Consider the following 115,343-nt stretch of genomic DNA (forward strand, 5'->3'; position numbering starts at 1 on the left):
GATCGGTTAACCTGTGCGGGTGGGGTCAGCTCTGCCCATCTGGCGGCCTATCTGGTCGATAAACATGTGGGCCGGGCACATGCAAGTAAGAGCCTCCACATCATGATCATTGATGATGCACTTCAGGCCGAGAAACCTCAGCCCGGCATTCCGCTTGATCTTAAAACACAGAACCCAATTGTGCAGCGGGCTTTGCTTGTTATGCAGCAGAATATTGATACGCCAATCTCTATTCAGGAAATTGCCAAGCGCATGGGAAAAAGCAAACGCCAGATAGAGCGCTATTTTCGCTTGTCCTTGGATACATCCCCCCAAGTGGCGTTCGTTAATATCCGGCTCGATCTGGCCCGCCATTTTCTTGAGACAGGTCAGAAGTCAATTGCACAGATCGCAGTGGATTGCGGATTTTGCGACTCGTCTCACCTAAGCCGGATGTTCCGCCGGCGTTATGGATGCACACCGCAGGTTTTGAGGCGACCAGCCTTGATAGAGCTTGAGGCCTGACCGACGGAAAAGATGGTTTCCTCATGCCAGCACTGTTGGGTTCCCTGAATAGAAGGGCGCTGCCGCCCATCTGGTGTGAAGGATTTACCTGCTTCATTTTCTCATAAAAAACCGCCGCTGAAACGCATGCGTACCAGCGGCGGGCAAAGTGCAAGCTTGAGAAATACTCTTAATCAGCGTGGCTCATTGGCTAATCCGCGCCAGATAGAGACGCACATGACCAGAAGCACAACAGTGAAGAGCAAACCTGTAGAGATCACCATAGATTGCAGCGATTTCAAGCCTCCTGCCGAAAGGAGCAGCACGATCGCGATCAACCCCTCAAACAGGCACCAGAAAACACGTTGTGGAATGGGTGCATCGACCTTGCCACCTGAAGCAATGGTGTCGATCACCAATGACCCTGAATCCGACGAGGTGACAAAGAAGACGATCACAAGAACGATCCCGATAAAGGACGTAATGGAAGCCAGCGGAAGAGCATCCAGCATTGTAAACAGCTGAACCGGAAGAGCAGCTTCGGTTACCGCGGTGTAACCGTCACGCGCAACCTGACTAATTGCAGCGCCGCCAAATATTGACATCCAGAGGACACAGACCAGCGAGGGGATCAGAAGCACACTGATGAGGAATTCGCGCACGGTGCGTCCACGACTTACCCGGGCAATGAACATGCCAACAAACGGTGACCAGGAAATCCACCAGGCCCAGTAAAAAGATGTCCAGCCCTGCATGAAATTCACATCTTCACGGCCGACCGGATTCGACAGTGCAGGAAGGTATTGCAGGTAAGCTCCGAGGAAGTTGAGTATATCGGGGAGCAAAAATAATGTTGGCCCTGCGATAAGTACGAAGAGGATCAGGAGGGCAGCGATCCCCATGTTGATCTCTGAGAGCAGTTTGACCCCGGCTTCAAGGCCGCGAACGACTGAGAAAAGTGCAATTGCGGTGATACCAACGATCAGAATAACCTGCCACGTCGTGTCGATCGGCATGTCAAACAGCTTATTGAAGCCGGAGTTCGCCTGAATAGCACCAAGACCGAGAGAGGTGGCAAGTCCGAACAGCGTGGCAAACACTGCAACAATATCAATAATGTGTCCCGGCCAACCCCAAACGCGCTCGCCAAAAATAGGATAGAATGCGGAACGAATGGTAAGCGGCAGCCCTTTGTTATAACTGAAAAATGCAAGGCTGAGAGCGACGACTGCGTAAATGGCCCAGGGATGCAGCGCCCAATGGAAAATGGATGCAGCCATGCCAAGACGAATGGCTTCTTCCTGACTGGTGGCTGCGCCCAGTGGCGCCCAGTCTGTGCGGATACCATCAGCACCAACTGCAGTGCCACCTAACGACGAAGAAAAATGACTGAGAGGTTCGGAGACGCCATAGAACATCAGGCCGATGCCCATTCCGGCAGCAAAGAGCATTGAAAACCAGCTCAGGTAGCTGAAGTCAGGTTTTGCTTCCCGCCCTCCGAGACGGATTTTTCCGTAAGGGCTGATTACGATAACAAGGCAGAGAATGACGAAAATATCGGCGGCGCTGATGAAAAACCAATCGAAGCTTTTTGTGACCGTTGAAAAGAGCAGACTGAAAACGGAGTTTGCCTGTTCTGGCATTATCAAAGTGTACGCCACGAAGGCGATGACAGTCAGAGCAGAGACCGCAAAAACTGGATTGTGAATATCAAATCCGATTGGCCCGAACTTGCCCTCAATATTGTCCTGTCCGATACTGTAATCCGAACCAGTTTGGTCATCAGGCGGGTTCTCTAATGGGATTCCGGCCGATGTCTGGCCGGAATTTCGTATGTCAGTCATGAAGCATTCTCCTGTGTTGGACCTGCGAAAAAACTTCCGTCAGGAGAGACCCTTTGCTGGACCTTTCTTATGATTTGGGTGTTCCATACGCCTCACCGAGTGAACGCGGCTTGATTGATGCGCATGGTGGGTAGACTGAGGTGTTAGAGTTCAATTTCTACGTTCGACAGAGGTGTTGCGCAGCAGATCAGAATTTTGCCCTGATCAATCTCGCGCTGGCGGATGCCGCCGCCGTGCTGCATGTCTACTTCGCCCGAGATGAGCTTTGATTTGCAGGTGCCGCAGATTCCGCGTTGACATGAGGACAGCGGTAAAAGCCCGGCCTCGCGAGCTGCCGATAGGATTGTCATACCTGGACCGCATTCGACCACATGGCCGGTTTTGGTGAAGTTGACGCGGAAGGTCTGCTCGCTGATTTCGGGCGCTGAAGTAGGGTCTTCGAATGACCCTGCCGTTTCCGCACCGAAGTCGAAGCTCTCTTCGTGATACTTCTCCATATCAAAACCGGCGTCCTGCAACATGTTTCGAACGCCCTCCATGAAGCGAGCCGGTCCGCAACAAAATACTTTGCGTTCTTTGAAATCAGGCGTCATGAGGGACAACATTTGTATGTTGAGACGGCCTGTGTAACCACTCCAGCTATGATGGGCTGATGCGGTATCGCAGGTGAACGCAAGTTTCAGCCCCAGATTCTGGGCGGCCAGCAACGCGAGTTCGTCTTTGAAAATGATGTCGGACGGCGTCCGTGCCGCATGTAGGAAATACAGATCTGTCGGCTCCGACAGATCGCAGGCAGTGCGCGTCATGGACATCATTGGAGTGATGCCACTGCCAGCGGAAATAAATAGAAACTTCTCCTCAATGGTGGCGTCGGTCGTAAACTCGCCCGCTGGGCCGGAGACATTTACTTCTTTGCCCGGAACCATGTTGTCATGGAGCCAGTTGGAACCAGGACCTCCGGGAACGCGTTTGACTGTAATTTCGATCCGGTAAGGGCGTGCTGCGGAAGCGGATATGGTGTAGCTGCGCATGATCATGCCTTCGACAGGAAGCTCAAAGGTCATATGTTGCCCCGGGTAAAACCGGAAGTCGCGTGGTTCACGGGCTGAAAAGAGGAAGGTCTTTACGTCATGCGTTTCCTGACGGACCTGCCGGCAAACAAGCACGTCATCTAATTCAGGATCCCAATACGGTACGCGAGTTGCCTCAGTGAATTTGTCATCAGCTCGCAGTGACGCGTTTTGCAGGCTTTCCGGTGTCGGGTTTACGGTCATTCTGCTGGCACCTCCAGTTCACAGGAGGCGAAGTGCTCTTGTAGCCGCGCAATGTACCAGTCGCAGAATGTTTCCAGATGTGGTTCTGTAAACTGCGAGTAAGGCCCCGGTTCATAGGCAGGGTCTTCGCAGCCGATTTGAGCAAGGCGCACAAGGTCAGCATCCTGCTGGTTGGTCATTGTCCAGACTTGCTTCAGGTTTTCAAGGTTGTAATGCTCTCCCTCAATGGCGTCTTTGTGGACCAGCCAGGTGGTGCGGACCAATGTCCGGCCTGGGGAGATTGGCAGTGCCGAGAAGGTAACGATGTGGTCGCTCATAAAATGGTGCCAGGAATTCGGGTGGGTCCAGAAACTCAATCCACCCAGTTTGGCGTCGGTAAAGGCGCCTAGCAGCTTTTTCGAGGCGATTTTAGTGTCCAGCGTATGAGATTCCCCTTCTCCCATCAGGGGCAGTCGCATAGCGCGAAAACTGGTGGTATTGGAGAGGCGGTCCATTTCGGCGGAGGGCAACCCGTCCGCTTCCCAGCGCTTATGGTCCCTCTCCAGCACTTTCAGGTAATTTTGGACATCTTCTGACCTGCGCTCATCCATCTCGTCGGGGGAAAAGCCAAAGCCAAATTCGGAAAGCGGTACTGTCAGTTGTGGGTGCGTGCCTTCACAATGATAGCATTCGCGATTGTTCTCAATTGTTAGCTTCCAGTTGCCCTCTTCGATCAAATCGGTCGTGTGAGCTACCTTACAGTTGGCGATGTCATGCAGTGCCAGATAAGGCTCCATCACACGCGTCATTTCCTCGATGTCTTCGGGAGGGTTTTCTGCGAGACAAATGAAAATCAACCCGCTAATCGAACGCAAATGGATGGCTTTGAGGCCATGACAGTCTTTGTCAAAATCTGCGCCCATGTGTTCTGCAAGGATAAGCTTTCCATCTTCGTTATAGGTCCAGCCATGGTATCGACAAACGATGTTCCCGATCGTCGTTGTGCGTTCGTCGATAAGCCTTGCGCCGCGATGGCGGCAAACATTGTGGAAAGCGCGGATGCCCATGTCGTCGCCACGCAGAAGCAGAATGGATGTTCCGCCGATCTCTACGGTGACACAATCGCCAGGTTCTGGTAGTTCCGGCTCTACTGCAACAAAAACCCAGAGTTGGCGAAAAATTGCGTCGATATCCAGATCAAGAAATTCGGGTGCACTATAGAAAGGTGCTTCCAGGCTACGGCCTTTTTTGCGCCGGTCTACGAGTTCTTGAATATTAAAAGAAGAGCGCATGATCAGATACCTCGGCCTTTAAATGGTGCCTGGGAAGATAGCCTGTGCAGGAGGGGTCGAAGGAATAAAACCGAGCAGCTTTCACACACTTGATGCAGAAGGTGCTCCTGTTTTGGGAGGCGGTAACGTGCGCGGCACGGACTGTGTTGCAGGCCATAATTTGCATCGGGAGCCTCCCTCATTCTTATGCGATAGCTAACCTGTATTTAACCGCCTTTGCCGGATTTCGGGCAGGTCAGGCGATTAGGCTGATTTAGAAAGTTAGTTCGAATTGAACGCGTGGTGGCAGGAATTTTGAGGCAAAAAGGCAGTATAAATGCGACGCGCCTGCGTTGTGATCACAGTCACTGCGACATCAGTATCCGCTATTGTTGCATACTGTTCGAAACTACCTGAAAAATTAGAGATTTCTCTCTGAAATTCTGTAAAATAGGCTGGCTTGATTGTGAGTTCTCGTAGAGTTTATGAGAAATGAATGTCTATTTATTTACAGAATTGGCGGGAAACACGATATCCGCGAAATCCCGCCAATTCTGTAAGGCGCTCTAGGTCGTCTAGGATGTATAGACTGAGCCTAAACTCCGCTCTCAAATTCCAGGCTTGCTGCTTTCAAAAGCCCATGGACATGGGGAAAGAATGAGCGCCAGATATCCAGCCGAAACTGATTTTCAGCTTCTCGCGTTAAGATCACCTGCACACTGTCGAAGATCGTCCGTACCCCCCGGCCCGGAGTGAGCTGTGCCAAGTCGCGCGGGCAGGAAGTAGACAGCAATTCCTCTGCCTGATCACCAAAAACGCGGATGCTCATCTCGCGGCTGGAAATATCGGTCAGGTTGTGAAGTGCATTGGGGTAGACAGCAGCTAATGCGTCCTCAATGGCAGGTTTATCTTGGGTTGAGCAGGTCAGGACCCATTCGTCTGGTCCCAGTTTTAAGAGAGATCGTCCATCGGCCGTGCTCTGCTCGCTGATTTTTGCAGGCAGTGTCAAACCCAGCGCTTGGGAAAGAGCGGCCACATTTTGCTCTTTACACCGAAGGCTGAACCGGCCAGCGGCAGGGATAGTTTCAATTTTTGTATTAAACACCATTGTCTGCGCCCCCTTACATTTTGATCCGCTCGCCCTCAGGGTCGTAAAATACAGTCCCTGTGACGGTTGCACGATGGGTTTTATCTGGCATTGGAATATCGATGGTTTTGCCATTGCGCTCAAACCCGCCTTCTACCAGCGCCATGGCAATGGAGCGGCCCAGAGCTGAACTCCAGTAGGAGGAGGTGACATGCCCCAGCATCTTTGCTGGAATGGATGTATCGCCGCACTCAACAATCTGGGCACCTTCTTCCAACACCACCTTGGGGTCTTCCGTAAGCAGGCCAATCAGTTGTTTGCGAGTTGGCAGCAGCATGTCCGGGCGGGTGAGGGAGCGTTTGCCAACAAAATCTGGCTTCTTCTTACCGATTGCCCATGTTAGGCCAGCATCAGCAGGCGTAACGGTGCCATCTGTGTCTTGCCCGACAATGATGTAACCTTTTTCCGCCCGCAGCACGTGCATGGTCTCCGTTCCATAAACGCATACATCGTATTTTTGACCTTCGTTGTACAGAATCTCCCAGAGGGCGCGGCCATGCTCAGCAGGTACGTTTACCTCAAAGCCAAGCTCGCCGGTAAAGCTGATGCGGAACAGGCGTGCTTTAAAGCCGCCCACGGTGCATTCACGCAGTGCCATATGCGGAAAGCTCTCTGCAGAGAGGTCAGCTCCTTCCACGAAGGGTTCTAGTAATTTGCGGGCATTGGGGCCATTGAGCGCGATGGTTGACCACTGCTCGGTTGTTGAGGTGAGCCACACATCCAGATCCGGCCATTCGGTTTGCAGGAAATGCTCCAGCATAGTCAACACACGGGCTGCTCCGCCAGTGGTGGTGGTCACATGGAAGCGATCTTCAGCAATACGCCCAATCACTCCATCATCACGGATGAAACCATCCTCTCCCAGCAGCAGGCCATAGCGACACCGCCCCGGAGCAAGCTTTGTCCATGGGTTGGTGTACATGCGGTTCATGAATTCGGCCGCATCGGGACCGACAATCTCAATCTTACCCAGAGTTGACGCGTCAAACATGCCGACGGAGGCGCGGGTCTCGCGACACTCGCGCATCACGGCAGCGTGCATGTCTTCGCCAGCTTTTGGATAATACCAGGCACGGCGCCACAGTGAGACCGGTTCAAACACAGCGTTGTTTTCTTCCGCCCAACTGTCCACGTTGGTTTTACGGGTGACCTCGAACAACTCGTCCTTGTGGTATCCTGCAAAACTGCCAAATGTGGTCGGCGTATAAGGAGGTCGGAAGGTCGTCAGACCCACTTTTGGTACAGGACGCCCCAACTGATCGGCCGCAATTTTCAAGCCGTTCATGTTGGAGAGCTTTCCCTGATCGGTTGCCATGCCGTTGGTGGTAAAGCGTTTGATGTGTTCAATGGACCGCATGCCCTCACGCACGGCGAGGCGGATGTCTTTGGCGGTCACATCGTTTTGGAAATCAACAAAGGCGCGCTGGGTTGCTGATTGGCCGTTGGTTGGCAGTTCCTCAAACACTTCGCCAGATCCAATACGATCCGCGCTGACCGTGATTGCAACAGATGTGACAGCTTTACCGAGGGAACCTAATGCCGCTGCAGCCGCTTTGACACCATCGTCAAAGGCACTTTGCTGGCCCCAAAGTCCGCGACTAGCCCCGGCGATATGACAGCGCTCGGTTTTTTCTCCCGGCAGAAATGCTTCATTTTCTGCATCCCACACAAGGCTGCCCTTGGTGTGAGAGAACAGGTGTAAGGAGGGCGTCCAGCCTCCACTCATCAGCACCGCATCGCAAGCAAACGTGCTGAGATCGCTGACTTGGTTGTCTGGAGCGACTTTGCCAACAGTAATGCTGTTGGCGCGTTTGCGCCCCTTTACGGTGGTGACGGTGTGCCTCAATTTGAATTCAATACCGCGTTTGCCTGCTTCGTTCCGCAAGGCTTCGGGTACGCTGTGACGCAAGTCCACGATTACTGGGATTTTAACCCCGGCATCAGCCATATCAAAGGCAACGTGCCACGCACTGTCATGGGAGGTGACAACAGCAGCAGCGTTCCCCACCTTCACGCCAAAGCGATTGAGGTAGGTTTGAGCGGCGCTTGCCATCAGCACGCCGGGGCGGTCATTGCCGTCAAAGACCAGTGGGCGCTCAATAGCTCCTTGGGCAAGAATGACTTCCTTGGCGCGAATGCGCCACATACGCTCACGCGGGGCATTGGCAGGCACCTCTGCCAGATGGTCTGTCAGTTTTTCGACAACACCCACCATGTTTTCATGATAGTAGCCCATCGCGGTGGCACGGGTGAGGATGCGTACATTCTGTGCTGATTGCAGCTCTGTAACAGTGGTCGCCAACCAACTTTCAGCAGGTTGCTCATCTACTTGTGCGGTATTCTCATAAAGCAAGGAACCGCCCAATTCGCGGTGTTCATCCACCAGCACAACATCGGCTCCGCTGCGAGCGGCAGTGAGCGCGGCAGCAAGACCTGCCGGACCTGACCCAATGACAAGCAACTCCGCGTGCAGATAACGCGCGGCATAGGTGTCTGCATCTGGCTCAGTTGGTGCAACGCCTAAGCCTGCTGAGGCTCGGATGATGGGCTCATAGATTTTGTCCCAAAAGCTTTTCGGCCACATGAAGGTTTTGTAGTAAAACCCGGCGGCAAGGAAAGGGTAGAGTTTGTCGTTGATCTCACCCACATCAAAGCTCAGGCTCGGCCACTTGTTCTGGCTTGAGGTGCTCAAGCCCTCGTAGATCTCTTGCACCGTGGCACGTGTATTTGGTTCACCCAGCCCTTTGCCCGGACGAGCGGTGTTGATCAACGCGTTGGGTTCTTCTGAGCCAGCGGTTACAGGGCCGCGCGGACGGTGGTACTTAAATGAGCGGCCCATAAGGTGCACACCGTTTGCCAACAGGGCAGACGCAACTGTGTCGCCTTCATAGCCTTCAAAGGTGGCGCCATCAAAGGTGAAGCGAACACGCTTGTCCAGATTGATGCGGCCTTTGCCCTCAACACGCCAGTTGTTCATTTTTCTCGTCACCCGCTTCGTTGATGTCTGGACGCGGCTCGCCCATCGGATAAGTGGCTACAAATTTGTCTGTAACGGTGTTGCGAATAGCGTTGAAGTATCGCCCGCAACCATGGGAGTGGCGCCATTGCTCAGCATGTTCACCCCGCACATTAGAACGGATGAAGAGGTAATCCATCCATTGCGCATCTGTAGCTTGGGCAGGGTTCTCAGGTCGTGCGACATGTGCTTGCCCGGAATAGTCAAATTCAAGCTCAGGCAGGGTCTCATTGCAATAAGGGCAGTGGATCAGGAGCATGCTGTTTCCTCCTCAGTGTGCCACAGCAGCAGCTGCTGCCTCGTCGATCAAACGACCTGTCTCAAATCGAGAAAGCGTAAACGGTGCGTTGATTGGGTGTGGTTCATCATTTGCAATAGTGTGGGCGAAGACATGAGCCGAACCCGGAGTGGCTTTGAACCCGCCTGTGCCCCAGCCGCAGTTGAGGTAAAGCCCGCTGACAGGGGTTTTGCCCAAAATTGGCGAACGATCGGGCGTTACATCTACTATACCGCCCCACTTGCGCAACATGCGCATGCGGCGGAACACCGGGAACACCTCACATATCGCCGCGAGTGTATGCTCAATGAGTGGCAGGCCGCCGCGCTGGGAGTAGGAGACATACTGGTCAGTGCCAGAGCCTATGACCAACTCGCCTTTATCGGATTGGCTGATATAGGCATGGACTGTGTTGGACATGACCACGCCGGGGAAAATCGGCTTAACCGGTTCAGATACAAGTGCTTGAAGCGGGTAACTTTCCAGCGGTAAACGAACGCCGGCTGTATCCATAATCACAGAGGTGCCACCTGCTGCAGAAATGGCAATCTTCTTGGCTTTTACAAAACCGCGTGCTGTTTCCAAGCCATTGACGGCACCGTCTGGACCACGACTGATGGAAAGAACCGGACAGTTCTGCACAATATCAACACCGCGCGCTGCAGCAGCACGGGCATAGCCCCAGGCCACCGCATCGTGACGGGCAGTTCCCGCCCGCTGCTGAAAGGCAGCGCCGACGACTGGGTAACGGGCGTTTGGTGAAATGTTCAGCGCTGGGCATTTCTCTTTGGCTTGCTCGGTGGTCAGCCATACATTGTCTACGCCGTTGAGGCGGTTAGAATGGATGTGACGCTTAAAGCTTTGCATATCATGCACATTGTGCGCCAGCATCATCACGCCGCGCTTGGAGAACATGACGTTGTAGTTCAGCTCCTGACTGAGACCATCCCACAGATCGACTGCGTGATCATAAAGCCGTGCGCTCTCATCATACAAATAGTTGGAGCGGATAATGGTGGTGTTGCGTCCGGTATTGCCACCGCCTAGCCAGCCTTTGTCAATGATGGCCACATTGGTGATGCCGTGTTCTTTGGCCAGGTAATACGCGGCTCCCAAACCGTGCCCGCCAGCACCAACTATGATGACATCATATTCATCTTTCAGCTGTGCATCTGGCCATTGCGGCTCTACATTTTTGTAACCGGTAACAGCTCCTTTCAGGAGCGAAAGCGCGGAAAATCTGGACAAGGCTACCTCCTCGGAATTCAAGGTAGTTTGCTCGCTCTGAAATATCATGTATGGTATATTTGCGAAATCAACGAGTATATATGCGTCCATGACAGCTCGAAAAGCTAAGGGAAAGCCATGGTAAAACCAAAATCAGGGCCAGCCCTGCGAGTTGGGTTCATTCTTGCAAACCGTTTTACGCTCTCTGCCTTTGCCAGTTTTATTGATGTGCTGCGGCTTTCTGCCGACGAGGGAGACAACAGTCGCCCCATCTTGTGCAGCTGGAACGTAATTGCACCGGATATGAAGCCCATTCGTGCCAGTTGCGGGTTGCTTGTTCATCCCGATGAAAGTTTGGTTGCCCCAGATAGTTTTGATTATATCGTCGTGGTGGGAGGGTTGATCGGCCACATTGAGCGACTAGACACGCGTTATGTGGCCTACTTGAAATCAGCTGTATCCAAAGGAGTGCCGCTGATTGGGCTGTGTACAGGCAGCTTCATTCTTCACCGGGCGGGGTTGATGAATGGCTACAGATGCTGCGTAAGCTGGTTTCACCGAACAGATTTTCTGGAGCAGTTTGACGGTCTTGAACCTGTCTCGGACCGCATTTTTGTGGTTGACCGTGACCGGATCTCCTGCTCTGGCGGTACAAGCGCAGTGCATGTCGCGGCGTATTTGGTGGAGCGACACATCGGCCTTCCACAAGCCCGCAAGAGTCTTCATATTTTGATGGTGGATGATGCTTTTGATGCCAATAAGGCTCAGCCTTATCTTCCAGTCTCGCTTATGGCTAAGGACAATCTGGTGCAGCGAGCACTGTTGATTATGCAGCAGGAAACGGAAAGTTTGCGCGGTATTAAGCCACTTTGTGAGCACCTGGGTGTGGGACGGCGGACATTAGAAAAGAAGTTCCGTGCCGATCTAGGTAAATCCCCAGCTGAAGCGCTTATTCATATTCGAATTGAGGAGGCAAAGCGCTTGCTGAGCGAAACACAAGCCAGCATTACTGACGTGGCCATCCGAGTTGGCTTTTTTGATGCGTCCCACTTTAACAAGGCCTTCCAAAAGCACGCCGCACAAACGGCAACTGCGTTTCGAAAATCTGTGAGGTAGCTTCTCTGGGAGCTGGTGGACCGCGTGTCTGTTGCGTTTACAGGCGGACCTGAACACACAATCGGAGTAGCCCCCTCAAATCATGATGCTTACTTCTCATAGTTGCACTACAGTTATAAAACCGCTTGATGGGGAGCGTATATTAAAACTGCTAGTATTTCAGAAGAGGACTCGTCATGGTTTTACGCATAAACGATACAATTCCCGATTTGACTGTCACCACAGACTTGGGAGAGATCAATCTTCGCGAGTGGGTAGGCGACAGCTGGGCGATTATTTTCTCTCATCCCAAGGACTTCACCCCTGTTTGTACAACTGAATTTAGTGCTGTGATGCAGTTGGCCAATGAATGGGAAGCGCGAAACACCAAAGTTTTGGGGGTTTCGGTTGATGGTGTCGAAGATCATAAAAAGTGGAAGGTTGATATTGAAGCCGTTGGCGGGGCTAAACCGGAATTTGCGATTGTAGCGGATGATGGATTGGAGATGGCAAAAGCGTTCGACATGTTGCCATCGGAATATGTGCTACCGGATGGCCGCTCCCCTGCAGACTCGGCCACTGTACGCTCAGTCTTCATCATCGGACCAGACAAGCAAGTGAAATTGATGATGACCTATCCTATGACGGTGGGGCGTAATTTTTCAGAAATTCTGCGCTCTTTGGATGGGCTTCAGATGGCAGCCAAAGGTGTCGCGACTCCGGCTGATTGGCAACCCGGGCAGGATGTGATTGTACCAACGTCACTCACCACAAAGGATGCAGAAACCAAATTTGGCATTGTGAAAACAGTGCTGCCCTATCTGCGCACGGTCGCGGCCCCGCGCTGAACCTACGTGGCAGGAAATAACTCAGGCCACCCCTTCGCGGGGTGGGCCTCTCCCTTGTTGAGGTGCTCCGAGCTTCACATCCGCTTGCGTTCTTATGTGCGTTGACTTGCGTGGTTTCCGCAAAAAATGCGTTGTACTGTGTCACGAGCCGTCTTTGCCGGTTCGCAGGCCCAACTCTGGCAAAAGGGTCTGCCTGTAGGATAAGGTGAAACGATCACGACCCCATCAAGGAGGATAGATTAAATCTATCCCCGTTGCCGGTTCAAATTATTGACCCTCGCGGCATCAAATTCAAACACCCCAGCCAGACCAGACACCTACCCAAACATGTCCCGTGCCATTCCGGTATACCAGCCCAAGCTCTCCTCATAGGTCCGCTTGCGCAAACCAGCGTCCTCATGGTTCTGAGAGATGAAGCCATCAACCTTGGCGATCTTTTCGTCGGTGGCTACATAAGTCGCGCCAACCTTGACGCCGTTGTCAGGTGAAATGAGCGACCAACAGGTGTTGGAGAAGCGTGGCTTGAAGGTCCGTGATCCAATGAGCGCTGCACGAATTGCCATGGAGGCCGCCTTGGCCTGACTGTTGGCGGCATAGGCCGACTTGGGCATGTCACCATTGACCGTTGAATCTCCCAGAACATGAATGTTCTCGTCAAACCGGCTTTGCAGCGTTGCCGGAACAATCGGGCACCAGCCGTCTTCATTCGTCAAATCTGCCTGTTGAACGATGCGCCCGGCTCTCATGGCGGGGATCACATTGCAAACATCAGCTTTGATGATTTCATCTTCGAGCACCACTTCCATAGTGTTCGGATCAACCCTTTGAACGCCGCCGGTGAAGTCGGAGGTCAACCAGTCAATCATTCCCGGATAGTAGTCTTCCCAGCCTTCCATGAAGAGCCCTTGTTTGGAAAACTTCTCCTTGGGATCAAGAATGAGGATTTTGGCGGTCGGGTTTCGTTGCTTTAAAATATGCGCCACCATGGACACCCGCTCATAGGGTCCGGGAGGGCAGCGGTAAGGGTTAGGCGGGGCAACTGTAACGTAGGTCCCACCTTCCGGCATCGCTTCAACCTGCGCCTTGAGCAACGCTGTTTGAGTGCCGCCTTTGTAGGCGTGAGGCATTTTTGTTTGGGCAGTTACATCCCATCCCGGAACAGCACCCTCTACAAAGTCGATCCCCGGTGAGAGAACCAGCCGGTCATAGGAAAGTACAGACCCGCCTGCGAGCCGTACAGTTTTTGCATCGCGGTCAACGGCTGTGACCCAATCGTGAACCACATTGATACCGTAGTCGCTGGCGAGTTTACCGTAGGAATGGCCGAGTTTGGAAAGAGGCTGAAACCCGCCAATGGCAAGGTTTGAGAAGAAGCAGGAGTAATAGTGGCGCGTGGGTTCCACAAGAATCACATCAATAGCGCCTTTTGAATCTTTGGCTATGTAGCGCGCAGCTGTTGCCCCGCCAGCACCACCGCCAACCACAACAACGCGTGGTCTGGTCTTACCAAGGACGGCAGGTGAAGAGAGCAGCGCAGCGCTGGCAGCAGCAGCACCAATAAAATGGCGTCTATTGATGATCATAATGGAATTTCCCCTCCCAAGGCCCGATTGATGTTCACTTTAACGCCTTAAAGTAAGTTGCCAAGGCTGCAATTTCTTCCTCAGACAATCGTCTGGCAATCATTTGCATAACCGGATGTGGTCTATGACCCTTTTTGTAGGCCCGCAGAGCAATTATGAAATCAGGACGGGTCCAGCCGGTGATAGAGGGAATACCCTTGTCTGATCCATCTACCTGATGGCAGGTCGTGCATTCACCAGATAAGTATTCGCCATACTCATGGTCGCCTTCCAGAAACGCTTCTTCATGCAGGCTCGGGGCATCCTGTTGCAACAAGCTGGCAGACGCTTCTGGAATATTTGCTGGGCTAACGGAAAACTGGCGAAGGTAGGCGAGCAGATCAGAGCGGTCCTGCTGGCTCTTCATTCCCAGATACTTCATGCGTGTACCGGAAACGAGGTTCTTCGGGTTTTCAATGTAGATATTGAGCGTATCGATGGTCCAGATCAACCCATCTGCGCCAGCCCGCTTCATCGCCTTGGAATAAAGAACATCGTTGATACTGGCAGCCTTACGATCAAACAGGCCATTAAGGTTCGGGCCAGTTCGGTTTTGTGCAGCCGCTCCCACATCATGACACCGCGCGCACTCTTCAAACAAAACGGCTCCGCGCTCAGCATCCTGAGCGGAAGCTGCACAAGCAACTCCTACCAGAACACCAAGCGCAAGAGCGATAGGTCGTATCAATGCGAGTCCATTCATTTGGCCAATCCATTCATTTAGAATGACTCTTGAGGAACTCAATAATGGCTTTGCGATCCTTATCTTTCCTCAGGCCCGCAAAGGACATTTTGGTGCCTTTGACGAATTTCTTCGGCTTAGTCAGGAATGCATCCAGTGTGTCTTCGGACCAGACAAGGCCATCACCATTCAGCTGCTTCAAAGCTTTGGAGTATTTGAAGTTGGATACTTCCGCTGCTTGCTGTCCAAAGATGCCATTGAGAACCGGGCCAACCTTATTCTTTGCGGCATCTCCAACCTGATGACAGGACTTACATTTTTTGAAGACCTTCGCGCCTTTTTTGATCAACGCTTCATCGAGTGCGACGGGAGCGGGAGCAGGCTCTGGTGTTGGCTCAACCACAGCGGCAGCCTGTTCTGGTTCTACCGCAGGTTCCTCGGCCTTCGGCTCATCCGGCGTTACATCGAGAACTTGCGCGCGAGCGGTGATTTTCACCTCATCCTTACAGTTCGTCATGCAAGCATCACGCTTTTTGAAGATTGGGGAGGTCTCACGGTCATCCATGTAGAACCCATCTTCATTGGGCATCCGTATGGAGGTGAAGTTCTCTTTTGACAGCTCAAAATCGTCTTCAACAAGATCATTTGCGTAAAGCAGGAAGGCAGTGATCGCATAAACATCATTTGGTTGAAGCGACTGAGCCTCGCCAAATGGCATCGCCCGGTTGACGTAATCAAACACGGTGGAAAGGTATGGCCAATACGACCCGATGGTTTTGACCGGACGATCAGATGTCAAAGTATCACCACCGCCAGAAAGCACCGGCCAGCGATCAACACCCTCAGCAAAGTCACCATGACAAGAGGCACAGCGCTCCACAAAGATCTCTTCGCCTTGTTCTACGCTTCCACGTCCCTCTGGCAGACCTTGCCCATCTGGACGCACATCAATATTCCATGCGGCGACTTCTGCAGGTGTTGCTTCACGGCCAATGTTAAGCGGGCCAGCTGTTGCCGCTGTTGTGAGCAGGATGGTTCCTGCGGTGATTAAACTAAGAAATTTCAACATTTTCCGCCTCACCATTTTCACGAACATGCCAGGTCTGGATCGCGTTGTTGTGGTAGATGGAATTCTCGCCACGAACAGCGCGAAGTTCGTTTTTCGTGGGCTGAATGTAGCCAGTGGAATCGTGCGCACGAGATTGCAGCAGCATCGGCTTTCCATCCCAATCAAACTCGAAATAGAAGCGATGCATGGACTTGTCGAAACTCGGTCCATCAATGCGTGCCGCATGCCAGTTTTTGCCGCCGTCTAATGTAATATCGACCCGTGGAATAGTCCCGCGACCGGACCATGCAACGCCGGAAAGGACGGTGTGTCCGCTCTTGTGGAGAATAGGCGCTTGCGGGCTTGGGTTGGTTATGACGGACTTACAATCCATCTCCCAGGTAAAGCGGCGCGCTTTTCCATTTTCCATTAGATCGGTGTATTTGGAGGTCTCTTCGCGGTGATGCCAAGGCTCATCGCCCACTTCAATGCGGCGTAACCATTTGATCCACATATTGCCTTCCCAACCGGGAACGACAAGACGCAGCGGATACCCTTGCTCAGGGCGAAGGGACTCGCCGTTCATTTTGAACGCAACAAGGCAATCTTCCAGCGCTTTTTGCATTGGAATGGAGCGTGTCATGGCAGAGGCATCAGCGCCTTCTGGCATAATCCACTTGGCGTTGGTCTTCAGCCCAGCTTCTTCCAGCAGGTACTTCAGCGGAACGCCCGTGTACATGACATTATGGATCATGCCATGGGTAAACTGACAGCCGTTGAGCTGCGCACCGCGCCACTCCATGCCGGAGTTGGCGGCACACTCAAGAAAGTACACGCGGTTCTCACGCGGGAAGCGCAGGATATCTTCCATGGTGAACACGAGTTCTTTGTCGACCAGCCCGTTGATCATCAAACGATGCTCAGCAGGGTCAACATGCGCTGCACCGCCATGATGGCGCTCAAAGCACAACCCATTCGGGGTAATGATGCCATCAAGTTCATGCAGTGGCGTAAAATTGATGGAACTGACAGTCTCAGCGGTCAGCCATTCAACATTGCGCCGTTTAACATGCGCTTCAAATACAGATGGAACACCGTAGGGGCGGGCATCAACACCATCCCCAAGCTCCTGCATCCAAGGCTGAAGATTGGTGATCGCAGGATCATTTGCCCGTGCCGGAAGCGCAGCGCCAGTTAAAGCGGCTCCGCCCAGCAGTGCTCCACCCTTCAGAAGGCCCCGGCGGCTGGGGGACTTTAATCTTTCGGTCATTTCAATTACTCATCAGATCGTTCAATTCATAAACCCGAAGGACATCAAGTGCCCGAGACGCGAACCGTCGAATTCGGGTCCATCGTGATGGTGCCTTTGCGGCTGATGTAGTCTTCAACCACCTGCCAGATCTCTGGCCCCTGTGTGTCTTCGCCGACAGAAGCCCAACCGGACACAACGTATGTCTTGGATGGATCAACCGCCTCACCAGTTTTCAGCATTGTCATGTTGGTGACACGCTCGCCAACCGGCTTGGTCACGTCGATGGAGTAGCCCATTCCGCCCACACGAACCATGTCGCCGCCCTGTTGGTAGTAAGGGTCTGGATTGAAGAGGTTATCAGCCACATCCTCTAAAATTTCATGGATGTATTGGCCGGTCATCTCACTACGATAGGCGTTCGGGTAGGTCATGCTGGTGGCGTTGTGGATGTCTTCGCGCGTGATATTTTCACCCGGCAAAAGGGTCGGCCCCCAACGGAAGCCCGGAGACAAGGCAATGTCTGCCTCACGCTCTTCAATCAGCGCCTGACAGATCAGATCATCCCATGTGCCGTTGAAGTTGCCACGACGATAAAGCAGGCTGTCGGTTGTGCCGATGACTTCTTCCAGCTCATCCTTGAAGGGCGCACGCTCTTGTTCAATGAGAGCGCTCATTTCAGGGTCTGGCGTAATCACATCAGCGAACACCGGAATGAGCTTGTAGGTGAAGTCTTTGATGCCGTTCTTATCAACGTCCAGATCAAGACGGGACACGAACTTGCCGTTGGAGCCGGACGCGATAATCATCGTCTCGCCGACTTTAACAGGCTCGGGAATCGCATCGTGGGTGTGACCGCTCAGGATAACGTCAATGCCGGTAACCTGCTGTGCAACCTTGCGGTCCACATCAAAGCCATTGTGGCTGAGCAGAACAACAACATCCGCACCTGCCTGCTTCACCTCTTCAACCATCTGCTGAATACGGGCTTCACGAATACCGAAGGAAAGGTTGGGGAACATCCAACCCGGATTGGCGATTGGCATATAAGGGAAGGCCTGTCCGATAACAGCAACCTTGGCACCGCCACGCTCGAAAATCTTGTAGGGCTCAAACGCGGACTCGTCCCACTCATTGTCAAAGATGTTCGCACCAAGAAACGGGAACGGCAGCTCCTCAACAATCTCATTCACCCGGTCAATGCCGTAGGTGAACTCCCAGTGAGAGGTCATCGCGTCTGGCTGAAGCGCGTTCATCATGTTGACCATGTCCTGGCCCTGGGTCTTCGTCGCAGTCATCGACCCGTGCCACGTATCACCACCATCAAGGAACAGCGCGTCAGGGCGCTCCGAACGGATGGATTTCACGATGGTCGAAACGCGGTCCAGTCCACCCATCTTGCCGTAGGCCTTGGCGAGGGACACAAAATCCTCGGAGGTCAACGCATAGGCTTCTGGCGTACCGGCCTCATAGTTGAAGGCCTTCAGCAGGTCTTGGCCTGTGATGTGTGGCAGCAATCCCTTTTGGGCACCGACACCAATGTTTACGGAAGGTTCGCGGAACCAGACAGGTTTGACCTGGGCATGACAATCCGTGAAGTGAATAATGGTCACATTACCGGTTGTTTTAAAGTCCAGAAGCTGGCTTTGCGTCAGGGACTGGCGTGCAGCCAAAACGGGGAAGTTTCCAGCCCCAAAAATTGCAGCTGCAGCGACACCAGCCTGCAAGAAATCACGGCGCGAGATCATCTCCGCACCCTCCGTATTCTATTATGATTTAGAAAATTGTTTTGGATCAGGAGGTTGCTACGAATAGCAACCTCCAAAATCACTTAGTTACGAATGGATGGGGTCTCAACAGAAAGTCCCATTCCACGGGTGGCCACGTAGGCCTCCAGAGCGATAAATTCATCGCCACCGGGTTTGTAAGGTTCTGCACGTACTTGTTTCATGCAGCCTTTAAAGCGGCGATGAATAGACCCAAGACCACCCCATTTGAGGCGGTAGACAGGGAAGCCATTGATCTGACCCTGACTTAAATGGTCAGCGCGGATCATGTTTCCGTAATTGTCTTCGTGGCAGCTTGCACAAGCCATATCCAGCTGGCCCACACGGGTGTAGTACAATTTCTCACCCTTCGTGATCCAGTCTGCAATCGGCCCCTCTGTTTCCAGCGCTACAGGCATTCCGCGAGATTGCAGGCCGATCAAAGACGTCATCGCCAACATCTCTTCGCTTTCCCATTTCCATGGTTTCGCGCCCTGATGCTCTTCAATGGATGCATTAATCAGCATTTCCATTGTCGCAGGTTTGCCCATCTTCTCATCCCAGCGTGGCAGCTTGGTGCGAAGACCTTCAAAGCTATTTGCATCTCCATGGCAGCTCTCACAGGATTTCCCGGAAGTCCCCGCAGGGGTTTCCCAGATTTCCTCTGCATACTCAATGGCCACAAATGCAGGATTTTCGAAATCATCCATTTGCAGTGCTTGAGTTTCTGCAGATCGGAAACGCCAGCCAGAAATCAACTCGTCCAGTGGTGAATTCTCAGCTGGTATAGCGGTCGTTGAGATTGTCTCTCCTTCGATAACGAGCTCTCGTCCGTCATCTGCAAATGCGCCTGTCGTAAGCGCACCTAAGAGAAGTCCCCCAGCGAGTATAGAAACCGTCCTTTTCATACCCTCTCCTCCCAAAGAATGGGTGCCTAGGCTACCGTGATCTTCTTTTCCAAGTCGTACACGGAGCCATCGTCATCCGTCCATTCAAAGCGAACACTACCGGATTCTGGAACCTTCATCTGAAACTCGATGTAAGGGTTTGCAGAAACAGACGGTTCAATATCCGCCATAAACACGGTTTCACCGTTGAAGCTCGCATGGAATTTGTTGATGATTTTCCGTGGAATGGTCTCGCCGGTTTTTTTGTCCTTGCGTTGACCTGACTCCATAGCGTGCGAGATGAGTGTTTTGATCGTGATGATCTCATTTGCACTCGCCTTTTTAGGCACTTTTACGCGTGGTTTGATCTTAGCCATTTTGTTACTCTTCGCCTTTTCTAATTAACCGCCACAGCCACCAATGGTGACCTTTACGCTGCGTTTACTCATGACAGCGGAGCCGTCAGGCATTTTTGCAACTGCGATAATGTCTTGCGTTTTCGCAAGGCGAATACGTGTCTTAGCTTCCTGAGCACCAGAAAGCGGACTGAAGTGGAATGTTGCAACACCTGGGCTTGGATTGCCCGCAGCGAGCAGCAGGATGGATGCGGCACCCGGCGCAGAGACTTGAACAGGAACAGTGTTCCCGTTTTCAGCAATTTCAGGCGCGCCGATTGAGATGTCACCGGCTACTGGCTTAGCGCCACCGGTGAAGTCCATGATTGCGGCATCAACTGCATCACCGGTTGCAAATGCTGGTGTTGCAAATCGCAACATGCTGAGAGCGGCAACGCTCCCCACTGCAAGACCAAGCGCTTCACGTCTGGTTACTGCCATTTCTTATAATCCTCCTAAGGCAAGCTGCCTATTCCTTCAAAGTCGCCAGATAAGCGACAATGTCTTCAACCTGCTCTGCTGACAGAATGGGTTTGCCTTTAAATTTCTTCGCGACGCGGCTTAAGCCACTGACGCGATAGAACGCAGGCATAATTGTTTCCTCACCGAAAACGGCTTTGGAGTTTATAACAATCGCACGCAGTTCAGCCTCAGAGTAAGTGCTGGCCACACCATCAAGGTAGGGGCCGATCTCACCGTGAAACTGTTCCTCAGATAGATTTGAGTTTGCGTGACAAGCCAGACAGTTGCCGAGCTTCCGATTTGCAAACCAGTCCCGTCCTTTTGCTGGATCACCAGCTTGACCGGTTAGCGATGTCGAAACTGTCGCTTCAACGAATTGCACATCGTCTGGAGCAATAACCCCAGCAAAGGCACTTCCCGAAAATAGCAGCATTGCAGCTACTGTTGTTTTGGCTATCGCTTTCATTGCTCCCTCCCAATTACAGCGATTCAATTATCTCATGCTAACCAACTACGTAGAAACACTCAACTTAAAATTCACATAATTGAATATGTTAATATATCGACCTTAGTCTATAGGGTTGAGTGAAAACGTTATTTGGACGCTGCTTGTTGTTTTAAAAATTCGCGCGCATGAAATTTTTGAAAATGCTCGTCTCCCTCATAGCCCTTCTGTTTTATCCAGCGAAGCATATTGAGGGTCGTCCATTTACCGAATGCACCAGGCATAGTTTGCACTGAGGCTGATCCGGCAGTTCCCCCATCCTCTACCTCTTCAGGCAGAAACAGGAAGGTGGGTGTAAAAACCACACCCCAACGCCGGGCAATGTTCTTTTCGCTCTGAACTTCCCCGTCGAAGTCCGTTACTTCTTCATCGCCAAACAGGTTCATTTGCACGACGAAGTAGTTCTCTTCAATGAACGCTTTTACGTCCGGATCACTGAAGACATTTTTATGCAGCCGTGCGCAGTAGATGCAGCCACGCTGTTCAAAGAGGATAATCATGCGTTTGCCTTCTTCATTGGCAAGTGCAAGGTCCTCTCTAAGGTCTTTGAACGTTAAGCGAAGCCATGGCTGTTTATGGAGACCGTCCTCTCCAACTTCAGCGAAGCTTGTCGTCATGCTGGCGAAAATCATCGCAACAGCAAAAAATATCCTTTTAAGCATCGAATCCCCCCTAGCTTAAAGATGTCAGGCCTGGCGCATAGTTGATCATGAGCTCTGCAATCCAGGAAACGGTGTTCGTTGCAATCAACACCGCAAACGCAATCAAAATAACGCCCATGGTCTTTTCAATCTTGCCGAGATGTCGACGGAACCGAGCCATGAAGTTGAGAAATGGTTTTGAAAACATCGCTGCGAGAATGAAGGGCAGGGTCATGCCAACTCCATAAGCAAACAGCAACAACATGCCTTGGGAAACATCATTGCTGGCACTTGCCGTAAACAAGATGGTGGCCAGTACAGGCCCTACGCATGGCGTCCAGCCAAATGCAAAGGCCAAGCCAACAAGATAGGCCCCGACAATGCCCGCAGGGGCAGAGGAACTGTCCAGCCGCGCTTCCCGCAGCAGTAAATTCAGGCGGATGGCTCCGACAAAATGCAGACCGAGAATAAAAATAACGGCTGCTGCAATGTAGCGGAGCACATCAAACCAATCACGCAACAGCTGACCGAAAACAGTCGCAGTTGCGCCAAGGCCTACAAAGACCGTGAGGATGCCCGCAGCAAAGAAAAACGAGGTGAATACCACACGTCGTTGTATTGCCGGCGTAACACCGTCGCCAGAAAGTTCGTTCATTCCAATGCCAGCGATGTAGCACAAGTAGAACGGCACGATGGGCAAAATGCAGGGCGAAAGGAAGGATATTAGTCCAGCGCTTCCAGCCGCGATAATTGATAGATCTGGGTACATAAGGGCACTTGCTAAAAACACATTCTATTATTAGAATATTTAGATATCATAGCAATTCAAATGTCAATCGTGGATATTATGAGCAATTCAAGCTGGATCCCATTTGTTACCGTCGCCCTTTTATTAGGCAGCGTACACGCTGTCAGCGCAGGCACAAATTTGCTGATGATCGAGGACGATATCTGTCCTTGGTGTGAGCGCTGGAATGAAGAAGTCGGTGTCATTTACGACAAAACGGAGGAGGGCAAGAAGGCTCCTCTGATGCGCGTCGACATTGATGACCCGGTTCCTGAAGGGGTGACTTTAAAAGGCAAAGCCCGGTTTACGCCGACCTTTGTTCTTTTGATTGACGGCGCCGAAGTTCAGCGGATTGAAGGTTATCCGGGCGAGGATTTTTTCTATCCGGCTCTGGGTCAAATGCTTCAGTCAGTTCAAAAAAAATAAAGAAAACAATCATTTATTGCTCCGCCGCGTCGGAGTGAAAGTACAATTGGGAGAGATTTATGAAATCAGCAGTCGTAGGCGCAGCCTTAGTTCTGGCCTCTGCAGGCATGGGCGTTGCCCAAGCCGATGACGATTCCGCACTGGTCACATTCCAGTCGCTAAAGCCGGAAATTGCAATGAAGCTGGCTGTTGCCACAATGGAAGCCTGCCGGGAAGGCGGCTATCAGGTATCCGCTGCCGTGGTTGACCGGTTCGGTCAGACGCAAGCCATAATCCGAGATCGTTTTGCAGGTGTTCATACAGTCGACACGGCCCGTGGCAAAGCATGGACTGCCGTGAGTTTCCGTGGGTCAACATTGGATATTCAGGAAGGCATCGAAGCTGGAAAACTGTCGGCAGGTCTGCGCGATATTCCCGGCGCTGTCGCCTTAGGGGGTGGTCTTCCGGTCGAATCTGCTGGTGTTATTGTTGCTGGAATTGGAGTGTCCGGAGCGCCATCTCCAAAAGTTGATGAAGAATGCGCCCGAAGTGGTTTGGAGAGCATCTCGGATTTGCTAGACTTCTAAGAGGCAGTCGCTTTGCAGTGGTTGAAATACGATTGCAATCAGCGTATGCAACCAGTTAATTGGTGTGCGAAAAGGTCAGCTTTGTAAATATCTACATGAGCTGGCCTTCCACATTCCGTCCCCAAAGATGTGCAGGAATTGTTTTGATGGCTATACCCATGATTGAACGTGGGATGAAAGAGGAAGACATCGAGCGCATGGTCGAACATGCCAAAGATGCAACTGATTTCCTTAAAGCATTGACACACGAAGGTCGATTGATGATCCTGTGCCATCTGGTTACAGGCGAAAAGTCTGTGACGGAATTGGAGCAGCTTCTGTCGTCTCGTCAGTCTGCAGTCAGCCAACAACTCGCACGATTACGCTTAGATGGTCTTGTAAATTGCCGAAGAGACGGAAAGGCAGTCTACTACAGCCTCAAAGATGATCGGGCAGAGCGGGTTCTGGAACTCATTTTTGAGTTGTTCTGCACCACGGAAGACGACGATTCCAAATAGGGTTGCTCCGGTGTTTTGGTCTTGGGGAGGGATCAAATGTCCGAAGATATTCTGGCAACACTCGCAGGCCTTGCGGGTGGTGTTTTGCTTGGCCTTGCTGCGCGATTAGGGCGATTTTGCACGTTAGGGGCGATCGAAGATGTCCTTTACGGCAAAGAATGGCTGCGCATGCGCATGTGGGCCTTCGCAATTGCGATCTCAATTGCAGCGACCTTCATCCTCGCCGATCAGCAACTGATTGTGCTTGAGGAAACCATCTACCTGACCCAGGCATGGAACCCACTCGCAAGCATCGTTGGCGGCTTGATGTTTGGCTACGGCATGGCGATGGCAGGATCTTGCGGCTTCGGCGCTCTGGCGCGTTTGGGCGGCGGAGACATGCGGTATTTCGTTTTGTCGCTGGTGATCGCGATCTCGGCAGCCATGGCTGTTGGCGGACCGACGGCGTATTTGCGCGTTTTCCTCTTTCCGGTTGAGGCCGCCGAGGCAAAAACGACAGGCATTGCTCATGGTCTCTCGCAATTTTTGCAGATCTCGGAGCTTGTGATTGCGTTGGCAATCGCTGGTGCTATTGGCCTCTGGGCACTTTGGGCTAAGGAATTCCGAGGCAACGTCAAAGCAATCGCCACATCTACAACTGTCGCTCTGGCTGTTGTGTTAGGTTGGGTCGCAACAAGCTACCTCTATGAGGAAAGCTTTGAGGAAATTGGCGTTGCCAGCCACTCCTTCACAGTGCCTGTGGGTGATGCGCTTATGTATCTTATGACGTCCTCCGGTGGAGGTCTTTCCTTCGCAGTGGGCTCTGTTCTTGGCGTGTTAACCGGCGCGTTTCTCGGTTCCCTGATCAAAGGCCACTTCCGCTGGGAGGCCTGTGATGATCCGCGCGAACTTCGTCGGCAAATTCTGGGTGGCTTCCTCATGGGAACCGGTGGAGTTATCGCTTTGGGCTGCACAGTCGGTCAGGGCATCTCTGCCTTTTCCACACTGGCTGTGAGTGCCCCCGTTGTTACGCTTTCTATCATTGCTGGTGCTGCAATTGGCCTGAGACAGCTTGTGGTAGGGTTTCACTTCAGCTTCTGGCGGCAACAAACTTAAATCGATTTGTGCACAATGAACTTGTTTGTATTTGGCTAAAAAGTCACTCCTGGGCTAAATACGAGTCACCTAGGCTGACAAGGGGTTAATCCCTTATATTTTACTTGTGTTTGGCGGAGATTATCGCAATATTTCGGGCGGGTCGCTTTGGTGTACCAATACACCTTCGCGTTCCCGCAGGCTTAACTGGGCGGAACGGCTCAGTACGATTGGGAGCTCTCTATGATACGACCGACAAATGAAGCTCTGATCATGATCGATATTCAGAATGATTTCTGTCCGGGCGGCGCTCTCGCGGTCGCGCGCGGTGATGAAATTGTTCCTCTGGTGAACAAGCTGCAGAGCGAGTTCGCAGTCAAAATTCTGACGCAGGACTGGCATCCACAACAACACTTGTCTTTTGCGGACAATCACAACGAAAAATCCCACTATGATATGGTGGATATGTCCTATGGCCCGCAAGTTCTGTGGCCAGCTCACTGTATGCAAGGCACCTATGGAGCGGAATTCCATAAAGACCTGATCACCGACGACGCAGACCTGATCGTGCGAAAGGGCTTCCACCCCCATATCGACAGCTATTCTGCGTTTTATGAAAACGACCATACAACGCCAACGGGCCTGAAAGGGTATTTGCGCGAACGGGGAATAGAGAAGCTTCACATGGCCGGTCTGGCGACAGACTTCTGTGTAAGATTTTCTGCCGTTGACGCGGCGAAACAAGGCTTTAAAGTCACCGTACATCTGGATGCATGCCGAGCCATCGATCTGAACGGATCACTCAAAGAGGCTCTGACGGATATGCAGAACCATGGCGTTATATTTACTGGCGAATTAGTTTCACAATGATCGACATTGCTTCACGCGTTTATAATCACAACTGGAAAATTGATCCGATCATTCGGTCGCTGATTGATACTGATTTTTATAAGCTTTTGATGGCTCAAACAGTATTCATGAGCAAACCGAAAACGCAGGTCACCTTCAGCCTCATCAATCGCGCCCAGCACATTCCGCTGGCAAAATTGATTGATGAGCAAGAATTGCGCGACCAGCTGGATCATATCCGCACGCTCTCCCTATCACGCGGGGAAAGCACATGGCTGCGCGGTAATATGTTCTACGGCAAGCGTTCCATGTTCCGCTCTGAATTCATGGAGTGGTTTGAGAACCTCCGCCTGCCGCCGTATCACCTTGAAGTCAAAGACGATCAGTACGAGCTCACGTTTGAAGGCGACTGGCCCGCTGTGATGCTCTGGGAAGTTCCAGCCCTTGCCGTCCTGATGGAATTGCGCTCCCGCGCCGTGTTGAAAAGCATGGGCCGGTTTGAGCTGCAGGTGCTATACGCACGCGCCATGACCAAGCTCTGGGAAAAAGTGGAACACCTTCGCAAGGTTGATAGTCTTGCGCTAGCTGATTTCGGAACGCGCAGAAGACACTCCTACCTATGGCAGGATTGGTGTGTTCAGGCCATGCGAGAAGGTTTAGGTAAAAAGTTCGTCGGAACCTCCAACTGCCTGATTGCAATGCGCCGTGAAGTCGAAGCCATCGGCACCAACGCCCATGAACTACCAATGGTATATTCAGCGCTTGCCGAAAGTGATGAAGAACTGGCCGATGCTCCCTATCAGGTCCTCAAAGACTGGCAGGAAGAACATGACGGTAACCTGCGCATCATTCTGCCAGACACCTACGGCACAGAAGGCTTCCTGCAACGCGCTCCAGACTGGCTGGCCTCCTGGACAGGCATCCGCATCGACAGTGGTGACCCGGTAAAAGGTGCTGAAGCTGCGATCAAATGGTGGCAAAGCTGCGGTGAAGATCCATCGCGCAAGCGCATCATCTTCTCTGACGGGCTGGATGAAGACATGATCACCCACTTACAGCGTAAGTTTCAAGGCCGTGTACGCTGCAGTTTTGGGTGGGGCACCATGCTCACAAATGATTTCCGTGGTTTGGTCCCGAATGATGCGCTGGCACCGTTCTCCCTCGTCTGCAAAGCGATATCTGCAAACGGAAAGCCAACAGTCAAACTCTCAGACAACCCCAATAAAGCGATGGGGCCGCGAGAGGAAATTGACAGATACAAACGTGTGTTTGGTGTTGGGGAGCAGCAAAAACAAAAGGTCCTCGTCTGATAAATGACGAGGGCTCTTTCTCCTTTAAATAGTCCTCTTGCATAGTTTCCCTTTGCGTAAACTCCGTGTAGCATACGTCACTCAATAAAACGTAGGCTACTTGTTGCATGGGGGACGGACGCAATGAGACGATGGAACGGATGGGGCGATGATACGCACCAATCTGAGCTGGCTGGTTTTGCAAAAGACCTGATTGCGGACCTGCTGGGTGAGACGCACCCTCTGCCTGATGCAAGCTTACAGCAAGCAGTTGATCGTGTTCCTCAATCGCGAGCACCCGACCATCCGCTTTTAGATAAAACGCCCGAAACACGTATCAAACACGCAGCTGGCCAAAGTTTCTCTGATTGGCTTCAGATGCGCAGTGGCATGTTCAAACACATCCCGGATGCTGTCGCTTTTCCAGAAACAACGCAGCAGGTGCGCGAGCTTTTGGACTGGGCTGCGGACAAAGATATTATTCTTGTCCCATATGGCGGCGGTACGTCCGTTGTTGGTCACCTAGCATGTCCGGTTGGAGAAAAGCCCCAAGTCACCATTGCAATGACACGCATGAACCGCTTGCTGGAAATCGACAGGGAAAGCCAGATCGCAACCTTTGGTGCAGGTGTTCGGGGACCGGACCTCGAGGCGCAGCTGGCTGCCATCGGTTACACTCTTGGTCACTTCCCGCAAAGCTTTGAGCTTTCAACAGCTGGCGGCTGGGTTGTTACGCGCTCCTCTGGCCAACAATCTTTGCGCTATGGACGGATTGAGCAATTGTTTGCGGGCGGAACACTGGAAACACCGCGTGGAACCATGGTGATCCCAAGCATTCCAGCCTCCTCGGCAGGGCCAGATATCCGCGAGATGGTGCTAGGGTCCGAAGGGATACTTGGCATCCTCACAGAGGTTAAACTGCGTATTACGCCCATCGCCGAAACCGAGCAGTTCTATACGGTGTTCATGCCAGATTGGGAAAGTGGCGTTGCCGCTGTGCAAGCGATCACACAAGGCCGCATTCCACTTTCTATGATGCGCTTGAGCAATGCCACGGAAACGGATGTCAGCCTGAAGCTTGCAGTGCCGGAAAGTAAGCTCTCCAAACTCAATATGCTATTTAAGTTCAAAGGGCTAAACGATCAAAAGTGTATTCTGACATTTGGGCTGACGGGTTCCAAAAAGCAGGTTGCAGCCAACCATAAGCTGGCAAACGCTGCGCTCAAACAACACGGCGCTAAGAAAGTTCTCTCCAAAAAACTGGGCGATAAATGGAAGGAGGGCCGCTTCCACGGTCCTTATCTCCGGCACCCGCTATGGGAACATGGCGTGGCCGCTGATACCTTTGAAACAGCAATGGATTGGTCGGCGTTGCGGCCTTACATCAATGTCGTTGAAGAGAAGGTGACCAACGCGCTGAAAGAGCAGGGCATATCGGTCTTTGCATTCACGCACCTGTCTCACGTCTATGCGCAAGGCTCCAGCGCTTACACCACCTACCTGTTTCCGGTCGCCAGCACCTATGAAGAGACATTGGAGCGTTGGCAGACCATTAAGAAGGTCGCCTCTGAAATTGTGGTTGTCCATGGCGGCACCATCAGCCACCAGCATGGTGTTGGACGAGATCACGCACCTTATCTAAAGGCCGAAAAAGGGGCTTTGGGCATGAGCGCACTCGTTGCTCTGGCCAAAAATTTTGATCCAGAAGCACGAATGAATCCGGGTGTTTTGATCGCTAATGAACAAATGGGCATGAAGGAAATAGCATAGCTCATTTGCTTTTGGAGGAGGGGCCAATGGCAGGGAATAAGGAAGTCAGCAGACAAGATAAAATCAGCGGGTTGAAAAACCGCGACAAACCTTGGGACGTGGTGGTTGTTGGCGGAGGTATCACCGGTGCAGGCGTTGCCTTGCTGGCTGCTCGTGCGGGGCTGGATGTGTTGTTGCTGGAACAGCGCGACTATGCGTGGGGCACCTCAAGCAGATCCTCAAAAATGGTCCATGGTGGCCTGCGATATCTCTCACAAGGTGATTTCAGGCTGACCCGTGAATCGGTGGTTGAACGGGAACGGATGCTAAGGGAAGCGCCCGGCCTTGTTGAGCCTATGAACTATCTCTTTCCGTTTAGAGAAAAGCAGTTTCCAACACGCCGGATCTTTTCAATCCTGATGAATGTCTACGGGTATTTCGCGGGAAAGAGAGACCATAGGCAGCTGGATAAAGAGCAGACCTTGATTGCACTTCCCGGCTTGCGTGAAGATGGGTTGCTCGGCTCCACTCAATATGTGGATGCGCTTACAAATGACAGCCGTCTGGTGCTTCGCCTGCTTGCAGAAGCTCGGCGCAGCGGTGCTAAGACGCTCAACTACATCGCGGCAAAATCTATTGAAACAGACCGCAACCAGCTGAAGCAGCTTTGCGTGGAAGATCAGGAAACCTCTGAAACAATCACGATAACCAGCAAAACCGTTGTGAATGCAACCGGTGTATGGGCAGATAAACTGCGGCAACAAGTAGGGCAAGCCAAACGCATTCGCCCGCTGCGGGGCAGTCACGTCGTCGTTCCCTCTTGGCGGTTGCCAGTGCATCAATGCCTGACTTACCTCCACCCGCAGGACAAACGCGGGGTCTTCATCTATCCATGGCAAGGCCGAACGGTTATCGGCACGACAGATCTGGACCACAAAGCTGATCTCAAAACCGAAGCTGCGATCACCCAACAGGAAGTGGAATACCTGCTGGATGGAGCAAACAAAAACTTCCCCGGTGCCAAATTGTCTGAGGATGATGTGGTTGCAACATGGTCCGGTATTCGGCCCATTGTCGGTGATGAAAAAACCAATCCTGAAGACCTGCATCCCTCAAAAGCAAAGCGGGATCATGTTGTTTGGGATGATGACGGCTTGATTACAGCCACAGGCGGAAAGCTCACCACATTCCGCGTTATGGCCGAGGAAGTGCTGGAGCACTGCTCTACTTACGTCGACAAGCCGATCACTACGCAGGTAAATGCTGCTGTGTTTCGGGAGCTGTCTCATAAGCTGGAAACCTCCCAGCTTCCTCCTGACGAACAGCGGCGACTGCAAGGCTATTACGGCGACGATTTTTCCTCAGTGATTGCCGAAATGGAAGCTGGCGAGAAGACCCACATACCCGGAACCTATTGCTTGTGGGCAGAACTGGCTTGGGCAGCTCAACATGAAGAAGTCGTACATCTGGATGACCTCCTTTTACGCCGGACAAGAATTGGCTTGGTGCTGGAGCAGGGCGGGGCTGCACTTGCATGCGCAATTGAGGTGGCAGTCAGGAATAAACTGGGGTGGAGCACGGAAAAATGGGATGCTGAGTGGCTGCGATATACGCAAATCTGGCAGGACCATTACAGCTTGCCTCAAAACCGGCAATCCCCACACCAAACGCCAGAGCTTGAGGAGGCTTCTGCCGAATGACAGGTACACTCCTTGCCATAGATTGCGGCAGCCAGAGCATTCGGGCGCTTTTGTTTTCTCCCGATGGAACTTTGATGTTCAAGGTCCAAAAGCCTATTCAAGCCTATACCAATGAAAATCCGGGTTGGTCTGAAATCCAGCCTGAGGTCTTTTGGGATCTGTTGGGAGACGCCTGTCAGGAGCTATGGCAGTTAGGCGCTGACCCGAACACCGTAAAAGGCATGAGCGTCACAACGCAACGTGGGACGCAAATCGCAGTCGATGCGGATGGTACGTCTCTGCGTCCTGCAATCACATGGATGGATGAGCGCATTGAAAAACGACAAACACCGCTGCCGCTCCTCTGGAAAACGGTGTTTGGGCTCGCTGGTCTGTCTCGATCTATCAAAAGTGTCCGCAGCGAGTGTGAAGCCAACTGGATTAAGGTGAACCAACCCGAAATCTGGGAGAACACACATAAGTTTCTCCAAGTGTCCGGTTATCTCAACCACAAACTAACCGGCCTGTTCCGCGATTCAACAGGCGCACAAGTTGGCTACGTTCCCTTTGATTACAAAAAACAAAAGTGGGCCAGCCCCAACCATTTTCTCTGGAAATTATTTGCCGTAAAGCCAAGCCACCTGCCTGAGCTGGTTGAGCCGGGCAAGATCATCGGCCACCTGACACAAAAAGCAGCGCACCATACCGCTCTTCCAGAAGGACTACCGATTATCTCGGCAGCAGCCGACAAAGCCTGTGAAGTCCTCGGCAGCGGTGCAACAGACGCCACGGTTGGCTGCCTCAGTTACGGCACACGGGCAACGGCCACGATCCATTCTCGTAAGTATTTTGAGGTGGAGCGCCCTCTACCAGCCTATGCAGGCGGTGTGCCCAACATGTACACGCCAGAGGCCTCTGTCATTTTAGGCTATTGGATGGTGAACTGGTTCAAAGAGGAATTCGGCCACCCGGAGCAGGAAAAAGCCAGAGTTGCTGGCAGCCCAGTTGAGGTGTTTTTCGACGACCTCCTCAACAGCACGCCACCCGGTTCTCATGGCCTGACGCTCCTGCCCAAATGGGGCCGCGACAATGGCCGCTCCACACCGGTAAAAGGCGCGATCATTGGATTTGGCGATAGGCATACACGAGGCCATATCTACCGCGCAATCATTGAGGGCATCACCCTTGAATTACGGCGCGGCCTGAGCCGGATTGAACGAAAGAGCGGTGAGAAGATCACAGTCCTTCGTGTGTCCGGCGGTGGTTCTCAATCAGATGCGATCATGCAGATCACAGCAGATGTTTTTGGCCTCCCCACAGAGCGCCCACACACATTTGAAACAGCTGGCTTGGGCGCTGCCATTGCTGCAAGTGTTGGCGTTGGAATTCACTCAAGCTTTGATCAGGCCATGCAAGCAATGACCCGGCAAAGTGAAGTGTTTGAGCCGGACCCCAAAACGGTCCAGCTCTACCAGCAACTTTACAACAATGTTTATCTGGCAATGCCAGCGCGGTTGGCTCCGTTGAACAAAGCCCTGCGTAAAATAACAGGCTAGGCTACATCCTTGCGGGGGACAGGGATACGATGCGCCATGCCAGCCTTCGCCAAGGCCTGCACCTTCTTGGATGCTACAATTTCCTTTTTATTGGCAAAGACTTCATGGTTTTGGGAGATCTTTTGCAGATCATAAAGGTAGTTGACCATCACCCCGGCAGATTGCTTCTGGCCGTTGCCTGACGTGTCTGCCCCAACATGAACATCATGCACCAACGCACCATTATAAAGGTGAAAACGCGCCACAGGATCAAAAGGCAGATCATCCTTCCGTTTTGCATCCAACAAGTAAGTCGCAGCAATCTCCTGTAGCTCTGTCGCGTTGTCCTTAGGGATCTCAACGCCTTCCCGTTCAGCCCATTTGCAAAATGTTGGCAGCGGCGACAACGTCACAAACGTTTTGAGCTGACGAAGCTCACGCGACAAATCTTGCACCACCTGTTTGATGAGTGAATTGCCAAAGGAAACACCGGCGAGCCCGCTCTGGCAGTTGGAGATGGAATAGAAAACGGCGGTATCAGCGCCTTCAATTGAAATCACCTCCCGCTCTTCTGCCAGTACTCCTTGAATGGATGAGGGAACGCCTTTGGTGAGCGCAACTTCAACGAAGATGAGCGGTTCATCTGGCAGGGAAGGGTGGAAGAACGCAAAACACCGCCGATCCTCGGGCTGCAAACGGCGGCGAAGATCATCCCAACTGTCGATGGCATGAACAGCCTCATATGCGATGATTTTCTCCAAAATCTGCGCTGGGCTGTCCCAACTGATGGGCCTGAGAACCAGGAAACCCCTGTTGAACCATGAACTGAACAGATGCTTCAGATCTACATCCGTTCGGGCAAGGTCCGGTTGCTCTTTGATGAAAGTCAGCAGGTCCTTACGCATATGAACCAGCTGATGCGTCGCGCCTTCAATCTGGTTCAATCGCCGCGCCAGTTCCTGCCGTTTCGGTTCTGCTGCCACAATCAGTTTCCTGTAATTGGCTTCATCCGGCTTGGTTTTGTAGGCCTGCAGAGCCTCTTCCAGAGCATCAGGATCAATATCCATCTCGCTATTTAAAAACTCAAAGAACGCCTTCTTACCCTCAACATCCGAGGTGGAATACCCATCCAGAATCTCATGGGCAATGGCTGCACCGGACACATCTCCCTGACTGCTCATAAGGGCATGACAAAGCTCGGTAAGAGGACGGCCATCTCGCTTACCCGTAAAAACATAACGTCGATCAAATAAAGTAGAAAGCAAATCGGCCAGCAGGCTCATGGTGAGGTGTCCTGTAATTGCGCAGTGTAATATGCATCATTGAAACAACACGAACCTAACAAGGGATTTGAGCCAGCGGAATACAACAAACAGCTTAACAATGAAGTGAACCCTAACAGCGCCGGAACATCTGTAAATGAGAGTGCGCCGATCCTATCTGTGTTAAACAGAAGGACGATGGAGGGATACGATGAAGATCAATGGCGATTTTGATGTGAGAGCAGTTGAACTGAGCGACCAGATCCCATGGGTGGCCTCACCTATGAAAGGCGTAGACCGCCGTCCTTTGGACCGGTTGGGAGAAGAAGTCGCCCGTGCAACAACGGTTGTTCGCTTTGCTCCCGGTAGTCATTTTTCCCAGCATGTTCATACCGGCGGCGAAGAGTTCTTTGTGCTGGATGGCGTCTTTCAGGATGAGCACGGAGATTGCCCGGCAGGCTCTTACATCCGCAACCCTCCGCAATCCAAACACACACCAGCGTCAGAACCCGGCTGCACGATCCTCGTTAAACTCTGGCAATTTGATCTGGCTGACCGAACCCACATCCGCGTAGACACCAACAAGCTTGGCCGTGTTGAAGACGCCTCCAGGTCGGGCGTTTCTGTCTCTCCTTTGTTTTGCGATGAACGTGAAAATGTCCGCATGGAAAACTGGCAGGCGGGAGCAAGCCATCCAGTTGAAGCAGAAGGCGGGGCTGAAATTTTCGTTCTGGAAGGCTCAATTATTGAGGCTGACGAAACTCTCCCAAAACATGCATGGTTGCGCACACCCATTGGGTATGCGCTCAACATTAAAGCGGGGCCAGAAGGCGCTAAACTCTGGATTAAATCCGGGCACCTTCACTATGTAACCGCGCCTCATGTTGATTAAGCACACGGCTTAGAGTTGATCTTCCAGCCATTGCCTGCTGCTTTGCTCAACCTTGCTGCGGGCAGAAAGAATGTTGGCTACATGCTGCGGAAACGAGGAAAGCTCATAGGTCAGCGTATATTCAATCTGACCTTGATCTCCAGAAGGTACATACCGAAGCTGCTGCACGGCTGGTGTTGATCCCGAAAGAAACTCCGGCTTTTCCAGCCATGGTAAAGCCGAGAGTGTTGTCTCTTTAGGCAGCTGCATTTGAGCTGAGATGTCGTGGGGTGCTGCGAGCCTCTGCGAAACTTGCGTAGATATGGGTAGGCTCCATAAAACAGCAAGAAACCAGAGAAGAGCAGGGATCCGAATAACTTCGACAGCTTTCAACCGAAAGCGCCCTTCCAGAAATTGTGAAATCACCACAAGACCTGAGAGAATGAGCGCGACACCAAACACCAGTTGCGCGCCGTTAAGCTGGGGTGACAAGAATATGAACATCGTCACAAGCAGGATCAACAGGACAAATGATAGGCCGCAGTAAAGTCGTGTCGCAGCAGAGATGGACGGGTTGAACTTAGCTCTGTCCTTCGTCCCAGTTTTTTGCAGTTTACTCGCTGTTCTACGTCGATCCTCTGGGCGCCATCCCGTCGGCTTAAACCACAATCGAATTTTATCCCACCAGCTCTGCGTGTGAACACTGTCGCGAAACAGCATAGACCAGTGTTGCAGGTTGGCGGTGACGGGGTTCCATGTCTTCAACGGTGTCGTTGTGCCATAATGGCAAGGCTGAGCGTCCAACTCCGGTTGCCAGCTTCCAAACAACCGATCCCAAATAACAAGTGTACCGCCATAGTTTTTGTCGATGTAAATCGGGTTTTTAGCATGGTGTACACGGTGACTAGATGGAGTTGAGAACACACCTTCCATCAAGGGGATACGGTTAATTGCCTGCGTATGAAGCCAAAACTGATAGCCCTTGAGCACAAAAAACTGGATCAGGAAGACTTCGGGCGGACAGCCCAAAACCGCCAGTGGCAAATAAAATACCCATGAAAACGCATACTGGAACGCACTTTGCCGAAGAGCGGTGGTTAGATTGTATTCCTCACTTTGGTGATGGCCAACATGAGCGCCCCATAAAACATTGTAGGTGTGAGCAATGCGGTGGAACCAGTAATAACAAAAGTCCACGCCAAAGAAGAAGAGAACCCAAGTGGCCCAACCGGTTGAGGAAAAGTCAAACAGGCGGTGAAAGGACCATACCCAGATAAACACCGAAAATGTGAAGGTTTTCAAAAACGCGTCAGAAACCAGCAGGCAAATGCCCATGGAAAGGCTGGCAATATTATCATTGAAGCGGTGTAGGTCTCGCCCGTTGAGACGCAAGTAAGCATACTCAACCAGCATGAAAGACAAGAAGAGCGGTATCGCTAGCGCCGTCACATTGTAGTCTGCCATTGTTCCCCCACATAGCCGCTATGTTGACCATAACGTAAAGGGAGCTTTCGGTGCTGACAACAACAAATCTATAGGTGCCAAATTGCTATTCGCACAGAGATCCTCATACATATTAAGCAGAGAGTTAAAGCCCTTAACTTTGATTGCAGCACCCTTTACGCATCTGGCCATTGCCTGTTGGAGCAGCCGGAAATTGTAGTCTCACCATTTTCAGGAAACTATGCTTCAGCGATGGGAGCGGTAGTGCTCGCCCTGCGATAATATGCCCGCTGACTTGGTAGTCTATTGTATTCATGCGCACAAATGGAAATGACAGTGCGGCAACTTCGCACATTTAACATAATGTCTCTGCAAACTTTGTTTGAATTGCGCTAAGTTAATTGACAGGCAAGTAGGCGTGCCCTACTTAGCGGCCTTCAGATTTTCTGCAAGATCTGCGCACGTAAACTAAGCAAAATAGTCGATCATGTACTTGGGAGTGCAGTTGGTATTGGCCAGCTGGTTTCGCGCGCATGCCTTGTAGTCTTGAATAAACAACAGTGTTTTCTGAAAAAACAAAGATAACCACCAGGAGACCACATGAGCGAGCTGCTTCTTTCTACATTTGCAGGTTTCGTCATCGGCGCGATTTTCACGGCGATCAAACTTCCAATTCCTGCTCCGCCAGTTTTATCTGGTTGTGTAGCAATTCTAGGTGTTTGGGGCGGCCATAAGGTCATGCTCCTAATTGGTGAGCGCTTCTTCTCATAAGCGACCCCAAATACAACTCTTAAGGCGGTTGCTGATTTTTCAGCGCCGCTTTTTTTTGTGCTTGCATGATAAAGAAAGTGAAGTGTATATAAAAATAAAAATATTATTAAATGGAGTCATTCATGCAAGTCCTTCTTATCTCCGGGAGTACGCGAGAGCTTTCAATTAACAAAGTATTGTTGAGAGCCGCCGCTGAAGAAGCACAAAAACTAACCCACGATCCGGTCAATCTGGATGCGGAAGTAGCCTTATTACCCATTTTCCATCAAGAGCTTGAGGCAAATGACGCCTACAAAATCCCACTTGCAAAACTGAGAGCTCAGATTGAAGAGGCAGACGTCATTCTGATTGCCTGCCCGGAATACAACGGCTTTCACACGCCCCACCTGCACAACATCTTCACTTGGGCATCCAGAAGGGCAGAAGGACAAAAACACTCTGTTCTGGAAGGCAAAGTTGTCGGTCTTCTCTCCGCTGCACCTGGAGCATTTGGGGGGCTAAGAATGTTGCCGCGGTTAACATCATTTGTGGCGGACCATGGTTGTTGGGTTCATCCACGATACTTGGCAGTAGGCAATATGACTTCTAAGCTCGATGCGGATGGCAACGTCAACGATCCGGATACGCTCACCAAACTGAGCGCAATGATTGAGCAAATTTGTGGCATGTCTCAAATGAAGAAGACTGCAGAGCCAGCTTAACATCTCAGATTTTTTATAAAACGAAGACACCCGGTTCTGCCTAAGCGCCGGGTATTTTTGTGTCTGGTTGCGTTTGAGACTCTGATTACCGAACGTGCACTCTGACTAATCTGTGAGCATCTGACAGGACATCCGGCAACCAAAACTCTTCAGTCATCGTAATAATACACAATATATCAATAAGTTAAAACTTATGCGCTCCATGCGGTGTTCCTGGCATGCTGCTTGCTATTACAGGTGCAGACCAAGTTTGCACCAACACTGCGCGGAGAGGGGCAACCAAAGGAATTCACGAAGCCACGTAGGAGAGGCGGGCCTATCACTAGGTTTTAAGGCGAGTGAATTTCTAATCTGCGCGTGGAGGGGAGATGAAGAAAAATAACACATCTCCCCTTCGCAAACGCTCGAAAAGCAGTTTGCGTTGTTATGTGCGTCACCTTGCGTTTTTTGTAAGTTTATTGCGTTCTTAAGGATCAAAAGCATGGAGCTTCTTACCTCATTCGATGCCACATTGGTTTTTGGCTTCATCGTTACTTTTATGGCGCTCAACTTCACACCCGGTCCCGCGGTCCTGAAGGTGGTTGGTGACAGCATGTCAAACGGTATTGGTAAGACCCATGCCAGCATGGCGGGCGTGTTTGGAGCCAACCTTATGTATGCGCTGTTGGCGGCTGGTGGCATGAGTGCTTTGCTCTTATCCTTCCCCATTCTGTTCGAAACAGTAAAATGGATTGGCGTAGCTTATCTATTGTATCTTGCATATGGCTCGTTCAAAGCGGCCTTCACTGCCTCCTTGGGTGAAGCAAAAGAACACAAGCCAGCCTCTGCTCTCAGGCTATTTTTTACCTCATTCGCAATGCAGGGAGCTAACCCCAAATCTGTGCTGTCGTTCAGCGCAATGCTTCCAGTGTTTGCAGGTGAGGGAGATGGCATGGCTTTGCGTATGATGGTCCTGGCCCTCTTCAATATCGCGTTGGAATATCCAGCCCTGTTGTTTTACGCCTACCTTGGCACCAGAGCTCAAAAGTTTGCGGTCTCTGCCCGCTCTCGCGCCGCAATGGATGCCTTCGCCGGTACTGCTCTCACAGGCGCTGCCTACATGATCTCAAGGAGCTCTTTAAAAGCTCAGTAATGTGTTTTTCTTAGGTGAGGTCGAACTGAAAATTGCGTCTTCAACTCCGCCCCACCAATTCAGCGGGCATGTTTTATCTCTTGAGTTGAATAACTGGTCTAGTTTACTGGCAAAAATGATCAAACTGGAATGACGGGAAAAGCGCACAGGCAATGCTTAGGGGGCGAAGCTGGGGAAGTGCGAGCTGCATATTACACGTGTCCCCAAATCCTCTAATATTCAAGGGCCTATACAACCCCGCATGATGCGAAGTTAAGCTCGCTACATCCCTTCAAAGCTACCCTCAAAACTTGTATTGGAAAGTACTCGGAGACCAATCCGACAAGTAATACCAATTTTATTTGCTAGGTTTATTTGGGTTGTGCGGTGTTGACAGACCTGCGGAAGAAGAAGGTATGCTAGGCGCAAATATTCCCCAAAATTTGCGAGGAGGCGTACCCATGGAGACTGCTGTTTGTACTGATAGCTCTATCAGAATGGAAACATGGCGGACAGAGGATAGGCACATTCGCTGTGTTTTATCTGCCATGTGTGAGGAGCCGATCTCCAATTACACGCTCTGCTTCAGTATGTTGGCACCCTGTGAGGTAGTAGAGGGTGCCAACGTTCAAAAAATGACAGCAGGGTATATCGAGCTTCGGTTTGAGAATGACCGGCTTGGAACAGGGCAGGCGCTTGGGTTTACGCTTAAATACAAAAGCAACATGAACCCCACCAACCGCAGTTGGTTGCCAAAGGGGGCATATCTGCGCTCGGACGAGGGGGATATTCTACCGGTTCACATCGCTACGCGCGGTCTGGACGAAAGCTATTCTCAAAAACTCCCTGAAATACAGCCAGATGCAAACTCAGATCAATTGATGTTGGTGCCGGAACCACAAAGCTGGACCCCATCAAAGGGGCAGTTGGATATTTCCGCGGGGTTCAAGCTGGACAAGTCTTGGGATGCTGGCGGAGAGATGGACTGCGCTGACTCTGTTGAGGCACTGGCTGATCGCAACAATATAGGGCCGTTCCTGTCCGATGCCGGTATCTCGCTTCAGTATACCAACAAAGCCTTGCTGGTTGATGATGCGTATGAACTGACGATTTCAGCAGATGGTATTACGTTAAGTGCTGGCGGATCAGCTGGTGCGTTTTACGGCTGTATCACTCTTTTAAATTTGAAGGTGCTCCATGCGGGCACCATTCCATGTGGTCACATTTCTGATGCGCCTCGGTTTGAGTGGAGAGGACAGCATCTGGATTGCGCGCGCCATTACTACGAGCCGGAAACTCTCCTGCGCCTTGTCGACCTGATGGCCATGTTGAAACTCAACCGCTTCCATTGGCACTTCTGCGATGATGAAGCCTTCCGTTTGGAAGTGGAGAGCTATCCAGAGCTTTGGAAAAAGTCCGGCATGCGCGGAGAGGGACGTGTGGTTCCCGGAATTTACGGCGCAGCTGATGGCCCTCAAGGCGGCACTTATTCTATCGCCTTCGCCAAACGTTTGGTAGATCACGCCAAAGCGATGTTTGTGGAGGTTCTGTCGGAAATCGAAGTCCCTGCGCACTCTTGGGCTGGTCTGCAAATCCACCCAGAATTGCGGGAAGTTCAGGATGAGAGCAACGAAATCTCGGTCCATGGCTACCTTAATAACACCATAAATCCGGCATTGCCAGAAGCATGGACCTACATGGAAGCGCTGGCGAAGGAAGTCTCCAGCATCTTCCCGTTTGCACATTTGCATCTGGGGTGTGATGAACGCCCGCCAGCAGCGTGGACCAAATCACCAGCTATCGAAAAACTGAAAGCAGAACATGGCCTGAAAACCGCAGATGATGTTCAGGGCTGGATGATGGATAAGCTGGGGGCTTACGTTCAGTCTCTGGGTGTGCGCCCGGCTGCATGGGAAGAAGCAGCCAAAGGCGCGAACGGCGGCATCAACAACGATGCGATCTTGTTCTCATGGACCCAGCAGGGGCCGGGATTGGAAGCCGCACGCAAAGGTTACTCAGTGGTGATGACCCCGGCAGCCCATGCGTATTGGGATATTGCGCCAACAAACAACGTCAACGAGATCGGCCTCAACTGGGCAGGGATCACCAGTCTGGCTGACAGCGTCAACTGGGATCCAGTCCCAGAAAACGAGCCAGAGCTGGAAGGCAAGATCATCGGCGCGCAAGGGTGTTTGTGGTCAGAGGTTGTTTTGCGGGATGCGAACATGGAAACCATGATGTCTCCGCGCATTCTTGGTATCTCGGAGGTTGCTTGGGCAACCCGTGCCAACAAACCGAATGCAGACCGGATAGAGGAAAAGGCGGCCTGCTACGGCAGGCTGTTCTCCGCAATCGGTTGGCGTCAGGACGCGCGGGACTAAACATGAAACAAAGCTGGCCGGGCTTATGCGTTGCGAAGTTCGGCCACAAAATCATAGATATCGCCGCGATACACACCAATTGTCAGCTCGATAACCCGTCCGCTGGGCAGGTAGGCGGTTCTATCTATGTAAAGCGCTGCATCACCGGGTTCTACCTCTAGCATTGCCGCTTGTTCTTCAGTTAGTTTACACGCGGAAATCCGCTGAATAGCGCGAGACGGGCGAATGCCCTGCGCTGACAGCACCTCATAAAGCGATGTCACAACATCACCGGGGTTCGGCAAAAACTCGTTGGAGAGAGAACTGGTCTCAATGGCCATGGGTGTGCCATCCGCACGGCGCAAGCGCTTGATGCGCACAACCTGCTCACCAGACGCCAAGCCCAGTGAGACAATCTCCTCTGGCGAAGGTAGGTACGCGCCGCTCTCTAAAATTTCGGAGGAGGAGGTCATACCACGCCGGTGCATATCCTCGGTAAACGAGGTCAGGCGCGACAGGGAATGCTCCAGGCGCTGAACCTTTGGCGCGATGTAAGATCCGGAGCCACGACGCTGGATCACCAGACCGTCTTCAACCAGATGGCTGATGGCTTTGCGAATTGTGACACGGGATAAACCGGTCATTGTCGCCAGCTCACGTTCTGCTGGCAGAGTCGCATCCGCAGGCAATTGGCCGTTCTTGATTGCTGATTCGAGATGGCGTTGCAGCTGCAAGTACCGCGGTCCCCCGCTCTGGTGATGCCAGGACGTGGGAGAAAATAACTCAGAATATTGGGTCAGATTTGTCGCCATAGTGCCTGTCAGCCATCGTTATACTTCATGTTTAATAATACCTTTTTAAGACCAAAGCAAATTCCTGCGGTGAGAAAATAACGTTTAACCTCACAAAACCCGCAGTTTATGGCCTGTTATACAGCGGATAAAATTTAGGTAGTAAAATGGTAGACAAATGGATTTGTTTTGGTATTATTTTACTGTAATTCGCTAAATTACCTAGCTCGTCCAGCACTGGGTGGCACATAAAAGGTAAGTGCGGGATGGGGACCTGTAATCTACAGGAATTGGGGAGAGCGCATGACGAATGCGTCAGGAGAACTGCTGCCGTATAAAGGCGCGGCCAGCGGTTCCAAAACTAAAAACCAAGGAATGCTCAAAGGGCTTATGCGCTCTAAAAGCTTCTTCGCATGGGCGCTGATTGCTCCAGCAGCTTTATATTTGTTGGTTATCGTGGCATGGCCGCTGGTGGAAACAATCCGCCTGTCTTTCACAAACGCCAATATTGGCGGTGAAAGCTACATTGGCACGGCCAACTACGAAAAGCTTCTCAGCAGCCGTAAATTCGGCCAGACAGTGGGCAGAACGTTCTATTGGATGTTCCTGTCGGTCTCATTCAAAATCATTTTCGGGCTTGTTGGCGCAACACTGCTCAATGCAGCAATTCCGGGCCGGGCAATCTTCCGTATGCTGGTTATGCCGCCATGGATCGTTCCGGTCGCTATTGGGTGTTTCGGCTGGCTTTGGCTTTACAACGGCCACTTCGGCATCATCTCCGGCGTGCTGCAATACGTTGGTATTCTGGATGGCCCGTTTGAATTTCTGGCCTACAAAGACAGTGCGTTCTATTCCGCCATCATCACCGATGTCTGGGTTGGTTTGCCAATGGTGACCATATTCCTGCTGGCAGCGATTCAAGGCGTTCCGCGTGATTTGTATGAGGCTGCGTATGTGGATGGCGCATCGCGTTGGTACCGTTTCCGCCGCATCACCATTCCGCAGATCTTGCCGGTCATTATCACAATGACGCTGCTCTCGATCATCTGGACCTTCAATTCCTTCGAGATCATCTGGATCCTGACGGAAGGTGGGCCGCGCGCCGCCACAACAACGCTGATCATCGACACTTACAAGATGGCAATTGCAAACTTCAAATTCGGACAGGGCGCGGCTCGTGCTGTGATCATCGTATCACTGCTCAGCATGTTCTCACTGGTTTACCTGTTTGCGCTCCATCAGATCAAAAAACGTTTCGAGGCAGCTTAAGATGATGGACCGTTACTCGCTGCCACATAAAGTGTTCTTGTACTTCTGCATTGCACTTTTCCTTGGCTTCATTTTGTTGCCATTCTTTGAGATGTTCATGACCTCGCTGCGGCCTTTGGAACATCTGTTCCGCTCGCCCTACCAGTTCTGGTCTGATGACTTCTCATTCAATGCCTATGTTCGCATGTGGGAGACTGTTCCCATGCTGCCGCGTTACATCGCAAACAGCATGTTGATCTCTCTATCTGTGACAGTTCTGGCCTTGTTCTTCATCATTCCGGCGGCCTACGCGTATGCCCGGTTTGACTTCAAGGGCAAGTCCGTCAGCCTTGGTATCTTTCTGGCCGTAAACATGTTCTCCGGCGCGGTATTGCTTATTCCGCTCTACAAGCTTTTGAGAAACTACGGCTTGCTGAATACCTATTTCGCGATGATCGTTCCCGGTGCAGCCTTCCTGATCCCTATGGGTATCTGGTTGCTGAAATCCTATCTGGAAAAGATCCCGCGGGAGCTGGAAGAAGCAGCGTTTATGGATGGTGCAAGCCGTTTATACACCCTGCGCCGCGTGGTGCTGCCATTAGCAGTACCAGGCCTGATTGTTGTTGGTGTGGCTGTGTTCTTGTCTGCTTATGCGCAGCAGTTCCTGTTCGCGATCACGTTCAACAGCGTCAAAGACTACATGCCTCTGCCTGCGGGCATCCTTGAGTTCATTGGCTATCAGTCAGTCAATTGGAACGAGATGATGGCAGCCAGCATTGTTGGAATAATGCCCGTACTTATAATTTTCTTGTTTTTACAACGCTACTTGGTGGCTGGCCTTACGGCTGGCGCGCTCAAGGAGTGATATTAAAATATCACTGATTCCTGGGAGGAGAAATCATGAGAACTAAAGTGTTATTCGCAATGGCTGCAAGCGCAGCTGCGATGATTGCAGCTTCATCTGCACAGGCAGTAGAAGTAAACTACATCCGCTGTGGGAGTGACGGTCTGGATGCAGACCGTGCATTGATCAAAAAATTTGAAACGGCCAATCCGGGCGCCACAGTCAACATGGAAAGTCTTCCATGGGGCACATGTCAGGATAAATCACTTAAGCTCGCAGCTGCTGGTGACCCTGCCTCTGTTGCCTACATGGGATCCCGTACGTTAAAGCAGCTTGCTGAGAATGATCTGATCGTTCCAGTTGAGATTGCGGAAGATCAGCAAAAGAGCTACCAGCCGGGCGTTCTGAATACCGTGAGCTACCGCGACAAGTTCTGGGGTTTCCCGCACGCATTTTCAACCAAAGCCATGTTCATGAACTGTGGTTTGTTTGAAGAAGCTGGCATTGCATGTGAAGCACCAAAGACATGGGATGACATGTATGCGGCAGCTAAAACCATCAAGGAAAAAACGGGCAAAGCAGGTGTCGGTCTTACGGGTAAAGACTTCGACAACACCATGCACCAGTTCCTGAACTACCTGTACTCAAACGGTGGTCAGGTGATTGATCCGTCTACCAACGAGATCACACTGAACTCCAAAAACACATTGGAAACCCTGAAATTCTACGGCAAACTTGTAGAAGTTTCTCAAGATGGTCCAACTGCGTTTGAGCGGACTCAGGTGCGTGATCTGTACAATGATGGCAAAGTTGCCATGTACATTGATGGTCCTTGGGGACGAGCTCAGCATAAAGATGAGATCAACGAGAAAACCGTTCCAATGCCAGCTGGTCCAAGCGGTGTAAGCGGCACTCTGCTGATTACAGATTCCATTGTTGTCTTCAAAGGCTCAGGCCATGAAGACGTTGCAATGAAGTTTGCGCGTATGCTGACAAGCGGCGAATCTCAATATGCTGTTGACGGCAATCCCGGGTCTGAACTTGCTCCAATCCTGAAGTATGAAGAGCTTGGAATTGAGAAGCCTTACTACATGGATGACCCATACTGGAAAGTCTTCGTAGATCCGATCCAGACAGGTGGTCCAGAGCCTCTCTTTGTTGACTTCAAAGCTATGCAGACTGTCATGAACTCCATGATTCAGGGCATCCTCCTGAAAGACGATACTGCTGAAAATCTGGTGGCGATCGCTGCTGAAGAACTCGAAGAGTTCAAATAGGCAAAACCCGGAGAGGCTGGTTACAGCCTCTCCCCGTTAATCAGTGCGAGATGACAAATATGGCCACGCTTCAGCTAAAAAATATCGTAAAATCATTTGGACCAACAACTGTCTTGAAAGACGTCAGTCTGGCGATTGAAGACAAAGAGTTTGTTGTATTTGTTGGCCCCTCTGGCTGCGGAAAGACAACCCTGTTGCGGATCGTGGCTGGTTTGGAAGAGGCAACGGAAGGGTCTATTCTGATCGACGACATCGACGTCTCAGAAGCCCACCCGATTGACCGCGGAATTTCCATGGTGTTCCAGAGCTACGCGCTCTACCCGCACTTGTCAGTTTATGAAAACATTGCCTTCCCGCTGCGTGTCGCCAAGCGCCCGGAAAACGAAATCAAAGAACGCGTCAACAAAGCAGCATCCATTTTGCAGCTGGAAGAGCGCCTGCAGTTCAAACCGGGCCAGCTTTCCGGTGGTCAACGCCAGCGTGTTGCTATTGGTCGTTCCATCGTGCGCAACCCAAAGGTCTTCCTGTTTGATGAGCCGCTGTCCAACTTGGATGCTGCCTTGCGCGGAGACATGCGTGTTGAGCTCTCCAAGCTGCACAGAAGCCTTGATACCACGATGATTTACGTGACCCACGATCAGGTGGAAGCCATGACAATGGCAGACCGCATCGTGGTGCTCAATGGCGGTATTGTGGAACAGTGCGGCAGCCCGATGGATCTCTACCTGCACCCACTCAATAAATTTGTGGCAGGCTTCATTGGCCATCCGAAAATGAATTTTATGCCGGCCATCGTTGGCCGTGTTGAAGAGCGCTTATTGCATGTGCAGCTGAAAGACGGCGGCACCATGAGTATCTCTGTTGATACGGCTGGTCTGACGGCAGGCGAAACAGTTGATGTGGGCATTCGTCCAGAACATGTTCGTTTGGATGAAAACGGCCCGATCAGCATGGAAGTGGATGTGCTGGAACGGCTAGGCGCAACCTCGATAGCTCATGGCAAGGTGCAGGGCGATGCTCCGTTCTGCTCAAGCTTGCCGGGCATCGCAGATATCCGAGAAGGCTCCACCATTAAACTGAGTGTGAAGCCGGAAGATGCCTACGTCTTTAACAGTGATGGTCAAGCTCAGCAGCGGTTGGCTGCTCTGGAACTTGCATAGGAGAAACGCATGCGTATCGTCGTAGTAGGCTTAGGCTTGCGCGCAATCAGCGTGTTAGAGCGGTTACAAGCTCATATGAGCGAGGCGGAAGTGGTCGCCTATGTCGATCCACAACCCTACCAGATTGAGCGCCTCAAAAATCACGAGGCCATCAAGGCTTATGACAGTCTTGATGAGATGCTGACTGGCGAAAAGGCAGACCTGTTGTTCGTTGGGTCTCCTAACCACATGCATCTGGACCACATCCGAAGCGGTCTGAATGCTGGCATCAAAATGTTTGCAGAAAAGCCTGTTGTCATCTCCATGAATGAAACCATGGAACTGGCCGAGCTGCTCTCCAAACATGGTTCTGATCAGGTTCTGATCGGGCTGGTTCTACGTTACGCACAACATGCAAGAGACTTGCTTGCTGCACAAGCCGCTGGCCAGATCGGGGAAGTTGTCTCCATTGAAGCCAACGAGCATATCGCACCTTATCATGGTGCCTTCTTTATGCGCGACTGGCGCCGCCACACCAAATATTCCGGCGGCTTTATGTTGGAGAAATGCTGTCACGATCTCGACATCTACAACATGGTAACAGGCTCACGCCCGATCCGCGTTGCAAGCTTCGGTGGGCGTAAATCATTCACACCAGAAAACGCGCCCGCAAAAGATGTAGATACGCAGGTGTATCACCAGAAAAAATCCATTTGGGAAGCAACGGATGACCCGTTCTTGTCCGATGGCGACATTGTCGATCACCAGACTGCAATCTTGGAATACGAGAGCGGCGCGTCCATGGCGTTCCACACCAACATCAACGTACCGGACGAACATCGCCGGTTCTGTGTGATGGGAACCAAAGGCATGGCCGAGGGCGACTTCATGCGCGGCTATCTCAAGGTAACAGACTCTCACACCCGCAAAACATTGGTGGATGAGGATTACTCCAAGTCCATCGATCGTCCGGGTGCTCACTACGGCGCAGATGACATGATGTGTCAGGACCTCTGCGCATACCTGCGTGGTGAAATGGAAAGCCTTCCAGTGTCCGTCGTGGATGCCTTGGAAGCAGGCGTGGCTGCGCTCGCACTGGATCAGGCGCGCACCAGCAAACAGGTCGTGGACCTCACCCCATTCTGGGAGAAGTTTGACAGCTTCAATCTGCGTGGGTCCGCAGCAACAAACAAAAAGATGGAATCGGTATAGTGACCAAACTCCCCGGCGCGTTCATGCGTGCTGAGATAGATCAGGCAATTCCTGCATTTGCTGAAGGGGTTCGTCAGAACCTCACAGCAACTGCAACGGCAGTAAACCTCGCCGCAGTTGATGCGTTTTATACCATCGCGCGCGGCAGTTCGGATGCAGCTGCAAACCTGATCTCCTATGAATTTATGGCGCAGTTGAAGAAGCCGGTAACAACTCTGCCGCCTTCAGTATTCAGCTTGGGGAACGGATTGCAGCTGGGCAATGCGGCCGCTCTGATGTTCTCTCAATCTGGAGGGAGCCAGGATCTGGTCAGCGCTGCAATCGGATTCAAGTCAGGTGGCGGTAAAACAATTGCGCTGACCAATACATTAGGCTCGCCGCTCGCCAATGAGGCCGATGCGTGTGTTGACATCAAAGCAGGTGTTGAACAGGCTGTTCCTGCCACCAAAACAGTCATTTGCACCATTGCAGCAGGCATGGCGCTGCTGGCTGCCTTGAAGCCGGACTATGCGGCAGCATGTGAAGCGGCTGCAAAAGCTATGCTCGCCAGCGCAGATGCCAAACTTGGTCAGGCTGGCCAGCTCATTGCTGCGCTGAAAGAAACCCAGCATGTCTATGTGATCGGGCGTGGATGTGGTTTTGGCGCTGCCCATGAAGTGGCTCTCAAGCTGAAGGAAACCACTGCTATTCATGCAGAGGCCTATTCAGCAGCAGAAGTCCTGCATGGTCCTCTGCAATTGGCAACCAAACCGCTAAGCGTGATCATTTTAGACACCGGCGAAGACGCGAGCCAGCAAAGCCTTGGCCTTGCAGAAACGCGCTTTAAGGCTGTTGGCGCCAACGTATTCCGCCTAACCCCGCAGGATGTAGGGGCGCAGGGGCTAACACCAGCTGCAAGCTCTGCCATGCTGCTACGAGCCATGTACCCTGTTATTTTGGAAATTGCGCTCCAGTTAGGGTTAGACCCTGATCAACCGGAAACGCTGTCTAAAGTTACTGTAACTATCTAATAATAAGAAGGAATGTCGCAATGGTCGATCTGACCAAATGGGCAACTACGCGCGAAATTCAGGCTCAGCCGGAAATCTGGACCCTTTGGGGCCAGCATCTCTCGACCTCAATTGAGGAACTAAGAGAATGGGTCAGGAAATCTGGCGCGACAGAAATCTGGTTCTGTGGGGCCGGGACATCTGCCTATATCGGCGATATCCTATGCCGGGCGTTGGATGCCACATCAGATCTGCCGTTGCGCTCTGTTCCTTCAACTGATCTTGTCAGCGCCCCGCAAGCGTTCCAACGCAAGGGTGTTGTTCCCCTCGTTGTCTCCTTCGGGCGCAGTGGCAATTCAACGGAATCCATCGGCACGCTGGACCTGCTCGATGCTGTGTTCCCCGCTGCCCCGCGGCTCAACATCACCTGCAACAAAGACAGTGCATTGGCAACGCGCCAGCCAGCATCGGGTGCAGACCAAAAGGTTATCCTCCTGCCTGACCAATGCCACGACAGTGGCTTCGCCATGACCTCCAGCTTCACCACCATGGTGCTGACAGCCCTATCGGTATTTGGACAGGACAGCGTTGAGCAGATAGCAACCAACATGGCAGAGCTGGGCCATGCAGCAGAAATGATCATCGCAGACAGTGATCGCTTGTCACAAAAGATCACGGCACCCAAACGTGCAGTCTTTGTTGGGTCAGGGCCGCTTGCGTTCGTCGCCCGCGAAAGCGCACTGAAGGTGATGGAACTGGCAGCCGGCAAAATCCCGTCTATCTGGGACAGCTCATTAGGCTTCCGCCACGGCCCTAAGTCCTTTGTGACCGAGGGAACCAAACTCTTTGTGTTCATCTCCAACAACCCACATTCCCGCAAATACGATCTGGATCTGATCGCGGAAGTCAAAGCCCAGTTTGGCGGTGATGCGGTCATTTCTATTGGCAACACAGCACAGGCAGATGTGCATATTCCCTGTACTCTGGATGATGGCTGGACCTCTGTTCTCAACGTTCTCATTGCTCAGTGGCTTGGCATTGTGTGGTCTAACCAACTCGGTATGAACGTTGATAATCCGTTTGAGGGGCAGGGCACACTCACCCGCGTTGTCAGCGGCGTTAAACTCTACGCGTTGGAAGAGGCCTGAGATGGTGCGAGCAGGCGGAATTGATCTGGGCGGAACAAAAATCGAAGCAACAGCCTTTGATGATAATTGGGCCGTTGCTGAGACAAAACGCATTCCAACACCGCAGGATTCCTACGAGAATCTGGTAGATGCCCTTTGCGAAATGGTGGTGTGGCTGGAAGATGTTTCCGGCTCCAAAGGCTTGCCGGTTGGCGTCGGCATTCCCGGCTTCCATTCCAAACGCACGGGCAAATTCCTAACCGCGAACCTGCTGGCCTCAGGCCGCACAGTTCATCAGGATATCATCGACAAACTGGGCAGAGCCGTCACCTTTGAAAATGACTGCAACTGCTTCGCTCTGTCGGAAGCGATCTTGGGCGCGGGGCGCAGCTATTCCTCCGTCTTTGGTCTCATTCTCGGCACTGGAGTTGGCGGCGGTTACTGTTCCAACGGCACAATGATATCCGGCCTCAATGGAGCTGCCGGAGAATACGGACATCTCGGCATTCCCTATACTGCTTTGAAGGACCTGGAACTGGATGGTCTGCAATGCGGATGTGGTCGCACGGGCTGTTATGAGACCTACCTCGCTGGACCGGGCATGAGCCGCCTTGCAAAACACGTGACGGGCAACGCGGTAGACGCACAAATCATCACCACAGCCGCTGCAGCTGGCGACCCACAAATGCAAGAAGTCATGCGCATGTGGTCCCGTATTGCAGCGGAGCTTGTCGCAGCCCTGCAATGCACGGTGGATCCGGACTGTATCGTCCTGGGGGGTGGCCTATCCAAAATACCCGACATTGACCGCATTATCGCACAAGCATTGCCGGGCATCCTGTTAGATCAGACAGAGCCACCGGAAATCATCATCGCTCAATTCGGTGACAGCAGCGGCACACGCGGTGCTGCATTGGCTGCAACACAAAATGTCGAAATTCTGGGAGAAGCGCTATGAGCAATCCATTACTAGAGGTGATTGCGGCAAACCGGGCTGGGACATGCATCGCCATGCCATCCATCTGCTCCGCGCAACCAGATGTCATCCTTGCCTCAGCACTCTTGGCTGCAGAAAAAGGCCAGACCCTGCTGTTGGAAGCCACCAGCAATCAGGTCAATCAAGATGGTGGTTACACCGGAATGAAGCCCGCTGATTTCGTAGGCTACGTCAAAGGCATTTGCGCCAAGGCTGGTCTTTCGGAAACGGCGCTTATTCTGGGTGGGGATCACCTTGGTCCTCAAGTGTGGCGCTCCATGCCAGCTGATCAGGCCATGGCAAAAGCCAAGGAATTGATGAAAGCCTACGTGCAAGCTGGTTTCACCAAAATTCATCTGGACTGTTCTGAAGGCTGTGCAGGCGAAGACGCGCAGGTGGGTGATGACCTCAGCGCAGGTCGCGCCGCAGAGCTGGCTGCTGTCTGTGAAGAATATGCGCCGGACGCAAGCAAACTCAACTACATCGTTGGTACGGAAGTTCCTCCTCCCGGCGGTGCACGCGAGGAAGACGAAGGTCACGGTATCGAACCGACACCGCCCGCACGTGCTTCCGCGACCTTGCAAATGCATTTCGAAAAGTTTGATGAGCTGGGTCTACAAGCAGCAAAAGCGCGTATTTGCGGCCTTGTTGTGCAACCCGGCGTGGAGTTCTCTCCATTCCACATCGATCACCTCCCGGCAGGTGACGGCAAAGCATTGCGAGCAGCACTGGATCCGTTCAAGAACGTAGTTTTTGAAGCCCATAGCACCGACTACCAATTTGACAGCACGTTCCCGCGTTTGGCAACCATGGGTTTTGCCATCCAGAAAGTTGGCCCGGCACTGACCTTTGCTTACAGGCAAGCAATCTATGCATTAGACCAAGTGCTGGATTGGCTGGAAGGCGAAAGCAGGACTTCTCCCAAAATCTCACAGGTGCTGGAAGCAGAAATGCTGGCGGAGCCAAAATACTGGCGCTCTCACTATCAGGGATCAGGGCAGGAATTACGCCTGCTAAGACACTTCAGTTATGCGGACCGCGTGCGGTATTATTGGCCGCAGGAGAAAGTGCAAAGTGCCCTAACTGCCGTTTTTGCATCTCTAGCAAACCACACAATACCGGAAACACTGTTGCTTCAACTGTTTGCATCTCAAGTTGTTGACCGTGCGCGGGCTTTGCAGCGCCATGGTTTTGGCATAGAGAAGGCGCTTGTGCTTGCTCAGATTCAGCTGGCCTTAGAACCCTATTATTTTGAAAGAGTTGAGGCACCTCAGCTTGAGGAGGCTCTATGAGCACCGCTTTGGGCAATCTGTTAGACAAGGGCGATACATGGCTGTATCCCGATCAGGTATTCACCGGCGAAAACCTGATGCACAGCACAGCTGTTCATTTTGTGAACGGCAAAGTCGCAGGCTTATGTCCGGCAGATGCACTGCCCGAGGGAGCACATCTTCAAAAACTATCCGGTCTTTTAACGCCCGGTTTCTTTGATATTCAGATCAATGGCGGCGGCGGTGTTCTTTACAACACCACGCCAACGCCGGAAGGCCTCTTCACGATTGCCGATGCGCACCGCACCTTCGGCACCACAGCTTTGCTGCCAACGGTTATCACCGATGCACCGCAAGTGTTGGAAGATGCTGTTGAAGCGATGAAGGATGCTTACGGCAAACACGGTATTCAGGGCATTCATATTGAAGGCCCGCATATCAGTATTGCCCGCAAAGGAACACACGAAGCAAGCTGGGTTCGCCCAATCAATCAACGCAGTTATGAGCTGATCCGTCAGCTGCGCGATAGAGATATCCCGGTGCTGATCACCGTCGCACCAGAAGCTGTTGAGAAGGGTGACATCGCCAAACTGGTTGAGATGGGGGCTGTTGTTTCCATCGGCCATACGGATGCCAGCGCAGCCCAGATCAAACCCGCTTTGGAAGAGGGGACGAACCTCTTCACCCACCTGTTCAACGGCATGTCCCAGATGGTCAACCGCGAACCGGGTGCTGTCGGAACTGGCATCAGCAGTTCAGCATACTGCTCCATCATTGTCGATGGGCATCATGTGGCAGATGAGATGTTGCAGATCGCAATGCGGGCGCGTCCTGTGCAAGATCACATGATCATCGTCAGCGATGCCATGCCAACAGTCGGCGGCCCGGATAGTTTCGATCTGTACGGAAACAACATTTATTTGCAGGATGGCAAACTGATCAATGCAGCAGGCTCATTAGCCGGTGCACACGTCACCATGCTGGAATCAATTGAGCGTTTGGTGACGGTTCTGAACCGTCCTTTGGAGGAAGCTCTGCGCATGGGCATTACCAATCCCGCACGGTTGATGGGATTGGAACAGTCGGTAGCGACTCTGGACCAAGCCAACTCCGCAGATATTCTCCTGATATCACCTGACTTTAAGTCATTTTCCCCGATTACCTAAATTGTAACAGCGATCTCCTCTTGTAAAGCCGCTGTTATATTTCCATGCTAAATGCGATTTTGGAATAAATTAGTTTACCTAAGATATTGTGGAGAATCGCATGAAGTGGAGCTGGCTTAAGCCCAAGCAGGCCTATTCCATCGCCCATCGCCCATCGCCCATCGCCCATCGCCCATCGCCCATCGCCCATCGCCCATCGCCCATCGCCCATCGCCCATCGTGGCGCTAGCGCGTATGCGCCGGAAAATACAGTTGCAGCTTTTGAGAAAGCGCAGGAACTGGGCGCAGATTTTTGGGAACTGGACGTTCGCATGAGTGTGGATGATGTTCCAATCGTCCTCCACGATCCAAACCTACCGACTGGTGGCGTTGCCTCTGAACATTCTTATTCTGAAATTCTGAAGCAGACCAGCACAGCAGGTACTCCTGTTCCAACACTGGAAGAGGTCGTAAAACTTGCCGCAAAATACGGTGTTGGTGTCTACGCGGATATCAAAGCAGAAGAAGCCGCCATTCCGTCACTGAAGATCCTGCAAAGTGTTGGTTTGGAACGTGTTGTCATTGGCGCATTCAGCCAAAAGATAACGCAGGCTTTGCAAGCAGCCGGGTGTACCTATCCGGTATCTTCTCTCATCCCTATTGGTGAAGACCCGTTCGAGTTTGGCGGTGACGCGGATGTACTGCATCTTTGCTGGGAGCGTATGAAGCGCCCGCAGGATTTGCTGGATGCTGCTTTCTTCGAAAAAGCGGAGAAGGCAGGCAAGGTTATTGCTCTTTGGCGTGAGGAAGACCCAAACCGCATGGCAGACATTCGCGGCCTGCCTGTGTTTGGTATCTGCTCAGATCGGCCAGAACTGGTTCAACCTTTCCGCCCAAGCAAAAACTGGCCGGTAAAGGTGGTCTGCCACCGTGGCGCCAACAAGATTGCACCGGAAAATACCCTGTCATCAGCCCATTGCGCCTTTGCCGCTGGCTTTAGCCATGTGGAACTGGACACCCACTACACAGCCGATGACAAGCTGGTTGTAATCCACGATCCATTGCTGGAGCGCACCACGAACGGAACCGGTCCTGTCGTCCAGAAAACACTCGCAGAACTGCGTGATTTGGATGCTGGCAGCTGGTTTGATCCCTTCTTCAAAAACGAGAAGATTCCAACGCTTGATGAGATTCTAACCCTGACTAAGCTGTATGATGGTGAGCTCTATGTTGAGCTTAAAAGCGCATCTGCCAAACGTGTTGTGGAGCTTGTCCAGTCACACGGGCTCCTGCACAAATGTTTCTTCTGGTCCTTTGTTTCCCAAAGCGTCGCAGATGTCAGAACCCAGTCCAAGGAGGCATTGTTGATGACCCGCAGGCTGGATTTTGACAGTGTGGAAGAGGCGATCAACTGGCAGGGTGCCCACTTGGTTGAATTCAGCAGCAACGAAGATTTTTCCGAGTTTGAAACCTGCAGAAAAATGGGTGTCAAATCCATGGTGGCCTACATGGGGGATGACCCGAAGGTCTTTAAAAAAATCATCGATGCTCGCGCGGATATGGTCAACATCGACAAGCCATTCCTATTCGCTAGAATTTGCCGTGAAATGGGTCTGACGGTTGAGTTTGATCGACCCGTTGTCGAAGCCTGATCAAACATCGAGGTCTTTCGCTGATGTATACGGAAGGCCTCGGCGCCTACTTTGGTAAATGGTTTGATGAAGGGGCTCATGCTCTGAGCCTTTCTTCAATCGGCACCTGAGCAGGTTGGGCAACTTCATGAATGAAGGGTTGTTGCAGTTGCTGCATCACATCTTCAGTTGGACCGTCAGCAACGATGTGCCCTTGATCCAGCGCGATGAGGTGGGTGGTGAGCCTTAAAAGGGAAGTCCTGTGCGTGCTGAGGATGAGGGTCAGCGAGCCGTTGTTGAAGCGCTTCAGCCCAGTAAGCAGCCGTTGTTCTGCAGCGAAATCCAGTTGACTGGAAGGTTCATCCAGAAACAGGATCCTCGGTTTTCGTAGCAGAATACGGGTCAATGCAACACACTGCCTCTGACCGCCAGACAGCGCATTGCCATTCTCGCCGACCTGCATGTTGTAGCCTGCTGGATGCCTTTTAACGATGCTGTCTAAGCCTGTAACGGCACAAGCCTCCTCAATCTCTTCATTGCTGAGGTGAGGCAGCCCAACGCACAGGTTCTCCCGCAAACTCCCCTGAAACAACGTGGTTTCCTGCGAGAGATACCCCACAAAACTGCGCAGGTCTGTCGGGTCAAACTGGCGGGTGTCGATCCCGTCAATCAGGACTGCTCCCTCGGTGGGATAACGTAGCCCGCTTATCAGCCGTCCAAAGGTTGATTTGCCAGAGCCAATGCAACCAATCAGGCCAACGGTCTGGCCCGGTTCTACCGTAAAACTGCATCCTGAAAGACTTGCCGTCTCGCTCTGTGGATACGCGAAGCTGACATTTCGGAACTGAACTTCGCCTCGGCACACCCGCAGGTTCGCCGTTACGCGGTCTGGTTTGCGCTCAGTGGGCAAGTTGATCAATTCGGAAAGCTGCCGATAGGTATGAAGCGCTTGCCGCAATTGCACCAGCGCATTGCTAACAGAGGTGAGGAGAGCAAACACGCGAGAGGAAAGCATCATGGCAGCGATCAACCCGCCCATGGTCACAACGCCCGAATCCACCCGGTAAACACCCCAGACCATGATGAGAATAGCGACCATGCCATGCACATTGCCAGTGCTGCTCAAGGCAAGGTTGGACCAGTATCGGCTTCGCAAATGGATCTCACTGCTGCGATCAACAGACTGTTCCCATTTGGCTTGCATATGCGCTTCTGCGTTCAGAGCACGAACGGTTTCATGCCCGGACAACGTTTCCATAAGGATGTTTTGCCGCTTGCTACCCTCCGCACTTGCGGCTTGCGTGCTGCATGCGAGTGGTAACTGGGCTGCCAGATTGATCAGGCAGACAAGAGGTATAGCCAACAAGGGTATCCAGGCGATGGGGCCAACAATGAAAAACAGGACACAGATGAAGACTCCGATGAAACAGAAGTCAAAAAAGGCAATGAGGGCAGTGGAGCTGAAGACGTCTTTGATCTTCTCATACTCATGAATGGTCCCTGCGTATTCTCCAGAACTCTTTGTTTTTGCAGTGAAGTCCACATGTTGCATATGAGAGAAAATCTTGGAGGCGAGTTGAAGATCAGCTGTCTTCCCAAGCCGATTGAGAATGGAAGATCGCGCAATCTTCAACACACTGTCGCCGAGCAATGCAATCATCACACCGAGTGTCAGGGCAAAAAAGGAGGAAGCCGCAAAATTTAGCAAAACGTGGTCATAGACATGCATGATGTACAAAGGCGAGGCTACCGCAAGGCAGTTGATGAGTACGGAAGCCGCTGTAATATAGGCATAATCCGGCCAGAATGAAGTGAACTCCGGCCAGAACCAGTGCTTACCTTTTTGTGCGAGCTTACCGTTGACACCTCGGGAGCGCAGAGGATGAAACAGGACTGCATTACCGGAATAAGCACGCTGGAGAATATCCAGACTCAGATACTGCGGATTATTCAAATGTTCAGGGTCAAGCAACTGCGCTTGTCGCGTGGAATTGTCATAGCCAGTCAGGATGCGGAGAGACTTGTCGTGAAAGACCAGCAGGCATGGCACATTGGTGCAAGAAAGGTCAGTGAGAGCAATGCGTTGCTTCCGTGCTGAGAGCCCACAGTTTTCAGAGGCGCGCTCCACCTGAGAAATTTTCAATCGTTTGTCCTGAAGAGGAAGACCAGCTGTAATTGCTGTTTTACTGAGGAAATTCCCGTTTACCCGCGAAATGTAAGCAATACTTTCCACGAGGGGGTCCAGCACCTCATGCATTGGATGGCAACCTTCCTCGATTTTGAGGGCATGAGGGCTGGACGAGCTAAAAATTTCCATTGCGCAGATCCCCTGATGAACGTGTGTCACTGCAAAATGGAGTGACCAAAACATATCTGGGACTGCGGTTTGTTGGTCTTCTTGCGAGAAGTGAAAAAGTAAGCGGATACAACGCACTACTAAAATCAACTTGCTCTTCAGTTCCCGCTAAGAAGTTCGTGTGTTCTTGCTGCACCTAAGAAAACACTCTGAGTAAATTGGTGCAATCTCGGGAAATCGTACCGTTAGATAGACTGGTTAAAATCGGGGGAGTGGTTTTTGTGATATATAAGATCTATCATTTATGCCTTCAAAGCCCAAAAGATCCAAATGCTGAGTATTTCCTGATCAACCACCCCCAAAAAAACTCATCAATAATCGACAATGATAGAGTTAGGCTGTGTACAGCTGAGGATAGTGGGAAGTAACCAAGATGTGTGCCTCTACCCCGTGCATTCTGCTGGGTGATAGATCATGGGGGCGGCGTATGCGGTCCTCACAACAGCTTGGGATGCCTCTCCGCAAGGTAGTCAAACAGCAGCTTTATGCGGGGAACTTGCTTCAATGTGTGGGGGGAGGCAAGCCAGACAGGCAGAGCGGGCAGGTGCTCTTCTACCTCCAGCCGAACCAAACCCTTGTCTTTTGAGCCGATACCGATTTGCCCAAGGCCAACTCCGCAACCTGCACGGATGAGCTCCCAGTAAACCACGCGGTCATCACATCGAACGGAAAAGAAATCCCGGTCTACAGTCAGTCCGGCTTCAATCATCCCGCGAATGATCATATCTGACTGATCGTAACCAACCCAATCCAACGCAAACAGGTCCTCGCGGGTTTTGGGTACACCTACTCGATTCAGAAATGCCTGACTTGCATAAAGCCCAAGCGGTGTCTCTCCAATCTTCTTGGCAACAATATCCAGTTGTGTCGGGTTGAACATGCGCACAGCAATATCGGCTTCCTGAAACAGCAGGTTCTGCGCATCATCGGAGGAAACCAGATCAACCTGTATGGCGGGATGGTCCACCCGAAACTCTGCAATCAACTTCGGCAGAACATAGTTGGAAATCACATGGCTAGCCGTTATGCGCACGGTGCCAGAAAGGCCCTCTTGCTTGCGCCCCTCAACCTGCAACAAAAACTGGGCAGCGGCCGAATGCATGGCTTTGGCTGGCAGAAGAAGCGCTTGCCCATCCTCAGTCAAGCCAAGCCCGCGTTGATGCCGATAAAACAACGAGACGCCAAGCGCTGTTTCAATGGCCTTGACTTGCCGTCCTATTGTCGGTTGGCTTTGATGCAATCGTTTTGCGGCGGCGGAAAGGCTACCAGTCTCCGCAACAGCGACAAAGACAGCAATCAAATCCCATGAAAGTTGGTTCAGCTTGATATTCATAATTGAATATTATATCTGCAATCCATTCGAATTTACATAGGAAATACTCGGCGTAAAGTGAAGCAAGAAACAAACTTCACAGGAGCTTGCTATGAAACCTGTCGCCTTGATTTTGGGTGCATCTGGCCGATTTTCCAAAAATATGATTGCACGACTGGACGCATCCGGCTGGGAAACCCGCAGCTATGACCGTTCAATGCAGAACATGAAGAAAGCCGCTGAAGGCGTCGCTGTAATCGTCAATGGCGCTAACCCGCCATACACACACTGGAAGCGGGACGTGCTCGCCTTCACAAAAAAGGTGATTGAGGCGGCAAAGCATTCTGGCGCAACTGTGGTAATGCCCGGAAACAACTACTGCTACGGCCCGCAGATGCAATCCCCAATCGGCCCGGATACACCTCAAAAGGCCACCAATGAACTGGGGTTGATCCGCATAGAGATGGAGCGCCTCTACAAAACCTCCGGCGTCCAGACGATCCTGCTTAGGGCAGGGGATTTCCTTGATACGTCTGCCAGCGGAAACTGGTTTGATTTGATCATGGCAACCAAGCTGGAGAAGGGGAAACTCGTTTATCCGGGCAAACCAACCATCCCCCATGCTTGGGCCTACCTTCCGGATATGGCGTGGGCGGCTGTGCAATTATTGGAAAGGCGAGAGCAGTTGAACACCTACGAGGATATCTCATTTCCCGGATATACTATGACAGGGTTGGAGCTCAGCAATGAATTGACGGCAATTACCAACCAGAAGAGCAGTATCAAACCGTTTGACTGGTGGGCGATAAAACTCAGCAAGCCATTTTGGTCAATGGCAAAGCACCTGCTGGAAATGCGGTATCTCTGGGATACACCCCATTGGATGGAGGCCACCCGGTTTAATGAGCTGCTTCCTGATTTCCAACCAACACCGCAACGGGAAGCCCTGTGTCGGGCAATCAGCTACTTGCCAAAATTTAAGTTTCAGCCTGCTGAGCTATTGAACCTGCACAAAAGAGCAGCTTAGCACCGCCAAGAGTTTACAGGACCGGAACCCGCAGGATATAACTACACAGTCCATCCTGATATATTATGCGGCTTCTGCCCTGTGGAATTTTGGAGTGCTCTTTGACTTTTAATCTTGGAATTCTGGAAGTTGGCCGCCCGCCCGAAAATCTGAAGCAAACATTCGGTGATTACCCGACAATGTTTGAAAAGCTTCTGCGGGAACAGGGAGCGAATTGGAACTATAAAACCTATCCGGTCATAGATGGAGAGCTGCCGCAATCACCTCATACGTGCGATTGCTGGCTCATCACCGGCTCTAAGTATGGGGTTTATGATGATCTGGAGTGGATCGAACCGCTAAAAGAATTCCTGAAATCTGCTTATGACCAGCACGTTCCAATTATCGGCATCTGTTTTGGTCATCAGCTGCTGGCAGAAGCGCTGGGCGGTCAAGCCGGAAAATCCAGCAAAGGCTGGGGCTGCGGTGTCTATACCTATTACGTTTTGCAAAATCCGGGCTGGATGCCAGACGGGCTGACCAGCTTTTCCATTGAGGCATACCATCAGGATCAAGTGACCCAACTGCCCGAGGATGGAGACGTCATCGCGTCCTCCGACTTCTGCGAGTTTGCAGCCATTGATTATCAAGGCCGGGCGCTCACCTTTCAGGGGCATCCTGAGTTTGACAAAGACTATGCCGTCGCGTTGTTTAAAGAGCGCCGCGGCGATACGTTGCCCGTTGAAATTGCCGATAAAGCGATTGCCTCATCTGAAGCGCCCATGCAAATCAGCGAGGTTGCTCATATGATTGTTAATTTCATCCAGCAAGCAGCGGTGAGTGAAAAACGGCACGAGCAGTAAGCGGGTTTTATGGCTTTACCAAAAGGCTTTCTCCACGCAAACGATAAGAGCGGACAGTATCCAGCGTCCTATTACGCGGCTACCGTCAACAAACAACTCAGCTTTCCCACCCTTAGGGGCGATCACAGCTGCGATGTGTGCGTGATTGGCGCTGGCTATGCGGGGTTGTCGGCGGCTCTGCATCTGGCACAGCGCGGCTACAGCGTAAAACTGCTGGAAGCTCACCGTGTCGGGTGGGGAGCATCTGGTAGAAACGGCGGTCAACTAGGCAGCGGTCAGCGGTTGGAGCAAGAGGATCTGGAAAACCTTGTCGGCTTAGAGCGTGCCAAAGCGCTCTGGACCCTTTCGGAGGACGCTAAGGATTTGGTGAAAAATCTGATCCAAACCCATCAAATTGAGTGCGATCTGAAGCCGGGGATTCTCCACGCTGATCACAAAAAGAGTTACGTCAAACACAGTCAGCAGCTCGCGGAAAAGATGCAGCGCGATTATGGCTATGACCAGATCGAGTTCGTAGATAAAGCGAAACTCCTGCAGATGCTAGATACAACGGCGTATCATGGTGGAATGCTGGATAGGGGCGCAGCTCACCTGCATCCGCTCAACTTTGCACTGGGTTTGGCACAGGCTTGCCAAGCTGCGGGTGTGGAGATTTTTGAACACTCTGAGGTCGATGAAGTTCAAAACGGCGAACCAGCAACGATCAATCTGGCAAATGGCTCTGTAACTGCACGCTATGTGATCTATGCCTGCAACGGGTACATCGACAAGCTGGAGAAGAAAGTCGCCGCACGGGTCATGCCCATCAACAATTACATCATCGCAACCGAGCCGCTGAGTGAGGATCTGGCGAGGTCACTGATCCGGGATGATGTTGCGGTTGCCGATTCAAAGTTCGTCATCAACTATTACCGCTTGTCATCGGACAACCGCATGTTGTTTGGCGGCGGGGAGAGCTACAGCTTCAAATTCCCGGCGGATATAAAGAGCTTTGTGCGCAAACCTATGCTGGATATTTATCCGCAGTTAAAGGACACCCGCATTGATTATGGTTGGGGCGGGACGCTGGGCATCACCCTCAACCGTATGCCGTATTTCGCCCAGATCTCGCCCAACATCCTCAACGCCAGCGGGTTCTCAGGCCACGGCGTTGCAATGGCAACACTGGCCGGAAAAGTACTTGCAGAAGCGATTGACGGACAAGCCAGCCGGTTTGATGTCATGGCGAAGGTTCCCACACACATCTTCCCCGGTGGCCGTCATATGCGATGGCCATTGATGGTGCTCGCCATGCTCTACTACAGTCTGCGAGACAGGCTTTAGAGCGCATTCCCGAAAAGTGGATCCGGTTTTCGGATAAGAATACGCATGAAAACAACCAGCTTAGCTGTGGTCTAGTTCTTGCTCCATCTCGGGCTTATCCAAATAAAGCCGCTGCCGTTGGTACAGCTTACCATCCACCTCAATCAGCAACCCTCGTTGCCGCAAGGAGGCGATATACTTCGCCATGCCGCGCCTGCCTTTCTTCTCAAAGAACGGCAGAATGCGAGGCATCTGGTTGGGCAGCAGCATAGCAAGCCGTGTTAGCCAGGAGTCGCTGGCCTTTGGGTAACGCTCAAGACACGGATTCTCCAAATGCTTCACGAACTGATCAGCAACAACGGCGGGAGACTGAGGCTCATCTATGAAATTCAGAACGCTGCCATTTTCAATCGCCTCTTGGCGCAACATGTAGGTATCCGTGGCAGTGGGCAAAACACAGCTCACTTTGATCCCGTGCAGGTCTTCATCCAGCCCAAAGGACAGCATGGCACCGCGTAACCCGAACTTGGTGGCAGCATAAATGGGTGTTTCTCGAAGTGGTTGAATGCCACCCAAAGAGGTCGTGGTGATCACACGCGGGTCATCCCCTTTGAGCAGAAACGGCACAGCCAATCGTGTCAGGATCAAAGGTGAGAGCAGGTTGATTGTGATTTCGTCCTCTATGCTCTCAGGCGAGCGTTCATGAAAACGAGCGACCTTGGTGATTGCCATGTTGTTGATCAGAACGTCCAAGATGCCAAAGTTCTCTTCCGTCTCTCGCAGCAACCTTTGCATCTCATCACGTCTGGTCAGGTCACCTTCAAACACATGAACTTTCAAACCATCCAGTTGAGATTGTAGCTCTCGCGCTGCTCTCCCGTTTATATCTGCCAGCACAAGGTTCATGCCGCGATTATGCAAACGCTTGGCAATATGACCTGCGATGTCGCCGCCGCCGCCAGTGATAACGGCAGTGCGGCCTTGGAAACGGTAGGAGCTCATGCAGTTTCCTCCGTTTTTTGTGGTCTAAGCGCACTTTGTGGTTTTGAGGCATTGCGCTTGAATTTGATTTGGTCGGGCAAAATCCAACCCATCCGCTTGTAAAGCTTCTTCACATATTTGGTGTGGGCTACCGCATCGCAATATCCAGCATGACGCGGAGTATTCATAAAGCGAATACCGCCAGTCAGGTCAGGAACCTCGCTCTGGATGATCTCTTCCATCTTGGCGGCTTTGTCTGGCGCATCTCGCTGGTCCCTCAGATAGTTGGCAACCAACCCTGCCATATAATCAAACCGCTTATATGCGCCGGAGTTGGTCTCGATATAGCTGATGCCAAACAGGTTGCGATGCTCACGAGAGGCTGCCTGAATAAACAGTTTGGGCCGTCCGCCTTCATAGCTGAAGTACTCACCAGCAAAATCTAGGTACTGGTTGTAACCTGTTGCACAAAGGATGATGTCAATCTCTTCACGGCTACCATCTTTAAAGACAACATGCTTGCCATCTAGATAGTCCACATCAGGTTTTACCGTCACATCACCATGCTGCAAGGCGTGCACCAGTTGGGTGTTGAGAAGTGGATGCGTCTCAAACAGCTTATGGTCCGGTTTGGGAATGCCAAATCGCTGAAGGTTACCGTTAAACACGCGCAGGAGCATCGTGAAGAAAGGCCGGATCATCCACACCGGCAGGTCAGGCCCACCATCAGCAAACACATCCGCAGGCATACCAAATACATGTTTGGGAATAATGTGGTAGCCCCGGCGCATGGAGAGGAAAGCCTTCTCCCCTATGCTGCCTGCATCACAGGCAATATCACACCCTGAGTTGCCAGACCCCACAACAAGCACACGCTTACCGTCAAACTCGCGCATGTTTTTGTAAGTCTGGCTGTGCCGGATCTCACCGTCAAATGTACCTTTGAAGTTGGGCATATTGGCTTGCCACTGAGAACCCGTTGCACAAACAACGGCGCGATACTCACGGCATTCTCCATTAGAAAGCAGAACTTGCCAGCGCCCCGTTTTAGTTTTTGTCAGGCTCATGATCTTGGTGGAGAAGGTGATTTTATCTCGCAAACCGTAAGTCTCAGCAAAATCATGCAGGTATTTCAAAATCTCTGTGTGTTTGGGGTAATCCGCAAAATGTTCTGACATGGAAAAATCAGCAAAGCCGGAAAGACTGCGCGAGCTGATAAAATGAGCGCTGTCATAAATGGCTGTGCCGTCGTGTTCGATATCCCAAAGGCCGCCCACATCCGGGTTTGGGTCAAACTGATCCCACTCAATGCCATTGTGCTGTAAGGCGCGTGCCATAACCAACCCAGCCGGGCCCGCACCTGCAATGCAAACTGCATCACCTCTATCAAGTATGTCCACCGTTCCCTCCCGAACTGCGAAAGAAGTACCTTAGGGTAAGTTATCGGGAGGTTTGAAGGACATATGCGGACGTAACCCGGACATTTCCGGTCATAACTTGCGGTCAGACGACTCTCTCCCTTAGTATCTGCCTTTGGGGGAGGTAAGTTGGATGGATGCAGAGTTAAAGGAACCACCACACAAGGCGAGGGCGCAGGACGCCAAAGTGCCACCACACCTGCTGCGATACGTGCTGCAAGAGTTGGAACATCGCGGCATTTCGGTTGAACAAATCCTGCCACACCAGCTGCAAGACCAGCGCACGGATCTGACGCAGTTGCTGTCTCACCAGATGCGCTTGTCCTATCAACAAAGCAGATTGATCATATTAAAAGCGCTGAGCCTGACTGGAGATGAAAGCCTCGGCCTTGCCGTGGGGCACCGCCAATCCATCACATCGTTGGGTCTGGTCAGCCTTGGCATTCTGGCAAGCGCAACCGGCAGAGATGCGCTTGAATTCGGCATCAGATTTCATCGGCTGACAGGCAGTATGCTGGAGATTGATCTGGAACAGCAGGGCAGCTCCCTTGCAATGATCGCGCGCAGCCGCTTTCACGAACCGGCTCTGCTCTCGTTCTTCGTGCAGGAGCTGTTTGCCTCCATGGCCCGTGTTGTCCAGTACACAGCGGCTGGGCAGCAAGCCATTGAAGCCATCGAGATGATGCAAGCCGAGCCGGAAAACCCAGACAAGTTTCAAACCGCTCTTGGTTGCCCGGTGACTTTCAAAACCTCCCGCAACGCACTTCATTTCAACGCGCAAAGCCTCAGCCAACCTTTAGCGACAGCAGATCGGTTTGTGCTGGAGGAGGTAAATGCGCTGCTCACAAGTATGATGCAGGAGGAAAGCAACCGCCTGAGTTTCCTCAAAAACGTCGAGGAAGAAACCCGCAGACGTCTGAAGACCAATCCAACCATCGCGGAGATTGCGGGTGTTTTTTCCATGAGTGAACGCAGTTTCCGGCGAAAACTAGCGGCGTTGGAGGTATCCTTCCGCGATATCATCTCGCAAATTAGGCAATCTCACGCTATGGAGCTGTTGCTGTGGTCCAGTCTGTCGGTGGAGCAGATAGCGATCGAGGTTGGTTACTCAGACCCACGGGTATTTAGGCGCGCCTTTAAACACTGGACGGGCGAAACACCTACACGCTTTAGAAAAACATTGGTACAACTATGAGGGGCGCACAGCTCACCGAAAGTTCCATTGGGTATCTCTGCGTTATTTTATATGGTCCGCAAAACCGGATCCGTGAGTATTGGGGCAAAACGCTGCTTACGCGCTGAATTCAAAAAACCTAGCACCCAAGACCAACAGAACTATGAAAACGGGCACCAAACACTATGTCTCACCAAGCTGCAATTCGCAGGAAGACCATTAAGGACATCATGAAGGCCAAAGGCACGCACAAGCTTGTTTGCCTCACCGCCTATACCGCGCCAATTGCGCAGATGTTGGATGACCATTGCGACCTTCTGCTTGTTGGAGACAGCGTTGGCATGGTGCTCCACGGCCTGCCAGACACAACAGCAGTCACTCTGGATATGATGATCATGCACGGTAAGGCCGTTATGCGTGGCTCTCAAAAAGCGTTGGTCGTGGTGGATATGCCGTTTGGCTCTTATGAGGAAAGCCCGCAAGCTGGTTATCGCAATGCCCTGCGTGTGATGCAGGAAACGGGCTGTCAGGCTATAAAGCTGGAATACAACTCCGCAGCGCCAGAGACCATTCGTTTTCTGGTAGATCGCGGTATTCCCGTTGTTGCTCACATTGGCTTGCGTCCGCAATACCTTCATGTGGAAGGCGGCTACAAGGTTGCTGGCAAAAACGAAGAGAGCCGCAAAGAACAGCTTGAATGTGCCAAGCAGGTTGTTGAAGCCGGTGCGTTTGCCGTTGTTGTTGAAGGCACCAAGGACGCGGTTGCCCGCGAGATCTCAGACACCATCGCGGTCCCAACAATTGGCATCGGCGCCTCAGTTGATTGTGATGGACAGATTTTGGTAACCGACGACATGCTCGGCATGTTTGAAAAGACACCTAAGTTTGTACGTCGCTATGCAGATCTCAAAACGCATATCGAAGACGGTGTGAAAAAGTTTGCCGATGACGTGCGCCGCGAGCAATTTCCGGCAGAAGACGAAACCTACTAAAGCCTGTTTCTGAAAAAGAGTCCGTATAAAACGCGCATCAATCGCCTGAGTGTAGGGGCGTTTCGGACTAATTGATCAGTTTGCCATCACCACCAAAAAACGGGTGCTGCGCGCCAAAATCACCAATGAAACTAAGGTGGTTGATCAGCTCGCCCTTAGTCCAACGGAAGATGCGTACTGCCGGAGGCTCCATTACCAAGCTTGGCTCGCCTTCAGGATCCAGATCCAAAGCCACCTGATGACCAGAGGCAGGGCAGATGCTGACGGGAATACCATTTTTGAAGGTCTCAATGGCACGGTGAACGTGTCCACATGCAATCTGCAGCACCTGAGAATAACCGGAAAACACAGGCCAGAAGTCCTCATCCGCCTGTTTCAGCATAATATTGTCCATATGTTGAATACCGGTTTTGAAAGGAGGGTGGTGCATGAACACCAGCGTTGGCTGGTCTTTGTGTGCTTCCAACTCCCTGCGCAACCAAACTTGTTTTTCAGCCTCAAAATGCCCGTGGGGATGGCCCGCACTCGTCGTATCCAACCCGATAATCCGCAGACCTTCCTTCTCGATTGAAAACTGCAACGGGCCTTCATTGCTCAGGTAATCATGGTCCGCAAACGCCTCCCGCATCACATCGCGGTGGTCGTGATTACCGGGGATCACGTAAAACGGCATATCCAGCCGAGCGATCTCTTGCTTGAACAGGTCATACTCACCAGCATCTCCCAGATCCACCAGATCTCCGCTAATGACGACGAAGTCCAGCTTGGGGTGAAAACCGTTGAGGTGATCAATCGCATTGCGCAAATGGCTCAGCGTATCAACACAGTTGTAGGCAAACTTCCCGCCAGCCTTAATATGAATGTCAGTGAGCTGGGCGAAAATCATGGTGTGTCACTCCAAATGGCATTGGTATTTGGTCAGGCAGATCTAGAAGAACGCAGAATTACTGAGTTGATATTTGCGCTGGCTGACTAGTCTTTATTTCCTCAAACGACAAGTGAATTTTCCATGACATCCCTCAGGTCGCAAGAACTGTAAGCACCCACGAGACATACCAAACTATAACTTTGGGTACTTTGGAGAGGAAGTTGTGGGCGCAAATACTGCATAAGAAACCAATTTTAGGTAATTTTTAGCAATTAATTTATCAAATATAGGGTTTTGACGCATTGAAAGGCGCCTAAAAAAATATCACAGTAGCCCCTGAAATATATGAGAGGGTGTGATGTTGGGAGGCATTCGCTCCTCATACTATTAAGAGCCGTAGCGGAGGAGGAACCGCGATCGGTTCACTGGGAGAGGGGCGTGCTATGGGGATAGCACGCCCTTTTATTTTCAAAATCAGACGATCAGAGTTCGCAGAGCGAAAGAGACCACCATAACGGAAGCAACACCGGCAACCCAAAGCGCTACAAACCAAAAAAGTCTCTTCCATAGGGGTTGGTCTACACCAACTGTTTTTCCCAAGGTCATCAGTGATAGCCCTCCGTAGAGTTAATTTTACCGCGGAACACGTAGTATGCGTAGGCAGTGTAAGCGAGGATCATTGGGATTAAGATGACGGCACCAACAAGCAGGAATTTCAAACTGCTATCGGGTGCGGCAGCCTCCCAGATCGTGTAGACCTCTGGAACAATATAGGGGAATGTATTGATCCCTAATCCAACATAGGTCAGCAAAAACAAAGCCAGCGATGCAAGGAATGGTGAATAATCTTTGTCGTTGAGCAGGCCACGCCACAACACCAAAACTGCGACCGCCACAAGCAAGGGAACCGGGAAAGTGTAAAGCAAGTATGGGAAGCTGAACCACTTTTCCATGATGCTTTCATTGATGAACGGCATCCACATGCTGACCAGCAGAAGAAAACCAACCATAATGAGAGCGGTATACCTGGAGATCCGGCGGAAATGCGCTTGAGGCGGGCCTTCCAGCTTCATCACCAACCATGTGGAACCAAGCAAGGCGTAACCGGCAAGTAAAGCGAACCCGGTCATCACGGAGAAGGGTGTCAGCCAATCCCACCAACCGCCTGAGTAGGTTCTGTCTACAACCTCAATGCCTTGCACAAGTGTGCCAAGTACGAGACCCTGACAGAACGCAGCCACGACAGACCCAGCGAAGAAGGATATATCCCAAAATGGCCTACGCTCCTCGGAGGATTTGAAGCGGAATTCAAAGGCTACACCACGAAAAATGAGACCAATCAACATTCCGATAATCGGAGCATAGACCGCCGGCATGATAACGGAATAAGCGAGCGGGAATACCGCAAGCATTCCGCCGCCGCCAAGAACGAGCCAGGTTTCGTTGCCATCCCAGACCGGAGCAACACTGTTCATCATCAGCGTGCGTTCATCGGCATCTTTTGTGGTTGGATAAAGAATACCGATACCAAGATCAAAGCCATCCAAAACAACGTAAGCGAAGATTGCAAAGGCAATGAGAAAACCCCAGATAAGTGGATAATCAAGCGTCATCTGAATGATCTCCCTTTTTGGATTGAAGTGCTTGCGCAGGAGTAATGCCTGCAGTTCTCACTGGAATACCTTCTTCAGGCCCCTGGCTGGCATCAGGTGATTTCGCCATAGAGCGGAAGATGTAGTAGATACCCACGCCAAAGACGATGCAGTAGACAGCAACAAACAGAACAAGTGAGGCCCAGACCGCCGGAGCTTCAATCGGAGAGGCCGAGTCGACTGTTCGAAGAAGGCCGTAAACTGTAAACGGCTGGCGACCGACCTCTGTTGTTGTCCAGCCAGCAATGACCGCAACAAACCCGGCTGGACCCATGAGAATGGCAGCACGTTGAAGCCACTCACTTTCATAGAGTTTGCCTCGCGCACGAGACCAGAGGCCCCATACCCCAACCAGCAACATCAACATGCCAATGCCAACCATGATGCGGAAAGACACAAACACAATCGCTGCTGGTGGCCAATCTTCTTTAGGGAAGTCGTTGAGGCCTGGCACCACACCGTCAAGTGAATGCGTCAGGATAATGCTAGAGAGATAAGGCACTTCCACCTTGTATCTAGTCACACCGGCTTCCACATCAGGCCAACCAAATAGAATGAGCGGAGCAGGGCCTTGAGACTCAAAGTGACCTTCCATAGCCGCGATTTTGGCTGGTTGGTACTCAAGAGTGTTCAGACCATGCAAGTCACCTGCAAATATCTGGATCGGTGTAACCACGATGATAAGCCACATCGCCATGGAGAACATGACCTGTGCACCTTCGCTGAACCGATTTCGCAAAAGGTGGTACGCGCCAACCGCACCAACGACAAATGCCGTGGTCAGGTAAGCTGCCATAACCATGTGTACGAGGCGATAGGGGAAGGATGGGTTGAAGACGATTTCAAACCAGTCTTCAGGAACAAACTGCCCAACTTCATTGATGGCGTAGCCGGTTGGCGTCTGCATCCAACTATTCACGGAAATGATCCAGAACGCGGAGATCGCAGTGCCGAAGGCCACAGTTACCGTTGCAAGGAAGTGCAGCTTCTTGCCGACTTTTTTCATGCCAAACAGCATGATACCGAGGAAGCCTGCTTCCAGGAAGAAAGCAGTAAGCACCTCATAGCCCATGAGGGGGCCAATGATCGAGCCGGTCTTATCTGAGAATGCAGACCAGTTAGTGCCAAATTGATACGCCATGACGATGCCGGAAACGACACCCATAGCGAAGGTTAGAGCGAAGATGACGAGCCAGAACTTGAAGACTCGCAGATAAACATCGCGCCCGCTCCACAGCCATAAACCTTCCAGCACGGCAAGAAAACTTGCCAAGCCAATAGTAAAGGCTGGGAACATAATATGAAATGCAATTGTAAAAGCAAATTGGAATCGAGCGAGATCAATTGCCAAACTGTCCATGAGACTACCTGTCGATGGGATGTGCTGTTGTCAAATCATGGCATTACCTAGCGTAACACTCTTAATAATTATGGTTTTTTTGTGCGCCATGATCAGTGCACTTAGAAAGGTAGGCCACTTGTCTTTGCTGTAGTAACTGTTTTCTTTAAAAAACTGCTCAGATTGCGAGATATGATATCGACAAAATGTCGCACGAAGACGAGCTTTGCCTGATCCCACGCGACCCTATTCAGTTTATACTAATTCTAATATGCAACTTTATCCGGATAAGACTTCTGCACGTTCCAGTAGAGCAAGAGAAGAGCTCCCAGAATCGGTATCAAGACGATGAACAGCCAGAATCCCGATCGGTTGATGTCATGTAGACGCCGAACTGCAACGGCAATATTGGGCAGGAGCAGCGCAATGCTCAATATGGAGCTCAAAGGTGCACCATCTTGAATGCTGCCCATCGGAAGTCCAAGAATTGGCGCAATGACAAAATTATCGATGACGTGAGAAATGGTAAGCACGATAAAAACGAAAAGGGCCCACCACCAATATTCTGATCTGGGAGCACGGCCAGAAAATAGCGCGTATTTCTTAAAACATGTTCTGACGGCTTCTTGAAAAGTCACGGGCACCTCCCTCAATTCGGTATTGAGAGAGTAGAGGCGCAAACAGGCAGATCAAACCTGTCAGGAATTGGGGGCAAATAAAAAAGTGAGCCTGATTTGTATCTAGGCCCACTCTCTCTTTTATCAATGTGTCAGGCGATATTGCCGGGTGGGCTCAAAGCTGCACCCTCCGCAGGCACTGGCGCAACTGCTTGAAGCGGCGGAACTGGAAGAACATCCAACCTCCTCAATACGGCCAAGCGCCTTCAGTTGTGAAACCATAACCGTCGCGAAGTCACTTGGAATATTCATATCCTGAGCAATCTCGGTAATGGTTGCACCGCCGCGTCTTTTCAAAACACTTTCGATCTTCTGCAACATTATTCTGCGACCTCCAATGCTGTTGGCACAGTGCTCGTGCCATCCGCCTTCATCCGCATGAAGACCAACACACCAGCAATTGCGGCGAGTAATCCTAGGATCCACGCAGAGGAAGACGCCGGATGCCGCGCAAAAGTGCCAATCTGGTAGGCCAGAGATGCACCGGAATAAGCGAGAAGCGTCGTCCAACCCGCAGCAAACAGAGCCCAGTTACGACCAACCTCACGCCAGATGGTGGCAAGTGCAGCAGAACAAGGAATGTAGAGAAGGACAGCGATCATGTAGGCAAAGGCACCAATTTTTCCGTCAAACCGGGCAGCAAGAGCGGTAAACAGGTCAACTTCAACTTCCTGTTCAACGGCAGCAGCTTCTACGCTGGATGTGTCGCCGATGTCGATACCAAGCGGATCAAGCAATTGAGAGCCGAGATCGACAATACTGCTGGTAAACCCATCAATTGCATCTTTTGCGGTTTCCAATGGAGCCGGAACACCACCTTCATCATCCGTGTTTACATAAAGCGTCTGTAGTGTGCCAACCACAGCTTCCTTCGCAAAAATACCGGTGACAAGTCCAACGGTCGCTGGCCAGTCATCTTGTGTTAGGCCCATAGGAGCGAAGATTGGTGTGACCTGCTTGGAAACAACAGCCAGAACGGAATTACCGTTGGCCTCATTCCCAAAGTTTCCTTCAAAATCGACAGAATTGAGAACAGTCAGAACTGCAACAACCGTCACGATGATCTTGCCTGCACCAAACAAGAAGATCTTCAAGCGGGTCCAGACCAGCTTCATCACCTGTGCCATCTTTGGCATCTGATAGGTTGGCAGCTCAATCGCCAGACTGGTGGATTGTCCCTTGTAGAAGGAGTTGGACAGCGCCCAACCCGTAAAGATCGCCACGCCCACACCCAGCAGGTACAGCGCAAACACGATGTTCTGGCCATTGACCGGGAAGAATGCCGCCGCAAACAAAGCGTAAACCGGCAGGCGAGCCCCACAGGACATAAACGGCGCCATCATGGATGTTACAACGCGCTCCCGTTCTGTTTCCAGCGTACGGGTTGCGATAACGGCAGGGACTGTACACCCAAAGCCCAGAATAAGCGGCAGGAATGCGCGGCCCGGCAACCCGATACGGCGCATCAATCCATCAGCCACCACAGCAGCGCGGGCCATATAACCGCTTTGCTCAAGGAAGATCTGACAGAGGAACAGCAAGCCAACGATTGGCGCAAACGTGCCAACGGTCTGCAAACCACCACCAACAGCGGTGATCAGCATGTCTAAAGCGCCGCCTTCAAGCCCAACTGCATAAAGCAGGCTCAAGGGGGCCTGAATAAACAGGGCATCACCTAAACCGTCAAACAGGTCAATGAAGTAGGAGGAAACGTTGATCGCAATGAAAAACATTGCGTACATGGCACCAAGGAAGACAAACGGACCAGCCAACTTGGAAAGCACGTACCGGTCGATCTTATCGGAGAAGTTCCGTACGTTTTCCGGTTCAGGCAATTCCATCAGTTGTGCAAGAGAATAAGCTCGGTTGAAGTAGCTTGTCGCCATCACAAGTTCAGTTGGATCTTGGAGGCGTTCAGCACATTCATCAGAGATAAGTCTTGCTTTACTCAAAACCTCATCAGGCACCATAGCGCGTGCCAGCTTATCGCCTTCCATCAAACGATGAGCAAGTGGCAAAGCCTGAAATTCCAACTCAGGAGCAAACGCTGCAATTTCCTGTGCCAATGCGCGGACAGGTTTGATCAGATCAAACGGATCGGTCAGCAAACGGGAAGGGGAGTAAGGTTCGCGAACTGCTGTTGAAAGCTCGTCACGTAAGCCAGCAAGTGAATGCGCATCGTGAACGGATGTTGCGATAACAGGTATTGCCAGAGCCGCTGAAAGATGATCAGCCGCTGCCTGAAGCACACCTGCTGGCCAAAGATCAGCCTTGGTCATAATGGCGACGACAGGAATATCAAAAGCCAGGGCTTGCAACAAAATGGCAAGCGAACGTTCCAGCGCGATAGGATCAAGCACCACGGCAAGAGCCGCTGGGCGATCATTCAACAGCGCTTGGCGGGTAATACGCTCATCAATTCGGTCATCTTCAGGAGAAGAGAGCGTCGCTACGCCGGGAAGGTCGAGCAGCGCCAGCGCACCGTTTTGTGTTTCACAAATGCCGGTTTTTCGATCAACAGTCACGCCCGGCCAGTTGCCGATAACCTGACTGCGGCCTGTCAACTTGTTGAACAGGCTGGATTTGCCAGAGTTTGCTGTTCCCAGAAGATGGACCTGAGGTTTGTTACCACCGCAACAAGAACTGTTCCCGTGGCAACTCATTGACTGACCTCTTCAACCAAAATGGTATTGGCGAGATCAACGCCGATGGCAACACGTTGCGAGCCAATGGAGAGGATGCGCGCTCGCGTGCCGCTGCCTTCAAACACAGAAATGTGCCGGTCACTGGTCAGGCCAAGAGATCTCAGCTTAAGTGCCTCTGAACGCGTATGGCCAAGGCGGATAACTTTCAGCTCCACACCCGAACGGGCGTCAGTCAACTTCACGGCTTCAGCAGGCGGAACGAATGTATCGCGGAAGGGCGCGAACACTTCTTTATGGGGTGCTTGCTCGAATGTTTCTCTGGCTAGCAAAGACATCAACGTCTCCAAAAATCTTATTTCTTGAAGACAATAAACTGCGATTGCGAATGACTTGCATTGACGACAATCAATTTTGCGAATGTTTTAGATGGCGCGAATTTCACGCTATCACATTGTAATGATTATAATAAATGGAATATCAGATCGTCAGAAATAGCCCTGCAACGCTACAGGCTTGTTCTAAAACAGCTTCTTTGGATTTGCGAGTATCAAGCCTGTGCCACGTAATAGCCCCTAGATCGTAAGATTGCTGCTCCTTCACCACATTGGAATCTGCATCCGATGCGTCGCCGTGTCGCGTTTCAACCCGGTTGATAAGTGTCTCGACGTCAGCTTCCAGCCAAATTCCGCAGAACTCTGCCGAGGTGTCAGCAGCAAGTTGCTCCATTGAGGTGCGTTCCTCTGGTTTGCCATAGACCCCATCGATGATGACGGAATGTCCAGCCGCAAGCGCTTTCTCTGCACGCAGTAACAATTCCGCATAAACCTTTGCGGAGAATTCCTGCGTATAGGTATCCTTGCTCGCCTTTTCCGTTTCCCCGATCTCCAGCATTTCCTTGCGTATGATATCAGTGCGCAAATGGATGGCCCCCGGCATACGGCCCAGCAAAGGCGCAAGCCCCTGCGCAAGTGTTGTTTTGCCTGTGCCCGATAATCCAGCAACCACACATAAAACAGGGGCGGCCGGCTCAAGGGATCGGCGGCAAATTTGGAAATACGCCTGCGCCTGACGTTCTGTTTTATGCCGTGTTTCACCGTCCTGATGCAGGGAGGAGGCTGCTGCGATCTTGGCGCGGATAGCAGCACGCATCATCAGGTAGAAACGCAGGACACGGATATCCTCAAGGTGCTTGGGTTGGTGCGCAAGCCGTAGATAAGTATTCAGGACAATGTTTGCGGCAACAGGCTCGTCTCGCTCGCAAAGATCCAAAAGCAGGAAGGCGAGGTCATACAGAACATCACCCGTTGCAATGGCATCATCAAATTCCACCGCATCAAACAAAAGTGGTTTGTCATCATACAGAACGATGTTGGAAAGATGCGCATCGCCATGGTTCAGGCGAACAAGCCCCAACTCGCCACGGTTTTGTATCATGGGTTCGATAAACTGATGTTCTTTACGGGCCGCTGCATCCAGCCCCAGAACCTGCTCAACCGGGAAAAATTGTGGAAATTCCTGAAAGGCGTCCAGATTCTGATCCATATACGTCGCAAGGTCATCAATCCATGGCTGCGCTTCTCGCCGTGTTGTGTGGCTGTGCGCATCAACCATCAGCTTTGCCAGATCAACAGCCAGCTCAGGGTTAATGCCTTGCTCCTCTGCAACACGATCAAGCCCCAGATGTTCGTTGAAGCGGTTCATATGAACAACCCACTCCACCACATCACCATGGCCGGCGAGGTCTAAAGTACCGTCTGACTCCAATGTAATCGGCAAAGTGCTGCGGTAAATCTGCGGGGCATACTGGTTGTTGAGACGGATCTCCGCTTCACAGGCGATCCTGCGCTTTGCCAGAGTGGAGTAATCAAGGAATGGGAATTTCACATCCCGCTTCATCTTGTAGGCGTCGTTGCCCACCAAAAATGCAATGTTTGCATGCGTATCGATGCGTTTGACCTCTTGGCCACGGTGGGCCTTGGATGAGGAAAAAAAAGCAATGATATCGCTTTGGGTGAGAGTGTCAGCATCAAAACTGTCAGCGGTCATAAGTCCATCCATCGAAACTGCGCAAACCTATGAGTGTTGTGCACCCTCCGGTTTAAATTGCCAATCTAGCAATCGGACCTATGAGGTCTCACCACAGTGGAAGGAGGGGGAGATGCCCGCCTAAAAGAGGTCATTTTGTCATCAGACCCAACGCAAAATCATGGTGTTTTACAAAGTTCATTCCAACTGGGAATAACGACAGGAAATACTGCATATTTTCACGTAGGCATAAACCGCGTAGGGTCTGCTGGTTATAAGCCCAAACTGGAGTGTGGGATGAGCCAGACAAAACGGACCGGCGGTCAGTTAATCGTAGATGCGCTTGAAGATCAGGGCGCTGAGCGTGTCTTCTGTGTGCCCGGTGAGAGTTATCTCGCTGTTCTGGACGCATTGTATGATGCCTCCATTCCAATCACGCTCTGCCGTCAGGAAGGCGGCGCTGCTATGATGGCGGATGCTTGGGGCAAAATGACCGGTAAGCCGGGTATCTGCATGGTCACACGCGGACCGGGCGCAACCAACGCCTCCGCTGGCGTTCATGTGGCGCAGCAAGATTCCACACCGATGATCCTGTTTGTAGGCCAGATCGCCCGTGACATGCGCGAGCGGGACGCTTTTCAGGAAGTGAACTACCGCCAGATGTTTGGCAGCATTGCCAAATGGGTTGCTGAGATTGATCAGCCGGACCGTATTCCGGAAATGATCTCTCGTGCCTACCATGTGGCAACATCAGGCCGTCCGGGTCCTGTGGTTCTGGCCCTGCCAGAAGATATGCTGATTGAAATGGCAGAGGCACAACGTATTCCTGCTATGCGCCAGATTGAAACTTATCCGTCTGATCATCAGATGGAAGAGTTCAAAGGCCTGCTGGAAGAAGCTGAGCGCCCGTTTTTCATCCTCGGTGGCTCTCGTTGGTCAGAAGAAACCTGCGACACCTTCAAAGCCTTCGCCGAAAAGTATGACCTGCCAGTTGGCGTGTCCTTCCGTCGCCAAATGCTCTTTGATAACGGCCATGCGTGCTACGCTGGTGATGTTGGCATCGGCATCAATCCAAAGCTCAAAGCCCGTGTTGAGAATTCTGACCTGATAATCCTGCTGGGTGACATTCTCTCGGAAATGCCAAGCCAGTCCTACACCATGCTGGATATTCCTGTACCAAAACAGCGGATTGTTCACGTGCATCCGGGTTCTGAAGAGCTGGGCCGCATGTACCTGCCAACGCTGGGCATCAATGCAAGCCCGGTTGGGTTCTGTGAAGCACTGTCCAAACTAGACCTGAAAACTCAGGCGGGCTGGAAAGCCGATACGGAAACAGCGCACACAGATTACATGGCATGGTCTGGGGCTCGCCCAACGGTTGCGGGTGATCTTCAAATGGCTGAAGTGATGGAGTGGATCGAGACCAACGTTGATGACACTGCTATCTTCACCAACGGCGCTGGCAATTATGCCACATGGGTGCATCGCTTCCACCGCTTCCGCAAGTACAACACCCAGCTCGCCCCAACATGTGGCTCCATGGGCTACGGCCTGCCAGCTGCTGTGGCTGCCAAACTCAAGTTCCCAGAGCGGCAGGTGATCTGTTTTGCGGGGGATGGCTGTTTGCAGATGACCATTCAGGAGCTGGGAACAGCTGCGCAGGAAGGGGCAAACATTATTGTTGTTGTGGTTGATAACGGCATCTACGGCACAATCCGTATGCATCAGGAACGGGAATATCCGGGCCGCGTCAGCGCAACCACGCTGCAAAACCCGAATTTTGCGGATCTCGCCAAAGCCTATGGCTTCCATACGAATACAGTGAAAAAAGCTGATGAGTTTGGTCCGGCCTTCGAAGCTGCAAAAGCCAGCGGAAAACCGGCTCTGTTGCATCTACATCTGGATCCAGAAGCAATCACACCGATCCGCTCATTGAGCGAAATCCGTGAAGCCTCGATGGCTTCCAGCTGATAAAGAATGCATTGTATTTGCTATAAAATACAATGCATTTTAGCTCACCGCCTCTCTGTCCAGTGCCGTTACATCTAGCACAACATCTGCCAATGCATCGTCGTCTGGGGAGCGTTTGACGCGGAACCCGAGGCTGCGGCACATATCCAGCATGGTTGTGTTTTCTCGCAGAACTTCACCCTTAATCCACTGAATACCATCCACTTTTGCGTAGCGAATGATGAGTTTCATCAGGATCCAGCCAAGGCCGATACCCTTCAGGTTAGACTGAACCATAACGGCATACTCGCCCTCGGTATGGTCCGGGTTGGCATGCAAGCGGACAACGCCAAGGATCTCGCCATTTTCAGGATCAATTGCCGCAAACGCCATCGCCCGCGCATAATCCAGCTGCACAAGACGAGCAAGGAACGTATGTGAAAACTCTTTGACTGGTGCAAAGAATCGCAGGCGCAAATCCTCGATGGAAACCTTCTCAAAAAACTTACGCAAGGTGCCTTGATCTTCAGGCCGGATTGGCCGGATCAAAACCGTTTTCCCGTCTTTCAGTTTATGAGTGTGTTCCCACTCAATAGGGTAGGGGACGATTGAGAGACGCGAGGCACCTTGGCGCCCGGGCCGTTTTTCTGGCGGGCTAATTGCAACCCGTGCATCCAGCACAACAATGCCTTTCTCATCTGCAACAACAGGATTGAGATCAAGCTCACGTACCTCTGGAAAATCAACAGCGATCTGCGAGAGCTTCACAAGCAAATGCTCCACCGCAGAGATATCGGCGGAAGGGCGATTACGGAACCCTTTGAGAAGTTTGGAAGTGCTGGTCCGGGAAACCATCGCTCTGGCAAGGTTCAGATCGATGGGGACAAGATCAATAGCGCGGTCACCAACAACCTCAACAGAAGTACCTCCTTTCCCAAACACCACAACCGGGCCGAAGACAGGATCATCAGCAAGACCGGCATAGGTTTCTAATCCAAACCGGCGGGAAACCATGGGTTGGATTTCAACACCAGTAATGGCGGCATTCGGGTAAGATTGGGTCACGTTCTTGAGCATCTTCTCGAAAGTCGCTCGCACGCCTTCCACACTATCAACACCCAGATGCACACCGCCTACGTCGGATTTGAAGGTGAGGTCCGGGCTGCTCAGTTTCAAAACCAATTGGGCGTGTTTTTTGAAAAGATAGGTTGCGACCCGTGCCGCTTCATCAACGGTTTTGACCAGATGCAGCTCAACCTGATTGATCAAGTAGGCTTGTAATAAATCTCTGGTTTGTAACGGCGTGAGCCATTTCTGGCCTTCAGCCAAAGCACTGCGGATCGTCTCTTTCGCAAGGCGAAGGTTTGGTTTGTAATCACTTGGCAAACTGTCTGGAACGGCTGATAATTGATCCCTTGCTTCCTTGTAGCGAACAAGATGCATGAAGGATCGGATGGAGCCGGAGGGACTCGGATAGCAAGGCACACGCGCTTCATCAAGGAAGTGACGTGGGGTGTTAGAGCCACCCGCTAACGTTGCAATAAACGCCTGATGTTTGCCAAGCCGTTTACGGTCATCTTTTGCTGCATCCGCGATGGCTTTCGCTACCTCGGCAAAATCCACAAAGGCTGTTGGAGCTGCAATAGCAAGCACGCCGTCAGAATTAGGGTCTCTCAGCAGCGCATCAATTCCCTCTTTAAACTCCTCAGGGCTCGCCGATTCCGAAAGCACAAGAGGGTTGTCTGCAACTGCATCAGTCCGCGTGAGCTTACCCAGCTTTGCTTTGGTCTCATCACTGATAGGTGCAAGCCTGCCACCAACTTTTGTCAATCTATCGGCGGCAAGAGTTGCAAGACTGCGCCCATTTGCGATGATGGAAAGACGACGACCGGCGGATGGAGCAACGCGTGTAATAGTTTCCGCGGCTTCAAACATCTCGTCCAGATCATAAACACGAAGCACACCCGCGCGTTGCAAGGCAGCATCATAGACGGAATCACGTGTGGCCAATCGGCTGGAGTGCGTTGTGCCCGATATATGCTGGTCACGACTCGACCCGCTACGGATGACGATGACTGGCTTGGTTCGGGCAGCAGCACGAGCAGCAGAGAGAAATTTGCGCGGGTTCGCAATTGTCTCAAGATGCACAAGGATCGCTTTGGTTTTGTAATCCTGCGCGTACCAGTCCAACAAATCTGAAACATCCACATCCAAACGGCGGCCAAGGGAAACAACACCGGAAAAGCCGATGGAATTGGCTTTCGCCCATGACAATGTGGTGTTGAAAATGGTGCCAGAACGCGAGATCAACGCCAGCTCACCCTTCAACGCCTGCTCTTGAGTGAGCAGGGTGGAGAGTTTCGAATGTGGGGACGCGATGCCGAGACTTCCCGGCCCGAGAATGCGGATATTGAAAGGATGAGCCGCTTTTAACAGGGCATCGAGATGTTCATCACGCCAGCTGTCAAAACCACTTGCAGGTATAACGACGGCCCGCGTGCCTTGTTCGCCCAGTTGCCGGATCACATCTGGTGCTGTTGTGTGATCCCCAAGCAAGATGGCCAGATCTGCCCGTCCTTCCACATCCGGGATTTTCGATAGATTTTGGAAGCCGTCGGCAGAAGTTTCAGGAAGGCCAATTAACGTTTTATGTCCCGCAAATTGGGAGGAAATCAAACTGTCAATCAGCCGCTGCAGGATCATCTCCTGCTTGCTGTTCGGGCCAACAATGGCGATGGACCGTGGAGAGGTCAATCCCTCTAAATTGCAGATCGTCATAGCGCAATTCCCGTCAAACTCTACAAACTTTTAGGGGTAGTCTGATGAGCTTTCAATTGGGCATCAGATCTCACCCGACAAATAGCATACACAACTATAAAAGATGAGATAGGGACCCAAAATAGAAGAGAGGTGCGACAGCAAGGCAACTCCTCTCTCCATTTCATATAGGCAAGGATTTAGGAGACTCATGATGAGCCTCCTGAAACAGTTTAGTGAGCCATCAAGACTGGGATAGTCATGGAATGCAGAATGTCGCGTGTCGCCCCACCAATGAGGTATTCACGGATTCGGCTGTGGCCGTAACCACCCATAACCAGCAGGTCAGTGCCGTTTTCTGAAACGTAGTTCAGAAGTGCATCACCCACACTAATTGGCGGATTGTTGATCACATCAACATTGATTTCCAGATCATGACGAGCGAGATAGGTCGCAATATCTGATCCCGGCTCCCCTTCAAGTGGAAGACCTTTGTTAATGATCAAGATGGTGACGTGGTCAGCCATTTCCAGAATTGGAAGGGCTGCATGCACTGCGCGTGCTGCTGTTGCACTGCCATCCCATGCCACAACAACTTTGCTAGGCTTGAAATCACCTTTGGAGATAAACGGCACAATCAGGGTCGGAACACCGGATTCGAACAGCAGACCTTCAATCAGCATTTCGCGCATTGGCTCTGGTGCTTCTGGATTGTCCTGCCCAATAACAGCCATATCGCTCAACCGGCAATGACCCATAATGGTCTCAATGTTACCACCGGTGATAATTTCTTCGATGCGGGTCTCTGTAGAGATGCCCGCCATCTCAGCGTACCCTCTAAATTTCTCTACGGAAGATTTTGCAGCATCAATTGCTTGATTTTTAGCAACCTGCAAATAATCAGTTGGCATTGGCGCAGCCAGAAAACCCGGTACGATTGGTTCAAATGCCAGCGCAAGCCCCGTTGCATGCGCTCCAGCCTGACGTGCTAATTCAACAGCTACTTTAGAGGCTGTCTGATCGCCGTTCAGATCGGTAAGTGTAAGAATGTCCTTGATTGCCATTAGCGTATCTCCTTGCCCTCTATATCTTAGCGGTATGGGAGGGTGTCCCTCGCAGAAATATTAGGTCAGCATTTCAGTTGCTGCTTTGATCCTTGTCAACCTCAACCATAGGGATAAGGTTTTGAAAAATAATGCGGTTTCACTAATATTATAAGTAGCGCGTGCAAAATACCCTAGTTTCCATTTTTAGAGGTATACTTAAGGTCTTTATACTTTAGGCAAAGAAAAAATGACTGGCCGAGTAAGAAGCCAATTTTTTCTACATCTGCCTCCCGAAGGGTTCTTTAACTTTAATGACCCACGGGGCATGTGAATAGTTATTAAACCTTCGAACTACTCGGGTTTATTGCTGAGGGAATTGTGATATTTCTTAGGTGAAGTGGAAGCTTTGGGAGGGGCCGAACCTACATTCTTGAAGGGACGGCTGCAAAAATTTGGGAGTTTATAAATGAATAATCTTAAGGTAGCGACGGTAGCGCTTGCTGCAACCATGGGCTCGGCGTTTGTCGGTGAAGCTCTGGCTGCAGATGTCACCTGGAATGTTTCACTCTGGGGTAAACGTCGTGCATTTACTGAGCATGTTGAAAAGCTTTCTGAAGAAGTTGCAGCACGCACAAACGGCAAGTTTGACATCAAGCTGCATTACGGCGGAGCGCTCTCCAAATCCCGCGAAAACCTTGATGGTATTGCGATTGGTGCATTTGAGATGGCGCAGTTCTGTGCCTCTTACCATGCAGACAAAAACCCGACTCTGACCACTACAGACCTGCCATTCCTCGGCGTGCCAGATCTGGAAACTCAGGTTAAAGTTGATTTTGCTCTCTACAACCACCCGGCTGTTCAGAAGGATCTGGCACGTTGGAGTGCAAAGCTGCTGATGCCATCACCAATGCCGCAGTACAATCTGGTGGGTAAGGGCGCCGCTCCTGTAAGTCTGTCAGACTTTGAGGGTATGCGTGTTCGTGCACTTGGTGGTGTTGGCAACGCAATGAAAACCATTGGCGCTGTTCCAACATCAGTGACCGCATCAGAAGCGTATCAGGCGATTGATTCTGGCACAGTACAAGCTGTTGCGTTCGCACCGCATGCGCACCTGTCGTACAAAACAATTGAAGCTGGGAACTGGTGGACCAACAACCTGAACCCAGGCACCGTGAGCTGCCCAGTTGTGGTCAACATAGATGCCTACGAGATGTTGCCTGCTGACTTCAAAAAAGCTCTGGACGAAAGCGTACAGCCAGCTGTTCAGCATTACCTGGAGACCTACGCAAAGGTCTACGACAAATTCTACCCGGCACTTGAAGCAAACGGCGTAAAGCAGATTTCCTTCTCAGCTGAAGAACTGGCAGACTTTAAAGCGGTTGCTGGTAAGCCCATCTGGGACAAGTGGGTTGAAGACATGTCTTCTAAAGGCCTTCCTGCTGCAGATCTTCTGGCTCTGGTTCAAAATACGATTGCTGGCAAGTAATTGCTCATAAAGGGCGCATCCTGTTTGGGTGCGCCTTCTTCCCGGAAAGTTACCGCCACCGGTCCATTTGTTTTTCGCGGACCTGCTGATTGTTTAAGAGCAGGGCTCAACATTCCTCATTATTCGGGCTGGAAACATGTCCAATACAAAAAGCTCCGCGTATCCGCCAGCAGATATGACCTATCTCCGCTTCAATGGTGCGCTGGGAAAAATAGAGAATCTCTTCAACCTGATCGCCGCAACATCCATTCTTGTGCTGATGTTAATGGCGGTGGTTCAGGTCATTGGGCGTAATTTGTTCAACCAACCTGTTCCCGGGTTTATTGATATTACCGAACAAGCTATGGCGGTTTTTGCCTTTATGGGTATTGCCTATTGTCAACGTGTTGGCGGTCACATCCGTATGGAACTTGTTATCGGCGTGTTCAAAGGCCGTTCACAATGGATTTCCGAGTTCCTCGGAGTGCTGATCATTCTAGTGGTTGTCTCCGTCCTTGCTTACGGGTCTTTCGTTCACTTCTCCCGATCATGGAACCTTGGCGACAGCACAATTGATATCGGACTGGCAACATGGCCCTCCAAAATCGTTGTTCCAGTTGCTCTGTCTCTCCTTTGGTTGCGTCTCGTACTTCAGCTCTTCGGGTATGCGAGGTTGATCGTCAATCCGTCTGCATCCGTTCTGGACTTGCCGCATGTGATGGACGCTGCCGAACACGCGAAAGCCGAAATTGAAGAAACCTTCCATTCCGCTGAAAATGAGGCTGAAAAAACTGCAATGGCTACACCAGTTCATGGAGGTGCATCATGACCCCGTTTGAAGTTGGTTTACTCATGACTGGTGTCTTGCTGCTGCTGGTTGTAATTGGTGTCCGTGTTGCATTTGCTGCCGCCTTCGTAGGCATAACCGGCATGATCATCCTGTTCTCAATGCGCATGGGATTTGAACGCGGACTGCTCGTCGCCATCAAAATGGCCGGCACGATCCCGCATTCCAAATCCGTCACCTATTCTCTGTCGGTACTACCCACATTCATCCTCATCGGCTTCCTTGCCTATTATGCAGGCCTGACCAAACAACTGTTTGAAGCGTCCAAACGCTGGCTTGGTTGGATGCCGGGTGGCCTTGCCATCGGCACAGTCTTTGCAACGGCAGGTTTTGCAGCCGTATCTGGCGCATCAACGGCAACTGCTGCTGTGTTTGCGCGCGTTGCAATTCCAGAGATGCTGGAAGCGGGCTATTCCAAACGTCTCGCCGCCGCTGTTGTGGCCGCAGGCGGAACGCTGGCCTCCCTTATTCCACCAAGCGCGATCCTTGTGATCTACGCAATTCTGGTGGAAGAGAGTGTTGGCAAATTGCTCATGGCAGGGTTCCTGCCGGGCGTTGTGTCGGTGTTGATCTACGCAGGGATCATCTACTTCATGGCTAGATGGCAAGGCGGTGCGCCTGCGCTTCCTCCGGCAACATGGGGCGAGCGGTTCGAGTCTATTCCCGGTACTTTGCCAATCGTCGGCGTGATCGTCATCATCTTCTGCAGCCTGTATTATGGCATCGCCACACCAACCGAAGCAGGTTCTCTGGGTGCCTTCGTGGTGCTGATCACTGCTATTTACAAAGGCATGCGCACCAAGCAGCTATTCCTCGCGCTGCATGAAACAGCAAAACTGACGGTGATGATCTTCACCCTCATCTGGGGTGTCTTGGTCTACGTTCGTTTCCTCGGGTATGCAGGGTTACCTGATGCGTTCCGTGAATTCATCGTGTCCTTGGATTATCCGCCACTCATGATCGTAGTCTGCATCCTGCTGGGTTACGCAGTGCTTGGCATGTTCATGGACGCCATCGGCATGTTGGTACTCACCCTTCCGGTGGTCTTCCCTGCAATCATGGCACTGAACGGTGGGCTGGAAGTTGCAGCAGTGGACAGCACCCTCGGCATGTCCGGCGCAGCCTGTGCAATCTGGTTTGGGATTATCGTGGTGAAAATGGCAGAGCTCTGCCTGATAACGCCGCCCATTGGATTGAACTGCTTCGTGGTGTCTGGTGTTCGCCCTGATATCCCGGTGCAGGAAGTTTTCCGCGGCTGTACCCCATTCTTCATTGCAGACGTGCTGACAGTAGGCGTGCTTGTTGCCTTCCCGGCAATCATCACCTTCCTGCCATCACTGATGTAATTGGCGACACAACACGCATTATGAAGAAGCCCCGGCAAACGCTGGGGCTTTTTTGTAATCCAACAACTTGGCAATGACCGAGAAAAGATACCTAAAGAATTCGAGTTGGTGACTTCATACAGGAGGCTCTAACATCAACGCATCCACCTTCTTTGCAAAGCAGCAGCGTGTGCCAGTCCACGCAATCGGAGAGGTTAGGCACTCCGATAGAAGCAAAGCCTAGTTAAAGGAGGTGGTAGTTAGGTGAGATTGAAATTATCTTTCAATATAGAAAAGACCCGGAAGCGACTGGTCATCAAACTCCGGGCCCTTTTTAGGATAGCCTAATGCGAGAGAAAGGGGGCGAAAGCTCCCTTTCTCACATCGCAATATAGTCCTGATCTCTAAACACTTCAAGAATGCACTCCTCACCAGAGGAATCACGCTGGCAACTACTGCGAGACTACAGCCAAGCTCATAAGCATCACCTTAAAACAAACTTCCCTGATTGCCGGGATCTGCCACTGGCTTTTTCTTGCGGACTGGCTTTGCGGCTTGTTTGGCTTTTGCGTGCGCTACATGTTCATCCAATGAGGTGGTAGCGTCGCCAACTTCAACAGCGCCCGGTTGAACAATAGCAGTCTCAGCCCTTACCTTAGGAACAACCGGAGCAGGAGCAGCAGTAACGCCGCCGCCATCTGCAACCGCGCCCACAACACCGCCGCGCATTTCTAACGTCAAGGCTTGTCCAGCTTGCACCGCTTGTGCATTGGCAACAGGCAGCCCATCACTATCCCGCACCACCGTATAGCCGCGCTCAATCACCCGCTCATAGCTCAGCGAACTCAGCAGTCCTGCAGAGTTGTTAAGCCGCAAACGGTGGCGATGCATTTGGTTGAGGAAGGCTTGGCTTGCCCGCCCTGTCAAAACGCCAAGGCGCTCACGCCCCTGACTGACTTGCCGTTGCAACATCGTAGGCCGTAAGCCAGAAGAGGCAGCCGTCAGTGTGTTCCGGTGAATTTGCGTGCTGACTTGCAGCCCACGTTCCAACCGTCCCGCCACCATATCAAATCGTTGACGAGGCAGAGCGAGAAGCTCACGCGCGGCTGGCAGAGCAGCACTTGCAGCGCGCAATTCTGTCCGGCGTGTTTGCACCAATCGCAACAGGCCAGTGCGTAACCGGCGGGAAAGATCATCTGTGACAGCGGCCAGCTCTGCTTTCACTGGAACAGCAAACTCAGCAGCACCCGTTGGTGTCGGTGCGCGTAAATCGGCTGCCAGATCCAGCAGGGACCAGTCAGTCTCATGGCCAACGGCAGAGATCAGCGGAATATCAGAGGCCGCAGCAGCCCGAACCACTTCTTCCTCGTTAAACCCCCAAAGGTCCTCAACAGAACCCCCACCGCGTGCAACGATAATAACGTCAGGGCGTGGAATAGCCCCGCCTCGCTCCAAAGCGTTGAAACCGCGAATACCAGCGGACACTTCAGCGCCGCAGGACCCGCCCTGTACGCGAACCGGCCATACCAGAACATGCAAAGGGAAACGGTCCGTGATGCGGTGCAAAATATCGCGGATAACAGCGCCGGTTGGTGAAGTTACAACGCCAACCACCATGGGCATACGCGGGATTGGACGCTTGCGCTCTTCGGCAAACAGCCCTTCAGCACTCAGCTTCTTTTTACGCTCTTCCAAAAGCGCCATGAGGGCACCAGCGCCAGCTGGTTCCATGGCATCAATGACCATCTGGTATTTAGATTGTCCGGGGAAGGTGGTGATTTTACCCGTTGCAATAACCTCAAGGCCTTGTTCTGGCTGAACTTTAAGCCGCACAGCATTGCCCTTCCAGATAATGCCGGAAAGAACAGCCCGTTCATCTTTAAGGTCCAGATAAATATGACCGGAAGCCGGGCGGCTGATGCGCCCCAGTTCACCGCGGACGCGCACATAGTCAAAGCTGTCTTCCATAGTGCGTTTGATGGCACCGGAAAGCTCGGAAACGGTGAGTTCAACCAGATTGGATTTATCGGACAAAGGGCAACTCTCTTAAGATCACTTTATGCGTAGTCCCGAAAAGCGCTTGACCTTTTCGGATAGGAATGCACGCCAGAATAAGGGATTAAAGCAGTTTGTTTAAGCCAGATGAAGGGACAAACGGCATCAATCCAGCTCTAACTTACAGCAGCTTGAGGCTGTTTAGGAGCGCTCGCAATCATTTTCCACGACTGCCATAAAAACCGCTCCCCAAATCTGCCGAAAAGCAGTAAACCCCCATGGAAAGCGGGCGCCTGCTTGAGTATGGTGCCGTATGTCCACTCCACAAAATGTAAGATCAGAATTTCGTATGCAGCGTCTTTTCATAAATAAGCCACTTAAAGCTGGATTGAAAATTCCAGCAGACCGAGCTCAGGCAAACTACCTTCTCAACGTGCTTCGCATGACAGAAGGTGGGCTGGTCCTTGTGTTCAACGGTAAAGATGGAGAATGGCGAGCTCAGCTTTTCCCAACGGGCAGAAAATCTTGTGCTCTGGTCGTAACCGAACAGGTTCGTAAACAAACAGAGCAATCCCAGCTGGACTACCTGTTTGCACCGCTGAAAGTCGCGCGTCTGGATTACATGGTCCAAAAAGCCGTGGAGATGGGAGCAGGGCGTCTTCGTCCGGTTCTGACACAGCATACGCAAACCCCAAAGCTTAAGCTTGAACGTATGGAAGCCAACATTCTGGAAGCCTGCGAACAGTGCGGCATTCTTCATATCCCTGAGATTGAGGATGCCGTTAAGCTGACCAGCCTCCTGAATAACTGGGAGCAGAATGAGCAAGGCCGCACGTTGATCTTCTGTGATGAAGGCGAACACAGCCAGAACCCACTGGACGCTCTGGAAGGGCTGGAAAAAGGTCCTCTTGCCGTTCTCATCGGCCCCGAAGGCGGGTTTTCGGAGGAAGAACGGGCACTTCTGCGCTCAAAAGATTATGTACGGGCCATTCCACTTGGCCCCCGGATTCTAAGGGCGGATACCGCAGCGGTCGCTGCAATGGCTGTTGTTCAGGCAAAATTGGGAGATTGGTTCTAAGTTACCTCCAAACGGAGGCCTAAATGGACCCAACGAACAAGACGGAAGATAGCAAACCGCAGAAAGGCGCGGCCAAGTCCTCACCACATCAAAGGTCTGGGTGGCGCCTCTCGATCTCTGCCGTTTTTAGTATAGGCGCGGCGTTGTTGCTGGCGCTCATCGGCGGGTCCGTACTATTTTTTGTCTCCAGCGCTGCCAATCAGCAAGCAACCGTGATCATGCGCGAAACCGGTGCGCTTATTGTTGGCCGCGGGCTGGAGGTTGTGGAAGACTTCTTCCAGAACGAAGAGCGCCTTGGCCTGTTAGCTGCTGAGGTTCTGAGCGACCCATTGGTTTACAATGCGCCCGCTGAATTGCGAGAGCAGCTCATTACGATCCTGTCCCGCCAAACCAATATCAAACGGATTTCCTATACATTCGCCTCCGGGAGAAAAATCAGCGTTCAACTGGACCACGCCGATGCGCCAATCCGCGAAGTTTTTGTCAGACCCCCAAATATACAGGATATGGCAGAAGGGAACTTGCAGTGGATGCCGCCCTATTATGATCCGGTGATTGGCGAAACCTTCATGCAGTTCACTGTCTACATCAAAAACCCAGTCGACAACACGCTCTCAAAGTTGGCGTTGGATTACCCAACCACGCTCTTGAGCCGGTTGATGGGGCGAATAAAATGGAGAGATTCACAGGTTCCATTTATTTTGCTGGGCCGGGATAAAGTGCTGGCCAGCTCGGAAACAGCCTTTCTGGATTTCGACCCAAGCGTGAGCACTCCGGTTCCTCGTCTCTCAGATCTGCAGGAAACACCTCTCAGCCACATCTGGGATGACAACATTGATAGGCGGGTCTTAAACACCACCTACAGCGCACATGTTGATACTCTGCCCACTGGCACATATCTCTATCTCTATGACGCGTTGAAAGGCGATAATCGCTTCCCGATCATCATAGGAAGCTACGTTCTTGCATCGGAGTTTAACGGGCCATTTGACAGCTTGCACAAAGTCTTTGTTGCAGCGACTGCATTTCTGGCAGTAGGAGTGCTGGTGATGTTCTTGATTGGGCGAAAACTGGCAACGCCAATTGTCGGTCTCGCCACTCAGGCCAATGCCATCCGAAGCCTCAACATGGATGGTTTGCAGGCCTTGCCTTCGTCGCGCTTGGAGGAGATTGATGATGCCAATCAGGCGTTCAATTCTGCAAGCGTCGCGCTTAGTGCCTTCTCAAGGTATGTACCCAAAGATCTTGTTCGCGTCCTGTTGGAAAGCGACTTTGAGGGTCTCAACAGCACAGAGCTGCGGGAAATGACAATCCTGTTCTCAGATATTGCAGGCTTTACGGGGGTCGCCTCAAAGCTCTCAGCGGAAGAGACCACATCGCTCCTAAATATGCATTTTCAGGAACTGGCAGACTGTATCAGCCAAACCCACGGAACCATTGATAAGTATATCGGGGATGGGTGCATGGCATTTTGGGGTGCGCCTGAAATTATGGAAAACCATGCCGAAGCCGCCATAGAAGCAGTCCATCTCATCGCAGAAAAGCTGAAAGCGGAAGTGAGTGAAGGTGATGGACAAGCAGAAAAACCACGCTTGCGGATTGGTGTGCATACCGGAACCGTTGTTGTTGGTAATATCGGCGCCAGGGAACGCATGAACTACACGGTGGTTGGCGATGCGGTAAATGTTGCCGCGCGCTTGGAAGAGTTAGGTAAACAAGTTGATCCGGAGGCCAAGGTGATTGCGCTGGCAAGTGAGGCAACAATCAATTCCTTGAGCGACAAGAGCCGGGCCAAATACCTTGGCGGCTATCAGTTGCGTGGCAGAGAGGAAGCGGTCGACGTCTATCGTATCGTGTGACCTTGCCGATAATGCAGCCAATTCAATCAAATTGCAGGAGTTAGCCCTAATATTTGCGGAATATTAAATCCAAAATTAGGAAACTAACGTTACGTCTTCAAGGTGTCTAAAAAGCGAATTGAAGCTGGCGAGGGGGAACCTCATGTTACAACATTCCAATAACAATTTGTTTTCCATTATGGAATTGTTCAGCGAGAACTATGCCAAATCCTACAAGAGTTATTGTGAGGCAAGCCACAAGGTTATGCCGTTCATGAAGACCTCTGAAACTAGAGGAAAGACCCCGGAAAAGCCGCAGTCAAACGGAATACCGGCACCATTCATGAAATGGGTTGATCCGTCCGCCTGGCAAACGGCATCTTCAATTCCGCAAATGCCAGCTATGCCGGAAATGATGAACTGGTTTTCCGGTGATAACAAACTGGGTGCAGCGATGGCCAGTCATTTTCGGCGCAAAGACGCTATGAATGCGGAGTCTTGGTTCGAGCTCATGCCGGTTTTGCTGGTTCTCCAGCAAGGAAATATGATGAAGCAGTATCTGGCAGGCCCTCAACGGACAATGCTAGAGGCGTTTCTTCAGGGATTTGCAAAAGGATGCCCGGAGTTGCATCAGAATTCGGATGATGTTCGCAATCCCATATTAGATGCCAGAGAAGCCTTCTGGTCCCAAATGATGCCCCTCACTAATCCGATGATAGAGTTCTGGACAGAAGCGATGCAACAGCAGGAGAGCACCGCGAAAGGCCACTCTGTGTCGAAATCTCAAGAACTTGCAGCAAGCTCTCCCAAAAAAAACAGTCAGACCAAACCTAAAAACCAGCCACAGACACAGTTGCCACATATGCCGGGGCTCGCAGATGGATTCTCTGCAGTACAGCAGGCACAAGCGGACGCATGGCAAACTTATTGCAAGGCTTTTTGGCCTCAATGAGGGATAGATAATGGTTTTTTATGGATACATGGTGATAACTTATTGTGATTAATATCACAGAATAAACACTATCTTTCTAGAAAAAAAGCTCTGTTTCCGGTCCAACCGTGAGTACAGAACTAGCCTAAATATATTTGTGATCTCTCGTTACTATGTATTGATCTAGCATAACTCTCCAATTAGTTGCGTTTGACAGGCCTTCTAACTCACAGAGATTATTTTCCATGAGTTATTTGGGAGTTTTATTTGCGATTCTGAGAGAACATCAGAACTTCCTCGAAGCATATTGTTAGATATATGATATTAATTATTGTGATGAATCGATGCAAGACGCACGAATTCGCGAACTAACTGCGACGATTAAGTAATCTAGGAATTTTATTGGTTTCATCCTTGCCCTAATTCTGTATATTCATACAAAATTGTTATGGATTGGGGACATGACAGCATTATTAGACTTGGACTCTCTCAAAACACTGGTGATGATTGCGGACGCCGGGAGTTTTACGAGAGCAGCAGAAAAACTGGACAAAACGCAATCTGCGGTGTCCATGCAAATGCGCCGGATGGAAGATAAGCTTGAACGCACCATCTTCCGCCGCGAGGGACGTCATTCCAAACTCACCGAAGATGGAGAGCTTTTGCTTCGCCATGCTCGGCAGATGTTGCGGCTGAATGATGAAACTCTGGCGCTGTTCTCAGAACGTGAGATCTCCGGCAAAGTTCGATTGGGACTTGCTGAAGACATTGACGAGAAGAGAACCGCAAAAATCATTTTCGAGTTCACCAAAAACAATCCGAAGGCGGAAGCATCCATCATCTGCGCGCCAGCAGCTGAGCTGCGCAAAGCACTGGATGACGGTCTACTCGATCTTGCAATCATCGGTAGTTTGGCTGATGAGGTGGAAGTAGGCGAAGGCAGCGTACTGGCAAGTGAAAGACTTGTTTGGGCCGCTGGCAGCAATTTCAAGATCGCGAGTGAGAAAGAGCTTCCATTGGCTGTCGGGCCGGAACAATGCAGCGTGCGTAAAGCTGCTGTTGAAGCGCTGAAGGATGAGAAACGTGCGTTTCGAATTCAGTACAGCTCCAGCAATCCCGGACTTGTGGAAATGACGGCTGCCAATGGCATGGCGATTACAATTCAGCCGCGCTCTTCAATTGTAAGTTCGAATGCTGGCCTGCTTGAATTGGAAGGCTTGCCAAAACTGCCGAACTACGTGCTGACGCTCGTGCGCGGGAAAGAAAGTCACCTTAAAGCTGCAAATGCGCTGAGTGAGCATCTCGCCAAGTCTTTTGGGAGCTTGGCACTCTCTGCCTAGGTGGGGATTTGAAATTCAAATAACGCAAAAGGGCCTGCAAATGCAGGCCCTTTTTATTTGCGGGTTCTATGAAATATCTGGCGGCTATAGGGGATAAAGCACGCCAGAAGGCTCCCACAAAAGCTTAGGTTTAAACTCTTGTACTCTCGCGGCGCTTTTCCAGCTCTGCGCATCGGCGCTCACTTGCACGAATGCGAAGGTGCCAGCTTGGGTCTTTTCCATCACCAACAGACAAGGCGCTGTAAACGTCATCGCGTGTAACGCCGATATCATCCAGCATGCGGTCTTCAAGGCGCGCTAATTCAACCATTGCGCGGCGATCATTGTAGTGCCTCCACAATTTCAGGGGCAAAGCTGCAAGAACATGCAGGGTGTGCGCAAGGGTGAGTGGCTCAAAAGTGCCTGCATTGGCGCGATTGGGGTTGCGGTATTCAGATGGTGTTGGGAATGCAAGCGACATGATACAACTCTCCCGCTTGGATAAACGCTTATCGCTATCCATTGGAACTGTTTGGGTTTTAAAAAAGGTGGAACACTCTAGGTTCGATCGCTCAAATATCACCTAAAAGTTGTAGATCAACAAGAGAATGTTTTCGATTGAAATACATTCGATATCGTGATTGATTGGCGACGATTAAATGGGAGGGAGCCCATGCCATACTCGATCGATATAGATCAATTACGCACATTTTTAGCCGTCGCAGAATTGGGAAGCTTTACCAAAGCTGGTGACGCCGTACACAAAACTCAATCTGCAGTATCTATGCAGATGAAGAAGCTTGAAGAGCGTATAGCCCAGCCAATATTTGTGAAAGACGGGCGTAACTCTAGGATAACGGAGCACGGAAGACGTCTCATTGAATATGCGCGCCGCATGGTTGCTCTGAATGATGAAACGCTTTCTGCATTTCATGAGCCGGAGATAGCAGGTCGCATTCGCCTTGGTCTACCAGATGACTACGCAGAACGCCTACTACCTCAAGTACTTGCAGCCTTTAATCGACTCAATCCCGGTATTAATTTGGATGTGGAATGTTCCAGTTCTAATGAAATTGGGCGCCGAATCCAAAAGGGTGACCTTGATATTGGAATCGTTACCAGCGAAGACTGTAGTAGTGTCCCTGGGCAGATCGTCCGACGTGAGCCGTTACAGTGGGTTGGTTCGCGCGAACACATTGTGCATGACCAACGTCCACTTCGTCTTGCCGTTGGCCCAACAACATGTTCATGGCGCCGGGACGGTGTGGCTGCACTAGACCATGAGAACATCCCGCATCAGGTGGTTTTCACCAGCGCCAGTGCCGCTGCTTTGGCTGGTGCTGTAAATGCGGGTTTGGCTATCGCTATCTTACCAGCAAGTGCTCTGCGGCAGGGTCATCGCGTGTTGGGAGAAAAAGAAGGCTTACCGCCTTTGCCACCCTGCGATATTACTATCATCAGAGCTCAGGTTGCAATTGAACCTGTTCACGATGCGCTATGTCATCACATCGAAGCGTCTATCGGTAATGTAACGATGGAATATAATCCGACAGAAGTTGAAGTCGTTGAATAAAACGTATTCCCGAAAAATGAATCCGGTTTTCGGGAATACACTTCAAGCTGTTATTTCTTTGCGGAACTGCGCAACACAATCCAGTTGCCGCCCAAGGCAAACAAAAGACCTGTTATAGACGTTATCGTCCAGACATATCCTTCCATAGCTGTAGACACGCCAAGCGCTACAATTGGAAACATAACCGTCGCATAGCCTGCACGGGCAGAACCAATGCGGCCAAGCAAGGTCAGGTAAGCGCCAAACGCAACGATGGACCCGATGAACACCATATAAAGCAGGCTCAGCAGAAACTCCGGCGTGAACGGCACTTCAAAGCTAACACCCTGCACATATCCGTTGGTTCCAAGAAGAACGGTGCCGTATACCATGCCCCAGGCACTGGCGGAGACCACAGAGATTTTCTGCGCAGTTGCTTTGGCTGAGACGATATTGCCAAAACAAAAACTCAACGTGCCCAAAGCACAGAGCCCAAGGCCACCAAGCGCTGCAAGGTTCCAAGAGCTGCCTGCAATTTCCTGATAAAACATCAAGCAAATGCCTGAAAAGCCCAGAGCAGCGCCAATCATGAGTGTTTGGCTGACTCTTTGACGGAACAGAACAAACCCAAGAACGATGTTAAATACGGAGGCGAGGGAGAAAACCACCGACAACAATCCGGAGGGTAGCTCTCTTGAACCATGATAAAACAGCAAGAAATTGGTCGAGAACAGCAAAAGGCCAAGGGCCGCAAACCGCAGATGCGTGCTCAAAGGAAATGCCAGTTTGTGCCTGCCGAGCTTTGCCCAACCCCACATTAAAAGGGTCGCAAATAGAAACCGCCAGAACAACGCAATTTCCGGGGTAATCACAGCTTGCAATTTCAGGGCATACCAACTGAAGCCCCAAGCAAACACCGTTGTTCCATAAAGGAAATAGTCAAACATTGTGAGGGCTGGTGGGCCATAGGAGAGTGCAGCGCCTGCGTCCACGTCGCTCGCATGAGCCATGAAATATTCCTGCTTTCATTTTATATTTTACGAAACTTCCTGCATGAAATTGGGCAAATATACAAATGAATATGCGTGATGGACTCATTCGATGCAGGAATGATTCCTGCCACTATTAGTAAGTGTTATATATTAAAGAGCCCCCAGCGCGGCCGATACCCATCCCTCAGAATTGAGATGATCTGCGGTGGTGTGATCAGGCTTACCTGGTCAGGCAGCTTCGCTTTTGCCAGTGTGTATCCGTCGAACCCCCATTGCCACCACTGGCCTTGCTTCAAGGCGTAAAAGGTAGCCTCACTCTCAACAACAGCGCCTTCTGGCCACTCTTCCTCGGGGTTAATCAACGGCAGGGGGCTAGGCGATTTTTTATGGCCGCAGCGTTGCGCATGCAGCACCAAATCCATTTCATCAGAATTCGGGCGTTTCTCAAGCCCCTCACTGTTTTGCCAGTGCGCTGCAAATCGAACAGCCTCTTCCCGCCGACATTCAAAGCAAGGGCGATGCCCCGCAGCGAGCGCCGTTACTTCATCAAAGAAGAATAGTTCCGTATAGAACTTGCCCCAAACATTGCGTTGCCAGCCTTTAAAGCTCGTCGCACAACACAGCCAGCGCCGTGAGGCGTGAGTGCGCCCGGTTAGCTCCTGTGTCTCAGGGTTATGAATACGCCCGCCACGATTGCCCATAAACAGGCCGCGTGCGTTGACCGCACACAGTTCACCATTCGGTTGAACTCGGTTTTGAAAAGGCATGGGAACTCCATCTGGGGCAAAACACCCTGTGGAGGCTATCTGCTCAACAGAAAGATGCCAAGGGCGGGAATAAGGAAGAAGATACCCGCAACATAACTGGCCGCAAAAACAACTCTCCGGGCACCCAATTCACCAATAAACTCAGCAAGCTGGACTGGAAGGTATCGAAGGAACGGCGCACTATAAATCAGCAGTACACCCAGAAGATTATAGGCAAGGTGCACGATGGCAATTTCAAACGCCAGTTCGCGCTGCCCCGTAACCGCAAAGGCGGCAAGAATCGCTGTGAAACAGGTGCCGATATTGGCACCCAGAGTAAACGGATAAACCTGCTTCGTTGTGAGAACGCCAGATCCAGCCAAGGGCACCACAAGACTGGTGGTGGCGGAGGAGGATTGCAGCAGCATCGTTGCAAACAAACCAGCAAAGATACCGGAAGCTGATGTTTTGGAGACCATCTTTTCGGCAAGGTGTTTGGCGTGGCCAACCAGCAACAAGCGCAACAACTGACTAACGAAGGTGATGCTGATGATGATCGTGACAAAACCAATCGCGGCGATCACCAAGCCATTCCAAGGTTGAGCAATTCCAACAACCAGCGACTCAATCTCTTGTATTAGAGGTTTCGTCAGATGGTTGATAAGATTAAAGCTGGTGCCGATGTTGTTGGGAGCCGGGTCAAAAGAGGTGAACAGGTCACCAACAAGGACCGCGATCTTTTGTAGGAAACCAAAGGCGAGTTCCAGAGGCAAAAAGATCAGCAGGCAGATGAGGTTAAAGGCATCATGAACAGTCGCAGCACTAAAGGCGCGTCTGAAATCCCTACGATCCCTTGCATAACCCAAACTCACAAAAGTGTTCGTCAATGTAGTGCCGAAATTCGCGCCAATGACGATTGGAACAGCGATTGAAATTGGCAAGCCCGCAGCAACTAAACTAACCGAAATGGACGTGGTGACAGAGGAACTTTGCACCAGTGAGGTCGTCAAGATGCCAACCAGCACCCCCGCAATGGGGTTGGTTGCATAGGAAAAGATCTGTTCGGCCTGTTGCTGGCCAATCGCAACAAAGCCTGCTTCGATAAGGCCAACGGCGCAAAGAAGGAAATATACAAGAAAGGCGACAGACACCCAGTTGAGCAAGCTTATGCCAAATGGCATATGTCGTTGCTCCTCAAGATATGGCTCGTCGAAGTTTACGGGATCTTTTTGCACCGACATGTCCGTCTCAAAAAATTCGCCACGACATTTAGCCGTATTTTCCATCACCAATTCAACAGTCCACGAAAATCCAAGGTCTTCGTTGACCGCTCGCCTCATTACAGAGTATCAAAGCAAGCCAAAATCAGTATTTTTACAGGTCATTCACCCGCTTCCTATTGCTCACAGACCTACCAGCTGTCAACATCCGGCGGGTGTGATTCTGCCATATTTTTCCTTGTGATGGCCAGATTTTCCTTGGAGGGGACAAGCCCGATGATGAAAAAAATTAAACTTGCGATGGTGACACTCGCTCTTTCTATAGGCTTTGGCGCAACAACTTCCGCCGCGGGCCTGCCAGATTTGAAAGGGCGCACAGTTGTTGCTGTAACAGAGAATGCGTATGCGCCGCTGAACTTTGCGGACCCTAAAACCGGTGAGGGCATTGGTTGGGAATATGATGCATTCAATGAGATCGCAAAGCGTCTCAATATGAAGGTGGACTGGCGTCTGGCCTCCTGGGACAGCATGATTGAAGCCGTCCGTCAGGGTCAGTTTGATGTTGGCATGGATGGCATCACCATCAACGAAAAGCGTGAAAAGCAGATCGATTTTTCCGATCCCTACATGACATCAGAAATGTTCATGCTGGTGCGCGCTGACGAAACCCGTTTTGACGACCCAAAAACATTTGCCGAAGATCCAGCCCTTCTGGTTGGCGCACAGCCAAGCACAACAAACTTCTACACCGCAGTCTATTCCGTTTTAGATGGCGACGAGAACAACCAGAGGATCAAGCTGTTTGAAACCTTCGGTACCTCTGTACAGGCTCTGCGTGCTGATGACGTGGACATGGTTTTGATGGATGCAACAGCAGCGGCTGGCTACATGGGCGCAGCGCCAAACAGTTTTAAAATTGTTGGTGGCCCAATCGGATCTGAAGATTTTGGTTTCATCCTTACTCCAGGCTCTGACCTGCGAGAGCCAATCAATGCGGCGTTGGTCTCCATGCATGAGGATGGAACAATTGATGCCTTGAAGAAAAAGTGGTTCTTCGATTATAACCCCAAGAACTAGCAATACGTTAGAGCGATTGTGGCGGGTACCTGTTGCCCGCCTTTTCTTTTGCCCAATCTTGTTAGATCCGCTTGGATACGACGACGAAACCTCTTGAAACCACCAAAGGAATTGCAATGGGCATGCGATCTACCACCAAGTCTGGACTGGATAGACTTCCTTGGTGGTTACTTGCATTTATCGGACTGGCAGTTCTCTTCCTTTGGCTTCTCACGGAAGACGGCGATTACGCCCAAATCCTGAACACCTTGAAAAAAGGCGTCGGGATCACGCTCTTCCTCACCTTCGTTGCGTTCACTCTGGCTAGCCTTTTGGGATTGGTGGTAGCCTTGGGTCGCGGGGCTAAGAGCCGCCTGATCCGGGAAATTGCCACGTTCTATACTGAGATCGTGCGCGGCGTTCCTGTCCTCGTTCTACTGTTTTACATCGCCTTTGTTGGGGCGCCTCAACTGGTGGTTCTGTACAATTGGACCTTGGGACCGCTGATTGATGCCGACCTTATAGAAAAGCTGCGCGTCCGCGATCTCTCCATGATGTGGCGTGCCATTCTCGCTCTTACGATCGGCTATTCGGCCTTTATCGCGGAGGTCTTTCGCGCTGGTATCGAAAGCGTGGATGAAGGTCAGGTGGAAGCCGCGCGCTCACTGGGGCTGACCCGCTGGCAAACATTTCGGCTTGTGGTCTGGCCGCAAGCGCTCAAAAACATCCTGCCACCACTCGGCAATGATTTTGTCGCCATGATTAAAGACAGCGCTTTGGTCTCGGTGCTGGGCGTGCAGGACATCACCCAACTGGGCAAGATTTATTCAGCCTCCACATTCCAGTTTTTTGAGACTTACAATGTGGTTGCATTCCTCTACCTCATCATGACGGTCTCCCTGTCGCTGCTTGTAAGAGCGCTCGAAAAACGCCTGAAGCGTGGACAGGAACACAAGACCTAACTAGGACCATAAAAATGACAGTTCTCGTCATAGAAAACTGCGAAAATGTAACCCTCGGCTTGCTCGGGCAAGCATTGGAACAAGCAGGCATCCCAATAGATCTGCGGGTTATGGCCAAAGGGGCAGAACTACCCTCTGACATCTCAGTATTTCAAGGTCTCGTCGTTCTCGGCGGCCTGCAACATGCCAGAGCAGATGAAGAGTTCCCATTCCTCAAAGACGTTTGCAACACGATCCTGACGTTCCACAACGCAGACAAGCCGGTCATGGGCATTTGTTTGGGTAGCCAGTTGATCGCCAGAACCTTCGGGGCAGAAAACATCCTCGGTAATCCGGTCGAAGCGGGTTGGCTGCCGCTGCAATTGTCAGCGGAAGGTCGGAACGACCCGGTGATGTCGGCAGTCGCAGAGGATGACACCATTTTCATTTTGCATACGGATACCTATGGACTGCCAGAAGGTGCAACACATCTCGCCTCCAGCCATATGACACCCAATCAGGCGTTCAAAGTGGGCCGCGCCACCTACGCTTGCCAGTTCCACTTTGAGTGCTCAGTTGATCAGGTGAACCATTGGAACGGCTGCTTCCATGGCCCAATCAACGAGTTGGTGCCCCACTGGAAAGAAATTCTGGAAGAACAAGGCCCAACCCTCGGCCCGAGAGCCGATGTACTGGGACTGGAAATCTCCCGCCGCTGGATTGCTTTGCTGTAACAACGAAAACAAGAAAGGTTCACACCAGAACCTTTCTATTGGCCTTGGCATGCAGCAACTCAACCCGATGTTCGCTACCCTTCGCACGGAGCGCGGATTCGGCTCCACAGTCAATACATCAGTTGAATCGGGTGGAGCGTCTCTTCTAACAACTGAAGCTCACAGAGCAGGAAACTGGGATGACTAAGGGAAGCCTTGTAGCTCCGCTTGGTCATCCCAGACGCAGCGCCGCGAAGATCGGGGATTCAGAGCTAAACACCCAAGCACCAATCTGGATCCCGCATCAAGTGCGGGAAGACAGCAGAGTGGTGAGCACCGCAACAGCCAAACTCACCATCTCCTTCCAAAACTGGTTACACGAACGAGACATTCCCGTCCTCTACAAGAATGATTATGATCAAGCGTGTAAAAATTCTCTATTTGGTTCTCTCAGCTTAATCATTGCACTACGGTTTGAGTCACGAAATTCTCCAAATTTCGACGGTTGCTCGGAGTTTCTGGAAGTAGGGGTTCAAAATGGTAAAGCCGTTCTATACGCGATTAGCGAGATATTTTCAGGACGTAGCGGATGCGTTGAAGAAAGGCGGCGATGCCGCTTATATTTTTCCAAACTCGACAGATAAAGGACAAACAAGAGAGGGTATTTACCAGCAATTCCTCGCTTCCCATATTCCTGCCAATTGCACAGTAAAACTTGGCGGTTTTGTTTTTCAGTTGGATGGTTCTGAAAGTAAACAAATGGATGTGATCATCTCGAATAACACGTCAATACAGTTTGATTTCCATAATCAGGATGGAGCAGGGAAGTCTTTTGCACCTGTAGAGGGAACTATTGCAGTAGCATCGATCAAATCAATCTTAGATAAAAAAGAGCTGCGAGATGCCTTAAGTAATATCGCGTCTATTCCATCTATGCAGCCTATTACACCAAGTCGACACAGCTATGGTACGGTTGTCGAAGGCTATGAAAATTGGCCATTCAAGATCATTTTTGCATACGGCGGTTTAGAAGCTGGGACTATAATAGAACACTTGAATACCTTTTATTCTGAGAACCCCAATATACCGCCTACAAGACGACCAAATATTATTCATGTGGCAGGGAAATACAATCTCATTAAAAGTGATGGTGGCTTGGAAATTATGAATGCCGATGGTTCCATTTTCAGAAAGGTGCCACAAAATGAATATGTGCCTTTTGTAGAAAACTCTGATGTACAAGCACTAGCCTTTGTTGTGAGATCAATTCAACAGAATGCTATGACATCGGGCCATATTTTCACTAGCTATACTGAACTGCTAAATAATGTTGTCCAAGTAGCTGCACATACAGAAAATGTCTAAGTTGGTTATAACAAAAAAGCCCGACGCATAAGCACCGGGCTCTTCATATTCATCGTGAGCAGCTTAGCTTAGAGGCACAGGCTTTTGCCGGTGCACTGCAAGTCAGCGCAAGCTTCATCTAGGCGGTTTGCAAGGCCGATTTCGCCTTCGCGCAGGACCTTCCGAGGATCGTAATCTTTTTTGTAAGGAGTACCGGTATCAGGGTCGATCTGGTGCTTGAAAGCCTTGGCATGTGCGTCCACATACGCGCCAATTTTTTCAGAGAACGCAAACTGAGTATCGGTGTCGATGTTCATTTTGAACACACCATACCCAAGGCTCTCAGTGATCTTGGATTTCTCAGAGCCTGAGCCACCATGGAACACCAGCGCCAGCGGGTTTTCGCCAAGCTTGTGCGTTTCGCTCACTAGCTTCTGGCTCTCGCGTAAGATTTCCGGGCGCAGCTTCACGTTGCCTGGTTTGTATACGCCGTGCACGTTGCCAAAGGAGGCGGCAACGGAGAAGTGGCCAAGCGGGTTCAGGCGGTCGTAGGCCTGCAAAACGTCTTCTGGCTGAGTGTAAAGTTTCGGGTTGTCCGCACCGATGTCATCATCAGAGCCGATGCCGTCTTCTTCACCACCGGTGACGCCAAGCTCAATCTCAAGGCTCATTTCCAGTGGAGCCATCAGCTTCAACAGGCGCTCACTCTCAGACAGGTTGAACTCGATGTCTTCTGCAGAAAGGTCCAGCATGTGAGAGGAGAACAGCGGCTTGCCATGGATTTTGTAGAACGCTTCACCGTGTTTGATGAGCTCTTCCAGCCATGGGATCAGCTTCTTATCCGCATGGTCGGTGTGCAGAACAACACCAACACCGTAATGCTCTGCCATAAGGTGAACGTGCTGAGCTGCTGAAACAGCGCCCAGAACTTTCGCCTGAAAGGCATCCTTCAAGCTTTTGCCAGCGTAAAACTGAGCACCGCCATTGGAGAGCTGAACAATAATGTCAGTTTTGTTTTTAGCTGCTGCTTCAAGAACTGCGTTGATGGAGTTTGTTCCAACCACATTGACCGCCGGCAAGGCGTAACGACCCTCGCGGCACGCTTCAATCAGGGTTTTATAGTCTTCACCAAAGATAACGCCCGGCTTGAGCTTTCCCATTTTAATAGGCTCCTGTTTAACAGCAGAAAGGGGAGGCAAGGTGCCTCGCACTGTAAACTGCCGCAGTAGCCAATACACGGCCTGCGGCAGTTGCCGCGCACATTAATCGCCAATAGGTACAAGTACAACATTTCTCAGGTTGTTCTGGAGAATATAATGGATTTAGGCGCAATTTTCGTCAGCCGAGCCGCCGGTTCATCACATGTCTGTCAGAATGGGCGGAGTTGAGCGAATGCCTGAAACTGTTTAACGGGAATCAGCCCAGCAGTTGACCAGCCAAGGCACGAGCGCTCATCCCAATGGGGGGGGATTGCATATCCCCTGCCAGCACTTCCAGCACAGGGCGTAACTCCACAGCAGATCCAAACTTGCGCAGATGGGTCGCCAACTCCAGAAGCAACGCAAGATCGGTAGAAACCAAAGTACCTGCCCCACAGGAGCGTATGGCATAAAGCACACTGTGCAAATCGCCTGTTCCCAGCCCGGGGAAGATCGTGCCATCCGGTGCCCCGTTTACCTGTGCAGCGCAAATCTGCGACAGGTCAACAACATGAACATTGGGGGTTTGCCCCAGCAAAACCCGAGCAGCGACCCGACTTCCAAACAGATTCGGCTCGTCAGCAACATCCAAAAACGCAATGCGGCTGGTGTAGTCGGCAGGTTTGGCAGCGGAGGAAGGTGCAACCAGCAAAAGGTCAGAAACCTCAAAACATTTGCGCGTGAAGGCCTCGGTGATCTTCACCAGCTCCTCAGATTGCCCGTTAAGCAAAGGAGCATAAGCCCGCTCAAACACCTTGGCACAGAAGGGAGACAGTACCGCGACAAAATCATAGTCGCTAAACTGCGAGATCACCTGCCGCGCCATATCCCGCGCATCCTCCAACTCTCCAGAGCGAAGAGAAACAAGACCGCAACAGCTTTGAACAGGCGGGATCTCAACACAATATCCAGCCCCCTCAAGCAATTGCAGCGCAGCTTTGGCAAGGGATGGACGGAACAAATTAACCGTGCACGAAACAAACAACCCAACCCGGGCATTGGGTTTAAACTTGGGACGCCGCACTCTGGCCATGAACTCGTCTATTCCTGCAATTGGTGAGCAAAACACCGTTCTAAGGTGCATGTGATTGCTGCCATAATTTGGTGGCGATTTCAACGCTTTATGTGTAAAAACGTTTCCGGCTCAGCACGCCATACCGAGCAAGGCTCCGTCAGACACGAATTTTGCGGAGGGCAGCCCTTTGTTTTATGTAGGTTTGGTGAGATCAACGCAGGCTAAAACGAACAGGGCACCAGACATAAAAAGGGCCGCATTGCTGCGACCCCATTTTTGGATTCTCTGGAACAGAGATTATTTCTGAGAGCCGTCAGCGTTGAACTGTGCGAGGTATGCAATAACGTCCTGACGCTGCTTTTCTTTACGCAGACCAGCAAAAGCCATCTTCCCTTTAGGGATGACTTTCTTAGGCTTAGTCAGGTAAGCGTCCAGAGTAGCTTCGTCCCAAACTTTAGCTTCTGCTTTACCAGCAAGAAGGGGTTTGGAGTACTTGTAGGCTTCAGTTTCGCCCCAGCCAGCACCAACGATGCCGTTAAGCTTTGGGCCAACCTTGTTTTTGGCTTTTTCGCCAACGGAGTGACAAGCTTTACACTTTTTGAAAACTTTAGCGCCTTTGGTAACATCACCTTCAGCGAATGCTACACCAGAGCTAACCAGCAATGCGAGCGCTGCAACGAGGCCTAACTGCTTCATATTTTGATCCTTCCCACTGTATCCGGCAGATAACCGCATCCGACAGATAACCGCGAATAAAAAAACAACATAGTCCAACTCTTGAGGGATTTCCCGTAGATTCGGCCATGCCTTCCTATATAGTGTTACGGCATATTGTCGCGGAGTGAATTGATCATACGCATTAATCGCTCATATAAATTTGTTTTGGCTCAAACACACGGCATTCAGAACCTGTTGTTTTGATGGGGCCAATAGACTTTATGCGGCTTTCTTCTTTGCGGAAATTATGTGAATTTACTGAAACTGATTCAGTAAATTCACCGAAGGTTTAGCTAGAGAAATTATCTTGCCCGATCTGGTGGAGCAGGGAGCGAATATGGCAGCAATTTCGATGCCCAAACCATCACAGGAAACACTGGGAAAGCGCGTCTCCATCGTAGCGGAACTGCAAAAAATTGTTCCCGGTGAAGGTGTTATCAGCGATGACATTGAGATGCGCCCTTATGAGACTGATGCACTGACCGCTTATCGCCAGCTGCCGCTTGTTGTTGTGCTTCCCGAAACGGTGGATCAGGTTTCCAAGGTTCTCAAGTATTGTTACGACAACGATGTGAAGGTCGTTCCTCGCGGAGCCGGAACCTCGCTCTCTGGCGGAGCGCTGCCATTGGAAGATGGCGTGCTGCTCTCCATGATGAAGTTCAATAAAATTCTGGAAATCGATCTGGAAAACCGAGCGGTGGTGACCCAACCGGGTGTGACGAACCTCGGGATAACCAAGGCGGTGGAGCAGGAGGGCTTTTATTATGCGCCCGATCCTTCCTCTCAAATTGCCTGTTCCATCGGCGGAAACATCGCCGAAAACTCTGGCGGGGTGCATTCCCTCAAGTACGGGCTGACCACAAATAATGTGCTGGGTTTGGAGATTGTCCTGATCACCGGCGAGGTTCTTCGCCTTGGCGGCAAACATCTGGATTCTGAGGCCTATGACTTACTGGCGCTGATGACCGGCTCGGAAGGACTGCTCGGCGTGGTAACGGAAGTCACTGTACGCGTTCTGCAAAAGCCGGAAACAGCACGGGCAGCGCTGATCGGCTTCCCAACCTCGGAGCAGGCTGGCAAGTGCGTGGCAGATATCATTGGGGAGGGCATCATCCCCGGCGGTATGGAGCTGATGGACAAGCTGGCCATAGAAGCTGCCGAAGATTTTGTGCACGCAGGCTATCCGCTGGATGTGGAAGCCTTGATGATTGTGGAACTGGACGGACCCGAAGCCGAAGTGGACGATCTGCTGAGCCGCGTCAGCGCTATTGCCGAGAAAAACGGATCTTCCTACCTGCGTGTGTCCCAGTCAGAGGAGGAACGCAATACCTTCTGGGCAGGCCGCAAAGCAGCGTTCCCGGCAGTCGGGCGGATCTCGCCGGACTATTTGTGCATGGATGGGACTATTCCGCGCAAGGCTCTGCCGGAAGTTTTGAGAGAAATGCAAGAGCTGAGCGTAAAACACGGCTTGCGCGTTGCCAATGTGTTCCACGCAGGAGATGGCAATCTGCATCCACTCATTTTGTATGATGCCAACAAACCTGGAGAGCTGGCAGCTGCAGAAGAATTCGGAGCAGACATCCTGCGCCTCTGCGTTAGAGTTGGCGGCGTGCTGACAGGAGAACATGGCGTCGGCATCGAGAAGCGCGATCTCATGCCGGAAATGTTCACAGAGGATGACCTCAAGCAACAGCAACGGGTCAAATGCGCATTTGATGAAAAGCAGCTTCTCAACCCCGGAAAGGTATTCCCTATTCTGCACCGCTGTGCCGAACTGGGCTTAATGCACGTCCATAAAGGGCAACTACCATTCCCGGATATTCCTCGGTTCTAAGCGCGGCATCGCCAAGCAGTGCTGCCCGATCAAAATACGCGCAATAACAAGTTAAAGTGAGGAAGAATCCATGGGAGAGGGTTTCCAACCTAAAACACCTAGGGAGCTGGAGGCTGTCGTCAAATGGGCCGCTGCTGAACAGGTGCCCCTGGAGGTCATCGGGTCCGGTTCAAAACGCAAGTGGGGCAGGCAAGTGCAGTCCGCTCACACACTGCGAGTGGATGGTATCAGCGGCATCATAGATTACGAGCCAGACGAGCTGGTCATAACACTCAAGGCTGGCACGCCAATTCAGGAGGTGCAGGCACTTCTTGCGCAGCACAATCAGGAACTCCCGTTCGAGCCCATGAATCTCAGTGGCATTCTGGATACGCCTGAAACAGCTGGCACCATCGGCGGTGTTCTGGCAACAAACCTCTCAGGTCCGCGACGCTTAAAAGCTGGCGCGGCACGAGACCATGTTTTGGGGTTAAAAGCCGTCTCCGGGCGGGGAGAGATCTTTAAAGCCGGTGGCCGTGTGGTGAAAAACGTGACGGGGTATGACCTGTCTCGCGGGTTTTGCTCCTCATGGGGCACATTAGCCGTTGCCACCAGCTTCTCCATCAAGGTGCTGCCTCGTGCTGCCGGTGAACTCACGTTCGCTCTCCTTGGTTTAACGCCGCAACAAGCCGCAGATGCCATGTCGCAAGCGATGGGCTCTTCTGCGGAAGTCTCCTCGGCTGCATATTTGCCAAAAGGTCTAAGCACTCTAACGCAGGAACACGCGCTCACGCTGCTGCGATTGGAAGGCATTCCCGTTTCCGTTGACTATCGCCTCAACAAGCTGCGGTCCTTGCTCAACCAGTTCACACAGCAAGAAACATTTGAGAGTGCACATTCACAGCAAATTTGGGCAGATATCCGAGATATCACGGTGTTTGCAGGCTCAACCAATCCGCTTTGGAAACTCTCTGTTGCGCCAACACAGGGCCACAAGATTATTGCAGAAATGGAAAAGCAATTCGCACTCAAATATCAGATGGATTGGGCTGGAGGTCTGATCTGGCTCGAAATGCTCTCCGGTGAGGTTCATGATGTGCCTTTGAGACAGCTTATCGCTGATTACGGCGGCGGCCATGCTACACTGGTGCGTGCGGGTGCAGAACAACGCGCAAGCATCGACGTTTTTCAGCCGCAGTCAGAAGCGCTCATGGCCCTGTCCCGGCGCCTCAAAGCTCAGTTCGACCCACACAGTGTCCTGAATCCGGGCCGTATGTACGCGAGTATCTAGCCCATGCAAACCAATTTTACGCCCGAGCAACTCAAAGACAGCGCAACCGCAGTCTCAGAACAGATCCTACGCAAATGCGTTCATTGCGGATTTTGCACGGCCACCTGCCCAACCTTCACATTGCTGGGAGATGAGCTGGATAGCCCGCGTGGTCGCATCTATTTGATCAAGGAAATGCTGGAAAAGGGGCGTCCGGCAGACGCTAAAACGGTCAAACATATTGATAGATGCCTGTCCTGTTTATCCTGCATGACCACCTGTCCTTCAGGTGTGCATTACATGCATCTGGTTGACCATGCCCGCATCCACATTGAGAAGACATATAAGCGTCCGTGGCAAGACAGAATGCTGCGCGCGATCCTGCAAGCCGTACTGCCAAAGCCGGGGCGTTTTCGGCTGGCAATCGCAGCTGCGGTCTATGGTCGTCCGGTCGCTGGGCTACTGAAAAAATGCGGCGGCACACTGGCAAAATTTGGCGCCATGCTGGCATTGGCACCAAGAAAAGCACCTTTGCCATCTGAGTTTGACGGTCAGACAAAAATCAACGCAAAAATCCAGCGCAAAGGCCGTGTCGCAATCCTCAAAGGCTGCGCTCAGAGCGTCTTGGCACCGTCCATCAACGATGCAGCCACCCGCTTGTTAACGCGCATTGGTTATGAGGTTGTCTTCCCAAAAGACGAAGGGTGCTGCGGTGCACTCGTGCATCACATGGGCAAAGAGCTCGCCTCTCATGAACAAGCTAAAACCAACATTGATGCATGGATGCGGGAGCTGGAAGGCGAGGGGCTGGATGCTGTCATCATCACCGCGTCCGGGTGCGGCACCACCATCAAAGATTATGGCTTCATGCTGCGCGATGATGCGGATTATGCCGAGAAGGCCGCTAAGATCTCCGCGATCTCTAAGGATATCGTTGAGTTCCTTATCGAGCAGGATTTGGGAAACACGCAGCTGAGGGCAGAGCTGACAGTTGCCTATCATTCCGCTTGTTCCATGCAACACGGGCAAAAAATCACATGGCAACCCAAAACACTGCTTCAAAACGCGGGCTTTGTCGTTCGTGAACCGCAAGAAGGGCATCTGTGTTGTGGGTCTGCTGGCACCTACAATATTCTGCAGCCAGAGATCGCGACAGTCTTGAGAGATCGAAAGGTTCTCAATCTGGAAGCCACCAAGCCGGATATGGTCGCCACAGGCAACATTGGCTGCATCACGCAAATCTCTGGTGGAACAGATATCCCGGTCATTCACAGCGTGGAGTTGCTCGACTGGGCCTATGGCGGACCAAAACCAGTGCAATTGAGCCTCCCATGAGAAAAAACCTCGTCCATGCGGTCGGTAAGACCGCATGGCTGCATTACTTCGCTGACAAATCTCGAGCTGCCTTATCTTTACAGTTGACCGTGCCGCCAAGGTCATCCTCTGCTAATCGCAGCTCATCAATGAGGTTGGGCGCGTTCAATGCCTCATGTCCCTTTGACGTTAGGTGAGTTGTGGTTTGAGCCTGATTGGCGTTTGAAAAGACCAAAACGGTTTCACGCCCGTGGATAAAAAGACTGAGTACACTTGCAAAGAGCGCAAGCGCGATAGCGGAGATGATGTACCAACTCACTGGCTGGCGTCGGTCTTGCAGGCAGTCTTCCAGAGCCTTCCGAATTTGGGAAAGATCCTCCGCCTTTAATGGGGCATCCTCAACCTGAAGAACAGCCAGGTTCTCCGGCATATCCTGCCGTTCTTCAGTGGGTCCCGAGTGGTCCAAAGGTACACTCGTGCTAAAAAAAGTGGGAATGTAGCCCACATCCGGCATCCGGATCTGCACGTTATGCGCATTTTCATTCTCTTCGTTATAAGCGCGTAAAAGTGTACGCAAACGAGAGATATTGACCCGAACAATGGGGTTTTCTCGAGGATTAAAGTCTACAGGAAGCTTGAAAACCTGTTGCCCGATAACCGGCTCTTTCAGGTCCTCATCTTTGTTGGATAGTTTTCGTTCCACCAAAAACGTCAGAAGCGCGGTAAGCTTTGGACTGCGGTTGAAGTTTGAGGACGACAAGATGCTGGAGAGTGCGGCGACCACCTCGTCTTTGCCAATCGTTAGATCATTCTTTTTGGCACGCATGCGCAGTACTCCCAAAACACACAGATGTGGCTTGGGGGAAAATCCCTCAATCAGATAGGAAGCGACGCCACAGTGCTTAGGGCTTGAGCCTCGCTATATCAAGGACGCTCAGTTTGCTCAGTTACATTTCCTGAAATATGGGTCAGGTAGCAACTTCTAGTTGTTGACTTATAGTAAGGTTACTTAATTAAAATTGCAATCTATGTGCGGTTTAACGCACATAGACCTTTGCGCCAATTGGAACCATTTTATACAGCTCTGCCACATCTTCGTTTCTCATGCGAATGCAACCGGATGATACGGCCTGCCCAATTGTCCATGGTTCGTTGGATCCATGAATACGGTAAAGCGTGGAACCAAGGTAAAGAGCGCGTGCGCCCAAAGGGTTACGTGGTCCACCAGGCATATACCGAGGTAGGCTAGGTTGCCGTTTGATCATCTCTGCAGGTGGACGCCAGTCCGGCCATTCCCGTTTCCGGGTTACTTTGTGGACGCCAGCCCATTCAAATCCGGGACGGCCCACACCCACACCATACCGGCGTGCTCTACCGTTGTTCTGTACCAGGTAAAGAAAACGTGTCGTTGTGTCGATAATCACGGTACCGGGACTATGAGAGGTGTTGTAGTTTAAAGTGGTTGGCAAAAACTGTTTCGGGATGCGGCGGTTATACCGGTTGGAAACAGCACGTGACTGTTTCCTTTTCGTTGAGCGCCTAACGTTCTTGAGCGCTTTCGCCTGTGATTTAGGAACCTGCATGACCCACGGGCCTGAAAGATCTGGGCTTAAGACAAGAGGCGGCGCAGACGCACGTGGCTTATACTCTGCTTGCGCAACAGTCGTTAGTCCGCAAACCAACCCCGTTACACTCAAGAGAGTGACCAGCCAGCCAGCTTTACCGTTTGCTCTAAGCCCTAACATGCCCGCACTCCTCTGGAATCCGCAGTTTACCCTTGTGCGAATAGCCGGAAACTAGGAGTTGCAGCTCTAGTAATCGTTAAAATTATCAATGTAATTTATACTAGTTCATTCTAGGGTTAATCGAAGGTTACCAAGTTTTCCGATTACTTTAATAAAAATTCTTGTAAATTTCACTCGGGCTAAGTCTACGGTAATAATTAACACTCTAAGAAGTAAAAAGAAGACAGAAATACGAATCGTCTCTGATGGGCGTGCTTGCGTATGCGCGCCACACTGTGAAATTGCTCCACAGTGTCAGAGGCTTAAAGTTCGAAGCTATGACAGCTTCATGAGTTCGGGGTTGGGATGTCAGTTGCAAGGAAAGCCTTTCGCGCAGAAGCTCAGTTTGGGCTGCGGAACGCACGAACGGAAATAAGTGCTCCGATCCAGGACAACGGAGAAGAGCACCGTCACCGATTGGTGATGGAAGAAATCGCGAGTTTGAAAGATCTGTTGGCTGCTCCGGGAGCAGATCCAGCTGAACTTTCCAAGCGCGTGGCAGAAGAGCTGCGTGAAGAAATTGGTGAGGCGGCAAAACTTAAGCGCGAGCTTGATGAAATTTATGAAGCCATCGCCAACACCAAAAATGAAATTGCAGCCCTTCACGATAAATCAAGCGTAGATAATGATGAACGTGGTCGTGTGACTTTGGAGCTGGGTGCAATTGTCTCCGGTACAGAAGGCGCAACTGACCAGATTCTCACCGCAGCTGAGATGATTGATCAGAACGCGGCAACCGTTATGCCGATGATCCCGTCTGAGCATGAAGGCCTTGTCAGTGACATTCATGAGCAGGTCGTTTCCATTTTCGAAGCCTGTAACTTCCAGGATTTGACTGGCCAGCGCATCAGCAAAGTGGTGAACACGCTTGCATTTATTGAAGAGCGCATCATCCGCATGATTGATATCTGGGGCGGGATTGAAAGTTTCAAGGAAATTTCTGCAAACCTTGCTGCCGATAAAGAGGGCGACGATGCAGACTTGTTGCACGGTCCTGCACTGGATGTAGAAACAGGTACAGTAACTCAGGACGACATCGACGCATTGTTCGATTGATCCGCAGTTTCCAACAAAAGAGCTTTCTCTCTGGCTTGCCATTTTGGTGAGCCAATGCTCTATATGAGAACATATAGGAAACATTCGGAGAGGCAGGATTATGGACCAAAGCTCAACAGAGATTGCTGAAGGTCTCATTCGCGGAGAAGATGGAAAAGACCGCTGTAAATGGCACGGCGGTGATCCATTCTATCAGGCCTACCACGATAACGAGTGGGGCCATCCGGTCACCAATGACACTCGCCTCTTTGAAAAGATCTGCCTCGAAGGCTTTCAGTCCGGCCTGTCATGGCTGACCATCCTGCGGAAGCGTGAAAATTTCCGTGCGGGCTTTGCTGGTTTCGATATCGAGACTGTCGCGCACTTCACCCAAAATGATATTGAGCGCCTCGTTCTGGATGCAGGCATCATTCGCCATCGCGGTAAGATCACCTCCACAATCAACAATGCCAATCGTGCTCTGGAAATGCAAAAAGAGTTTGGATCTCTCGCCGCCTACTTCTGGAAGTGGGAACCTGCTGCAAAAGATCGCCCAGCACTCTGTGATTTTGCTACACTCGGCCCAATCGGTAAGACCGATCTCTCGACCACAATCTCAAAGGATCTGAAGAAGCGCGGATGGTCCTTTGTTGGCCCAACAACCGTCTACGCTTTCATGCAGGCCATGGGCATGGTCAACGATCATCTTGAGGGGTGTTGCTGCCGACAGATAGTGGAAGACAAGCGGACAGCGTTAAAACGCCCAACATAGTCTTGATCCACAAACCGACGCAGAAAGTACGCTTTCAACGCAAAACCACGCAACAAAAAACGCACCCCGAATTGGAGTGCGTTTTCAAAGCTTTATCAGGAAACGCCGCTTACTTCGCGACTTTCTGTGCCAAAGGCTCAAACAACGGATTTGCCGTGTGGAACACGTAATCCAGCGGCGTGACCGTCACCATTTGTGCCCCTAGCTCGCGCAACTTATCCGCACACTCAGGAACATTAGAGGCAGGGCAATGCAGCAGCAGCGATGAGCCTTCAATGCCAAATGGGGCAATACATCCAAGCGCAGCAACCTTGCTCAACACCTGTTCAGGGTTAGCCACAACAGTCCGCATCTCTTTGAAATTATGAGCGTTATCCTGCGCCGTGATACGGTCCAGCATCAAACGAGCCGCCTGCAAAGCGCTCTCATCCCAGTTTGCGGTGGTTGAGGCCACAAGGTGCGCCTGAGAACGGGCAATCACACCGTCCTCTAGGATCTTCAGATTGTTGGCTTTCAACGTAGAACCGGTGGAGGTGATATCGACCACAAGCTCAGCAGCGCCAGCAGCAGGCGCTCCCTCAGTCGCACCAGCACTTTCAACAATGCGGTAATCCGCAATGCCGTTCTCCGCAAAAAACTGCCGCGTATGGTTCACATACTTCGTTGCAATGCGCAGACGACGGCCATGCCGCGCCCGGAAATCTGAAGCAACATCAGCTAGATCGGACATGGTGGACACATCAATCCATGCTGTCGGAACAGCAATCACAACGTCTGCATGACCAAAGCCAAGCGCGGTGATGATGTGTGTCTTTTCCTCGGGCCTGTCGATGTTCTCATTGACCAGATCCGTTCCGGTAATTCCGAAATGAACAGTCCCAGCTGCGATTTCCCGCGCAATTTCAGAGGCGGAAAGGAACGCAATTTCAACGCCCTCAACACCTTTCAAAGTACCGCGGTAGTTACGATCACCACCCGGACGCTTCACTTTCAAACCAGCACGCGCAAAATACGCATGGGTCATTTCCTGAAGGCGACCTTTAGAGGGAATAGCAAGAATAAGATTGCCAGCCATTAGACATCTCCCTCAGCAGCACGATCAAGCCAAATAGTAAAGCCAACAGCGGGGACAGAGCGCGGCGCGCCAAGTCGTTCCACCAACTTGTTGTAACGACCCCCACCAATCACCTGTCCGAGATGTGAGCTGGATTGATGATGAATTTCAAAGACAAAGTCAGTGTAATAATCCAAACGACGCCCGAAATCACCAGAATATTCCAGCTTGGAAATGTCAATGCCACGTTGTGCCATCAGGTCGGACCGCTTCGCCAGACGCTCAATAGGAGCATCCAGATTAAGGCCGGTTTTCTTGGCAAAATCATGCAAGGTCTCAACGGCTTTGAGCGGAGGCGGACCGGAGATGTTGAGGTAGGCAGACAGACGTGAAATCACATCCTTGTCCACGCCAGACCCGGCCGAAAGGGCTGCTTGCTCCATAAAGCGCTCTGCAATCTCATGAGCGGTACGCCCACCAACAGCAGAAATACCAGCAAGAGAAAGCACGTCCTCAACCACAGCCACAGCAGCTTCAGGATCGCGGCCTTCAAGGGCAGCAAGGAAGCCAAGCTTAGCGTCCGGCTTGGCCTCAGTACCGCTCATACGGGTGATAACCTGGTCAAGCTGATCACGTTCGCCAAACGCATCCCGCAGGCGGCGCTGCCAAACCTTTGGAATTTCAAGCGCTTGCAGAACTGATGTGAACAGACCTTCATCCCCAACACGAATGCGCGGGGAGGAAAGGCCAAGGCTGGACGCCGAATCAAGAGCAAGGCCCAGCATATCCGCATCAGCCTGTTCTTCATCGCTGCGGCCAATGGATTCAACACCAGCCTGCATGGTTTCGCCCAGTTGCCCGGGGCGATGTCGGAAAACTTGTCCAACATAGGAAAATGCCGCAGTACGGCCCGCTTCACCTGTTTCCAGATAATGTCGAGCAATCGGAATAGTGAAATCAGGACGTAAGCAAAGCTCTTGTCCATCTTTCCCATTTGTCAAAAACAGGCGCCGCCGAAGATCTTCGCCAGCCAGATCCAAAAAGATATCTGCTGGCTGCAAGATTGGCGGGGTTGCCTCTTCATAACCCGCATCCCGAAATAGCTGGCTCAGAGCCAAGCTGCGGTTATCCCCCAATGTCATATTAGTTCTCGCTTTGGTTTTTGCGATCATCTTCCTGAGCTGCAACAAGCTTTTTAACTTCTGCAACCAAGTCGTCCCGCTTCACAGCAAACTGTGCAGGGCGGCTTTCACGCCAGGTTTTGTTATCTTCAATCTCAGCAGAAAGGCGTTTGCCTTCAATGAGATCTTTGATCTGGATTTCACCTTGTTCACGCTCCTGAGAGCCCTGAATGATGGCACATGGTGAATTACGTTTGTCAGCATATTGCAGCTGTTTGCCAAACTGTTTCGGGTTGCCCTGATACATTTCAGCGCGAACACCAGCACTGCGCAGCTCCTGAACCATGGCTTGGTAATGCGCAAGGGACTCAATGTCCTTGTCCATCACACACACAACCACAGGCCCTGCAATTTCGTCCTGACCAAACTTGCCCAGTGTGGTGAGTGCCGCCATCAGACGGGAAACACCAACGGAAAAGCCGGTAGAAGGCACAGGCTGGCTCATGAAGCGAGAAACGAGGCCATCGTAACGACCACCACCACCAACAGAACCGAAGCGAACAGGGCGACCTTTTTCGTCTTTAACTTCAAAGGTCAGCTCAGCTTCATAAACCGGGCCAGTGTAGTATTCCAAGCCGCGCACAACGGAAGGGTCAATGAGAACACGGCCATCCGTGTAGCTTGCTGCATCAAACAGCTTGCCCATGGTCGCCAGCTCTTCAACGCCTTCAGAACCGGTTGCGCTTTCAGCAACCAAAGCGCGAAGGTTTTCAATGGTCTGGTCTGTGGTATCTGCACCAGCTTCAACAAAGGCAAGAACCTTCTCGGCTTCCGCGTCACCAAGGCCAGCACCCTTTGTAAAGTCGCCAGAAACATCTTTACGGCCTTCGCCGAGCAGCAGCTTCACGCCTTCTACGCCGAGGCGATCCAGCTTATCTACAGCGCGCAAAACGGTCAGGCGGGTATCAGCGTGTTCGTCACCGGCAAGCCCGATCACTTCCATCACACCATCAAGCACCTTACGGTTGTTCACTCGAATGATGTAATCACCGCGAGAAATACCGAGGCGTTCCATAGTATCGGACGCCATCATGCAGATTTCAGCATCCGCAGAAACGGAAGGTGCGCCAATGGTATCGGCATCAAACTGCATGAACTGGCGGAAACGGCCCGGTCCAGGTTTTTCGTTGCGGAACACGTAGCCAGCGCGGTAACTGCGGTAAGGCTTTGGCAGGCTTTCGTAATTTTCGGCCACATGACGGGCGAGGGGCGCGGTTAGGTCATACCGCAGGCTCATCCATTGCTCGTCATCGTCCTGAAGAGAAAACACGCCAGCGTTCGGACGGTCCTGATCCGGCAAAAACTTGCCAAGAGCATCAGTGTACTCGAACATTGGAGTTTCCACGGGATCAAAGCCGTAAAGCTCATAGGTCTGCTTGATAACGGAGATCATTTTCTCCATAGCCAGCAGTTCAGCTGGAGCGCGATCTACAAAACCGCGCGGTAAACGAGCTTTGAGCTTGGCACTTTTCTTTTTTGCCATGAGGCCGTTACATCCATGAAAGTGTAATGAGGTTGCGAGAACTTCCCCCAAGTATATCCGAGGAGAAGCGCACTGTTGCCAATCTCCTAGCCCATTGAGCAGGGGAGGGCAAGGCGCGAAGCCGCTGCAATCGGGCGCAAATTTCCCAATCAATACTTGCAATAGTATCAAGAGCGGCTAAGGTCGCGCGAAAAATTGAAGGATCTTTCCCTTTAGCTCCTAAAGGAAGGTCTGAACACTGGAGAAACCATGGTGTTAAACACCAAGAATGATGTGCCCGAAAACCGCAATTCAGATGATCGCCAGACCGGACCCGCTGAGCTGAGCATTGTGTTGCCTACTTATAACGAAAGCAAAAACGTCCCAATTGTTGTTGAGCTGCTGGATAAAGCGCTCGCAGGCGTTGCTTGGGAAGTGATTGTTGTTGATGACAATTCTCCAGATGGCACATCACAGGTTACCGCAGAAATTGCACAGCGCGACCCACGCGTCCGCATCATCCAGCGTATAGGCCGCCGCGGTCTGTCCGGCGCATGTATTGAAGGGATGCTGGCCTCCAGCTCCAAATACGTCGCCGTTATGGATGCCGATCTGCAACACGATGAAAGCCTGCTCCCGAAGATGCTGGCAGCTCTGCGCTCAC

The 115,343-nt window shown here is 51.5% G+C and carries 101 protein-coding genes (2 of these 101 only partly in view); 52 read left to right on the forward strand and 49 right to left on the reverse strand.

The genetic code is table 11. The annotated features are described in order from the left end of the window. On the forward strand, positions 1-504 hold the 3' portion of the coding sequence (locus BLS62_RS06240) for a GlxA family transcriptional regulator (RefSeq protein WP_093178262.1). Its footprint begins 531 nt before the window's first position; 504 of the gene's 1,035 nt are visible here — the last part of the coding sequence; the start codon falls outside the window, past its left edge; it ends in the stop codon at positions 502-504. Positions 505-677: 173 nt separating this feature from the next. Here the strand turns inward: BLS62_RS06240 and BLS62_RS06245 are convergent, their stop codons facing one another. The 7 genes from BLS62_RS06245 to BLS62_RS06275 form a co-directional block, all read right to left on the reverse strand. Next, positions 678-2,327 (reverse strand): BCCT family transporter, encoded by a 1,650-nt coding sequence (locus BLS62_RS06245; protein ID WP_093178265.1) that lies wholly within the window; start codon positions 2,325-2,327, stop codon positions 678-680. Between the two features lie 143 nt (positions 2,328-2,470). Continuing rightward, positions 2,471-3,601 (reverse strand): FAD-binding oxidoreductase, encoded by a 1,131-nt coding sequence (locus tag BLS62_RS06250; protein WP_093178268.1) that lies wholly within the window; start codon positions 3,599-3,601, stop codon positions 2,471-2,473. Next, complete coding sequence (locus BLS62_RS06255; RefSeq protein ID WP_093178271.1) at positions 3,598-4,872, reverse strand: aromatic ring-hydroxylating oxygenase subunit alpha; 1,275 nt, start codon at positions 4,870-4,872, stop codon at positions 3,598-3,600. Before BLS62_RS06255 ends, BLS62_RS06250 begins: the two co-directional genes overlap by 4 nt. A gap of 574 nt (positions 4,873-5,446) precedes the next feature. Further along, positions 5,447-5,959 carry a sarcosine oxidase subunit gamma gene (locus BLS62_RS06260; RefSeq protein ID WP_093178274.1) on the reverse strand — a complete coding sequence of 171 codons (513 nt, stop codon included), beginning with the start codon at positions 5,957-5,959 and terminating at the stop codon, positions 5,447-5,449. Between the two features lie 13 nt (positions 5,960-5,972). Next, complete coding sequence (locus BLS62_RS06265; RefSeq protein WP_093178277.1) at positions 5,973-8,975, reverse strand: sarcosine oxidase subunit alpha; 3,003 nt, start codon at positions 8,973-8,975, stop codon at positions 5,973-5,975. After that, positions 8,956-9,273, reverse strand: a complete 318-nt coding sequence (locus BLS62_RS06270; RefSeq protein ID WP_093178280.1) for a sarcosine oxidase subunit delta — start codon at positions 9,271-9,273, stop codon at positions 8,956-8,958. Before BLS62_RS06270 ends, BLS62_RS06265 begins: the two co-directional genes overlap by 20 nt. Before the next feature lie 12 nt (positions 9,274-9,285). After that, positions 9,286-10,539: a sarcosine oxidase subunit beta family protein gene (locus BLS62_RS06275; protein WP_093188507.1), complete on the reverse strand. Its 1,254-nt coding sequence runs from the start codon at positions 10,537-10,539 to the stop codon at positions 9,286-9,288. Positions 10,540-10,656: 117 nt separating this feature from the next. Here BLS62_RS06275 and BLS62_RS06280 point away from each other — a divergent pair, with 117 nt between their 5' ends. Next, complete coding sequence (locus BLS62_RS06280) at positions 10,657-11,634, forward strand: GlxA family transcriptional regulator (RefSeq protein ID WP_093178282.1); 978 nt, start codon at positions 10,657-10,659, stop codon at positions 11,632-11,634. A gap of 176 nt (positions 11,635-11,810) precedes the next feature. Next, a complete protein-coding gene (locus BLS62_RS06285; RefSeq protein ID WP_093178285.1) occupies positions 11,811-12,461 on the forward strand; it encodes a redoxin domain-containing protein in 651 nt (216 codons plus the stop codon). Between the two features lie 317 nt (positions 12,462-12,778). On the opposite strand, the gene BLS62_RS06290 is transcribed toward BLS62_RS06285, so the two are convergent. The 11 genes from BLS62_RS06290 to BLS62_RS06340 all read right to left on the reverse strand — a co-directional run bounded on the left by BLS62_RS06290 (position 12,779) and on the right by BLS62_RS06340 (position 22,487). After that, positions 12,779-14,044 (reverse strand): NAD(P)/FAD-dependent oxidoreductase, encoded by a 1,266-nt coding sequence (locus tag BLS62_RS06290; protein ID WP_093178287.1) that lies wholly within the window; start codon positions 14,042-14,044, stop codon positions 12,779-12,781. 34 nt (positions 14,045-14,078) lie between these two features. Continuing rightward, complete coding sequence (locus BLS62_RS06295) at positions 14,079-14,786, reverse strand: c-type cytochrome (RefSeq protein WP_093178289.1); 708 nt, start codon at positions 14,784-14,786, stop codon at positions 14,079-14,081. A 13-nt stretch (positions 14,787-14,799) separates the two neighbouring features. Continuing rightward, a complete protein-coding gene (locus BLS62_RS06300; RefSeq protein ID WP_093178291.1) occupies positions 14,800-15,834 on the reverse strand; it encodes a c-type cytochrome in 1,035 nt (344 codons plus the stop codon). Further along, entirely contained in the window at positions 15,818-17,083 is a 1,266-nt protein-coding gene (soxC, locus tag BLS62_RS06305; protein WP_093178293.1) for a sulfite dehydrogenase, read from the reverse strand. Before soxC ends, BLS62_RS06300 begins: the two co-directional genes overlap by 17 nt. A 44-nt stretch (positions 17,084-17,127) precedes the next feature. Continuing rightward, positions 17,128-18,810 (reverse strand): thiosulfohydrolase SoxB, encoded by a 1,683-nt coding sequence (soxB, locus tag BLS62_RS06310; protein ID WP_093178295.1) that lies wholly within the window; start codon positions 18,808-18,810, stop codon positions 17,128-17,130. Positions 18,811-18,893: 83 nt separating this feature from the next. Further along, complete coding sequence (gene soxA, locus BLS62_RS06315; protein ID WP_093178297.1) at positions 18,894-19,736, reverse strand: sulfur oxidation c-type cytochrome SoxA; 843 nt, start codon at positions 19,734-19,736, stop codon at positions 18,894-18,896. Between the two features lie 26 nt (positions 19,737-19,762). Continuing rightward, complete coding sequence (gene soxZ, locus BLS62_RS06320; RefSeq protein WP_093178299.1) at positions 19,763-20,092, reverse strand: thiosulfate oxidation carrier complex protein SoxZ; 330 nt, start codon at positions 20,090-20,092, stop codon at positions 19,763-19,765. A 24-nt stretch (positions 20,093-20,116) separates the two neighbouring features. Further along, the gene (soxY, locus tag BLS62_RS06325; RefSeq protein WP_093178301.1) at positions 20,117-20,551 is read right to left on the reverse strand and encodes a thiosulfate oxidation carrier protein SoxY; all 435 of its coding nucleotides are present in this window, start codon (positions 20,549-20,551) and stop codon (positions 20,117-20,119) included. Positions 20,552-20,579: 28 nt separating this feature from the next. Further along, entirely contained in the window at positions 20,580-21,038 is a 459-nt protein-coding gene (gene soxX, locus BLS62_RS06330; protein ID WP_093178304.1) for a sulfur oxidation c-type cytochrome SoxX, read from the reverse strand. 128 nt (positions 21,039-21,166) lie between these two features. Further along, entirely contained in the window at positions 21,167-21,739 is a 573-nt protein-coding gene (locus BLS62_RS06335; protein ID WP_093178307.1) for a SoxW family protein, read from the reverse strand. A 10-nt stretch (positions 21,740-21,749) separates the two neighbouring features. Then, positions 21,750-22,487: a cytochrome c biogenesis CcdA family protein gene (locus BLS62_RS06340; RefSeq protein ID WP_200798479.1), complete on the reverse strand. Its 738-nt coding sequence runs from the start codon at positions 22,485-22,487 to the stop codon at positions 21,750-21,752. A 78-nt stretch (positions 22,488-22,565) separates the two neighbouring features. Between BLS62_RS06340 and BLS62_RS06345 the strand changes: the two genes are divergently transcribed. From BLS62_RS06345 to BLS62_RS06385, 9 genes are all read left to right on the forward strand, one after another. Further along, on the forward strand, positions 22,566-22,931 hold the full coding sequence (locus BLS62_RS06345) for a thioredoxin domain-containing protein (RefSeq protein WP_244283624.1): 366 nt from the start codon (positions 22,566-22,568) through the stop codon (positions 22,929-22,931). A 59-nt stretch (positions 22,932-22,990) separates the two neighbouring features. After that, complete coding sequence (locus tag BLS62_RS06350; RefSeq protein WP_093178313.1) at positions 22,991-23,497, forward strand: GlcG/HbpS family heme-binding protein; 507 nt, start codon at positions 22,991-22,993, stop codon at positions 23,495-23,497. Between the two features lie 146 nt (positions 23,498-23,643). Beyond that, a complete protein-coding gene (locus BLS62_RS06355; protein WP_208990708.1) occupies positions 23,644-23,994 on the forward strand; it encodes an ArsR/SmtB family transcription factor in 351 nt (116 codons plus the stop codon). Positions 23,995-24,030: 36 nt separating this feature from the next. Beyond that, complete coding sequence (locus BLS62_RS06360; protein ID WP_093178316.1) at positions 24,031-25,089, forward strand: YeeE/YedE family protein; 1,059 nt, start codon at positions 24,031-24,033, stop codon at positions 25,087-25,089. Positions 25,090-25,311: 222 nt separating this feature from the next. Next, complete coding sequence (pncA, locus tag BLS62_RS06365; RefSeq protein ID WP_200798480.1) at positions 25,312-25,938, forward strand: bifunctional nicotinamidase/pyrazinamidase; 627 nt, start codon at positions 25,312-25,314, stop codon at positions 25,936-25,938. Next, positions 25,935-27,227 carry a nicotinate phosphoribosyltransferase gene (pncB, locus tag BLS62_RS06370; protein WP_093178319.1) on the forward strand — a complete coding sequence of 431 codons (1,293 nt, stop codon included), beginning with the start codon at positions 25,935-25,937 and terminating at the stop codon, positions 27,225-27,227. Before pncA ends, pncB begins: the two co-directional genes overlap by 4 nt. A 123-nt stretch (positions 27,228-27,350) precedes the next feature. Then, entirely contained in the window at positions 27,351-28,976 is a 1,626-nt protein-coding gene (locus BLS62_RS06375) for an FAD-binding oxidoreductase (protein WP_093178322.1), read from the forward strand. A 26-nt stretch (positions 28,977-29,002) separates the two neighbouring features. Next, a complete protein-coding gene (locus tag BLS62_RS06380; protein ID WP_093178325.1) occupies positions 29,003-30,655 on the forward strand; it encodes a glycerol-3-phosphate dehydrogenase/oxidase in 1,653 nt (550 codons plus the stop codon). Further along, positions 30,652-32,190 (forward strand): FGGY-family carbohydrate kinase, encoded by a 1,539-nt coding sequence (locus BLS62_RS06385; protein WP_093178328.1) that lies wholly within the window; start codon positions 30,652-30,654, stop codon positions 32,188-32,190. Before BLS62_RS06380 ends, BLS62_RS06385 begins: the two co-directional genes overlap by 4 nt. On the opposite strand, the gene BLS62_RS06390 is transcribed toward BLS62_RS06385, so the two are convergent. Continuing rightward, the gene (locus tag BLS62_RS06390) at positions 32,187-33,452 is read right to left on the reverse strand and encodes a malonyl-CoA decarboxylase (RefSeq protein WP_093178331.1); all 1,266 of its coding nucleotides are present in this window, start codon (positions 33,450-33,452) and stop codon (positions 32,187-32,189) included. The two genes, BLS62_RS06385 and BLS62_RS06390, sit on opposite strands and share 4 nt — an antisense overlap. Before the next feature lie 190 nt (positions 33,453-33,642). Between BLS62_RS06390 and BLS62_RS06395 the strand changes: the two genes are divergently transcribed. Continuing rightward, the gene (locus BLS62_RS06395) at positions 33,643-34,323 is read left to right on the forward strand and encodes a cupin domain-containing protein (RefSeq protein ID WP_093178334.1); all 681 of its coding nucleotides are present in this window, start codon (positions 33,643-33,645) and stop codon (positions 34,321-34,323) included. A gap of 9 nt (positions 34,324-34,332) precedes the next feature. On the opposite strand, the gene BLS62_RS06400 is transcribed toward BLS62_RS06395, so the two are convergent. Continuing rightward, positions 34,333-35,766, reverse strand: coding sequence for a sterol desaturase family protein (locus BLS62_RS06400; protein WP_093178337.1), 1,434 nt, complete (start codon positions 35,764-35,766; stop codon positions 34,333-34,335). Between the two features lie 579 nt (positions 35,767-36,345). Between BLS62_RS06400 and BLS62_RS06405 the strand changes: the two genes are divergently transcribed. The 4 genes from BLS62_RS06405 (at position 36,346) to BLS62_RS06420 (ending at position 40,709) form a co-directional block, all read left to right on the forward strand. Then, positions 36,346-36,516, forward strand: a complete 171-nt coding sequence (locus tag BLS62_RS06405) for a XapX domain-containing protein (protein ID WP_093178339.1) — start codon at positions 36,346-36,348, stop codon at positions 36,514-36,516. A 122-nt stretch (positions 36,517-36,638) separates the two neighbouring features. Next, the gene (locus tag BLS62_RS06410; RefSeq protein WP_093178342.1) at positions 36,639-37,217 is read left to right on the forward strand and encodes an NADPH-dependent FMN reductase; all 579 of its coding nucleotides are present in this window, start codon (positions 36,639-36,641) and stop codon (positions 37,215-37,217) included. Positions 37,218-37,698: 481 nt separating this feature from the next. Next, on the forward strand, positions 37,699-38,349 hold the full coding sequence (locus BLS62_RS06415; RefSeq protein ID WP_093178345.1) for a LysE family translocator: 651 nt from the start codon (positions 37,699-37,701) through the stop codon (positions 38,347-38,349). Between the two features lie 440 nt (positions 38,350-38,789). Beyond that, complete coding sequence (locus tag BLS62_RS06420) at positions 38,790-40,709, forward strand: beta-N-acetylhexosaminidase (protein ID WP_093178348.1); 1,920 nt, start codon at positions 38,790-38,792, stop codon at positions 40,707-40,709. A 23-nt stretch (positions 40,710-40,732) separates the two neighbouring features. Here the strand turns inward: BLS62_RS06420 and BLS62_RS06425 are convergent, their stop codons facing one another. Then, complete coding sequence (locus tag BLS62_RS06425; RefSeq protein WP_093178350.1) at positions 40,733-41,500, reverse strand: GntR family transcriptional regulator; 768 nt, start codon at positions 41,498-41,500, stop codon at positions 40,733-40,735. A 369-nt stretch (positions 41,501-41,869) separates the two neighbouring features. Here BLS62_RS06425 and BLS62_RS06430 point away from each other — a divergent pair, with 369 nt between their 5' ends. Genes BLS62_RS06430 through nagA form a run of 10 tightly spaced genes read left to right on the forward strand, consistent with a single transcriptional unit; the run spans position 41,870 to position 52,728 of the window. Next, complete coding sequence (locus BLS62_RS06430) at positions 41,870-42,748, forward strand: carbohydrate ABC transporter permease (protein WP_208991113.1); 879 nt, start codon at positions 41,870-41,872, stop codon at positions 42,746-42,748. Position 42,749: 1 nt separating this feature from the next. Beyond that, positions 42,750-43,592: a carbohydrate ABC transporter permease gene (locus BLS62_RS06435; RefSeq protein ID WP_093178356.1), complete on the forward strand. Its 843-nt coding sequence runs from the start codon at positions 42,750-42,752 to the stop codon at positions 43,590-43,592. A 35-nt stretch (positions 43,593-43,627) separates the two neighbouring features. Next, the gene (locus tag BLS62_RS06440; RefSeq protein WP_093178359.1) at positions 43,628-44,848 is read left to right on the forward strand and encodes an ABC transporter substrate-binding protein; all 1,221 of its coding nucleotides are present in this window, start codon (positions 43,628-43,630) and stop codon (positions 44,846-44,848) included. A gap of 59 nt (positions 44,849-44,907) precedes the next feature. Continuing rightward, positions 44,908-46,008: an ABC transporter ATP-binding protein gene (locus tag BLS62_RS06445; protein WP_093178362.1), complete on the forward strand. Its 1,101-nt coding sequence runs from the start codon at positions 44,908-44,910 to the stop codon at positions 46,006-46,008. 9 nt (positions 46,009-46,017) lie between these two features. Beyond that, a complete protein-coding gene (locus BLS62_RS06450; RefSeq protein WP_093178365.1) occupies positions 46,018-47,199 on the forward strand; it encodes a Gfo/Idh/MocA family protein in 1,182 nt (393 codons plus the stop codon). After that, positions 47,199-48,209 carry an SIS domain-containing protein gene (locus tag BLS62_RS06455; RefSeq protein ID WP_093178368.1) on the forward strand — a complete coding sequence of 337 codons (1,011 nt, stop codon included), beginning with the start codon at positions 47,199-47,201 and terminating at the stop codon, positions 48,207-48,209. The genes BLS62_RS06450 and BLS62_RS06455 overlap by 1 nt, the downstream gene beginning before the upstream one ends. Before the next feature lie 20 nt (positions 48,210-48,229). After that, complete coding sequence (locus BLS62_RS06460; protein ID WP_093178370.1) at positions 48,230-49,336, forward strand: SIS domain-containing protein; 1,107 nt, start codon at positions 48,230-48,232, stop codon at positions 49,334-49,336. Between the two features lies 1 nt (position 49,337). Then, positions 49,338-50,273, forward strand: a complete 936-nt coding sequence (locus BLS62_RS06465) for an ROK family protein (RefSeq protein WP_093178373.1) — start codon at positions 49,338-49,340, stop codon at positions 50,271-50,273. Then, on the forward strand, positions 50,270-51,583 hold the full coding sequence (locus BLS62_RS06470; RefSeq protein ID WP_093178376.1) for a class II D-tagatose-bisphosphate aldolase non-catalytic subunit: 1,314 nt from the start codon (positions 50,270-50,272) through the stop codon (positions 51,581-51,583). The genes BLS62_RS06465 and BLS62_RS06470 overlap by 4 nt, the downstream gene beginning before the upstream one ends. Beyond that, positions 51,580-52,728 carry an N-acetylglucosamine-6-phosphate deacetylase gene (gene nagA, locus BLS62_RS06475; protein ID WP_093178379.1) on the forward strand — a complete coding sequence of 383 codons (1,149 nt, stop codon included), beginning with the start codon at positions 51,580-51,582 and terminating at the stop codon, positions 52,726-52,728. The genes BLS62_RS06470 and nagA overlap by 4 nt, the downstream gene beginning before the upstream one ends. 34 nt (positions 52,729-52,762) lie before the next feature. On the opposite strand, the gene BLS62_RS32145 is transcribed toward nagA, so the two are convergent. Continuing rightward, positions 52,763-53,041, reverse strand: coding sequence for a hypothetical protein (locus BLS62_RS32145; RefSeq protein ID WP_244283543.1), 279 nt, complete (start codon positions 53,039-53,041; stop codon positions 52,763-52,765). On the opposite strand from BLS62_RS32145, the gene BLS62_RS31640 reads away from it, so the two are divergent. After that, complete coding sequence (locus tag BLS62_RS31640; protein ID WP_244283625.1) at positions 52,938-54,359, forward strand: glycerophosphodiester phosphodiesterase family protein; 1,422 nt, start codon at positions 52,938-52,940, stop codon at positions 54,357-54,359. The two genes, BLS62_RS32145 and BLS62_RS31640, sit on opposite strands and share 104 nt — an antisense overlap. 76 nt (positions 54,360-54,435) lie before the next feature. On the opposite strand, the gene BLS62_RS06490 is transcribed toward BLS62_RS31640, so the two are convergent. Next, positions 54,436-56,655 (reverse strand): type I secretion system permease/ATPase, encoded by a 2,220-nt coding sequence (locus BLS62_RS06490; protein WP_208990709.1) that lies wholly within the window; start codon positions 56,653-56,655, stop codon positions 54,436-54,438. Between the two features lie 475 nt (positions 56,656-57,130). Beyond that, positions 57,131-58,027 (reverse strand): LysR family transcriptional regulator, encoded by an 897-nt coding sequence (locus BLS62_RS06495; RefSeq protein WP_093178385.1) that lies wholly within the window; start codon positions 58,025-58,027, stop codon positions 57,131-57,133. 91 nt (positions 58,028-58,118) lie between these two features. Here BLS62_RS06495 and BLS62_RS06500 point away from each other — a divergent pair, with 91 nt between their 5' ends. The 3 genes from BLS62_RS06500 (at position 58,119) to BLS62_RS06510 (ending at position 61,198) form a co-directional block, all read left to right on the forward strand. Further along, entirely contained in the window at positions 58,119-59,033 is a 915-nt protein-coding gene (locus BLS62_RS06500) for a Rossmann-fold NAD(P)-binding domain-containing protein (RefSeq protein WP_093178388.1), read from the forward strand. Between the two features lie 101 nt (positions 59,034-59,134). Continuing rightward, positions 59,135-59,875, forward strand: a complete 741-nt coding sequence (locus tag BLS62_RS06505) for a glutamine amidotransferase-related protein (protein ID WP_093188522.1) — start codon at positions 59,135-59,137, stop codon at positions 59,873-59,875. Positions 59,876-59,884: 9 nt separating this feature from the next. Next, entirely contained in the window at positions 59,885-61,198 is a 1,314-nt protein-coding gene (locus BLS62_RS06510) for an NAD(P)/FAD-dependent oxidoreductase (RefSeq protein WP_093178391.1), read from the forward strand. A gap of 60 nt (positions 61,199-61,258) precedes the next feature. Here the strand turns inward: BLS62_RS06510 and BLS62_RS06515 are convergent, their stop codons facing one another. Then, positions 61,259-62,179 (reverse strand): SDR family NAD(P)-dependent oxidoreductase, encoded by a 921-nt coding sequence (locus tag BLS62_RS06515; protein WP_093178393.1) that lies wholly within the window; start codon positions 62,177-62,179, stop codon positions 61,259-61,261. Next, entirely contained in the window at positions 62,176-63,558 is a 1,383-nt protein-coding gene (locus tag BLS62_RS06520) for a flavin-containing monooxygenase (protein WP_093178395.1), read from the reverse strand. The genes BLS62_RS06515 and BLS62_RS06520 overlap by 4 nt, the downstream gene beginning before the upstream one ends. 151 nt (positions 63,559-63,709) lie before the next feature. On the opposite strand from BLS62_RS06520, the gene BLS62_RS06525 reads away from it, so the two are divergent. Together BLS62_RS06525 and panB are read left to right on the forward strand one after the other, a co-directional pair. Further along, on the forward strand, positions 63,710-64,771 hold the full coding sequence (locus BLS62_RS06525) for an AraC family transcriptional regulator (protein ID WP_093178397.1): 1,062 nt from the start codon (positions 63,710-63,712) through the stop codon (positions 64,769-64,771). A gap of 164 nt (positions 64,772-64,935) precedes the next feature. Further along, on the forward strand, positions 64,936-65,742 hold the full coding sequence (gene panB / locus BLS62_RS06530) for a 3-methyl-2-oxobutanoate hydroxymethyltransferase (protein WP_093178400.1): 807 nt from the start codon (positions 64,936-64,938) through the stop codon (positions 65,740-65,742). Positions 65,743-65,809: 67 nt separating this feature from the next. On the opposite strand, the gene BLS62_RS06535 is transcribed toward panB, so the two are convergent. The 8 genes from BLS62_RS06535 to BLS62_RS06570 form a co-directional block, all read right to left on the reverse strand. Continuing rightward, positions 65,810-66,628, reverse strand: a complete 819-nt coding sequence (locus tag BLS62_RS06535) for a phosphodiesterase (RefSeq protein ID WP_093178402.1) — start codon at positions 66,626-66,628, stop codon at positions 65,810-65,812. 587 nt (positions 66,629-67,215) lie between these two features. Continuing rightward, positions 67,216-68,223, reverse strand: coding sequence for a cytochrome d ubiquinol oxidase subunit II (gene cydB, locus BLS62_RS06540; RefSeq protein ID WP_093178405.1), 1,008 nt, complete (start codon positions 68,221-68,223; stop codon positions 67,216-67,218). Beyond that, the gene (locus BLS62_RS06545; RefSeq protein WP_093178408.1) at positions 68,213-69,622 is read right to left on the reverse strand and encodes a cytochrome ubiquinol oxidase subunit I; all 1,410 of its coding nucleotides are present in this window, start codon (positions 69,620-69,622) and stop codon (positions 68,213-68,215) included. The genes cydB and BLS62_RS06545 overlap by 11 nt, the downstream gene beginning before the upstream one ends. Before the next feature lie 245 nt (positions 69,623-69,867). After that, a complete protein-coding gene (locus tag BLS62_RS06550) occupies positions 69,868-70,239 on the reverse strand; it encodes a DUF805 domain-containing protein (protein WP_093178411.1) in 372 nt (123 codons plus the stop codon). A gap of 123 nt (positions 70,240-70,362) precedes the next feature. Then, entirely contained in the window at positions 70,363-70,599 is a 237-nt protein-coding gene (locus BLS62_RS06555) for a FeoC-like transcriptional regulator (RefSeq protein ID WP_093178414.1), read from the reverse strand. Next, on the reverse strand, positions 70,599-72,941 hold the full coding sequence (gene feoB, locus BLS62_RS06560; protein WP_093178417.1) for a ferrous iron transport protein B: 2,343 nt from the start codon (positions 72,939-72,941) through the stop codon (positions 70,599-70,601). The genes BLS62_RS06555 and feoB overlap by 1 nt, the downstream gene beginning before the upstream one ends. Next, positions 72,938-73,258: a FeoA domain-containing protein gene (locus BLS62_RS06565; protein WP_093178420.1), complete on the reverse strand. Its 321-nt coding sequence runs from the start codon at positions 73,256-73,258 to the stop codon at positions 72,938-72,940. Before BLS62_RS06565 ends, feoB begins: the two co-directional genes overlap by 4 nt. 142 nt (positions 73,259-73,400) lie before the next feature. Continuing rightward, positions 73,401-74,969 carry a bifunctional aminoglycoside phosphotransferase/ATP-binding protein gene (locus BLS62_RS06570; RefSeq protein ID WP_208990710.1) on the reverse strand — a complete coding sequence of 523 codons (1,569 nt, stop codon included), beginning with the start codon at positions 74,967-74,969 and terminating at the stop codon, positions 73,401-73,403. 276 nt (positions 74,970-75,245) lie between these two features. On the opposite strand from BLS62_RS06570, the gene BLS62_RS06575 reads away from it, so the two are divergent. Further along, positions 75,246-76,919 (forward strand): thiamine pyrophosphate-binding protein, encoded by a 1,674-nt coding sequence (locus BLS62_RS06575; protein ID WP_093178425.1) that lies wholly within the window; start codon positions 75,246-75,248, stop codon positions 76,917-76,919. A 39-nt stretch (positions 76,920-76,958) separates the two neighbouring features. On the opposite strand, the gene BLS62_RS06580 is transcribed toward BLS62_RS06575, so the two are convergent. Next, positions 76,959-79,676, reverse strand: a complete 2,718-nt coding sequence (locus BLS62_RS06580; protein WP_093178428.1) for a bifunctional acetate--CoA ligase family protein/GNAT family N-acetyltransferase — start codon at positions 79,674-79,676, stop codon at positions 76,959-76,961. Positions 79,677-79,888: 212 nt separating this feature from the next. Beyond that, entirely contained in the window at positions 79,889-80,719 is an 831-nt protein-coding gene (locus BLS62_RS06585) for a universal stress protein (RefSeq protein WP_093178431.1), read from the reverse strand. A 448-nt stretch (positions 80,720-81,167) separates the two neighbouring features. Here BLS62_RS06585 and BLS62_RS06590 point away from each other — a divergent pair, with 448 nt between their 5' ends. From BLS62_RS06590 to BLS62_RS06600, 3 genes are all read left to right on the forward strand, one after another. Next, a complete protein-coding gene (locus tag BLS62_RS06590; protein ID WP_093178434.1) occupies positions 81,168-82,187 on the forward strand; it encodes a C4-dicarboxylate TRAP transporter substrate-binding protein in 1,020 nt (339 codons plus the stop codon). A 136-nt stretch (positions 82,188-82,323) separates the two neighbouring features. Then, positions 82,324-82,995, forward strand: coding sequence for a TRAP transporter small permease subunit (locus tag BLS62_RS06595; RefSeq protein WP_208990711.1), 672 nt, complete (start codon positions 82,324-82,326; stop codon positions 82,993-82,995). Further along, on the forward strand, positions 82,992-84,359 hold the full coding sequence (locus tag BLS62_RS06600; protein WP_093178437.1) for a TRAP transporter large permease: 1,368 nt from the start codon (positions 82,992-82,994) through the stop codon (positions 84,357-84,359). Before BLS62_RS06595 ends, BLS62_RS06600 begins: the two co-directional genes overlap by 4 nt. Positions 84,360-84,827: 468 nt before the next feature. On the opposite strand, the gene xseA is transcribed toward BLS62_RS06600, so the two are convergent. Next, a complete protein-coding gene (gene xseA / locus BLS62_RS06605; protein WP_093178440.1) occupies positions 84,828-86,372 on the reverse strand; it encodes an exodeoxyribonuclease VII large subunit in 1,545 nt (514 codons plus the stop codon). A 310-nt stretch (positions 86,373-86,682) separates the two neighbouring features. Between xseA and BLS62_RS06610 the strand changes: the two genes are divergently transcribed. From BLS62_RS06610 to BLS62_RS06625, 4 genes are all read left to right on the forward strand, one after another. Further along, positions 86,683-87,411, forward strand: a complete 729-nt coding sequence (locus BLS62_RS06610) for a 16S rRNA (uracil(1498)-N(3))-methyltransferase (protein ID WP_093178443.1) — start codon at positions 86,683-86,685, stop codon at positions 87,409-87,411. A gap of 23 nt (positions 87,412-87,434) precedes the next feature. Continuing rightward, the gene (locus BLS62_RS06615; RefSeq protein ID WP_093178446.1) at positions 87,435-89,270 is read left to right on the forward strand and encodes an adenylate/guanylate cyclase domain-containing protein; all 1,836 of its coding nucleotides are present in this window, start codon (positions 87,435-87,437) and stop codon (positions 89,268-89,270) included. 142 nt (positions 89,271-89,412) lie between these two features. After that, positions 89,413-90,201, forward strand: a complete 789-nt coding sequence (locus tag BLS62_RS06620; RefSeq protein WP_208990713.1) for a hypothetical protein — start codon at positions 89,413-89,415, stop codon at positions 90,199-90,201. 440 nt (positions 90,202-90,641) lie between these two features. Next, on the forward strand, positions 90,642-91,520 hold the full coding sequence (locus tag BLS62_RS06625; protein ID WP_093178449.1) for a LysR family transcriptional regulator: 879 nt from the start codon (positions 90,642-90,644) through the stop codon (positions 91,518-91,520). Between the two features lie 130 nt (positions 91,521-91,650). Here the strand turns inward: BLS62_RS06625 and BLS62_RS06630 are convergent, their stop codons facing one another. Continuing rightward, positions 91,651-91,980, reverse strand: coding sequence for a DUF1127 domain-containing protein (locus BLS62_RS06630; protein ID WP_093178452.1), 330 nt, complete (start codon positions 91,978-91,980; stop codon positions 91,651-91,653). A 192-nt stretch (positions 91,981-92,172) separates the two neighbouring features. Here BLS62_RS06630 and BLS62_RS06635 point away from each other — a divergent pair, with 192 nt between their 5' ends. After that, positions 92,173-93,072 carry a LysR substrate-binding domain-containing protein gene (locus tag BLS62_RS06635; RefSeq protein ID WP_093178454.1) on the forward strand — a complete coding sequence of 300 codons (900 nt, stop codon included), beginning with the start codon at positions 92,173-92,175 and terminating at the stop codon, positions 93,070-93,072. Between the two features lie 50 nt (positions 93,073-93,122). Here the strand turns inward: BLS62_RS06635 and BLS62_RS06640 are convergent, their stop codons facing one another. The 3 genes from BLS62_RS06640 to BLS62_RS06650 form a co-directional block, all read right to left on the reverse strand. Next, the gene (locus BLS62_RS06640; protein ID WP_093178456.1) at positions 93,123-94,061 is read right to left on the reverse strand and encodes a DMT family transporter; all 939 of its coding nucleotides are present in this window, start codon (positions 94,059-94,061) and stop codon (positions 93,123-93,125) included. Between the two features lie 125 nt (positions 94,062-94,186). Beyond that, positions 94,187-94,810, reverse strand: coding sequence for a hypothetical protein (locus BLS62_RS06645; protein WP_093178459.1), 624 nt, complete (start codon positions 94,808-94,810; stop codon positions 94,187-94,189). A gap of 35 nt (positions 94,811-94,845) precedes the next feature. After that, positions 94,846-96,129 (reverse strand): Na/Pi symporter, encoded by a 1,284-nt coding sequence (locus tag BLS62_RS06650; protein ID WP_208990714.1) that lies wholly within the window; start codon positions 96,127-96,129, stop codon positions 94,846-94,848. A 156-nt stretch (positions 96,130-96,285) separates the two neighbouring features. Here BLS62_RS06650 and BLS62_RS06655 point away from each other — a divergent pair, with 156 nt between their 5' ends. The 4 genes from BLS62_RS06655 (at position 96,286) to BLS62_RS06675 (ending at position 100,084) form a co-directional block, all read left to right on the forward strand. Further along, a complete protein-coding gene (locus BLS62_RS06655; protein ID WP_093178461.1) occupies positions 96,286-97,086 on the forward strand; it encodes a transporter substrate-binding domain-containing protein in 801 nt (266 codons plus the stop codon). A gap of 116 nt (positions 97,087-97,202) precedes the next feature. Beyond that, positions 97,203-98,027 (forward strand): amino acid ABC transporter permease, encoded by an 825-nt coding sequence (locus tag BLS62_RS06660; RefSeq protein WP_093178464.1) that lies wholly within the window; start codon positions 97,203-97,205, stop codon positions 98,025-98,027. Between the two features lie 14 nt (positions 98,028-98,041). Then, positions 98,042-98,740 (forward strand): type 1 glutamine amidotransferase, encoded by a 699-nt coding sequence (locus BLS62_RS06665; protein WP_093178466.1) that lies wholly within the window; start codon positions 98,042-98,044, stop codon positions 98,738-98,740. A 516-nt stretch (positions 98,741-99,256) separates the two neighbouring features. Further along, positions 99,257-100,084 (forward strand): DUF6602 domain-containing protein, encoded by an 828-nt coding sequence (locus BLS62_RS06675; protein WP_093178471.1) that lies wholly within the window; start codon positions 99,257-99,259, stop codon positions 100,082-100,084. A 68-nt stretch (positions 100,085-100,152) separates the two neighbouring features. Here the strand turns inward: BLS62_RS06675 and fbaA are convergent, their stop codons facing one another. The 3 genes from fbaA to BLS62_RS06690 form a co-directional block, all read right to left on the reverse strand. Further along, positions 100,153-101,223 (reverse strand): class II fructose-bisphosphate aldolase, encoded by a 1,071-nt coding sequence (gene fbaA, locus BLS62_RS06680; protein WP_093178474.1) that lies wholly within the window; start codon positions 101,221-101,223, stop codon positions 100,153-100,155. Positions 101,224-101,479: 256 nt separating this feature from the next. Continuing rightward, the gene (locus tag BLS62_RS06685; RefSeq protein WP_093178477.1) at positions 101,480-102,295 is read right to left on the reverse strand and encodes a heterodisulfide reductase-related iron-sulfur binding cluster; all 816 of its coding nucleotides are present in this window, start codon (positions 102,293-102,295) and stop codon (positions 101,480-101,482) included. A 279-nt stretch (positions 102,296-102,574) separates the two neighbouring features. Further along, a complete protein-coding gene (locus BLS62_RS06690; RefSeq protein WP_093178479.1) occupies positions 102,575-102,973 on the reverse strand; it encodes a c-type cytochrome in 399 nt (132 codons plus the stop codon). A gap of 358 nt (positions 102,974-103,331) precedes the next feature. Here BLS62_RS06690 and BLS62_RS06695 point away from each other — a divergent pair, with 358 nt between their 5' ends. From BLS62_RS06695 to glcF, 3 genes are all read left to right on the forward strand, one after another. Beyond that, complete coding sequence (locus BLS62_RS06695; protein WP_093178482.1) at positions 103,332-104,828, forward strand: FAD-linked oxidase C-terminal domain-containing protein; 1,497 nt, start codon at positions 103,332-103,334, stop codon at positions 104,826-104,828. Positions 104,829-104,898: 70 nt separating this feature from the next. Beyond that, entirely contained in the window at positions 104,899-106,098 is a 1,200-nt protein-coding gene (glcE, locus tag BLS62_RS06700) for a glycolate oxidase subunit GlcE (protein ID WP_093178485.1), read from the forward strand. Positions 106,099-106,101: 3 nt separating this feature from the next. Then, complete coding sequence (glcF, locus tag BLS62_RS06705) at positions 106,102-107,412, forward strand: glycolate oxidase subunit GlcF (protein ID WP_093178488.1); 1,311 nt, start codon at positions 106,102-106,104, stop codon at positions 107,410-107,412. Between the two features lie 43 nt (positions 107,413-107,455). Here the strand turns inward: glcF and BLS62_RS06710 are convergent, their stop codons facing one another. Then, positions 107,456-108,217 (reverse strand): adenylate cyclase, encoded by a 762-nt coding sequence (locus BLS62_RS06710; protein ID WP_093178491.1) that lies wholly within the window; start codon positions 108,215-108,217, stop codon positions 107,456-107,458. A 211-nt stretch (positions 108,218-108,428) separates the two neighbouring features. Next, positions 108,429-109,136, reverse strand: coding sequence for a L,D-transpeptidase (locus BLS62_RS06715; RefSeq protein ID WP_093178494.1), 708 nt, complete (start codon positions 109,134-109,136; stop codon positions 108,429-108,431). A gap of 345 nt (positions 109,137-109,481) precedes the next feature. On the opposite strand from BLS62_RS06715, the gene BLS62_RS06720 reads away from it, so the two are divergent. Then, a complete protein-coding gene (locus BLS62_RS06720; protein ID WP_093178497.1) occupies positions 109,482-110,231 on the forward strand; it encodes a protein phosphatase CheZ in 750 nt (249 codons plus the stop codon). A gap of 121 nt (positions 110,232-110,352) precedes the next feature. Next, entirely contained in the window at positions 110,353-110,982 is a 630-nt protein-coding gene (locus BLS62_RS06725) for a DNA-3-methyladenine glycosylase I (protein WP_208991114.1), read from the forward strand. 109 nt (positions 110,983-111,091) lie between these two features. On the opposite strand, the gene hisG is transcribed toward BLS62_RS06725, so the two are convergent. From hisG to hisS, 3 genes are read right to left on the reverse strand one after another with little or no spacing between them, the layout of a single operon-like run. Next, a complete protein-coding gene (hisG, locus tag BLS62_RS06730) occupies positions 111,092-112,057 on the reverse strand; it encodes an ATP phosphoribosyltransferase (protein WP_093178503.1) in 966 nt (321 codons plus the stop codon). Then, positions 112,057-113,178, reverse strand: a complete 1,122-nt coding sequence (locus tag BLS62_RS06735) for an ATP phosphoribosyltransferase regulatory subunit (RefSeq protein WP_093178506.1) — start codon at positions 113,176-113,178, stop codon at positions 112,057-112,059. Before BLS62_RS06735 ends, hisG begins: the two co-directional genes overlap by 1 nt. Position 113,179: 1 nt before the next feature. Beyond that, a complete protein-coding gene (gene hisS / locus BLS62_RS06740) occupies positions 113,180-114,700 on the reverse strand; it encodes a histidine--tRNA ligase (RefSeq protein WP_093178509.1) in 1,521 nt (506 codons plus the stop codon). Between the two features lie 249 nt (positions 114,701-114,949). Between hisS and BLS62_RS06745 the strand changes: the two genes are divergently transcribed. After that, a protein-coding gene (locus BLS62_RS06745) for a glycosyltransferase (RefSeq protein ID WP_093178512.1) crosses the window boundary here: on the forward strand, positions 114,950-115,343 show its start. 755 nt of this gene lie beyond the right edge of the window; 394 of the gene's 1,149 nt are visible here — the first part of the coding sequence; it begins with the start codon at positions 114,950-114,952; its stop codon lies off the right edge, out of view.

This window comes from Pseudovibrio sp. Tun.PSC04-5.I4, from assembly GCF_900104145.1.
In the GTDB taxonomy this organism is placed as follows: domain Bacteria; phylum Pseudomonadota; class Alphaproteobacteria; order Rhizobiales; family Stappiaceae; genus Pseudovibrio.

What these genes read in the sequence shown, in the direction of transcription:
- BLS62_RS06420 (WP_093178348.1), top strand. Translation starts at nt 38,790, where the DNA reads ATGGAGACTGCTGTTTGTACTGATAGCTCTATCAGAATGGAAACATGG.
- BLS62_RS06620 (WP_208990713.1), top strand. Translation starts at nt 89,413, where the DNA reads ATGTTACAACATTCCAATAACAATTTGTTTTCCATTATGGAATTGTTC.
- BLS62_RS06535 (WP_093178402.1), bottom strand. Translation starts at nt 66,628, where the DNA reads ATGATTTTCGCCCAGCTCACTGACATTCATATTAAGGCTGGCGGGAAG.
- hisG (WP_093178503.1), bottom strand. Translation starts at nt 112,057, where the DNA reads ATGGCTGGCAATCTTATTCTTGCTATTCCCTCTAAAGGTCGCCTTCAG.
- BLS62_RS06260 (WP_093178274.1), bottom strand. Translation starts at nt 5,959, where the DNA reads ATGGTGTTTAATACAAAAATTGAAACTATCCCTGCCGCTGGCCGGTTC.
- pncA (WP_200798480.1), top strand. Translation starts at nt 25,312, where the DNA reads ATGATACGACCGACAAATGAAGCTCTGATCATGATCGATATTCAGAAT.
- BLS62_RS06340 (WP_200798479.1), bottom strand. Translation starts at nt 22,487, where the DNA reads ATGTACCCAGATCTATCAATTATCGCGGCTGGAAGCGCTGGACTAATA.
- glcE (WP_093178485.1), top strand. Translation starts at nt 104,899, where the DNA reads ATGGGAGAGGGTTTCCAACCTAAAACACCTAGGGAGCTGGAGGCTGTC.
- panB (WP_093178400.1), top strand. Translation starts at nt 64,936, where the DNA reads ATGTCTCACCAAGCTGCAATTCGCAGGAAGACCATTAAGGACATCATG.
- BLS62_RS06265 (WP_093178277.1), bottom strand. Translation starts at nt 8,975, where the DNA reads ATGAACAACTGGCGTGTTGAGGGCAAAGGCCGCATCAATCTGGACAAG.
- BLS62_RS06590 (WP_093178434.1), top strand. Translation starts at nt 81,168, where the DNA reads ATGAATAATCTTAAGGTAGCGACGGTAGCGCTTGCTGCAACCATGGGC.
- BLS62_RS06575 (WP_093178425.1), top strand. Translation starts at nt 75,246, where the DNA reads ATGAGCCAGACAAAACGGACCGGCGGTCAGTTAATCGTAGATGCGCTT.
- hisS (WP_093178509.1), bottom strand. Translation starts at nt 114,700, where the DNA reads ATGGCAAAAAAGAAAAGTGCCAAGCTCAAAGCTCGTTTACCGCGCGGT.
- BLS62_RS06360 (WP_093178316.1), top strand. Translation starts at nt 24,031, where the DNA reads ATGTCCGAAGATATTCTGGCAACACTCGCAGGCCTTGCGGGTGGTGTT.
- BLS62_RS06640 (WP_093178456.1), bottom strand. Translation starts at nt 94,061, where the DNA reads ATGGCTCATGCGAGCGACGTGGACGCAGGCGCTGCACTCTCCTATGGC.
- BLS62_RS06515 (WP_093178393.1), bottom strand. Translation starts at nt 62,179, where the DNA reads ATGAGCTCCTACCGTTTCCAAGGCCGCACTGCCGTTATCACTGGCGGC.
- fbaA (WP_093178474.1), bottom strand. Translation starts at nt 101,223, where the DNA reads ATGGGAAAGCTCAAGCCGGGCGTTATCTTTGGTGAAGACTATAAAACC.
- BLS62_RS06395 (WP_093178334.1), top strand. Translation starts at nt 33,643, where the DNA reads ATGAAGATCAATGGCGATTTTGATGTGAGAGCAGTTGAACTGAGCGAC.
- BLS62_RS06490 (WP_208990709.1), bottom strand. Translation starts at nt 56,655, where the DNA reads ATGGAAATTTTTAGCTCGTCCAGCCCTCATGCCCTCAAAATCGAGGAA.
- BLS62_RS06345 (WP_244283624.1), top strand. Translation starts at nt 22,566, where the DNA reads ATGAGCAATTCAAGCTGGATCCCATTTGTTACCGTCGCCCTTTTATTA.
- BLS62_RS06375 (WP_093178322.1), top strand. Translation starts at nt 27,351, where the DNA reads ATGAGACGATGGAACGGATGGGGCGATGATACGCACCAATCTGAGCTG.
- BLS62_RS06650 (WP_208990714.1), bottom strand. Translation starts at nt 96,129, where the DNA reads ATGAGGCGAGCGGTCAACGAAGACCTTGGATTTTCGTGGACTGTTGAA.
- BLS62_RS06695 (WP_093178482.1), top strand. Translation starts at nt 103,332, where the DNA reads ATGGCAGCAATTTCGATGCCCAAACCATCACAGGAAACACTGGGAAAG.
- BLS62_RS06630 (WP_093178452.1), bottom strand. Translation starts at nt 91,980, where the DNA reads ATGTCGCTTGCATTCCCAACACCATCTGAATACCGCAACCCCAATCGC.
- BLS62_RS06685 (WP_093178477.1), bottom strand. Translation starts at nt 102,295, where the DNA reads ATGGCCAGAGTGCGGCGTCCCAAGTTTAAACCCAATGCCCGGGTTGGG.
- BLS62_RS06465 (WP_093178373.1), top strand. Translation starts at nt 49,338, where the DNA reads ATGGTGCGAGCAGGCGGAATTGATCTGGGCGGAACAAAAATCGAAGCA.
- BLS62_RS06300 (WP_093178291.1), bottom strand. Translation starts at nt 15,834, where the DNA reads ATGTTGAAATTTCTTAGTTTAATCACCGCAGGAACCATCCTGCTCACA.
- soxC (WP_093178293.1), bottom strand. Translation starts at nt 17,083, where the DNA reads ATGACCGAAAGATTAAAGTCCCCCAGCCGCCGGGGCCTTCTGAAGGGT.
- BLS62_RS06290 (WP_093178287.1), bottom strand. Translation starts at nt 14,044, where the DNA reads ATGATCATCAATAGACGCCATTTTATTGGTGCTGCTGCTGCCAGCGCT.
- BLS62_RS06400 (WP_093178337.1), bottom strand. Translation starts at nt 35,766, where the DNA reads ATGGCAGACTACAATGTGACGGCGCTAGCGATACCGCTCTTCTTGTCT.
- BLS62_RS06545 (WP_093178408.1), bottom strand. Translation starts at nt 69,622, where the DNA reads ATGGACAGTTTGGCAATTGATCTCGCTCGATTCCAATTTGCTTTTACA.
- BLS62_RS06710 (WP_093178491.1), bottom strand. Translation starts at nt 108,217, where the DNA reads ATGCGTGCCAAAAAGAATGATCTAACGATTGGCAAAGACGAGGTGGTC.
- soxX (WP_093178304.1), bottom strand. Translation starts at nt 21,038, where the DNA reads ATGAAAGCGATAGCCAAAACAACAGTAGCTGCAATGCTGCTATTTTCG.
- glcF (WP_093178488.1), top strand. Translation starts at nt 106,102, where the DNA reads ATGCAAACCAATTTTACGCCCGAGCAACTCAAAGACAGCGCAACCGCA.
- BLS62_RS06415 (WP_093178345.1), top strand. Translation starts at nt 37,699, where the DNA reads ATGGAGCTTCTTACCTCATTCGATGCCACATTGGTTTTTGGCTTCATC.
- BLS62_RS06250 (WP_093178268.1), bottom strand. Translation starts at nt 3,601, where the DNA reads ATGACCGTAAACCCGACACCGGAAAGCCTGCAAAACGCGTCACTGCGA.
- BLS62_RS06660 (WP_093178464.1), top strand. Translation starts at nt 97,203, where the DNA reads ATGGGCATGCGATCTACCACCAAGTCTGGACTGGATAGACTTCCTTGG.
- feoB (WP_093178417.1), bottom strand. Translation starts at nt 72,941, where the DNA reads ATGAGTTGCCACGGGAACAGTTCTTGTTGCGGTGGTAACAAACCTCAG.
- BLS62_RS06580 (WP_093178428.1), bottom strand. Translation starts at nt 79,676, where the DNA reads ATGACGATCTGCAATTTAGAGGGATTGACCTCTCCACGGTCCATCGCC.
- BLS62_RS06380 (WP_093178325.1), top strand. Translation starts at nt 29,003, where the DNA reads ATGGCAGGGAATAAGGAAGTCAGCAGACAAGATAAAATCAGCGGGTTG.
- BLS62_RS06410 (WP_093178342.1), top strand. Translation starts at nt 36,639, where the DNA reads ATGCAAGTCCTTCTTATCTCCGGGAGTACGCGAGAGCTTTCAATTAAC.
- cydB (WP_093178405.1), bottom strand. Translation starts at nt 68,223, where the DNA reads ATGACGCTTGATTATCCACTTATCTGGGGTTTTCTCATTGCCTTTGCA.
- BLS62_RS06525 (WP_093178397.1), top strand. Translation starts at nt 63,710, where the DNA reads ATGGATGCAGAGTTAAAGGAACCACCACACAAGGCGAGGGCGCAGGAC.
- BLS62_RS06270 (WP_093178280.1), bottom strand. Translation starts at nt 9,273, where the DNA reads ATGCTCCTGATCCACTGCCCTTATTGCAATGAGACCCTGCCTGAGCTT.
- BLS62_RS06665 (WP_093178466.1), top strand. Translation starts at nt 98,042, where the DNA reads ATGACAGTTCTCGTCATAGAAAACTGCGAAAATGTAACCCTCGGCTTG.
- BLS62_RS06450 (WP_093178365.1), top strand. Translation starts at nt 46,018, where the DNA reads ATGCGTATCGTCGTAGTAGGCTTAGGCTTGCGCGCAATCAGCGTGTTA.
- soxB (WP_093178295.1), bottom strand. Translation starts at nt 18,810, where the DNA reads ATGATCTCGCGCCGTGATTTCTTGCAGGCTGGTGTCGCTGCAGCTGCA.
- BLS62_RS06635 (WP_093178454.1), top strand. Translation starts at nt 92,173, where the DNA reads ATGCCATACTCGATCGATATAGATCAATTACGCACATTTTTAGCCGTC.
- BLS62_RS06295 (WP_093178289.1), bottom strand. Translation starts at nt 14,786, where the DNA reads ATGAATGGACTCGCATTGATACGACCTATCGCTCTTGCGCTTGGTGTT.
- BLS62_RS06555 (WP_093178414.1), bottom strand. Translation starts at nt 70,599, where the DNA reads ATGTTGCAGAAGATCGAAAGTGTTTTGAAAAGACGCGGCGGTGCAACC.
- nagA (WP_093178379.1), top strand. Translation starts at nt 51,580, where the DNA reads ATGAGCACCGCTTTGGGCAATCTGTTAGACAAGGGCGATACATGGCTG.
- BLS62_RS06510 (WP_093178391.1), top strand. Translation starts at nt 59,885, where the DNA reads ATGGCTTTACCAAAAGGCTTTCTCCACGCAAACGATAAGAGCGGACAG.
- BLS62_RS06655 (WP_093178461.1), top strand. Translation starts at nt 96,286, where the DNA reads ATGATGAAAAAAATTAAACTTGCGATGGTGACACTCGCTCTTTCTATA.
- BLS62_RS06715 (WP_093178494.1), bottom strand. Translation starts at nt 109,136, where the DNA reads ATGTTAGGGCTTAGAGCAAACGGTAAAGCTGGCTGGCTGGTCACTCTC.
- soxZ (WP_093178299.1), bottom strand. Translation starts at nt 20,092, where the DNA reads ATGGCTAAGATCAAACCACGCGTAAAAGTGCCTAAAAAGGCGAGTGCA.
- BLS62_RS06435 (WP_093178356.1), top strand. Translation starts at nt 42,750, where the DNA reads ATGATGGACCGTTACTCGCTGCCACATAAAGTGTTCTTGTACTTCTGC.
- BLS62_RS06625 (WP_093178449.1), top strand. Translation starts at nt 90,642, where the DNA reads ATGACAGCATTATTAGACTTGGACTCTCTCAAAACACTGGTGATGATT.
- BLS62_RS06405 (WP_093178339.1), top strand. Translation starts at nt 36,346, where the DNA reads ATGAGCGAGCTGCTTCTTTCTACATTTGCAGGTTTCGTCATCGGCGCG.
- BLS62_RS06735 (WP_093178506.1), bottom strand. Translation starts at nt 113,178, where the DNA reads ATGACATTGGGGGATAACCGCAGCTTGGCTCTGAGCCAGCTATTTCGG.
- BLS62_RS06610 (WP_093178443.1), top strand. Translation starts at nt 86,683, where the DNA reads ATGCAGCGTCTTTTCATAAATAAGCCACTTAAAGCTGGATTGAAAATT.
- BLS62_RS06615 (WP_093178446.1), top strand. Translation starts at nt 87,435, where the DNA reads ATGGACCCAACGAACAAGACGGAAGATAGCAAACCGCAGAAAGGCGCG.
- BLS62_RS06460 (WP_093178370.1), top strand. Translation starts at nt 48,230, where the DNA reads ATGGTCGATCTGACCAAATGGGCAACTACGCGCGAAATTCAGGCTCAG.
- pncB (WP_093178319.1), top strand. Translation starts at nt 25,935, where the DNA reads ATGATCGACATTGCTTCACGCGTTTATAATCACAACTGGAAAATTGAT.
- BLS62_RS06245 (WP_093178265.1), bottom strand. Translation starts at nt 2,327, where the DNA reads ATGACTGACATACGAAATTCCGGCCAGACATCGGCCGGAATCCCATTA.
- BLS62_RS06390 (WP_093178331.1), bottom strand. Translation starts at nt 33,452, where the DNA reads ATGAGCCTGCTGGCCGATTTGCTTTCTACTTTATTTGATCGACGTTAT.
- BLS62_RS06470 (WP_093178376.1), top strand. Translation starts at nt 50,270, where the DNA reads ATGAGCAATCCATTACTAGAGGTGATTGCGGCAAACCGGGCTGGGACA.
- BLS62_RS06440 (WP_093178359.1), top strand. Translation starts at nt 43,628, where the DNA reads ATGAGAACTAAAGTGTTATTCGCAATGGCTGCAAGCGCAGCTGCGATG.
- BLS62_RS06595 (WP_208990711.1), top strand. Translation starts at nt 82,324, where the DNA reads ATGTCCAATACAAAAAGCTCCGCGTATCCGCCAGCAGATATGACCTAT.
- BLS62_RS06500 (WP_093178388.1), top strand. Translation starts at nt 58,119, where the DNA reads ATGAAACCTGTCGCCTTGATTTTGGGTGCATCTGGCCGATTTTCCAAA.
- BLS62_RS06445 (WP_093178362.1), top strand. Translation starts at nt 44,908, where the DNA reads ATGGCCACGCTTCAGCTAAAAAATATCGTAAAATCATTTGGACCAACA.
- BLS62_RS06645 (WP_093178459.1), bottom strand. Translation starts at nt 94,810, where the DNA reads ATGCCTTTTCAAAACCGAGTTCAACCGAATGGTGAACTGTGTGCGGTC.
- BLS62_RS06675 (WP_093178471.1), top strand. Translation starts at nt 99,257, where the DNA reads ATGGTAAAGCCGTTCTATACGCGATTAGCGAGATATTTTCAGGACGTA.
- soxY (WP_093178301.1), bottom strand. Translation starts at nt 20,551, where the DNA reads ATGGCAGTAACCAGACGTGAAGCGCTTGGTCTTGCAGTGGGGAGCGTT.
- BLS62_RS06570 (WP_208990710.1), bottom strand. Translation starts at nt 74,969, where the DNA reads ATGACCGCTGACAGTTTTGATGCTGACACTCTCACCCAAAGCGATATC.
- BLS62_RS06285 (WP_093178285.1), top strand. Translation starts at nt 11,811, where the DNA reads ATGGTTTTACGCATAAACGATACAATTCCCGATTTGACTGTCACCACA.
- BLS62_RS06255 (WP_093178271.1), bottom strand. Translation starts at nt 4,872, where the DNA reads ATGCGCTCTTCTTTTAATATTCAAGAACTCGTAGACCGGCGCAAAAAA.
- BLS62_RS06565 (WP_093178420.1), bottom strand. Translation starts at nt 73,258, where the DNA reads ATGTCTTTGCTAGCCAGAGAAACATTCGAGCAAGCACCCCATAAAGAA.
- BLS62_RS06495 (WP_093178385.1), bottom strand. Translation starts at nt 58,027, where the DNA reads ATGAATATCAAGCTGAACCAACTTTCATGGGATTTGATTGCTGTCTTT.
- BLS62_RS06335 (WP_093178307.1), bottom strand. Translation starts at nt 21,739, where the DNA reads ATGCTTAAAAGGATATTTTTTGCTGTTGCGATGATTTTCGCCAGCATG.
- BLS62_RS06690 (WP_093178479.1), bottom strand. Translation starts at nt 102,973, where the DNA reads ATGAAGCAGTTAGGCCTCGTTGCAGCGCTCGCATTGCTGGTTAGCTCT.
- BLS62_RS06585 (WP_093178431.1), bottom strand. Translation starts at nt 80,719, where the DNA reads ATGGCAATCAAGGACATTCTTACACTTACCGATCTGAACGGCGATCAG.
- BLS62_RS06385 (WP_093178328.1), top strand. Translation starts at nt 30,652, where the DNA reads ATGACAGGTACACTCCTTGCCATAGATTGCGGCAGCCAGAGCATTCGG.
- BLS62_RS06720 (WP_093178497.1), top strand. Translation starts at nt 109,482, where the DNA reads ATGTCAGTTGCAAGGAAAGCCTTTCGCGCAGAAGCTCAGTTTGGGCTG.
- BLS62_RS06280 (WP_093178282.1), top strand. Translation starts at nt 10,657, where the DNA reads ATGGTAAAACCAAAATCAGGGCCAGCCCTGCGAGTTGGGTTCATTCTT.
- BLS62_RS32145 (WP_244283543.1), bottom strand. Translation starts at nt 53,041, where the DNA reads ATGCGAACGTCCAGTTCCCAAAAATCTGCGCCCAGTTCCTGCGCTTTC.
- BLS62_RS06350 (WP_093178313.1), top strand. Translation starts at nt 22,991, where the DNA reads ATGAAATCAGCAGTCGTAGGCGCAGCCTTAGTTCTGGCCTCTGCAGGC.
- soxA (WP_093178297.1), bottom strand. Translation starts at nt 19,736, where the DNA reads ATGAAAAGGACGGTTTCTATACTCGCTGGGGGACTTCTCTTAGGTGCG.
- BLS62_RS06425 (WP_093178350.1), bottom strand. Translation starts at nt 41,500, where the DNA reads ATGGCGACAAATCTGACCCAATATTCTGAGTTATTTTCTCCCACGTCC.
- BLS62_RS06430 (WP_208991113.1), top strand. Translation starts at nt 41,870, where the DNA reads ATGCGCTCTAAAAGCTTCTTCGCATGGGCGCTGATTGCTCCAGCAGCT.
- BLS62_RS06355 (WP_208990708.1), top strand. Translation starts at nt 23,644, where the DNA reads ATGGCTATACCCATGATTGAACGTGGGATGAAAGAGGAAGACATCGAG.
- BLS62_RS06600 (WP_093178437.1), top strand. Translation starts at nt 82,992, where the DNA reads ATGACCCCGTTTGAAGTTGGTTTACTCATGACTGGTGTCTTGCTGCTG.